Genomic DNA, 115,343 nt, shown 5'->3' on the forward strand with positions numbered 1-115,343 from the left:
TGTACCGGATAGGGCAAAAGTCATTAGGATCATGACGGCAGAAATGTTTCGTATTTTGTCGCATTTACTGTTTTACGGTACGTTCGCCCAAGATATCGGTGCGTTATCACCGATCTTTTATATGTTCATCGACCGTGAAAAATTGTTTGGCATTATCGAAGCGTTTACAGGGGCACGCATGCACCCAAGTTACTTTCGTGTTGGCGGCGTAGCTGCTGACTTGCCAAAAGGCTGGGACACTTTAGTGCGTGAATACGTGAACTACTTGCCTAAGCGACTAGATGAATACGAAAAAATGGTGATGCAAAATGAATTACTAAAAGCTCGTACTGTGAACGTTGGCGCTTATACCACTAAAGAAGCTATCGAGTGGGGCATTACCGGTCCCGGTTTGAGAGCAACAGGCTATTCGTGGGATTTACGCAAGCAGCGTCCATACGGCGGTTACGATCAATTTGATTTTGACGTACCGGTTGGTCATAACGGCGATTGCTATGACCGATGTCGGGTGAGAGTTGAAGAAATGCGCCAAAGTATCCGCATTATCGAACAATGTTTAAATAACATGCCGTCAGGCCCTTATAAAGCCGACCACCCACAAACCACACCGCCTGATAAAGCACGTACGATGCAAGATATTGACACCTTAATTCCTCATTTTGTCAACGTATCGTGGGGCCCTGTTATCCCTTCAGGCGAAGTGTCAGTCAGTGTTGAGGCAACTAAAGGCATTATGGCTTATCACTTAGTCAGTGATGGCAGCACAATGAGTTATCGGACCCGAATTCGCACCCCTTCTTTTGCGCATTTGCAAATGATCCCGTTGATTTCGCAAGGGCAAATGGTTGCCGATTTAATCGCCACATTAGGTAGTATCGACTACGTAATGGCCGATGTAGATAGATAGAGGCTAATTCGAATTATGACCTTACTTTCAATCAAAACAGCTAACACAGAACAGCACATTGATGTGGTCAATATTGATCACAAAACCTATTTAACCGACTCTGAAATAGCCGAGATTGAACATGAAACGACAATTTTAGAGTATCGAGAAGCTGCTGGTATTGAAGGATTAAAAATTGTGCAAAAAAGTCGCGGCTGGATCTCTGATGAAAGCTTGTATGCGATTGCCGATTTATTGCAAATGAGCGCTGCGCAACTTGAAGGCGTCGCCACGTTTTACAATCTTATTTACCGTCAACCGGTAGGTAAGTATGTCATTCATTTATGTAATAGCATCAGCTGTTACCTTACTGGGTATGAAACCATTAGTGAAACCATAAAAAATGAATTGGGCATTGATTATGGACAAACCACAAGTGACGGTTTATTTACCCTGATAACTAACGCCTGTTTAGGTGGCTGTGATAAAGGCCCAACATTAATGATAGGTGAGCAACATTATCAACAACTGGATAAAGATAAAGTTATTACCCTATTAAATGAGTTACGCGCACAAGCCAAGGCTGAAGGAAAGACTAACGCCGGTCAACAAGGAGATCTCAATGAGTAACTTTATTGTTGACCCAAGCATGCCATTAACGGGCTTGATAAATTTACAACAACCGTTAAATTTTAACGATTATCAATTAAAAGGTGGCTATCAAGGCGCAGAACAAGCGCTGGCAATGGATTGTGCACAGTGTTTAGACGTTGTTAAAAACTCAGGCTTAAAAGGTCGAGGCGGCGCAGGTTTTCCAACCGGCATGAAGTGGAGTTTTGTGCCGATGTTTGAAGACGGTGATGAACATGCACCGGATAATAAATACTTAGTCTGTAATGCAGATGAAATGGAACCAGGCACGTTTAAAGACAGGTTATTAATCGAAGGTAATCCACATCAACTCGTTGAAGCAATGATTATTGGCGCTCGTACAATAGGTGCCAATAAAGCTTATATCTTTTTACGGGGTGAGTACTTCCTAGCGGCCAGTCGCTTACAAACAGCGATAGATGAAGCATATCAAGCCGGTTGGTTAGGGAGTAACATTCAAGACAGTAAGTACCAACTCGACTTGTATTTACATACCAGCGCTGGTCGTTATATTTGCGGTGAAGAAACCGCATTGATTAACGCACTTGAAGGCAAACGTGCCAATCCAAGGGCAAAACCGCCATTTCCGCAAGTGAGTGGTTTATTTGGTAAACCTACCATAGTCAACAACGTTGAAACCTTATGTAATTTACCGCACATTTTTAAACATGGTGGTGATTGGTTTAAAGCATTTTCACCAAACAGCGATCCTGGCAGCAAAATTTACGGTGCCAGTGGTCGAGTTAAAAATCCTGGCTTATGGGAAATGCCAATGGGCATGACTATTCGTCATGTGCTTTATGATAAAGCGGGTGGCATGCAAGACGGACTGAAATTTAGAGGCTTATTACCAGGCGGTGCTTCCACCGATTTTCTGGTTGAAGAGCACCTCGATACGCCAATGGATTATGACAATATAGCCAAAGTGGGTAGCCGATTGGGTACTGCAGGTCTTATTGTCCTTGACGATCATAATTGCCCGGTAGGCATGGTGCTGAATTTATTGCAATTTTTTGCGCAGGAATCTTGTGGTTACTGCACACCGTGTCGTGATGGCACACCTTGGGTGGTAGAAATATTAACTCGCATTGAACATGGTCAAGGCACATTAGCCGACATCGACAGCCTAGAAAAACTGTGTGACTTCATGTGGATTGGTAAAACCCATTGTGCTTTGGCGCCGGGCGCCGTTGAACCACTTAGAAGTGCATTAAAGTATTTTCATGATGACTTTTTAGAGCACATCGACAAAGGTTGTTGCCCAATCAAGCATGGCAATAAACCTGCGACACTGTCCAATACTAAAAGCATAAACTTTGCTAGCACTAATGCTCTCAACAGCAGTGGTAAAAACACCAGCAAACAAGACAATAATAGTGAGGCTGCTCATGAGTGATAATAGTATGACTATTTATGTCGATGGCGTGTCATACCAAGTTGACGGCAGTGATAATTTATTGGCCGGTGTGCTGTCGAGTAAATTAGATTTACCTTATTTTTGTTGGCACCCGTCAATGGGATCGGTTGGCGCATGTCGTCAATGTGCTGTAACGGTTTATAACGATGAATCTGAGCAGCAAGGTCGTTTGGCTATGGCTTGCATGACGCCCGTTACGGATGGCATGCGTATTGGGTTAGGTGACAATTATTCCAGTAATTTTCGCGAACAAGTAATTTCGGCCATGATGACAAATCATCCTCATGATTGCCCCGTGTGTGCTGAAGGTGGTGAATGTCACTTACAAGATATGACGGTAATGACCGGACACAATCAACGTGAATATGTAGGCGATAAACGTACTTTCACTAATCAAAATTTAGGACCTCATATTGGTCATGAAATGAATCGCTGTATTACCTGTTATCGCTGTGTACGCTTTTATAAAGATTACGCCGGTGGTAAAGACTTTGGTGTGTATGGTTCAAAAAATAGAGTCTACTTTGGTCGCCAGCAAGATGGTGTTTTAGAGTCCGAGTTTTCCGGTAATTTAGTTGAAGTTTGTCCAACGGGGGTTTTTACTGATAAACCGTTTTCTGCCCATTATGCACGAAAGTGGGACCTGCAATCGGCGCCATCAGTATGCAAAGGCTGCTCGGTTGGTTGTAATATCAGTGTCGGTGAACGTTATGGTTGTGTGCGCCGCGTCGTAAATCGCTATAACGATGACATTAATGGTTATTTTTTATGTGATAAAGGTCGTTTTGGTTTTGGTTATGTAAATAGTGATGACAGAGTTACGGAGGCGAAAGGGATCAAGCAAGAAGTTGCTGGAAAACTGACAACGAAAGATGTGCAGCTATCCTTGGCAAAATATAAAGGCCAACGTTTTGTTGCTATAGGATCGCAGCGTGCATCGCTTGAAACCAACGCATCATTAAAACACTTATTTGGTGATGACAACTTTTGTTCAGGCCTGACAACCAAACAAACGCAATTACTGAATATAAACACGCAAATGCTTAACCATGTCAGCATGTTGAACATAAAAGAAATTGAACAAGCCGACTGTGTGTTAATACTTGGTGAGGATTTAACTCAAACATCGCCAAGAATAGCATTAGCTCTTCGCCAAACCGTACGCAATGCTGGGCTTGAAATGGCCGATAAATTACGTATTCCAAGGTGGCAAGATGAAGCGGTAAGAACCGCAGCCGGTAAAACGCTATCACCATTATTTATCTGTGATGTAGCAGCGAGCAAGCTTGATGATGTTGCTACACAGGTGAATTATTCCAAGCCAGACGATATTGCCACCATCACGCAAGCGATAAATGCCAAACTTACCCATCATAAACCATTGTTTACATCTCTAAGTAGCCAGCAGATTGAATTTGTAGAACGTGCAGCTTCGGCATTAGCAAACGCTAAACGGCCGTTAATTATCAGTGGTCACACACTGGAACATGTTGGACTTGCTCAGCAGTGCTTAAACTTAGCAACAAGCTTTGCGACAACGTCATTAAGCGACGCTGATTTAACACAAAATGAAAGAACCGGTTTGAGTTTTGTGATGATGCCAAGCAAAGCAAATAGTATCGGTTTGGCGAGTTTACTCAATGATTCGACCCTTTCGTTAGAGCAAGTTTGTCAACAAGCAAGTGAAAGCCTTATTGATGGTCTCGTTATCTGTGAAAATGAGCTGGCTAATTTAAGCGCTGCCGAACAGCAAACGTTGCTGTCATCGGTTGCCACTGTTATTGCACTTGATCACAACGAAAGTGTTGTAACAGAAAATGCCGAGGTGATATTACCGGTTGCCACGTTCAGCGAGTCACAAGGGCTATTGGTGAACTATCAAGGCAGAGCACAATGTTTTTATCCGGCGTTTGCACCTAAGTTACCAATATTGCCAGCGTGGCGGGTTATTACTATGTTGGATGCGATTATCGGTGAGGGTCATTTGGTTAATCATGCCAGTGACATTGATATAAAGACCATTAATGACTTTTGGCGAACCTTAGCCGTAGTTGAAACTAACTTTCCGGATACTTCGGTGTTTATTGCCGAACAATTTTTATTAAAAACCGCGAGGCAAACACATCGAGCATCTGGTCGAACGGCAATGACGGCAAACCAAAGTGTGCATGAAAGAAAAACCACTATTGATAATAGTTCACCTTATAAATTTTCAATGGAAGGCATTCAGCCTCAAACTGGACACTCAGATGAGTCAATTGCAGCGAATGCAATGCCTTATACCTGGGCACCCGGTTGGAATTCTAACCAATCAATCAGCAAGTATCAGCAACAAGTAGGTGAAGGCTTACAAAATCGTTCCCCAATAGTGCAAATATATGACCCACAGATTTATGATCCCAATGAATCCAGTCAACCTGCTCCTGAGCCTCGGAGTATTACTGCAAAAGATGAAGGGGGTGATAAGGCTAATGATAACGCTCAAGGTGAGCCTATCAATTATATTCCAGCCTCTCATATTTTTGCGAATGACTATTTAGGTCTCAAAGGCATTGAGTTCGAGTTACTGTCGCCTATTCCTTATGTAGAGATGAATGTCGAATTAGCGACGCAGCTAGGGTTAAATGACTGTTCGCATGTAAATGTTCAGCTTGGCGATGCTAGTCAAATTGGTCAGCTCAAGCTCAATACAGCGGTTGCCAATAATTGCGCGCAGGTTTACTTACATGGCAGTGACAGTAAGCATATTGAGTTGAGTAATGCGCAATTAACCGCCGCAAGCCCAGAGCAAATTACTGAATTTCAACAGAGTTTAAGCAATAAACTGGGTAGCGCAGAAGCAAACAAACAGCAGTTACTTGCCAGACTCAAGAAAAACGATCAATTTATTCCTATCAGGTTAATGGCAGGAGGTTTAGATGATCTTTAAAATTATTGAACTGAGTATCATACTTGCTCTGCTTATTCCTATTGCAGCCATGTTGGTGTGGGTAGAACGTCGATTGATTGGTATTTGGCAAGACCGGTTAGGCCCAAATAGAGTAGGGCCGTTTGGTATTTTGCAATCCCTGGCTGATCTATTAAAGATACTAGGTAAGGACGAGTTCACCCCTAAGTTTGCCGATAAAGCCATATTTATTGCTGCGCCAGTAATTGCAGCAACGACGGTATTAATGAGTTTTGTCGTAGTGCCATTTTCAGACACTATTGGGATCTCTGATCTCAATATTGGTGTTTTATTCTTCTTGGCAATGACTTCGCTTGCGGTTTACGGCGTTGTTTTAGCTGGCTGGGCTTCAAAGAATAAATATGCTCTGTTAGGTAGTATGCGCGCCGCCGCACAAACCATCAGTTACGAAGTATTCATGGGCTTATCGGTGATGGGCGTAGTGCTGATCACCGGCAGTTTTAATTTACGCGACATTGTAATCGCTCAGCAAGATGGTTGGTTTATTCAATCACAAATTATCGGCTTTGTTGTGTTTTTAGTAGCAGGTATTGCTGAGAGTCATCGTTTACCATTCGATTTACCCGAAGCAGAAACCGAGCTTACCGCGGGGTTTCACACAGAGTACTCCGGGCTTAAATTTGCCTTGTTCTTTTTAGGTGAGTATTTAGGGGTCACCTTGATCTCCGCCATGTCAGTTACGTTATTTTTTGGTGGTTACTTACCCCCTGGTTTTCTTCCTAGTGAGTGGGCCAATATGATCCCATCGCTTATTTGGTTTATTGGTAAAGTCTTTGTTCTTATTATGTTTTTCATCCTGTTAAGAACATCTCTACCAAGACCTCGATTTGATCAACTACTTGAATTTGGCTGGAAAGTGATGCTACCGCTGGCGTTATTTAATTTATTACTCACCGCGGTATTAAAGCTTACTGGCATCATTGGAGGCGTACATGCTTAAAATGTTTTATAGCCAATTTCGTACCATGTGGTTAGTACTGAAACATACGTTTACTAAAGCTGATACGGTGCAATACCCAGAGCAAAAACCGTATTTAGCGCCGCGTTATCGTGGTCGTATTGTACTTACTCGTGATCCTGATGGTGAAGAGCGATGCGTCGCCTGTAATTTGTGTGCTGTTGCCTGTCCAGTTGATTGTATTGCCTTACAGCAAACCATTGATCCTGACGGTCGTAAACGCGCGGAGTTTTTTAGAATTAACTTTTCCCGCTGCATTTTATGTGGGTTTTGTGAAGAAGCGTGCCCAACTTATGCCATTCAATTAACACCTGATGTGGAGCTTGCCGAATATGACAGGCAAAACCTGGTCTATGAAAAAGAGAATTTATTGATTAGTGGCCCAGGTAAATACCCAGATTATAACTTCTATAAGCAGTCTGGTGTTGCAACAGGTGTGAAAGGAAAAGGTGAGGGCGAACATGAAAAAGCGCCGATTAATGTTAAAGATTTGATGCCCTAAATACTAGGGACGAATACGTAGCTTCGCTACTTCGAATACGTCACTACGTGACTCCGAATTCGCTTCGCTTCGATAACTGCTTCGTAATTCGGAATGAAATGTATTCGAAGTAAAGCGTATCCGAAGGTACAAAGTACCGTATTCGAAACAGAATGTACTGAGTTAAAGGAATACTAATGATAAGCCAATTACCATTTTACATTGCCGCAGCCATTGCCATTATCGCCTCTATTCGGGTGGTTACTGGCTCTAATGCGATACATGCTTTGTTGTATTTAGTGGTGTCACTGTTAGCTGTGGCGGTATGTTTTTACTTCATGGGCGCACCGTTTGCCGCTGGTTTAGAGGTGATCGTTTATGCCGGAGCTATCTTGGTGCTGTTTGTATTTGCCGTTATGATGTTTGACCTGCAAGGCGATAAAGACCCCATTCATTATTCCAAGCATTGGTTCAGCCGCTGGATAGGGCCTGTTATTTTATCAACGATTTTATTGATAGAGGTGGTTTATTTAATTATTAGCAGCGCAAACACAGAACAATACACATCTTCAATTGTATCCGCTAAACAAGTTGGCATTTTATTATACGGACCGTATTTATTAGCGGTAGAAATTGCTTCTTTCTTATTATTAGCGGGTTTAATTGCCGGCTATCATTTTGCTAAAGGTGATAATGATTTTGCCCAAGTGAAAGACAATATGGGGGGGAACTTATGAGCCATATCCCATTAATGCATGCATTTATTCTTGCTGGCATTCTATTTATCATCGGTTTTATTGGCGTTATCGCCAGACGTAACACCTTGTTTATGTTGATGAGTTTAGAAGTGATGCTCAACTCTGTTGGTATTGCCTTTATTGCTGCTGGCAGCAGTTGGCAAGAAGCCGATGGGCAAGTTATGTTTATTTTAATTTTAACCTTAGCTGCAGCTGAAGTTGCTGTTGGTTTAGCATTGCTCATACGTTTACATCAGCAGCGATTGTCGCTCGATATTGACGAGCTTAGTGAGATGAAGGGCTAATGATGGATCATATTCAAATACTCTCATATTTACCGTTTTATCCTCTACTAAGCTTTTTGTTATTAGTGGCATTTGGACAGCGTTTGTCCTGGTTGATGGCAACAGTTCTATCCGTGGGGGCGATGGCATTAAGTGCACTAAGCAGTGCGTATTTATTGCAGGTGGCTATGGTTTCTCCAGACACCGTTATAAATGCGCAATTATGGCAATGGTTCAAATTAGGTGATGAGTCAATTAACTTTGCCTTGCGTCTTGATAGTTTGTCTATGGTGATGATTTCTGTGGTCAGCGGTGTAGGCTTTTTAATTCACGCATATGCTGCCGCGTACATGAAAGGCGATGATAATTTCTCGCGATTTATGGCGTACATGAACCTGTTTATTGTGGCAATGTTGCTGTTGGTGTTAGCCGATAACTTAGTGTTGCTCTACCTTGGTTGGGAAGGTGTTGGCTTATGCAGCTTTTTATTAATTGGTTTTTGGTATCAAAACCCCGCTAATGCAATGGCGGCCAAAAAAGCATTTATAGTCACTAGAGTTGGCGATACCTTTTTAGCCATAGGCCTATTTTTACTGTTTCGTGAAACCGGTAGTTTAACCATTAATGATATTACCGCGTTAGCGAGTAGCAATTATTTGCTTGAAAATGATATGGCGTTTTGGATTTGTTTATTGCTTGTCGGGGGCGCAGTTGGTAAGTCTGCGCAATTGCCATTACAAACCTGGTTACCTGATGCTATGGCAGGCCCTACACCAGTAAGTGCATTAATTCATGCGGCAACTATGGTGACCGCAGGTGTGTATTTAATTGCCCGTATGCAAGGGTTATTTATGCTAACGTCAGAAGTTATGACGATTGTTGCTTGGGTTGGCGCGTTAACGTTATTGCTCGCCGGCTTAGCGGCTCTTGGTCAGTCTGATATTAAACGTGTATTGGCATATTCAACAATGAGCCAAATAGGTTACATGATGTTAGCGTTAGGCGCTGGCGCGTTTAGTGCTGGCGTGATGCATTTAATGACCCATGCATTTTTTAAAGCGTTACTGTTTTTGACCGCCGGCTCAATTATTTTAGCTCTACATCATCAGCAAAATATGTTCAAAATGGGCGGACTACTTAAAAAGCTGCCGTTGATTAGTGTATTATTTATTATTGGTATAGCGGCCTTAATTGCCTTTCCTGGCACGTCCGGCTTTGTATCGAAAGAAGCGATACTTGCTGAGTTATATTCATCTGCAACCGCCGGACCTATGTTTTGGTGGATGGGCGTAATCGGCGCACTTATCACCAGTATTTACAGTTTTAGAATGTTGTTTATTACGTTTTTTGGTGAATATCGCGGGGATGACGCAGTACACCCGGTGACAGATAAACTTCAGCTGATACCATTAATTATTTTGGCGGTATTAGCGCTTGCTGGTGGTTTACTCACCTTGGATTTAAGCGCGTTATTTCCTGCAATGCCCACAACGAGTGGTGACCCTGCTTGGCTTCATACTGTCGCAATAGCAACGCCACTTATTGGTATTGTTATCGCTTACTTTGTTTATTTCCCTAAACCGGGGCGTGCAATAGCTGATCCTGACGAAAGCGTTGACGCGAGCAATACCTCCTTTAATTTATATTCGTTCTTACAACGCGGCTTAGGGTTTGACACCTTGTATAATACTCTGTTGGTTAAGCCATTTTTGTTCATCAGCAAATTGAACAAAAATGACATTATCGATCAGCTCGTTCACGGTATTCGTTGGAATGTACAAACATGGCATGAAGTATTTAAAGCCAGTCAAAATGGCCAACTACGTTGGTATGGAGCCATGTTAGGGGTTGGCGTTGCACTGTTAATAGCCATTGTATTAGTAACCTCCGGTGGGGTGAACACTGGTGGAGGTGCATTATGATTTTAACTCAAATTCTCATTGCATTATTAACGGGCGGTATTATTGCTTGGGCAGCAGAAAGCCATCGGGCGAATACAGGTAAATGGATCAGCCTATTAGCAATTCTATTCAGCTTTGGCTTACTGACCCAATTTACTGTTGAAAATCATCAGCTGTTTCATGAATTTTTGCCTATGGCGAACATAGAATGGATCTCAGCATTTAACATTTATTATGCTACTGGCATCGACAGTTTAAGCTTTATTTTAATCGCGCTTACCTTACTACTTGGTGTGATATGTGTATTAGTTTCTTGGCAAGAAATTACCGATAAGGTTGGCTTTTATTATTTCAATCTAATGGCCTCGATTGCCGGTATTGTTGGCGTATTCATTGCTACCGATTTATTTTTATTCTTCTTTTTTTGGGAAGTGATGCTACTGCCAATGACTGCCTTAATAGCGATATGGGGACACGAGAATAGAATTTATGCAGCAACTAAATTCTTCATCTTCACCCAGGTTAGCAGTCTGTTAATGCTCATTGCTATTATTGCTTTAGCCTTTATTCATCAGCAACAAACCGGCAGTTTAAGTTTTGATTATTTTGCTTTAAAACAAATGGCAATAAATCCACAAGTAGAGTTTTACATCATGCTTGGTTTCTTTATTGCCTTTGCCGTTAAGCTGCCATCATTTCCAGTACATACCTGGTTACCTGATGCTCATACGCAAGCACCAACTGCGGGCAGTGTGTTACTGGCTGGTGTGTTGTTAAAAACCGGTGCCTACGGTCTGATTCGTTTTGTTCTGGAAATGTTTCCACAGGCTAGCAGCAATTTTGCCAATGTGGCTGTGGTGCTTGGTGTGATCAGTATTTTATATGGCGCTAAACTTGCCTTTGCGCAAACCGATTTTAAACGTCTAGTTGCTTACAGCTCTATCTCGCACATGGGGTTTGTTATGTTGGCGTTATTTTCATACCAACAAATTGCTTATCAAGGCGCGTTGCTCACAATTGTGGCGCACGGGCTAAGTAGTGCAGCATTATTTTCTATGGTAGGCATGTTATATCAACGCTTGCACAGTCGAGACTTGTCATTAATGGGAGGTATGTTCAGTAGCGCTCCTCGAATGGGCGGTATGTTACTGGCATTTGTTGCCGCAGCATTTGGTTTACCAGGTCTACTTAATTTTGTTGGCGAATTCATGGTATTAACCGGCAGTTTTAAATCATACCCCGTACATGTGATATTTGCCGCGTTGGGTCTAATTGGCTCGGCTATCTATGGTATGTATTTGTTTCAGCAAAGCTTTCAAGGTGAGGCGAAACACTCTATTAATGATTTGGGTAAAAGAGAGTTATTGATCTGCGGCGCATTATTAGGATTACTGGTGTGTTTAGGCTTATTCCCCGAGCTTATTTTTGCTCACTTTCCCGAGCAATATTCGACCGCTATGAATGAGTTGGCAAGTACTCACAATGTAGGGAGTAAATAATGAGTAGTTTAGAATTATTAGCCATTTTACCGCAGCTGGTTTTGTCACTGGCGATCGTTTTGCAACTGCTATTAATCGCTGTTAAACGTTCTACGCTTATGATCCAAGCATTTACCGCGATTAGTATTGTGTTGGCGGGCACAGCTCATTATCTGATTATGCCGGCAATTAATACTCAATCAACTATCTTGTTTTACCTTGATGGGTTTTCATTGGCAATAAGCGTATTAGTGCTGTTCTGTGCATTTATTGTTTGCTTGGTAAGTGGCCGCTATTTAAAAGTAAGCCAAGAGGTTCATGATGAATATTATGTGCTGTTATTGTTGGTAACTTTAGGGGCAAGTTTATTGGCGATAAGTAATCATTTTGCCAGCGTATTCTTAGGATTAGAGTTATTAAGTATTGCGTTAATCGGCATGGTTGGCTATTTACGTAACCGTCGACAAACGTTGGAAGCAAGTTTTAAATACCTGATTTTAAGCGCAACCGCGTCCAGTATTTTATTATTCGGTATGGCGATGATTTATGCTTACAGCGGTAACTTAAACTTCCACCATCTTAGCAACAGCTTTTTAGCGGTGAATAACCCGCAAATGCAATTATTATTTAATGCCGGCTCGGTATTATTTATTGTTGGTTTAGCATTTAAACTGTCATTAGCACCGTTTCATATGTGGACACCCGACGTATATCAAGGGGCTCCAGCACCTGTAAGTATGTTACTAGCTACAGTATCTAAAACAGCCATATTTGCGGTGTTGATCAAGTTTTGGTTTTTCTCAGTGCAATATGTATCCCCTTCAAGTGAACAGCCAATGCTCAATGTAATTACCTTTGTGGCTATCGCATCAATGATCGTAGGTAATCTTTTAGCGCTGCAACAAACCAACATCAAACGCTTATTGGCTTATTCATCTATTGCGCATATGGGATACCTGCTGATCATTTTAAATGTAATGTCGCATCAATCACTACAGTTAGCGTGGGAGTCGGGGTTATTTTACTTACTGGCATATTGTTTGGCGACGTTACTAATATTTACCTTTATATGCCAAACCTCAAAAGCTAATAGCGAGCAAGATAATGATAATTGGCAACATTGGAATGGCTTATTTTGGCGTTCTCCTGTGCAAGCAGCTGCTCTAATGTGTGCATTGCTGTCACTTGCGGGTATTCCATTAACTGCAGGGTTTATCGGTAAGTTTTATATCATTAGTACTGCTGTAGACAATGCTGCATGGTGGTTATTAGCAAGTTTAGTCGTGGGCAGTGGTATTGGCTTGTATTATTACCTGCGCATAATTTTCACGTTATTCGCCAAGCCAGATAATCAACATTTATTCAAACTAAACCGTCTGTCACATGCGGTTATTGTAAGCTTAAGCATAACTCTACTAGTGTTTGGAATATTACCTGATGTGATTTCTGAAGAAGTTCGCTTATTCGCCTTGTCAAAATTCGGTTAAAACCAGATGTTCAGAGTCACTGAAGAAATGATATCAGTGACTCTACCCTCTAATTTTTTCACCACTATTTAGTCCTTATTACTAGTGAAACACTACTCTCTCGCACTGGAGTTAAATTAAATCCTTTAAAAACAATCGATTAAAAAGTTGGCTTGAAATTTGGATGTATTAACCTATTAGTAACAAAATTAGTCAAAAATACACTATTTAATTCAGGGATCTAACAATGAAAATGACCAAAATTGCCGCTTTATTATCTGCCGTACTTATTTTACCTGGCTGTGTTATCCATGTTGGAGCACAAAGTGCAGACGTAGAATTACAAGAAAACTTATCCATTGCGAGCTCAGGTGTAAAGACTTTAGAAGTTGAATCTGGAGCAGGATTTTTAAATATCGTTGGCGTAGAAGGCGCGACTGAAATTACGGTAAAAGCCGACATTGAAACTACGAAAAAACGTAATTATGAACTGGAGCTAACTAAAGTTGGCTCACGTGCAGTCCTTGTTGCTAAACATGGTTCTACCAGCGGCTTTTGGAATGGCAGTAGCCCGTCAATCAATTTAACAGTGCAGGTGCCAAAACACTTAGCGTTAGATATTGATGATGGCTCAGGTGATATTTCAATTACAGATATCAACAACTTTGTAGAAGTTGAAGATGGCTCAGGTTCATTATTTATTAAAAATATTCAAGGTGACTTAATTGTAGATGATGGCTCTGGTGAGTTGGAAATTAGCAATGTGAGTGGCAATGTCGATATTGATGACGGCTCAGGTGAAATGACCGTGACTGATATCGCAGGCTCAGTAAAAGTTGAAGATGGCTCTGGTGAAATGACTTTACGTCATATTGGCGGCATGGTGACTATCGATGATGGCTCAGGCTCTATCGAAGTAAAAGATGCCGGCGGTTTAACTATTACTGACAGTGGCTCAGGTGGCTTAAATATTAAAGATGTTAAAGGTGAATTTAATATCGATTCGTAATCTCCTTTTTTACTAAGTTTGTTTACTCCCTATAGATCTGTCAATCTGTAAAACAGCTGGTAAATACTAAACCCGGTGTGCTCCTAATTAATGATGAGAGCGCATCGGGTTTTTTCTTTATGACCTAACTAACTCCAAATTTTGCCTATTTCATCGCTATCCGGGTCCCCAAACCATACCATTCCCTGAATTTATTTCAGGGTCCATAGAACAGCGAGATACTGAAACGAGTTCAGTAAGTGGTGAATAGCGATTAAGTAAGTTGTATTCATTAGAGAGAAATCAGCAGCTTACACTGCATATATCGTTTTATCGACTATACTTTTCAACACAGATAAACAATAAAAATATTAACTATGATAGGTAAAATATTAAGTATTACTTTCTTGTTTTTTCTTTCTTTTATATCACTAAGCGCAGAACAACAGTATTCAAAAACTATTGATATCAAAGAATGGAAGGTGCCTTGGGATAACACTCGTCCAAGGGATCCAGCTGTAGACTCAAAAGGCAATGTATGGTTTTGTGGGCAGGCCGGAAATTACATTGCTAGATTAAACCCTGGCACGGGGGAGTTTAAGCGGTTCGAGTTAGCGGACAATACCAACCCACATAATCTCATTATTGATAGTAACAATAACGTTTGGTATGCCGGCAATCGTAACAGCCATATTGGTAAATTAAACCCTAATGATGGCAGCATAAAAACGTACACTATGCCCGGTGATACCTCTATCGACCCTCATACTTTAGTGTTTAATTCGGCTGAAAATATTTGGTTTACTGCTCAATGGGGTAATAAAGTTGGTTTTTTAAATACCCAAACTGGTGATATTAGTTTAATTACAATGCCTTTTGATTCGGCAAGGCCTTATGGCGTTAAAGTTGATTATGATGATATTCCTTGGGTGGTTTTATTTGGCAGCAACAAGCTTGCGAAAATCGATCCGGTAAATTTATCGGTTGAGCAAATAGATTTAGTGGATGTAAAAGAGCGGCCAAGGCGACTGGAAATAACCCAAAACAATCAAATTTATTATCTTGATCATAGTTTAGGCTACTTGGGTAGCTATAACTCAAGCACAAAAAATATCAACCGTTGGCAGTTGCCTGAACAGCAAAAAGCCAAACTGTATGGATCGGCCATTGATCGTAATGACCGTATTTGGATAGCGCTTACAGGTGTCAGTCCAAATCAAATCAGAGTGTTTGATACCAATAGCAAACAATTTATTGCCAATGTAGAAGTACCGAGCGGGGCAGGGTCTATTCGTTATATGTATTATCATAATGCCTCGGATGAGGTGTGGTTTGGTACCGATGCTAATACAATAGGGCGTGTAAAGCTCCACTAGATACGAATACGTAGCTACGCTACTTCGGATACGCTTTGCTTCGAATACGCTCTCGCTTCGATAACTGCTTCGTTATTCGAAATGAAATGTATTCGGAGGTACGAAGTACCGTATTCTTAACTAAAGCCAACTTTTGGCACTATTTTTGCTGTAAATGTTAACAAATTACGCTTTTTAGCCTGTTTTTTACACAATGTTACTTGCATTTTTATTACAAAACGGTATGATGCGCCAACTTCTCCTAACGCCACAACATAACGGCAATTAATAGGAGATTACTTTACTAATCACAATATTAGTAATTAGAGTGGTTATTTCCGCCAACTGACTTGCCAAGAGCTAGCCAAGATGGATCCATAAGCAGTGATTGCTTATGACAAAGAACATCAAATTAGCTATAGATCCCAAAAGCCTATGTGTGCTCTTATATTGTACACATGTAGCGCATCGATCTCGCCATAAGTCTTCCGGTGGATAACTTTGAATTTTTTCGCAGTTATTTACCGTTAAGGTATTGATCTGCCTGTTGAGAAGACAAAATTAATGACTGAATTAAACAACGCTACTGTTAGCTTTGAATCTTTAGGTTTGCCTGAAGTATTATTATCTGCACTAAACGGCATGGGTTTTGTAAACCCTACACCAATCCAAGAAAAAACTATTGGTCCTTTAATCGAAGGTCGTGACGTTTTAGGTGAAGCCCAAACTGGTACAGGTAAAACTGCTGCATTTGGTTTACCAGCACTTGCTAATATTGACGTTAAATTACGCAAACCTCAAATGATGGTTTTAGCACCAACTCGTGAACTTGCTATTCAAGTAGCTGAAGCGTTAGAAGAGTTTGCTAAAAACATGAAAGGTTTACGTGTAGCAACACTTTATGGTGGTCAATCTTACGGCCCACAACTTTCGCAACTAGAAAAAGGTGCACAAGTTGTTGTTGGTACTCCTGGTCGCTTAATGGATCACTTACGTCGCAAAACATTAAAATTAGCTGACGTTAAATTCTGTGCCCTTGATGAAGCTGATGAAATGCTTAACATGGGTTTCCTAGAAGACATCGAATGGATCCTTGATCACTTAGGTGATGAAACGCAAATGGCCTTGTTCTCTGCAACTATGCCTCATGCAATCAAAAAGATTGCCGATCGTTTCTTAGATAACCCGGTACATGTAAAAATTGCCGCGAAAAAAGAATCTAAAAAGAACATTGCTCAGCTTTCATGGCGAGTAAGTGGTATTACTAAAAATACTGCATTAGAGCGCATCATTGAATCATTTGATTACGACGCTGTACTTATCTTTGTTCGTACTCGTAACGATACTATTACTATTGCTGAGCAACTTGAACGTTTAGGCTACCCTTGTGCTGCATTGAATGGTGATATGAACCAAGCACAACGTGAACGTACTGTTGAACAACTTAAAAACGGTAAGCTTTCAATCATGGTTGCAACTGACGTTGTAGCACGTGGTTTAGATATTCAGCGTATCGATTTAGTTATCAACTACGATTTACCAGGTGACACTGAATCTTATGTTCACCGTATTGGTCGTACTGGCCGTGCTGGTCGTGAAGGTACTGCAATTTCATTTGTACGTCCTCGTGAGTTTTATAATGTTCGTCATTACGAACGTGCAACTGCGGGTACAATCAACGAATTCAACTTACCAACAATTCAAGAAATTGGATTGTCTCGTATAGAACGTTGTCGTCAATCACTAATTGCGTCTGTTGCTGAAAAAGATTTATCAAGCATGCGTGAAATTTTAGAGAAAATGGCTGCAGACTCAGAAGTTGATATTGCTGACTTAGCTGCTGCGTTATTGTTTGATAAACAATTAAAGCAACCTTTACAACCTAAAGAAGATGCACGTCCACGTCGTGAACGTTCAGACCGTGACTCACGTGATACTCGTGGTAGAGATCGTAATGACCGTGGTGGCCGTGACCGTAATGACCGCAATGGTCGTGGCGAACGCGCTGACAGAGGTGAACGTAAAGAACGTCGTCAATCGTCAGGTGCACGCCCAGACGTAGATTGGCAAGCATACCGCATTGAAGTAGGTAAAGATCACGGTGCTCGTCCTGGTGATATCGTTGGCGCAATTGCAAACGAAATTTCATTAGACAGTGCATACATTGGTCAAATTAACTTGAATGACAACCACACCATTGTACAACTACCAAAAGGCATGCCAAAAGATGCATTCCAAAAGTTACGTAGTGTACAAGTACGTCGTCAACGTTTAGACATTTCAGTGTCAGATGCACCGGTTGAAGCGCAAGTACGTAAACCGCGTAGAGACCGCAATGACCGTAACTCTCGTAACGAGCGTTCAGCACGTCACTAAGCACTTTGCTTAACTCAAATAATTTAAAAGGATGACTTCGGTTATCCTTTTTTGTTTTTATTAGTTACGAATACGTAGCTTCTCTACTTCGAATACTCTAGCGCTTCGAATACGTTCCACTTTGAAAGCGGCTTCGTAATTCGGAATGGAATGTATTCGTGATTCGTTACTTAGTTAAGAGCATATTCGACATTCATATATAACACTTTGTTCCTAATATTTGTTTATTACTTCCTTTTTGTTATATCTAATAGCTAATTAACAGATCGTAAAGCTATGGACTAATATAGTAAGAACTGAACAATTGTGGAATAATACGTCCTCTAAAAATTTTTCAATTTTTCATCAACTTAAAAAAATGGTTGCCAATGAATTTAACACATTTAAAACAGCTGGAAGCTGAATCAATCCATATCATCAGGGAAGTAGCTGCAGAATTCGATAATCCGGTAATGCTTTACTCTGTAGGTAAAGACTCGGCAGTAATGTTGCATTTAGCTATGAAAGCATTTTTTCCAGCTAAACCGCCTTTCCCTTTAATGCATGTAGACACCACATTTAAGTTTAAAGAGATGATCGCTTTTCGCGACATGATGGCCGAAAAGTGTGGCGTGGACTTAATTGTGCATACCAACGAAGAAGGTCGTGCTGCAGGCATGAACCCATTTGACCACGGCAGCTCTAAATTTACCGACGTGATGAAAACTCAAGGTTTAAAACAAGCCTTAGACAAACATCAATTCGATGCTGCATTTGGTGGGGCTCGTCGTGATGAAGAAAAATCACGCGCGAAAGAACGTGTATATTCATTCCGTGATAAGAATCATCGTTGGGATCCAAAAAGCCAACGTCCAGAATTGTGGAATACCTATAACGGTAAAGTAAATAAAGGCGAAAGTATTCGAGTTTTTCCATTATCAAACTGGACTGAGCTTGATATCTGGCAGTACATCTACCTAGAAAATATCGACATTGTACCTTTATACTTATCTGCAAAGCGTCCTGTAGTTGAACGTGACGGCACATTAATCATGGTTGATGATGAACGTATGCCTTTGAAAGAAGGTGAAGAGCCAATGATGAAAATGGTGCGCTTTAGAACATTAGGTGATTACCCATTAACTGGTGCCGTTGAATCAGAAGCGACAACACTTCCTGAAGTTATTCAAGAAATGCTATTAACCAAAACCTCTGAACGCCAAGGCCGAATGATCGATCACGACTCATCAGGCTCTATGGAGAAGAAGAAGATGGAAGGTTACTTCTAAATATCTCAATACCACTTTTCTTGAACTTGTTTCAGGAACTTGATAATAGAATTAGCAGTTTTAAAAGTATTTATTTTAAAACCCATTTAGGTTTTAAACACTAGGAAAAGAATAATGAGCACTGAACAAGCTTTATTAGAAAATGATATTGAAGAATATTTAAAAGTACACGAAAACAAAGACATGCTACGCTTTTTAACGTGTGGTAATGTCGATGATGGTAAATCAACACTTATCGGTCGTTTGTTACATGACTCAAAATTAATTTTTGAAGATCATTTAGACGCAATTAAAAATGACTCTAAAAAATTCAATACGACTAACGAAGAATTCGACTTAGCGTTATTAGTAGATGGTTTACAATCAGAGCGCGAGCAAGGGATTACTATTGATGTAGCGTATCGCTATTTTGCTACTGAAAAGCGCAAATTCATCATTGCCGATTGTCCAGGCCATGAGCAATACACACGTAATATGGCAACGGGCGCATCAAACTGTGACTTAGCTATAGTGATGATTGATGCACGCTACGGCGTACAAACACAAACTAAACGTCACTCTTACATAGCTTCTTTGTTAGGCATTAAACACATTATTGTTGCAGTAAATAAAATGGACTTGGTGGAGTACAGCCAAGACGAATATCGCAAAATTAAAACTGAATATCGAGAATTTGCTGAGCAAATTAATCTTAATGATATTCGTTTTGTACCTATTTCGGCGTTAAAAGGTGACAACGTAGTAAATCGCTCTGAAACGATGGATTGGTACCCTGGTGCAACATTAATGGGCTTATTAGATACAGTTAAGATTGACTCAGATAAAAACTTTGAAGATTTTCGTTTCCCTGTGCAGTACGTTACTCGCCCAAATCTAGATTTTCGTGGTTTTTGCGGTACTATTGCTGGCGGTGTGATCAACATTGGTGACGTAATTACCGCATTACCTTCAGGTAAGTCTTCTTCTGTTAAAGCTATTGTCACTGCCGATGGCGAGTTAGATTCTGCTCATGTTGGACAAGCAGTTACTATCACGTTAAATGACGAAATTGATGTTTCACGCGGCGATGTTATTGTTCGTTCAAATAAGTTGGCTACGGTTTCTGATAAATTTGTAGCGACTATAGTTTGGATGAGCGATGCCGCCATGCAACCAGGTAAAGAGTACGAATTAAAAATTGGTACTAAAAACACCTATGGCCGTATTGACGATATAAACTATCGTATCAATGTAAATACATTAGAGCACATTCAAGAAGATGAAATGAAGCTCAATGAAATTGCCTCTTGTAATATTGCTACTAATAGCCCTGTGGTTATTGATGGTTATGACAAAGTTGAAGGTACAGGTTCATTTGTCATTATTGATCGTTTAACCAATGTTACGGTTGGTGCAGGTATGATAACTCACACAAGTGTTGATGGAGATGTTGTCGAAGAAGCAAGACAATACAGCCCAACAGAAGTGGAGTTGAATGCATTCATTCGTAAGAATTTCCCTGAGTGGAACTGTAAACCGGTATAAACGGCAGTTCCGAATACGCTAGCGCTTCGGATACGCTTTGCTTCGAATACGTTTAACTTCGATAGTTACTTCGAGATTCGGAGTGCAACGTATTCGAAGGTGCAGAGCGCCGTATTCGTATCTAAGTATGTATTCGCATTTCGTACCTGTTTGATATATGTTTATTAAATAATTATAAAAATTATGCTGTTAGTTTCTCATTCCTAGTAGCAAAATATAAAGGTTCTCCATGCTCAGCATTGATCAATGGATGATGTTAGCTATTTTTGCTGGCACATTAATCGGATTAGTGAAGTACCAAAATAGCCCTGAGCGTGTCTTTGCTGCCGCGACCATGGCCTGCCTTACTTTATCTTTCGTCACCACAGAACAAATATTCAACAACGCAATAAACCCTGGGTTATTAACCTTAATCCTGTTAATTAACTGCTCCTTTGCCTTTGAGCGAACTAGCTTTTTACGTTTGTTAGCCAGTCGTCTTATCACTAAATCAGTACCCGCATCATATGCTAAAACTTTACTTACTACGGCATTTGCGTCTGCAATCCTTAATAATACTGCAGTCGTTGCTACTTTAATTTCTCCGATCAAAAATAATAAATTTATTAATCCTGGCCGGCTACTTCTGCCTCTATCTTACGCTGCTATTTTAGGCGGCACATTAACGTTAGTTGGTACATCTACAAACCTTATTGTCAACTCTATGCTTATTGAACGAGGCTTACCTGGCTTAAAGTTCTTTGACTTTACCTTAGTCGGTTTAGCAGCTATGTGTGCCTGTTTATTGGTATTATTTATCCGCATTAGAGCGTTGCCTAAAACGGCTGCCGATCCAAAAGATGATAAACATTACTTTGTAGAAGCTGAAGTAATGCCTGAGTCTAAACTTATTGGGCTCTCTATCGAAGATAATGGCTTGCGTAGCATGGACTCATTATTTCTAATTGAAATTATTCGTCATGGCCATTTAATTTCGCCAGTAACGCCAGAAGAGTACATTCAGCCGGGCGACAAGCTTATTTTTACCGGTGATATTTCTAAGGTTTTTGTACTGCAACAATTTGACGGCTTACAATTGTTTGCTGAGCAAGACGGTTTATTACGAGATAACCTTACTGAAGTATTAATAAAGCCTGGCTCTGCCATTATAGGCATGAATTTAAAACAAGCTGGGTTTAGGGCTCGATTTGATGCTGCGGTAGTTGCCATTCGACGAGAAGGCTCAACCTTATCGGGTAAGTTGGGCGACTTAGTCATTCAATCAGGCGACTTTTTAGTACTTGCCGTTGGTAATGACTTCTCCAGTCGAACGAACTTAACTAAAAACTTTTTTATTCTCACCGGTGTAGAACCCGAAGATATGCTGAGTGGCTGGCGAGATAAGTTTACTCTGTTTGGCTTTATCGGTGCGATTAGTATTTCGGTATTATTTGATGCATCCTTACTTAAATGTTTGATGTTTTATATGGCGGCACTATTTGCGTTTAATTGTTTATCGATCAATGAAATAAAGCGTCGTTTTCCGTTAGAGATTTGGTTAATAGTAGTCAGCGCATTAACGTTAGCTACAGCCCTGGAAGGCACAGGTATGTCACAAGTAATTGCCGATGTTGTGCATGGTTTTTTACAAGATAAAAGTGTGATGATAGCGTTTGTTGCGGTGTTCTTAATTACCTTATTGTTAACTGAAGCAATTACTAATAATGCTGCAGCAGCGCTGATATTCCCAATTGCTTATAACATTGCCATTGGTTTGGATGCAAATCCACTGCCATTTATCATGGCGGTAGCATTTGGTGCCAGCGGCAGCTTTATGAGCCCGTATGGTTATCAAACAAACGTAATGGTATACAATGCCGGTAACTACCGACTGAAAGATTTTGTTAAGGTAGGCTTGCCAATATCAATAACCTATAGTGCAGTGGTGTTATATATGATCCCACTAATATTTCCGTTTAAATAAAGATTATTATCATGACTCAAAAAACCGAAAATACAGTATGGCATGCTCACCTTGTAACCAAGCAAGAGCGTGCACAATTGAAAAACCAAAAGCCTTGTTTACTTTGGTATACCGGTTTAAGCGGCTCGGGTAAGTCTACAGTAGCGAATGCTGTTGATGATATTTTATTCCAACGACAAAGCCATACTTATTTATTAGATGGTGACAATGTTCGTCACGGATTAAATGGCGATTTAGGCTTTAGCGATGAAGACCGTATCGAAAATATCAGACGCATAAGTCAAGTGGGTAAATTGTTTGTCGATTCAGGACTAATTTGTAGCACGGCTTTTATTTCCCCATTCCAGTCAGACCGTAATATGGCCAGAGATATGCTGGAGCAGGGCGAGTTCATTGAAGTGTATATCGACACGCCAATAGAAATTTGTGAGCAACGTGATCCAAAAGGGCTTTATAAGATGGCACGAGCAGGTGAAATCAAAGACTTTACCGGTATTGATTCAACTTATGACATTCCTGTAAACCCAGAGATCCATGTAAAAACCGCAGACCAAAGTATTGAACAATGCGCGTTGCAGATTGTGAATTATTTAACTGAAAACGGATACATAACTAAGTAACGAATACGTTTCACTCCGAATTACGAAGTAGTTATCGAAGCCAATGTATTCCGAAGCAACTATCGAAGCAGGCGTATTAGAGTAAGTTTTCTGTCAATATTCTTTACAATAAACTATTTAGTTAACATGCAGTGTTCGTTAAGTAACTGTTATCAATAAATTAGTTTTAAGTGGCTTAAAATTTGCTTTATGTACTCCCACTATTAAATTTTAAATGCTCGCACATTTAACGGTTAACTTTATCTCTAAAGTAATATTTAATCATTTAGTTAACCAAACCGACTTAAACATCCATAGGCGTCGAAAGGCGTCTTTTTTTTTGTAAAACGTAAGCAATTGGCTATTGCTTGTAAAAATGAAGTTAACTTGCCAATAAAACCTTACACTTGTGCAATTAAACTTGTAACAAATCATTAATCTTGCCGCTTTACACTAGATATTCACTTTAATTCCTCGTAGTATCATGATCGAAATAATTCTAAAGTTTTAATGGCGTTAAGACCATTGAAGTAAAAATAAAATATTCGGGAAGAAAACATGAAATCTTTATTAACGGGCGTTGTTTGCTCGTCACTTCTACTTTTAGCAGGTTGTAATGAATCTGCAAAAACAGCAGAGCCAGCGGCTGACATTCAAACTCAAAAAACTGCATTAGCGTCAGGTATAGACCGCGCTAACATGGACGAAAACGTACGTCCACAAGATGACTTTTACTTATACGTAAATGGTAAGTGGGAAGAAACGAATACTATTCCTGCAGATAAAACATCTATCGGCTCTTTTTACGACTTACGTGACAAATCTGACGAAGACGTAAATACCATCATTGAAGAGCTTGCTGCAGCCGAAACTTTAACTGCTGGTTCAGACGAGCAAAAAGTGGCTGACTTATTCCGTTCATTTATGAATGTTGAGCAATTAAATGAATTAGGTGCTAAACCTATCGCTCCATTTTTAGCTGATGTTGCTGCTCTTAAAACAAAAGATGACTTAGCCGCATTTTTTGCTAAAGCGCAAATCATGGGCTTAGACTCACCTTTATACTACTACGTATCGGTTGATGCTAAAGAATCTAGTACCTATGCTGGCCACGTATGGCACTCTGGCTTAGGTCTTCCAGATCGCGATTACTACTTCAACGAAGATGCTCGTTTTGTTGAAATGCGTGCTGCATATGTTGCTCACGTAGCAAAAATGTTTGAATTAGCAGGCCTTGCTAATCCAAAAGCATCTGCTGACGCAATTATGGCGCTAGAAACTAAAATGGCTAAATTACATTGGACTCGTGTTGCTACACGTAACAGTGAAGCTCGCTATAACAAGTTTGAAACAGCTAAATTAAATACCCTAACTGAAAACTTCAACTGGAATGTTTGGTTAGAAGCATTAGGCGTACAAGATCAAGCAAACATCATTATCAACCAACCTGATTTCGTTGAAGGGTTTGGTGAGCTTGTTGCAAGCACTGATATGGAAACTTGGAAAACATTCTTAAACTGGCAAGTTGTTGGTGGTTTTGCATCATCTTTATCTGAAGACCTTGCCGCACAAAACTTCGAGTTCTATGGCAAAACAATTAACGGCCAACAAGAGCAGAAGCCTCGTTGGAAGCGTGGTGTTAGCTTAATCAACGGTAACCTTGGTGAAATTATTGGTAAGGTTTACGTTAAACGTCACTTCACTCCAAGTGCTAAAACACGAATGGTTACTTTAGTTGAAAATCTACGTTCAGCGTACGGTGAATCAATTGATGAACTAGAGTGGATGTCAGCAGATACTAAAAAAGCTGCACGTGTGAAACTTGCTGCTTTTACACCTAAAATTGGCTACCCAGACAAGTGGGAAGATTATTCTGCAGTTTCTATTTCAAAAGATGACTTAATTGGTAACTTGATTAATGTTGATAAAGTAGATTTTGCTAAATCAGTTGAAAAACTTGGTGGTCCTATCCACACTTGGGAATGGGGCATGACGCCACAAACAGTTAACGCTTACTACAACCCAACAGTGAACGAAATTGTATTCCCTGCCGCTATCTTACAACCGCCATTCTTTAACCTAGAAGCGGATGAAGCTGTAAACTATGGTGGTATTGGTGCTGTTATTGGTCACGAAATGGGCCACGGCTTTGATGACCAAGGTAGTAAATACGACGCTGAAGGTAACATGAAAAACTGGTGGACTGAGCAAGATTTAGCTGAGTTTAAAAAGCGTGGTGCGCAATTGGTTGAGCAATACAATGGCTACTTCCCATTCGAAGACACACACGTAAACGGTGAACTTACTCTTGGTGAGAATATCGGTGACTTATCTGGTTTAACTATCGCTTACCGTGCTTACAAAACCTCTTTAAATGGTGCTGAAGCTCCAGTAATTGACGGCTTAACTGGCGATCAACGTTTCTTCATGGGCTACGCACAAATATGGCGTCAAAAGCACACAGAGAAAGCTGCTCGTGAACGTTTAGCAACAGATAGTCATTCTCCAGGTCACTACCGTGCGCTTGGCTCATTATCTAATATGGACGAGTTCTACCAATCATACGACGTTAAAGAAGGCGATAAAATGTACATCGCTCCTGAAAAACGCGTAAAAATTTGGTAATCAATGCGTTAGCATTATCCTGAACTTGTTTCAGGAGCTTAAATTTAAAGGCGACCAATAGGCCGCCTTTTTTATTTTTAACACTGAGCCGAATCACGAATACATTTCATTCCGCAGTAGTTATCGAAGCAAAGCGTATGCGGAGGTACGAAGTACCATATTCGAAGCGATAGTGTATTCGAATCGTATGCATTGTCCTGAACTTGTTTCAGGATCTTAAATTTAAAGGCGACCAATAGGTCGCCTTTTTTATGCTTAGCTGCTTATCACGAATACACTCCATTCCGAGATACGAAGCAGATATCGAAGTATCGCGTATCCTAACCAAAATGTATTTGTCTCTATACCGTTTCATGGATACCTGAACAAGTCAGGTATGACGGGGGATAGTTAGGCTATGTCGAAAAGCGACTCATGTCATTATCGCGGACGACTCCAAGGATGGAGGAGGTAGGGCGAAGCATGGATGCCAGAGCCGAGGCGGTAATCCATTCTTTATGGATACCCGAACGAGTCGGGCATGACGTGGGGGAGTTGGGTATGACGTAATCCGAATCTCGAAATAGTTATTGAAGCGTCAGCGTATTCGAAGTAGCGAAGCTACGAACTCGAAATCACGTAGTGATGTATTCGTAACTAAAACAATTTGCATTCCTGAATTTCTAAACTAGCCTTAATGATGATTTACAGCGCAAAGGAATTGCGTGAACAAAGCCAATACTATTGGCTACTTATATTTTTAAGGTTTAATCTCAAGGAGGAGATATGCGCCCAATCTTTTATGGATCTTGTCATCCAATTACACGTCTACCATTTTTAAGTTTAATCATTTTTATTACCATTTTGTTTTCTATTACAGCTAATGCTGGTCAACCCTATCACCAAGCAATAGGAAGTTTGAATGGTTATGAGGATGAAGACAAAATTGCCAATTCTGGACTTGAATGGATTAAACGTCCTAAATATAAGGTGTCTCAAACATCGCCTGCTCGAATCAACTCTTGGGTCACTAGAACAGTTTCACTTAATGGTTGGCCAACAGGAGAACAAGGAAAAATTATTTGGAGATTCTTTGCCCCCGATGGAAGCAAAAGTAAAGAAGATTCTACAAGATGGACAGGCTCTTGCTGGACTGGATACTACTCCTGCACTAGGCCTGGTGGAACAATTGAAGCTCCTGCTTTTGTTGCTGATGAAATTGGCCTCTGGAGGGTTGAAACTTACGACTCTTCAGATGGCGTTGAAACACTAATATCTTCAGAGCCATTTGAAGTTAGAGGCCGTGAAATGCAAATAACCAAAGGTGTTAATTTAACCGTTTATGAAAATGATAATTCTGACGAACCCTTAGCTTTAAAACTTATCGATTATGACCATGTTTCTGGTACTCCTAATAAACTTGTTACTTTTGAAGTTATACAAAGGCCCAAAGGTAAAGCAAGTGGCGGTTTAAATTATTATTATAAAGAGGGCTTTACTGGTTCAAAAATTAATAGCATTGAAGCAACCACCAATTTTAATGGAATTGCCAGGGTATTTTTTGAGTCAGGTAGTAATCACGGCACCTACATAATAAAAGCGACAAGCTATTGGGCGCCAGAAAGTCCCATTGAATTTCAAGTTACAGTAAAAGAGGGAAAAGATCCGAACAAAGAAGAAGATATACTCACTGAATTGCTTGAGCCTGGTCGGAATCTTGGAAAGCCTAAACAATGTGATGCTTTAGTTGGTAATCCTATAAACGTAATAACAGGTAATAAATTTCAACAAGAAATTGACTACCAAGGTAAAGGGTTTATGCCGTTAGAGTTTATTCGTTATTACAATAGCCACAGCAACTCGTCGTCTGGTTTCGGGCTGAAATGGTCGCATTCCTACTCACGTTACATTACGTCAACGACTGAAGAAGTTAACGGCTTAGAAAAAACAGTAGCAAAACTATATCGTGATAATGGGCAAGTGGTAAGTTTTTATCAAGACCGAAAAAGCTGGTATCCCGTGCATGCCGATGTTCGTAGCCAATTAACGCTGGCTTCAAAAAAGTGGCGTTATACAACAGAGCAAAATATTGTTGAAGTTTATAATCAACAAGGGCAGTTAGAATCAATCACTCATATTGATGGAAATGTATACACCTTAGAATATCTAGATGATGGTAAGTTGCAATACGTTTATAGTCCTAACAGGTCACGCCTAAGCTTTGAATATAATTCCGATGACAAAATTAAGCGTGTATTTGGATCGTTTGACAATTACTATCGGTACTATGAAAGTAATAGTGGCATGCTTAGCTTCGTTCAAGATAATGTCAGCTCTAAAAGGTATCATTATGAAGATGCAAATTACGTTTCTTTGTTAAGTGGAATTACGGATGAAAATGGTGACAGAGTTTCTACTTGGAAATACAACGACAAAAGGCAGGCAATTAGCAGTTTTAATGGTAACGGGTTAAATCAGGTCAATATTCAATACCACATGGATGGCAGTCGAACGGTCACTCATGCTGATGGTAAAACTACTGAACTGTTAGCGACTGCACAGCTAGGCTTGGGGTTATTAACTAATGTAGATGGACCCACGTGTGATTCCGGCGAAGAAAAATCCAAATCTTTTACTTATGATCATCAAACCAATAATATTCTTTCTAAAACTGTAGATGGCATAACTACCACTTTTGGTAATTACGATAGCAATGGAAACCCAGGTTTTGTAATAGAAGCTTATGGTAGCGAAGATGAACGTAGAACTGATTATACCTATGATCCAAGATTTCCGAACAGAGTTACTCATATTAAACGACCCTCTGTGAGTGTGGGTTATAAAATAAGCCATTTAACCTACGATGATAGTGGTCATTTACTTCAACAGCGAGAACAAGGCTATGAGTTAAATGGTACGCCATTAGAGCGAGTTATTAGTTATGAATATAATGGCCCTCTCGGGCAAGTAAGTCGTATTGACGGTGCTCGAATTGATGTAGATGATAGCTATCACTTCAATTACCATCCTTTAGATGCTACTTCATTTGTTCCTGCTAGTTTAAAAGACGTTATTGGCCCTGATGGTAGTGTTTTGAAAACTAATATGAAATTTAAATCCAATGGCAGTCTATCGTCATATACAACAGCCAACGGTTTAAAGGTTGATAATACATATTATTCCTACGATGACACCTTAGAAACGCATACCAGAACAGCCAATAACATTAGTAGGACAACATTTTTTACTTACACCTCAACAAAACAAATTGAATCAATTACAACAGGTTATGGCAGTGATAATGCAACTACAATTAATTTGGCCTACGATAACACTCAGCGATTAATCAGGGTTAGTAACAGTCTTGGTGATTATATTGAGTTTGAATTTGATGCAAATAATAATGTTGTTGCTGAAAATGTATACGATAACAAGGCTGTTTTACAGCAACAAATCGCCACAGTTTTCGATAGTTATAACAACATCAGTCAGCAAATCTCTGCAAACCAAATAGTTAAATCAGTTCATGCTGCCGATGGGCGTTTAATACAACAAACAGACGGCAATAATGTGGTTAACAAATACACATACGATGATCTTAAGCGTTTAACTACCATAAGTAATGACACTAACGGCGCTGAACAATCAACCACAAACAGTCAAAATTTGATTAACTATGATGTTCACAATAATCAAACACATTTAACCGACGCTAATGGTAATACAACGGAGTATGAGTTTGATGATTTAGGTAATTTATTAAGTGAGAACAGCCCTGATAGAGGTAAGTGGTTATTCACTTATGATTCAGCTGGTAACCGACTTACTGCTGTTGATGCTAAGCAGCAAACATTTAATTATCAATATGATGCCTACAATCGCTTACTATTAACCGACACTTTAGGAACAAGTGAAGACGTCAGTTATTTTTATGATGTATGTAGCAACGGTATAGGTAAACTTTGCAGGGTACTTAAAGGAAATACTGAAGTAAGTTATTCCTACAACGGTTTTGGTGAGTTAGCGTCTCAAACTCAGAATATAGGAAGTATCACAACCACAGTAAGTTATAGTTACGATTTACAAGGTCGAATTAAAGATATTACTTACCCAAGTGGTAGTGTTGTCAGTTACAGTTATGATAATGCGGGTAATGTTCAAACCGTGGATTTAACGCAAAACGGCAATACGCAAAATATTATTAACGGTGCAGAATACACATTTAGTGGTTTACTAACAAACTTGAATTTCGCTAATGGGCTCGCACTAAATAACACCTATGATTTAGCTGGAAGAGTGACAAGCTTAACTAATGGTCCGTTGAATTTACTGCACAGCTTTGATGGTGCAGCAAACATAATTAGTCAATCGACAAACCAATACAGTTATGATGCTTTGAATAGGTTAGCAAGCGCGAGTACCAACCTAGGAGATCTAGATTACAGCTATGATAAAAATAGCAATCGTTTAACCTTTACTGAAAACAGCATACAAACACAGTATGGCATTGCAATAAACAGCAATATTATTACCAGCATTAATACGTTAATCGTTAACAATGACGCTAACGGTAATCGGTTAAATCGTAATGGTCAAACATTACAATACACGCCTTATAATCAACTGAGTCAAATAGCCAATGTTGCTCAGTATAAATATAATGGCTTAGGGCAACGGGTTCAAAAAGCATTACTGCTAAACACTGATATAAAAACATTTGTTTACGGTATAAATGGTCAATTACTTGCCGAAATGGATGTCAGCGGCATCGTCACCGATGAACATATTTATTTAGGTAATATGCCAATCGCAGTTATAAAGCATAAAACTGCAGGAAGTGAACTGTTCTATGTTCATAGTGACCATCTAAACACGCCAAGAGCCATCACTAAACAAGACAAAACTGAGGTTTGGCAATGGCAATCTGATCCATTCGGTAAAGGGTTAGCAAACAATGATGTAGATTTAGATGGTACTACTTTTGACTACAATAAACGCTTTCCTGGCCAATACTATGATGGCGAAAGTGGGCTACACTACAATTACTACCGTGACTATGATCCAACCACTGGCCGTTACTTACAAAGTGATCCGATAGGATTAAATGGAGGGATGAATACCTTTGGGTATGTTGGTGGCAATCCGTTGATGTATACAGATCCGTTAGGGCTTGCAAGGTGGAAGGGGAGAATAGAAGCTGTTGCAGGTGGAGAAATCGTAGGCGGTATTGCCGGTCGTGCCATATTGACTTCTGATTGTAATGAAGGAAAACGTTGGAATGTTAAGGTGAGTTTTAAAGCCGGCGGTACAACAGCCGGGTTCCCTTGGTCTATAATGGCTTCAAAAATCGAGTTAAATGACCCATACCCAACGGCCAAGCCTATTAATTTAATAGGTGACTTTTCATATTCAGGGGTTAGTGTAGCTGCTCTTTTGGGATATGGGGTATCGACTATTCAAATAGGTCAAGCATATAGTGCATCAAGCGGTCTTGTTGTTGGTGTTGATGCTAGCTGGACTGATTTTACTTTAGGAGAGTCATCGGTGACGGATGCTTTTGAAACAGAATGTGGATGCGAGAGATAAATATGAATAATTGTTTTTTTGTTTCGTTAATTACTATGTTGATTTGTGATGCAATTGGTATTTATTTATTAAAAAAAAGCCACCCAAAAGAACATGAGTCATTAGGTTCACCAGTGCATTATTGGACTGATGCTAATAAGATGACATATATCATTGGTTATGTTGGTTTATTTAGGTTTATTTCTCTTAAGGATAATAAAATCAAAGGAATTTTAGCAATACAAGCTGTTACCTTTTGGATGTGTATTGCATTTTTAATTTACGGTATTTATTCTAAACTTAATATATAAGCTCAGTTTAGCGAATGATCTGTAGCTAGATGAAAATATGGGGTCACTTGATTAGATACTAACAAGTGGCCTTTTCTATAGATGCCCGGAAAAGCCAGGTATGACATGTTTTTTCCCTAGTGTGAGGCCTTTAATACTCACAGCACACTTTCCAACTAAAAAACTTACTTTTTTGACAAAACTCTTTCACTTATTAACAGTTAATTTGTTTCTAGTCTGAATATAATGGGGAAACAACCAGTTAGAAAAAAAGCTGAAAATGTCAGCTATACTTTTTTAATCTAACTTTCCTCTTTAATATATTCAGATCATGGACTCTTCATCATATGAGTAAACACTTAAACTGCACAGTCATATTGATCTTAATTGTTTTCTCGCCATTGATGTATGCCCAGCAATCTCAACAAACTGAAAAGCAAAACTTTGAGCAAGAGGTAACTTCCCAAAAGCTGCCGCATTTAACTGTTGCCTTAGCCGGAAACTGGCAACCGTTTAACTTTGCTAATGATAAAGGCGACGTTGTAGGTATTATCCCTGACTTTACTCAATTAATAATGGCAAAGGCTGAGCTAAGTTATAGCATTGAACGTCAGCCATACTGGACCGATGTATTGCAAGCTGTTGAAACCAATGGGGCTGATATCACTTTAGGTAACAGTATTATGGTTGGGGAATGGGAAAAAATCGGACTATTAAGTGAGCCGTTTACTCATGTGCCAATCGCTATTGCAACTCAAAAAGGTACTGAGTTTGTCGAGGACTTTTCAACCCTGGCAGGTAAAAAAATTGCCATTGGAAAAAACTACAATGCTTATTACCTTATAAAAGATAAATACCCTGAAATAAGCATTATTGAAGTTTCGACAACCTATGAAGGCTTAGAGCTATTAAACCAAGGAAAAGTGTTTGCCGTTGCTGATGTTTTACCGGTGATCCTGTATCGCATTAATAACATGGCGTATAGTAATATTGAAATTGGTGGCATATCACCAATTGTTATGGATGTACGAGCGTTAATCTCACATCAAAATAAACACTTATTGCCGGTAATTAATAACGCCATTGCTGAAATATCTGAGCAACAACGAAAAGACATTATGGATAGGTGGTTAAGTGCAGAGTCGCATTTAGAAGTGCATTCGACCCGTTTTCTCTATTTAATTTTGGTCTTTTTCGTTGTCGTCAGTATTATATTGTTAGTGATATTTAGAAAGCCAAAACGAACCCTTTAATACTATTTACTGATAAATACACTGTTACGCTCTAATTTAGCTAAGTACAGCGCTTTATCTGCGCATAGGTAAATTTCTTCATCACTCATATCAATAATATTGCTTTTAAAGTGGCAACCAATAGAGACGGTTAAAAATTTATCTTTAGCGCTGAACTCATGCACAATGCCCAGTTGTTGGATGTGTTTTCTTAAGTCATTCAACCAAAACTCTGTTTCATCATAGGTGAAGTTTTTAACCAAAATAGCAAATTCTTCACCGCCTAATCGAAACACTTCGTGTTCGGTATCCAGCAAACATTGTTGTAGGCAACTTGCTACTGTTACTAACGCTTTATCACCTTGCGGGTGGCCATAGTTGTCATTGTATTTTTTAAAGTAATCAATATCTAAAATGGCTAATCCAATAGGCAACTGGTACTGCTTGGATGTTTCTAAAAAGCTCACTATACACTGCTCATAGCTTCTTCGATTAGGCAAGCTGGTAAGCGGATCAATTAACGATATTTGTTTGTTGGTGCTGTCAATAAGGACATTGGTAAAGCCGCGTATTTTATCATCACGAGAAAATATGGGCTGAATTCTTGACGTTAACCATTGCAGTTTTCCGGCATTATTATATCGACGAATTTCACCATGCCACATATTGCCACTATTTATCACCGACCAAATCTTTTGCTCAATTTGTTCACGAGTAGGTGACAGGTCGAAAAAGTGCGAGGGTTGCCCTAGCAATTCCTGTTCAGTTTTTTCAATGTAATGACACAATGCATCAGATGCTCTTTCTACTTTGCCATCCACATCTAGTTCGGCAACCATAACGTATTGATTTACCAAACCTTGCAGTTCATTTTTCTCACGTTTTATCGCCAACATACGTCTATTATATGTATAAAAAGTAGCGGCAATTAACAGTAAAATAAATAGGGTTGTAATGAACGAAAATACAACAGCATGTTGTTGGGCTGTTGCAGACGTTTGTCTAAATTCATTGGCCTTGGAGAACGCAAAGACATAAAAGTCTTTAACTTCTTGCTCGGTGTTTTCGATATTTAGAAAAAGCGTATCTAATTCAGCTTTGTTGTTTAGTAACCAGTTTTTGTCCTGGATGTTTTCAATGTTTGGAATATGTTCAACAACGGGAAACCATTTAGAATACGATTGGTAGACCTCTTCAATGTCTTTTTTATCACCCAAAAACTGTTTAAAAATCACGTCAAACTGTTTAACAATGTCCTGTTCTAACTGATTTATTCTTGGAATAACATTTTGTTTATCATCTGTAATAACGGTTTGCCGATAAATTAGATGTTTGATTTCGGCAATGTGGTACACAATAGAATGTGATGACTTAGACACGGTAAAAGGATGGTCATAGAATCTTTCTAACAAGCGAGACGATTGATTCACAACAACCAACGTATAAACACCAAAGCCTATGATTGTTGCCACTAACATTGCTGATAGAGCATGAAACTTACAAAATTTAAACATCATTAAAACAGCAGCTCTATAGCTTTGCTTCTATTAGAGATTGAGTCGATAAACGATATCCCTTAGAACGAACTGTTTTTATAACGTCAGGGCTGATTCCAGCACGTACCAGTTTGGCTTTAAGGCGTGAAATGCTTACGTCCATACCACGACTTACGCCGTTGTAACTTATGCCTTTAAGTGTTTGATATACTTGATCTCTTGAAACAATGCTATCTTTATGGATAAGCAAATAATAAAGCAACTCAAATTCATCATTGGTCAGTGCAATTTCTTCGTTATCAAATTCACATAAATGCAAGTGTTTATTGAAGTTAAGCGCGCCCAAGTGAAATGATTTATTCGCATCAGATTCGGTATGCTTAGCTTCCAATAACCGCGTGATCCTGGCCAAAATCACTTTGAAAGAGCGACTTTTGGCAATAAAATCATCAGCACCTATTTGTAAGCCTTTAAGTTCGGCATCGTCGGTGTCATTGCCGGTTAAAAAGATAATAGGGCCTTTGTAGTATTCACGTAATTTTACGCAAACGTCATAACCATTAATATTGGGTAAACCAATATCAAGTAATATACAATCTGGAGTATGACGTATCACCATTCTATCTACCGCGTCGCCTTTAAACGCTTGATGAACAATAAAACCTTGCGTTTCCAATTGGCGCTTTAAGGTAAATGATACAATTTTATCGTCTTCAACAATCAGTACGCTGGTATTCGTGACGGGTAAAGTATTTTCAGCAATCATAATAAGCCCTCATTTGCTTGCTTTAGAGATGTGGGGACACAATGCTGGTTAATTTCTCGCATCAGTTCATCAGGATTGAATGGTTTTGCTAAAAAGCTGTTCATGCCAATTTCTAAACATAAATCCTTTGTTGTTTCCTTAATATCAGCGGTCAATCCAATAATGCTAATATTATCCCAGTCTCTTTGTTTTCGAATGCGCATGGTCGCTTCATAACCGTCCATTTCAGGCATATGTAAATCCATTAAAATAACGTCATAATGCTTTTTATATAACATTGAAATGGCTTCAATACCGTTATTAGCTATGTCGACCTTGCCATTACGTTTTGCAATAATTTGTTTCGCAACCAACTGATTTAATTTAACGTCTTCAGCGAGTAATATGTTTATGTTGCTAAGGTCGTAATGAGTCCAATGACCATCATTTTTCTCTGGTAACTGACTTCCGGATGGTTTTGGCTGTAGTGCTTTTAAAAACTTATTTGGTAGCAACGGCAGCTGAACATAGTTATGAGTAGTTCTGCTATCTTCATGTTGCTTAGCAATTTTTTGATCCCATAAAAAGTGTATTTTCGAGTAGCTATTGTGTAGCTGCCTAAGAGATACGCTGTTTATATTCGTTTCATTATTAACGTACATTAACAATTCAGTTGCTTTGCTTTTATCTTCGTTAGGAGTATCTGTTATTGCCTGAGATAGGCTCAAGCGATTACTTTGAATACCTAGTTTTTCCAGTAATTGAACCACTTTGTAATCGTCTATTGCAGGCGAGCTTATAACATCGAAAACAGGAACTTTTTCAATCTTTACATCAGCAAACGTAGAGACACTTTGTTCATGGATAGGTAAAGACAGTGTACAAACGGTACCAATGCCTTTATCACTACTGATTGCTAAGTTGCCTTGCATGCTGGTGGCCAGTTTTTTCGAAATGGCCAGACCTAAACCGCTGCCGCCAAATTTGCGAGTAGTGGAATTGTCACCTTGATCAAACGGTGTGAAAATATTTTCTAACAATGCTTTATCAATTCCAACACCGGTATCTTTAATATTGAAAACGATAAAATTTTCGCCCAAGTTTTGCTCATAACCAACGGTTACCTCTACTTGGCCTTTGTTGGTAAATTTAACGGCATTATTAATAAGGTTCAGTAATATTTGTTTGATCCTATTTGCATCAACTTTGATCATTTGTGGCACGGTGTCCGCTATTTCACAGCTAAATTTCAGTTTTTTATCAAATGCTTGTAAGTAAGTTAATCCCAATACTTCATCAAGCATTTTCTCTGTGCTGGTTTCAACCTCTTCAAAAGTAAGTTTTCCCGCTTCTATTTTAGACCAATCTAAAATGTCATTAATGATAAATAATAACGACTTTGACGAGCCTATTAGTTTATCTACGTATTCTTGTTGAGTGTCATTTAACGGGGTTTCTTTAAGCAAATATTGTAATCCCATCAAGCCATTTAGCGGGGTTCTCAGCTCATGGCTCATGTTGGCAAGAAAATCAGTTTTGGCTTGGTTTGCTACTTCCGCTTTTTCTCGAAGCACAGATGATTTTTCAACCTGCATATTAAGCTCATTGATATATTCCCCAATACGGGTAAACAACGACTTAAAATTATTGGTTAAAGAGTTCACCTCTTGAATTGGGCTCTTAATATCAAGGTGTCGAACAAAATTATCATGAGTAAACGAGGCGACTTTTTCACTTAAGCTCACCAGCGGTTTTGCAATATGTTGCAGCACAACAATGCCACTAATAATTAATGCTATGGTGATACAAATTTTTTGAAAAATCAGTAAATAGGTATAGAACGACAGTTGCTCTTCAGCAACTTGGTATTCTTTATTAATACGCGAATTTACCAGCGTGATGAAGTTTTCAATGTATGAGTTTATGGTAACTTTATGATGTTCATATTCTTGGCTAAACAGTAAGTCTATGGCCGGGTCATTTTTAAAATGCTCTGAATCTTGAGTCAGTTGTCGCTCTTTAATCAGCTCAAATGCTTTGTTTTCTATTTTAGCAAGCTCATTAGAACTCATTACTGCTTTTTTCAATAGCAATGCTTCGCTCATGCTAAAGTCTTGAGCCTCTAATAAATCAATTTGAGATATTTTTTGACCAGCAAGCTGCATTAGCTTATTTTCTACTTTTGTATTTTTAGCATAAGGTAACAAATCTTCTAATGAGCGTTCTTCTTCGCCAAGCTGAACAGCAAGCAATTCATTAAATTTAGTCAAGTATTTAGGGTTAGATGTTGCCGCATAACTGCGCGCTAAACGCGTTAAATTGTCGGTGTTTTCTTGGTACCTTGTTGCAATTTTTTGAAAGTTTTGTCGTTTATCGTAAAGGTTCGCAGTATCTTCAACTTTGTCGATATAATAAAAACTGATGATCAAATTGCTTACCAACAAAATAAAAATAACGCTGTGTAATAGGTAAAAATACTTTTTTAATTTCACAAAACACCTGCCATTTTGTTGAGTAAACAAACATGTTGTAGGCTAGTATCGATACGTTGAATTACGTTGTTAGATTTCATAACTAAAGCTCATAGCTACTTTCAATTGATACTAATATTGGCAAATTCCAGTCTTCATCAATTTGCTGTAACTCGTACAACGGCACAGCTTTACAAAAATGAAATCCTTGTAATCTGTCTACGCCCATTGCTTTTAATGCGTCTACTTGTTGCTGATTTTCTACGCCTTCGGCAACACAATTTAAATTCAATGCTTTTGCCATAGCCGCTATGGCTTTGACCACATTGGCGGCTTTTTCACTGGTGAGCATGTCTTTGATTTGTGAACGGTCGATTTTAAGCTCTGAAAATGGAAAGTTAATCAGCTCTTTAATGCCGGACTGCCCAGTTCCGTAGTCGTCGACCGAAATATTTACTCTGGCAATACGTAATTCGGCCAGATTGGCCACCACCGATTGCGTTAATATTGAACGGTTTTCGGTCATCTCAACAATTAATTTATGTGATGGAAAATTATGCTTTTTCAATATGTTTAATAACTTAAAGGCAAAATTGGCTTCGCATAAACTGTCGTATTCCATATTTAACGACAAGGTTAAGTTTTTTATGTTGTATTGATTCAGCAAGTTTAAACTTTTATCGAGAATATAAAGCGTGTAGCGGGTTATTTGATGGTAATCAATCAGAGGTTGTATAAACGTATCTGGTTGATAAATTTTACCTTTAACCTGCAATCTGCCTAATATTTCCAGACCGGTTATTCGCAAGGTTTTTGCACAAAGCTGTGGTTGAAAGTAAGGCTGAAATTTATTATCCAATAAGTAAGCCATCGTATTGTGGTTACTAAACTGATGCGAAGGTATAACTGTTGGTTCAAGTAAGTTATTGCTGTAATTACTCGATATTTCATCAATTGCTTCAATTAAGTCGCTTTTGTGAAAGGGTTTAGGAAATTGTTTTACCTGATCAATCCCAGTTAATTTTGCCAGCAGGGTTATCGATTGAATGACTTCATTATCAAGGGCGCTTACAATGATTAAACCTGCCAACAGGTCAAATTGTTTCAGTTCTTTTATAATATTAACAACAGAATCTTGATGTAAGTGAATGTCAGTAATTAAAATAAATGGCTCTTTAATTACGGCCATTTCAAACAAACAACTGTGCACATCAAAAAAAGACTTGGCCGAGCAAGATTTCATATTATTTATATACGTATAAATAATATGGTTCTGAATAGGGTCATCTTCTAAAATTAAAACTTTCATAATGCTATTCTTTTAGAACTTCTTTGACTAAACATTCTTCAAGAATCGTTATTTCTTCTTTCAAGCGTTCATAATCGTTAGCACCGCTTGGTAAACCTCGTTCTTTAATGCTTTCTTCAATGCTTTTAATTAAATGACTGATATCGCTAAAGCCTAAATAAGCGATAGTGCCTTTAAGTTGATGTATCTTTAATAGCATTACCTCTGAGTTGAGGTTTTCAAGAGCTACATCGATTTCATCGAGCAAAATTGGGGCGTAATCAGAAAACATATTCACAACTTCAGCAGCCGTGTCAGTATCACCGGCAAAAACTTCCCAAAAGCCTGTTAAATCTATTTTGGCATTTTTTATCATCAATACATCTCAATATGTTGTCTGTGTAATGGAAACAAATTTGTTACTGACCAAACCCAGAACTTGCACACATTGGTAGTGCAAATTGGTAAGAGCTTTTCGGTGTTTATTTTATGTAAAAATAGCAGTAACAAATAATTTACTCTCGACTATATCATGATGGTGCTGCTGAAATTGTAAGCTAGTGTAACAGTAGTGTAACAGTGGGCTTGATGAGGTTTTAGTTGTCTTTTTATGCACTGTTTATTACCCGTTTTGCACGCCTGAAATTTAGGTTTTTGCCACATAAATCCCTCTGTAAATACAACCATATTTTGCCAATTATTAAATAATCGCTTTTATTTTAATGGCTTAGAACTTGTCTAAAATTCACTTTAAAAGCTTCCTCTGTTACAAATCTTCGTTACAAAGCAGTTACAATAACAGCGGCTCTATGGTAAATTTCTATTGTAACGGCTTTGTAACGACTCGAAAAAGTCGGAAAAACAACAAACCAAAACAATAAAAATTACCAAGTAGATGTTGTTATGAAAGATAAAAAAATAACTGAAACAGAGAATAGTGCTGATACCTGTGAGCAAACTCGTCGAGATTTTATCCAAAAATTTGGTAAGTTGGCTGCAGTAACGCCTATCGGGTTAACTGTGTTAATGACCCCAAAAACATCGTACGCAATGACATCCGCACAATGTGCAAATAAAAAACCAAGCCACCCGTGTCATCGCCGTTTTAATAGTGCGAGTAACGGCAATGGTTTTTAATTAGCAATTAAGAGTCGGACACTAATATGAAAATAAGAACCGCGGCGTTTATTGGACCACTTTGTTTTGCCTCATCACTGTTGGCCGTAACTTCATTTAAAGATAATCACAGTGTTATGAGTGATTATGCCTTTGAGGCAGAACTGTATGAAAATGCAGATCAGATTGAATCGACGAATGAAGATTTTTACTCAGACATTTTGCTTGATGAAAGCAAAGAAGATAGAGCGAAACTTAAAAAGCAGCAACGTCAACTTGCCAAAGAACAACAAAAAAAAATCACCAAACAGCTGAATGAAGAAGCACGATTAGCCCTACAAAAGCAATTACAACAAACCGGAAAACCTGCCAAATCTAACGCTGTCGCTAACGTTGAAGTAACAAAAGCAACCCACACCACGTTTGATGATGAGCAGCCTATTGTTGAGCTGGCCAGAGTGTCAGCTACTTTGCAGAATATTGACCAGCAGCGAATACTAAACTTAGCGCCGCCAATTCCTCCTGGAACGCTTGGCGGTGGCAACGGTAATGGTGGTCCGGGGGCTGCGCAAATCACAGCGTCGGCAAATTAATTTAAAGCAAGGGTGAATTCTATGAAACGAGTTGTTACTGCGATTATTATTTTACTCTTATTGCTTAGTAGTGGGGCGGCTATAAATAAATTTAAGCAAAATGACCCAACATTATCCGCCGATACTAAAATGCGATTAACAGATAATGAAGTCGCTACTGTCATCGATCATCCTAAAACAGTTAATAACACTGCAGTGCAAGCAAAAGGTGTAAGAAAGCACTCAGCAAGTGTTGTTGATACACAACAAAACCAAATAAACAGTGCCCCCAAAACGGTAGCAAACACAGAAACGAAAGAGCCAACCCCTTCGGCTGTTAATAATACGATTGAAACTTCTGACATTGCAGCAACAACAAATGTGGTAAGAGGAGCCAATGTAAACGCATCGTATACAAAACAACCCAACATTAAGACTATTGCCCCTGAAACAAGTCAAGAATCAACACCCGTACCGCTCAATACACCACTGCACAACGATAGTGTTGAACAACTAGATGATAGTCTTGTGAAAACTGCTTTGGTAGAACAACTCTATGTTGACAAAGAGCAACCTCTTACGGTAAAACTGGATCTATTAAACCTTAGCCCGCCAATGCCTCCCGGTACATTAGGAGGTGGTAATGGTAATGGCGGACCTGGTGCTGGCCAACAAAGTGTGTCTTCAAATTAAATACTGTGCATAATCAATCCCGTAAGCAAATTACCAATAATTTTCTAAGTAATGCCTCGTATATCGTACTACTCCTGTTACTTGTTTGGTTACCCATACCGCTTGGTTCAAATAGGCCTTGGGCATGGTCGATTATGGAAGTGTCAATTTTTATTTTATTTGGGCTTACTCTACTCAGTTATTCGCTAAATTACACAAAGCAAACGTTAGGTCTTTATTGGCCCATTGTACTTGGCTTGGGGATTTTTATTGTATTCCAGCTGATACAAATACTACCGCTTCCAAGTCAACTTGTTGCTGTATTGAGTTCTAATATCTATTTGATCAAAAGCAGTTATGTTCTAAACGATACTGAGTCGTGGATGACGTTGGCACTTGATCCAACACAAGCCGTGATCTCAACACTAAAGGGCATAAGTTACTATTTGCTTTTATTGTCAACGTTATTGTTAATAAACAACTTTAATCGCTTAAAGTGGTTGTTAATTTGTATTATTGCTATTGGTACCTGGCAGGCTTTTTATGGCAGCATAATGGCGTTAAGTGGTGTTGATAAAAGCTTTTTCTGGGAGTTCAACAATAGTAATACTGCTAATGGTAGCTTTGTTTATAGAAATCATTTTGCAAACTTTTTGATGTTGTCATTATCCATTGGCATGGGGTATTTAGTGGCCATGTTAAATAAAGGGAAAGTTCGAGCTGGTCGAGCGCATGTTACTCATTTTTTGAGAATGCTTCTATCAGGCAAAGTAACGTTACGGATCGCGCTCGCGATTATGGTGATAGCCATTGTGTTATCTCGTTCACGAATGGGCAATGCCGCATTCTTTATCGCCTTATCAATAAGTGGTTTGATGGCGTTGTGGTTAATGCGGGATAAAAGTAAAAGCTTATTCGTATTACTGATCAGCATATTTTTTATTGATGCGGTAATTTTAGGCTCCTACTTTGGCATTGATAAAGTCCAAGAGCGTATTGAAAATACTCGTGTTGAAACTGAAATACGGGGGAATGTTAACGAGTACAGTGTCGAGTTAATAAAGTTATTTCCAGAAACCGGTACTGGCGGTGGCAGTTATTACAGTACCTTTGAGATGGTTAAAGGCAGTGATATAAAGGCATTTTTTGACCATGCCCATAATGACTATTTGCAATTTACTATCGAATACGGAATTCCTGCCACAATGTGGTTGGCGTTATTGATCATTGTTACCCTGATACATGCATTTAGAGCGATAAAACATCGAAACAGCAAGATGCTACAAGGTGTTGGATTTGCCACGGCTATGGCAATTATTGGTATGTTAATTCATATGACCGTTGACTTTAATTTACAAGCCCCAGCCATTGCGGCTGTTTTTCATATTATTTTAGCCCTTGCTTGGATAGCTCACTCGGGTTTGAAATCTAAAAAATATACCGAAAACCTCACTTAAAACCTTGTTTTTTAGACGATTGTGCAACAAAAAAATAATCAAAAACCTTTAAGTTTTTGTGATATTATCGTTAAATAAATATTAGAATAAAAACATTAAAGAAACATGATGGAATATTTTTCTTTTTAATAATAATAATTTTAGGGCGTAGAGCGTTAATGATGTTCTTTGGTAGATCTATTGTTGTTTCTATCTTTGTATACCAGATGATCTTTTTGTCCTTGGTACCTAAAACTGTATTTGCTTTTTTTCAAGATGGCATTCCCTTCGCCGGTTTTAAATTACATTCCCAGATCAATGTCACAGAAAGCTATACCGATAATTTATTGCAAGATGATGATAACAAGATCAATACATGGAAAACCTTCATCAACCCAAATGTGTCACTTAGTAAAACCTACGGGCTAAATCAGGTAGAATTTGGTTATGGACTCTTGCACAGTAATTACTCGGCAAAAGGTCGAGATAACATTACCGATCATAAATTTCATCTTAATTCCGCGCTTGATTTTAATACCTCGCATAGACTAAAACTAAGTGCACAATACAACATTATGTATGAAGAACGAGGCAAAGATTACTCTATAGGTTATGGCGATTTATTAAAAAAGCCTACTGAATATAAATCATTAACAGCAAAGAGCTTGTATACCTATGGTGCAAAAAGCGCAAAAGCCAATGTTGATGTTAGTTTGGGTTATTATGAAGTGCTTTGGGAAAAATTGAGCATTAGCGACTTAACAATTGGTCCGCCCACAGACACATCACTTATTGATCTCACCGCAGACAGAGAACATGAGATTACTTCAGTAGGGTCGACATTTCGATATAAAACGGGAGCATATACTGAAGTTAATACGTCTATTACCTACCAGGATATTAACTATCATCATGCAACAGGCTTAGTTGATAATCGTGATAGTGAAGTAAGCTCTGCTTTTGTTGGACTTAAATGGCAAGGCTCTGCACTAACCACTGGTTTTGTTAATGTAGGTTATTCTAGCAAAACCTTTGATAGTCAATATCGTAGCGATGAAAGTGGCTTTCGTTGGCAACTTGGTGTGATATGGAAGCCTCTGACGTATTCAAATTTTGACTTTTCATCGGCGCAAAACGTAACCGAAGCAAAAGGACAAGGCAGTTATATTAAAAATACCAACTACACCGTGAGTTGGCACCATCAGTGGTTAACGCGTTTAAAAACAAAATTATCTACAAGAGTTATGAATGATGAATACGGGGATTCTTTTAGAGAAGATGATGTTGATATTTACAGCGCTACTGTAACGTACCAAATGCGTAAGAACCTTGCGTTTTCATCATCATTAAAACACCACATAAGAGACAGTAATATAGAAAAGCTCACATTTACTGAAAATATTATATCCGTATCGATGAAGTTCGCGTTATAGTAGTACGTAACAACAATAAAGGCCTCAGCTGAATATGCATTTTTTTACAGCTTTTTCTCGCAACAATAATCGACTATGTGATTTACCAATCCGTAAATGTTTTCTTCATGGCTTACTGTTTTTGTTGAGTGTCATGCTTTGCATACCGAGTGTAATGGCTGCTACTGACACCAATGACCAACGTTTGTACCGTTTAGATACTGGTGATGTAATTAATATCAGTGTTTTTGGTGAGGAGGACCTGTCTAAGCAAGTCTTAATTAATAACCGCGGTAGTATCAATTATCCATTTCTTGGGGAATTGAATGTACGTGGTTTGACTTTGCAGCAAATCGAAGAAAAAATCACGCAAGGGTTAAAGCCCGATTATCTCATTAACCCCAATGTATCGGTTGCCATTGTCACGTACCGTTCGTTTTTCATTGAAGGCCAGGTTAAAAATTCAGGGGCCTATGCCTATCAACCAGGCTTAACCATTGCCAAAGCGGTCGTGTTGGCGGGAGGCTTTACTGAACGAGCGTCGAAAGACAAGTTATTTGTTGTAAAAGCCAACGATCCAAACCATGAAGAAATTCGTGTATCCATTAATACGTTGGTTGAGCCTGGCGATATTATTACTGTTAAGCAAAGTTTTTTCTAAATTATTTATGAATCAATCGAACCAATACCAAGAAAACATTCTTCCACAAGATCATGACGATTCATTTGATGACATCGACTTTAAGCGACTATTAACAGTTGTTTTAAAGTTTCGTTGGCAAATCATTGCCTTTACCATTGTTGTTGGATTGTTTACCACAATTTATGCCTACTCTTTAACGCCAATTTATCGTGCCGCCGCAACATTACATCTTGACTCAGATAACTCTGAAGTAGACAGTTTAAATGATGTTTATCGGGATTATACTGCCGGCGAAGAGTATTACTATACTCAGCTCGAAATAATTCGCTCTAAAGCCGTTGCAGAGCTAGTGGTTAAAAACTTAGCCCTTGATAAAAATCCGTTGTTTCGTGTGGATAAACAACAGTGGTTAGTACAAAACCCAAATTTCATCGGCTTAAGTGATGACGAGTTGGAAGCACGCTTTAACGACATCCAATACAACAGGGCCCTTGGCTACGTTCGAGGCGGACTTGGTGCCTCTCCAATAAAACAAACACAACTTGTTAGTGTTAGCTTTACGTCTGCTCATCCTGAAATGACCGCATTAATTTCAAATGCCGTCGGACAAGCGTATATCGATAATCATATGCAGGTAAGTTTAGAGCGAATTGAAAAGTCGGCAACATGGTTGAATGCATCATTGTCGGGGTTAAAAACACAACTAGATACATCAGAAGATAAATTACAGGCTTTTCAAGAGAAAGAATCGTTAATTGATATAGGCGGCATAAAAAGCTTAGCCGCGAATGAAGTTGAGAGCTTATCTGAGCAAGTGCTTGCCGCAAAGCAATTATTGAAACGTACCGAGATCATCTATAATTTATATCAGCAATATACCAGTATTGACGATATCGCGAATTTACCCGAAGTGCTCAATCACCCAGCCATCAAATCGGCAAATCAACAAACGCGCCAAGTGGAAGAAAGAATTGATGAGCTTGCGTTAACTTACGGTAAAAAACACCCTAAAATGATCTCTGCGGTTGCTGATTTAGCACGAGAAAAAGACAACGTTAATAAAAATATACGACGTTTAAAAATTACCATTGGTAACGATTATAAAAAGGCTCAACGTGCGTTAGCGCAACAAGAGTTTGATTTAGCCGAGGCAAAGGCAAATTACCAACAATTAACGCGCAAAGAAAATCAACGTCGCGAATTAACGCAAGAAGTGGATACGAATAAAGAACTCTATAATTCATTTTTTGCACGATTAAAAGAAACGTCAGAGCTGGAAGGCTTTGAAGCCACAGTAGGGCGAGTAATTGAGCGTGCTGAAGTGCCATATAGCCCGATAAAACCCAATAAAAAATTAATCATAACCATTGCCATGATGACGGCGGCGGCGTTGAGCATTGGCGTAGTATTATTAATGGAAGCATTGAATAGTACAATTCGTAACGTGACAGATATTGAAACGCGCCTTGGCACCAATTTATTGGGGATTGTGCCGTTGATCAAACACGATGGCAAAAAGTCACCAGCGGATCAAAGCATCGATCATCACTATTTTTTCAATGCAGATGACCATGCATTTTCAGAAGCCATTAGAACATTAAGGACCAGTGTTCAATTATTGAGCTTCGATAAAAAGATTAAAGTGATTGCCATTACGTCGACCATTCCTAATGAAGGTAAAACAATGGTGACGTCAAACTTGGCCTTTGCCGTTGGCCAACTTGAAAAAACCATATTGATCGATACCGATTTACGCAAACCTAAAGTTGGCAAAAATTTTGGCATTCAATCGACGGGCTTATCTGATTATATTGCCGGTAATAATTCTTTAGAAGAATGCATACAGCATGATAGCAAGTCTAACCTTGATGTGATCACCGCAGGCACCATCCCGCCGAACCCACAAGAATTGCTCGCCTCTAATCAATTTAAACAATTGTTGAAAGAGCTGAGAGCCAAATACGACAAAATAATCATCGATACGCCGCCAATTTTAGCGGTAAGTGATGCGATGATTGTGGCAAGGCAAGCAGATAATTTGATCTATGTGGTTAATTCAGATTCGACCAAAGAAAGTCAGATCAAAACAAGTTTAAAACGACTTCAACAAGCAAAGCTGAACATTAGCGGTGTGGTGTTAAACAAAGTTGATCTTGATAAAGCCGCTGAATATGATGACTTTCAAGGCTACTATGACCGTTATGGGTACAACTCGTAGCCAATTAGCTTATGGACAAATTCATTAAAGTCATTATCATTTCTAGCCTTATCTTTGCCAGCTATGTGGCCGGTAAATATGGGTTGGCTAATGTCGCGTTTAAAGACGTTGAAAAGCAGATAGCATTTTGGCAAAAGTTACCGGAAGATTCAGAGCTGTTTACACTGCTGACTGTACAACAGCAAGATAAAGCGAACGCCCTTGACGAGCCTACCAGTCACTCAGAATACGCCACTGCAACGAATGTGTCTTTGCGCCAAAGTTATCAAAACGCCTTAAAGAGCATCGATAAAGCCATCGCCTTGCACAGACTTCCGCAATACATTGAAAGCAAAGCGCAATTATTAGAATGGGGCGTACGCCTAGGAATAGAGTCAAACAAAGTAAAAACACTACATCAAGCAAACGCTTTATATTTACAGTCGGTCCGATTAAGACCAACTTGGCCAACCACTTGGGCTGCACTTGCGTTGAACAAATGGCACTTGCAAGAGTTTGACCAAGAGATGATCACCTACCTGTTAAATGCCCACAAATTTGGTAAAAATAAACCCGAGGTTAAACAATTGTGGCAGCAGCTTGGTTACGCATTAGCAGACAGTGAAAACAAAGAGTTAGTCAAATTGATTTCGCCATACAAGATTATCCTGGATAAATACCGTTCAGAAGGTACCAAAGTTAAGTAGCACACAGTATTCTTAACTGAGTAACGCATACATTCCATTCCGAATTACGAAGTAACTATCGAAGCATAGCGGATACGGAGCGATAGCGTATTCGAAGTGCAACGTATTCGCAGCAAAGCGCATTCCCATCTCAAAATTTTGGATACCCGAACGAGTCGGGTATGACGAAATCAGAACCCGTCATTACCGTGAACAACTACAAGGATGTAGGAGGTAAGAGAAGCATGAACTCTTTATCTCACCATCGTCATTACCGCGAACGACTCCATGGATGGAGGAGGTAGAGCGAAGCAGGATGCCAGAGCCGAGGCGGTAATCCATACTATTTTACGAATACGACACTCTGTTCCTTCTAATACATTGCATTACGAAACAACTATCGAAGCACAGCGTATACGGAGCGATAGCGTATTCGAAGTGCAACGTATTCCCAGCAAAGCGCATTCCCATCTCAAAATTTTGGATACCCAACGAGCCGGGTATGACGAAATCAGAACCCGTCATTACCGCGAACGACTCCATGGATGGGTGAGGTAGAGCGAAGCAGGATGCCAGAGCCGAGGCGGTAATCCATACTCTTTTACGAATACTACATTCTGTTCCTTCTAATACATTGCATTACGAAACAACTATCGAAGCACAGCGTATACGGAGCGATAGCGTATTCGAAGTAGCGAAGCTACGTATTCGTACCTTAAGTAAAGCGCACTTTTTAATATCCTCCTATTGTATATTTACGCCAACCTTGTATTCTAAATATAATTTCAATCTCGCCTATTCTCCCAAGGAAAAATTAAATGCCATTACAACCTAAAACCCTCGCCATATTAGGCATAGATGACCACGGTAAAGTCGCAGCAGAAATCGCTCAACGAAATGGTTACGAAGTTTATTTTTTTGACGACCAACACCCACAACAACAAAAGTGTGGCCACTGGCAAGTTGTTGGCACAGAACAAGATCTAATTAATCACGGCAATAAGTACGATGAAATTTTTGTTGCCCTTAGTCACAATAAACGCCGAGATGTAAAACTTACTCAATTTAAAAACTTAGGCTTCAATATTGCGACGCTTATTTCAAAAGACGCCACGGTGAGCAATTTTTGTGAAATAGGTGTTGGTGCCATGATCGTGGCAAATGCATGTATTAACTATGGTACTAAAATAGGCGAAGGGACGATCATTAATACGGGAGCAAACATTGATCACTCTTGTACTATTGACGCGTTTGTACACGTTTCACCAGGAGTAAACATTGCTGCCGAAGTGAACGTAGGAAACTACTGTTGGATTGGTATTGGCTCTAACTTAATACACCAAATTAACATTGGTCATACCGTTATTACAGGTGCAGGTGCCGTTATCCTTAACGATGTACCGTCAGAAGTAACAGTCGTTGGTTGTCCTGCTCATATCGTCCGTCGTAAGTAATTACTGTTCATTAATTTTCCCATGTCATTCAAAAAAGTCCAATTAAACGCCCCTCATTTAACCTTATGGTTAAGTGAGGATAACGGCCTATTATTTCACGAAGGTAAAAAGGAGTTATCGCAAATAGAGCCTATTTCTATTGCCCTATTAATGGCTTTAGATGAAGGCTTGACTAATGAGCAAGCATTAATTGAACTGCAACAGTACAGTAGTCTTAGCAAAGAGCAACTAAAGCCTAGCTTAGCGCAAGTAAAAGCGTTATTTAAAAAGACAGAAGAACAGCACACCTATGCAGATGGTTTATACCCTGAGTTACAAAGTCATCTGAACCAACAACCAGAGCCAGATTCATTTTGTTTAAAAGTAGCCAATGCAACGTTTGCAATTACCAGTGATGATGAAGATTTATTAAACGAGATCAAAGAACTGCTCGCGCCGGTTCAAATCATAGCGCCAAATGAAGTACACTTTGCTATTGATATCGAGATATACAAAGGCAACTATCTGCTTGTTTCAAATGATATCGTGGTTGAGGAAGGCTTAGCTCAAAATCAAGTCATGCCGGTGTTTATCGACCGTTTGCAAATACTCGCTTACCAGCACAGTGACTACTGTTTTGGTTTTCATGGTGCGGCGTTAACAAACTGTCATTTCCGCCCTGAACTTGTTTCAGGATCTCTGGAAGCCACAAGCGAAGCTGAAGTCCGTCATTCCCGACTCGTTCGGGAAACCACAAGCGAAGCTGAAAGCCGTCATTCCGTACTTGTTACGGAAACCATAAACGATTTTGAATCAAAAAACATGGATCCCCGCATGCGCGAGGAAGACGACGAGACAGTTCCTAGTTCTTCTACAACCATCTTACTACCCGGCGTATCGGGTGCAGGTAAGTCAACCTTAACGGCTGAGTTGTCTACACAAAACTTCGCGGTATACTCAGATGAAATCATCGCTCTGAATGATGACTTTAACCTTATAGGGCTGAGCTTACCGATGGCAATAAAGTCAGGCAGTTGGCAACACATTGCAAACCTATACCCGGAGCTTAATACTCAGCCAGAATGGCATCGAGTAGACGGCCGTATTTTAAAATACATTTGGCCAGCGCACATAGCAGAACATACTGAATCAGATATTCATCAGGAAAACGGTGAACCTTCATCATCACTTCCTGAACTTGTTTCAGGATCTATTTCAACATCCCACAAAACACTGCTCATAAACCCAAGCTACAGCAAAAACGCAAGCCCAAAAGCCACCAAACTTTCAGTGACCCACACCATCGCTTTAGTCACAAACGGCGGGTACCAACTAGGCGTTGAATTAACAGAGGAGAGGGTTGAGCAATTAATACGTTTTTGCGAACAAATAAGCGCATACCAAATAACGTATTCAAGCAGTGAACACGCTCAACAATTGGTAGATCAAATATGCGAGAAGTAACTCAGCAATCAACGTCGCCTAATATCACCGAGCAAACCTTTATTGATATGGGCATGTGGCTGACTCATCCAAATGAGCACACTGCGCAGCAGCTTGAAACCTTACTGGATGAAGATGCACGTTTGCCTTTGATCACGTTAGTTAATACGTACTGGTTAGGGGGCGCGCTGCATAACAGTTTAAACGCTAGCAAGGTTTGGCACGGATTGGATCCAGAGCTTCAAGGTTACTTAGCTGAGTTAGGATCATTTTATCATCAACGCAATGAAGGCATTAAACATGAAGCCATTTTTGCGTGTCAGCAATTAAGCGAGGAAAATATTCCCGTTGTTATTTTAAAAGGGGGGGCCAGTTTATTTAATGGCGTTTTCAAAACGATTGGTGATCGGTTCATGACCGATATCGATTTATTGGTTCCAGAGCATTTCCACGAACGCGCTAACCAGGTATTAATGACGTACGGATATTCGCCTCATGTTGAAGGGCATGAGCACACTTACGACGAACATCACCATGCACCGCCACTGTTTCGTGACGGTGGTTATTGCAGTGTAGAACTTCATCGCTGGGCATTAAAAAGATCGGAAAGCGATGTGTTATCAACCGATGAGATCTGGCAAGAAGCATCCGCACTTGTATTGACCGACACACTTACTGCATTGCATATGTCACCAAGCCAGCAAGTGGTGTTATCAATTGCCCACAGCGAACTGTCGCATAAAGGGTATGAAACAGAGCATATTGATTGGCGCCAACTGTTAAATGTGTACGCTATTGCCACTCATTATCAAGAGCAGATCCACTGGGATGATGTGTTCGCCCACTTTAAACGATGTCGAAAGGTAGGCTCGTTATCCGCAACGTTATGCGCCGCCTATAAATACTTCGAACTAACAACCCCCATCACCAATTCAGATGATAAACAGGCTATGCGTCATGTTGAAACGTGTATAAAACACTATGTAGATAGGCAAAAGCCTGGCAGACCATTTAGTTATTTACAGGGGGTTTTAAACGAATACAGGAAAGAGAACATGTTGATGAGTTATGGCGGTCAAGGAACGTTTCCTGTTTTATCGGCTCGAATGAAGCTTTTAAAACGGCATTTACTCACAGCAGTCAATCCTAAATCGTTAATTCGCTTTATTAAAAAAGTCTTTTCCTCATAATACGTGTACAACACAGGTGTGCATATACTTTATTTTTGAGCCTGTTGTTTTTTGTAAAAAAACAGGTGACCCTATAATGTAATTTAATTACATTATTGCAACAAATGAGTGGTATTAGCCCATTAATGCCTTTATAATCTTATCGCTTTAAATTGTGCTATATACGATTGTTGAGCAGATTATCTTTACTAAATAATAAACCAATGGTGATGTAAAAAAACAACGTCCCATTAACGATTTAGCTGAGCGTTGAGCACTGTTTTCTTGAATGTAGTGCGTTTGTTTTTCGAACAAAAAGACACATTTTCTTCATGTTTTGTGGTTTTATTTAACAGTATAAAAAAGGATAATACAAAAGAATAAAAAAGGAGCGTTTGTTTTTATTCGACTCATAAGGAATGAACATGTCAAAAACCGCCAGCCGTCATTGGTACCTGTTAACTAGCAAGCCTAGAGAAGAGCATCGCGCGTTTGATAATTTAACGTCACAAGGCCATGACGTATTTTTACCGAAGATTTCTAAGGTAGTAAAACGACAGGGAGTTAAGTCGGTATCACTTGTCCCATTATTTCCTAATTATTTATTTATTTGCCTTGATACGGTTGATGCAAATTTCAATGCCATTCGTTCCACCCGAGGGGTTGGTGCGTTTGTAAAATTTGGCCTGCATCATGCCACGATACAGTCAAGTCTTATTGACGCGATTAAACGTGATGTGGAAGCGAAAGACGGGCACAACAGCCTGGAGCAGTTGCTTAATTATTCGGCTGGAGAACGTGTTGAAATAAGCGATGGTCCGTTTAAAGGCTTGCAAGCCATTTACAAAACCAAAGATGGTTTAGAGCGCAGCATCTTGTTAATAAACATGCTTGGCCAAGACAATGACGTTGCGATAGAAAATCAATTTTTTGATAAAATTAATTCTCTATAACAACTGATAGATACCTAACCGTCTTCGAAGTGACACGTATTCGAAGTAGCGAAGCTACGTATTCGAAGGTACAAAGTACCGTATCCGAAACGATAGTGTATTCGAAGGTACAAAGTACCGTATTCGAAACAACTGTGTATTGAATTTATGCCTTTTGGAGCCAAACCAATGGGCGGAAGCGTGCCTAAAATGCCTGCGTTATTAATCAACTATCGAAGCGCAGCGTATTCGCAGCAAAGCGTATCCGAAGGTACGAAGTACCGTATTAGAACCTAAAAAGTATTATGTTTAATAAAATTTTAACCGTGTGTATTGGCAATATATGTCGTAGCCCAAGTGCTGAGCGGATCTTAATGGACCTGTTACCAAACAAAGAGATCTCGTCTGCCGGGATTGGCGCACTGGTTGATCATGGTATTGAAAAACACGCGGCAGAGCTGTTGGTTAACGCCGGGTATAATGCGGACGATCATAACGCGCGCCAAGTGAACACCGACATTATTAACGACGCCGACTTAATCTTAGTGATGGAAAAAAAGCATCAACACGTACTGATGCAAAAGTTTCCATCGGCGTCTGGTAAAATAATGCTGCTGGGCAAATGGCATAATGAAGAAGAAATTCCAGATCCGTACAAGAAAAGCCAAGATGTGTTTAATCACACCTTTGTGTTGATCAAGAAAAATGCCCAAGCCTGGGCCGATAAAATTGGCTAACACGTGCAATCTCGACACGACTATGTGTTGCACATAGGCCAATAAGTTCGACAGTTCAGTAAACGGTTATTTGCACTACCGTTAAAAACTTTGCACAATACGCACATAAATCAAGAATAACGACCAAGCTCAACTAAGCTTATAAACTATGAATACATTCAAACATTTAACCAGCTCTCTACTCTTGCTTACCCTAACGGCCTGTACCATCCCTGGTGGTCACATTGAAGGTGTTAGCGTGAACGATCAAGAGGAGCTAAGCGAAGATGAGCAATTTGATATTACCGATCAAGTCAATACCATTTTAATCACGCCAACCGTACTGGGCAGCATCAAAGGCACAGAGCCAACGGCAAGCCAAAATCCGGCCTTAGAAAAACAACTCGCCAATTATTCCTATACCGTCGACATTGGTGATGTATTAAATATTATTGTTTACGATCACCCTGAATTAACTATCCCTGCCGGTCAATTTCGTGATCCAGAGCAAATGGGTAACTTAGTTGATGCTCAGGGTAATATCTTTTTCCCGTTTATTGGCCAATTGCATGTTGCGGGCAACAGTGTCGCCACCATTCGTGAAGCGTTAACGTTAAAGCTGCGCAGATACCTTGAAGATCCCCAAATTGATGTGAAAGTGGCCGCGTATCGCTCTAAGCGTACGTACGTGACGGGCGCAGTCATGCAACCTACGGTTATGCCCATTGGTAATGTACCGGTAACGTTATTGGACGCCATTAATGGCGCAGGCGGCATAAAAGATGATGCGGATTGGCGCAGCGTGATTTTAACCCGAGATTCAAAAGATGAACGCTTGGACTTATATGCGTTGTATCAAAAAGGCGACATGAGCCAAAACCGTTTGCTGAAACACAATGACATCATTCATGTGCCAAGAAACGATGCGACAAAAGTGTTTGTGATGGGGGAGGTGAAACGCGCCGCCACGTTACCTATTCATCGCTCAGGCCTTACGTTAGCGGAAGCGCTGGGTAATGTGGGCGGCTTTAATGAAATGACTGCTGATGCCAGCGGGATCTTTATTTTACGTGCGAGCACCGATGAAAACAAAATCGCCGATGTGTATCAATTAGACGCATCCAATGCGGCGGCCTTAATATTGGCCACGCAATTCCAGTTAAAACCGCTTGATTTGGTCTATGTCACCAGTGCCCCTATTGCTCGTTGGAACAAGGTGATTTCATTACTCTTGCCAACCGTTCGTGGCTTGGATGATTTAAACGACCTTGAACAAGACTTGAATTAAGACTGTAGAACCTAAAAAACATGACTGAACAGATCAAAAAATCGCGATTAAGCGCCAACAACGACGAACAAGCAAGTGATGATATCGATTTTGCTCGATATTTTAACCTGCTCCTTGAGAGCAAGTTTTTGATCGTAACCGTAACCGGCATTTTTGCGCTGGTTGGGATCGTCTTTGCCTTATTACAAACGCCCATTTATAAAGCCGATGCGTTGGTTCAAATTGAACAAAAAGCCTCTGGTGTTCCCGGTCTTGGTGATATGGAAGAGTTATTTGGCGCTGAAAGTAAGGCCATCACTGAAATCGAATTGTTGAAATCGCGTAAAGTACTGGGCGATGCCGTCGATCATTTAAAATTAGACATTGTCGCCACGCCGAAATACCTCGGAAAGCTTGGTCAATATTACGATCGTACGCATAACGCAACTTCATTCAACAACCCACTCATCGCGTCGTTATTTTCAGACTCATATGCCTGGGGCGGCGAAGACATTACGGTTCGTCAATTAAAGGTTGCGGATCGGTATTTAGGCCATTACTTTGAGCTGTTCCTAGAAGCCAATAACCGCTTCTCATTGTATTCGGGTGAGCAAAAACTGCTCAGCGGTAGTACTAATGAAGTGGCCAAGAGTGCAAATAACGACATTCAACTGTTAGTGACCAACCTGGTAGGCGAACCGGGCACGGCGTTTGTGGTGAGTAAATTATATCGTGCAGATGCCATTGCCAATTTGCAACACAGCTTGCAAGTAGCCGAAAAAGGCAAACAGTCAGGGATTTTAACCCTGGCGCTTGAAGGCCCGAACCGACGCAAGGCAGAGCGCACTTTAAACGCCATTGCGGATGCCTTCTTACTGCAAAATGTCAAACGCATGAGCCAGGAAGTTGAAAAGTCGATTGAATTTTTAAACAGTGAACTGCCCAAAATTGACGGCAAACAAATTGCCGCCGAAGAGCAGTTAAACAAATATCGTTTAGACAACGACTCGGTTGATCTGACCTTGGAAACCGAATCCGTGCTTGAGCAGCTGGTTGAAATTGAAACAAAAATTCACGAGTTATCCTTTTTAGAAGTCGATATTGCGCAAAAGTACACCAAAGAACACCCAAGGTACGTATCGCTTTTAGCCAAAAAACGTGATCTGGAAGCCCAAAAAGCACAACTAAACCAAAACGTGAAAGGGTTACCAAAAGCACAGCAGCAAATTTTGCGTATGGCGCGCGACGTGGAAGTGAATCAACAAATCTACTTAGCGCTACTAAACAAAGTACAAGAGCTGAACGTGGTAAAAGCCTCTACTGTCGGCAACATTAATATTGTTGATTACGCCCAAGTGGGTCGTTACCCGATTAAACCGAAGAAATCATTGATCGTAGTGATTATTACCATGCTGGGTGGGTTCTTAGCGGTGGCGTTTGTGATCCTTAAGGCTGCGTTTCATCGTGGCGTGACCAACCCGTCTGAGTTTGAAGACGTTGGCCTTACGGTATATGCCACCATTCCATTATCCGAAGAGCATGTAAAACGCACGCAAAAACAAAAGCTGCGTGAAAAAGTGAAATCCAACACAAAGAAAAGGCAAGCCACCGAGCTGCTTGCTGAGGTCAATTCAAGTGATATGGCCATAGAAGCCATTCGCAGCTTAAGAACAAGTTTACACTTTGCCATGCTGGAAGCAAAAAACAATGTGGTGATGATCTCTGGCGCAAGCCCTGAGGTGGGTAAATCCTTCGTATCATCCAACCTTGCCGCGGTCATTGCGCAAGCGGGTCAAAAAGTCTTGCTGGTCGATGGTGATATGCGCAAAGGCTATCTGCAAAAAGTATTCAATACACAATGGGACAATGGGTTATCCGATCACTTAATTGGTGACATCACCTTCGAGCAAACCGTTAAAGACACCAGCACTGACAATTTGCACATAGTCACACGAGGGCAGGTACCACCAAACCCTAGTGAGCTGTTAATGAGTGAGCATTTTACGAATTTCATCAACAAAGCATCCGCTGACTATGATTTAGTGATCATCGATACGCCGCCAATTTTAGCGGTGACCGATGCCGCGATTATCGGTAACCAAGCCGGCACCACATTAATGCTGGCCCGATACGACATGAGCCCGTTAAAAGAAATTATCACCGCGGCGAATCGATTCGATTTAAACGGCGTCGAGATCAAAGGCCTCATATTTAACGCCGTTGAAAAACGCAACAGCGATTACGGCTATTACAACTACGGGTACGACTACAAGTAGCGCAGACGGGTAAAGGCCTAATAGGTCAACCTTGTGGCAAATACTCACACATTATCCATTAGAAACACCGTCATCCCGGAGGAGCACTAGCGACATCCGTGACCTCCTGCAGTTATACTGTGGCTCGGAAAGAAATTAAAAACTGGCTAAATCAAACAAAAAACTGACAAAGGCCTCAAAAAAACACTGACCAGACAACATGAATTTATTTATTTTTCTGGTAAAACAAACTATCTTAATTAATCACAGTAGGAAAGCATTATGAGTTTTTCATTAGAAAATTCAAACATCGCAGTGCTTGGCCAAGGCTATGTTGGCCTGCCATTAGCGGTAGAATTCGGAAAAAAATTTAAAACATTAGGTTTTGATATCAACCAAGCAAGAATTGCTGAACTCCAATCAGGTACAGATTCAACACTCGAGGTGAGCGCTGAAGAATTGGCCGAATCTACGCATATTTCCTATTCTGCCAATGTAGATGATTTAAAAGCCTGCAATATTTATATTGTTACCGTACCTACGCCAATTGATGAACATAAAAAACCCGATTTAACCCCACTTATTAAAGCAAGTCAAATGCTAGGTAAAGTGGTTAGTGCCGGTGATATTATCATTTATGAATCTACCGTATACCCAGGTGCAACCGAAGAAGTTTGTTTACCAGAAGTTGAAAAAGTTTCTGGTTTAACCTTCAACAAAGATTTCTTTGCTGGTTATTCACCTGAGCGTATTAATCCTGGGGATAAAGAACACCGTGTTATCAACATTAAAAAGGTCACATCAGGATCAAACGATGAAATTGCCACGTTTGTAGATGACTTATATAAAAGCATCATCATTGCCGGCACCCACAAAGCATCAAGCATTAAAGTGGCAGAGGCGGCAAAGGTCATCGAAAATACCCAACGTGATGTTAACATTGCCTTAATCAATGAACTTGCCATCATCTTTAATAAATTAAACATTGATACATTAGAAGTTCTAGAAGCAGCTGGTACGAAATGGAACTTCTTACCGTTCCGTCCTGGTCTTGTTGGTGGACATTGTATCGGAGTTGATCCGTACTACTTAACTCACAAAGCTGAATCTGCGGGTTATCATCCTGAAATGATCTTAGCGGGTCGTCGCTTAAACGATAACATGGGTAGCTATGTTGTTTCTCAGCTTGTTAAAAGCATGCTTAAAAAAGGCATTCAAGTGAAAGATGCCAATGTTTTAGTTATGGGCTTAACCTTTAAAGAGAATTGTCCTGATTTACGAAACACCAAAGTTGTTGATATCGTGTCGGAACTAAAAGATTACAACATGAATGTTGATATCTTAGATCCTTGGTGTTCATCAACGGAAGCCGAACACGAATATGGTTTATCTACGATCAAAGATGCTGAGAGCGAAAAATATGATGCCGTAATTTTAGCGGTCGCTCATAATGAATTTAAAGTTATGGGCGCAGAAGCTATTAAAGCATTAGGTAAATCAGATAGCGTCATTTACGATTTGAAGTACGTACTTCCAAAAGAGTCTGTAGACATAAGACTTTAATAATAAGCTTACAATCGTACCACTTTACAACGTCATTCCCGCGCAGGCGGGAATCTATATTAAACGAATATATTTAACCTTAGTTTCGCAAACAGCTGCCTTGATGTGAAGTTAGAGCGTAGCAGTTTACTAGAACCATACTAAAATATTCACCTACAGCAGTCGTTTTCGCGAAGACGGGAATCCATAGTAAAAAATTATGACTAAATACGAACAAATAAAAAAAGACCTACTAGTTAATCCTAAAACTTGGCTTGTAACAGGTGTTGCCGGTTTCATTGGCTCAAATCTTTTAGAACATCTATTAAAACTAAATCAAACTGTTATAGGCCTAGACAATTTCGCTACAGGTCATCAACATAACCTTGATGAAGTAGAAGGTGAAGTAACTGCTGAGCAATGGGCTCGCTTCACTTTTTATGAAGGTGATATCCGAAGCCTTGATGCTTGTAAACAAACTGTATCAGGTGCTGATTATGTCCTTCATCAAGCAGCACTTGGTTCTGTGCCGCGCTCTATTAACGATCCTGCTACCACTAATGATGTAAATATTTCAGGTTTCTTAAATATGCTTATCGCTGCCCGTGATGAGAAAGTTGAAAGCTTTACCTACGCAGCATCTAGTTCTACCTATGGTGATCATCCTGCACTTCCAAAAGTAGAAGAAAACATCGGCAACCCGTTATCACCTTATGCTGTAACAAAGTACGTTAATGAGTTATACGCGGATGTATTTGCAAAAACCTATGATTTTAACACCGTTGGTTTACGTTACTTTAATGTTTTTGGTAAGCGTCAGGATCCAAACGGTGCATATGCGGCTGTTATACCAAAATGGACTGCTGCAATGATCGAAGGCGAAGAAGTGTTTGTTAACGGAGATGGTGAAACGAGTCGAGATTTTTGTTTTATTGAAAACGTTGTGCAAATGAATATTCTAGCGTCTATTGCAGATAAAGAAGCTAAAAATAATGTATTTAATGTAGCTGTCGGCGATAGAACAACCCTGAATACATTGTATGATAGTATCCAAAATGCTCTCAACAGCAATTGTATTGTTTGCGATTCAAAACCTACTTACAGAGATTTTAGAGCAGGAGATGTGAGACATTCTCAAGCTGACATAACAAAAGCTAAAACATTACTTGGGTTTGAGCCACAGTTTAGAATTCAAGAAGGAATTGATAAAGCAATGCCTTGGTACATTAAGTTTCTAAATGAGAAATCATAAATCATGATAATATTAGTAACAGGTGGCGCAGGCTTTATCGGCTCAGCTGTCATTCGGCATATCATTCAAAGCACTGCAGACTCAGTTATCAATGTCGATAAGTTAACGTACGCAGGCAATTTAGAGTCTTTAGCCGAGGTGCCAGACAGCCCTCGTTACGTATTTTCTCAAACAGATATTTGTGACGCAAAAACTGCTCAGCGGTAGTACTAATGAAGTGGCCAAGACCTCAAATAACGACATTCAGCTGTTAGTGACCAACTTGGTCGGCGAACCGGGCACGGCGTTTGTGGTGAGCAAATTATATCGTGCTGACGCCATTGCCAATTTGCAACAAAGCTTGCAAGTGGCCGAAAAAGGCAAACAGTCGGGCATTTTAACCCTGGCGCTTGAAGGCCCGAACCGACGCAAGGCAGAGCGCACTTTGAACGCCATTGCGGATGCCTTCTTGCTGCAAAATGTCAAACGCATGAGCCAGGAAGTGGAAAAGTCGATTGAATTTTTAAACAGCGAATTGCCCAAAATTGACGGTAAACAAATTGCCGCGGAAGAGCAGTTAAACAAATATCGTTTAGACAACGACTCGGTTGATCTGACCTTAGAAACCGAATCCGTGCTTGAGCAGCTGGTTGAAATTGATACAAAAATTCACGAATTGTCCTTTTTAGAAGTCGACATTGCGCAAAAGTACACCAAAGAACACCCAAGGTACGTATCGCTCTTAGCCAAAAAACGTGATCTGGAAGCCCAAAAAGCTCAATTAAACCAAAACGTGAAAGGGTTACCGAAAGCACAACAGCAAATTTTGCGTATGGCGCGCGACGTGGAAGTGAATCAACAAATCTATTTAGCCCTACTGAATAAAGTGCAAGAGCTGAACGTGGTGAAGGCCTCTACTGTCGGCAACATCAACATTGTCGATTATGCCCAAGTTGGCCGATACCCAATTAAACCCAAGAAATCATTGATCGTGGTTATCATTACCATGCTAGGCGGCTTCTTAGCGGTGGCGTTTGTGATCCTTAAGGCAGCGTTTCATCGTGGCGTGACCAACCCGTCTGAGTTTGAAGACGTTGGCCTCACGGTATATGCCACCATTCCATTATCAGAAGAGCATGTAAAGCGCACGCAAAAACAAAAGCTGCGTGAAAAAGTGAAATCCAACACAAAGAAAAGGCAAGCCACCGAGCTGCTTGCTGAGGTCAATTCAAGTGATATGGCCATTGAAGCCATTCGCAGCTTAAGAACAAGCTTACACTTTGCGATGTTGGAAGCGAAAAACAATGTGGTGATGATCTCTGGCGCGAGCCCTGAGGTGGGTAAATCCTTCGTATCATCAAACCTTGCCGCTGTCATTGCGCAAGCGGGTCAAAAAGTCTTGCTGGTCGATGGTGATATGCGCAAAGGCTATCTGCAAAAAGTATTCAATACACAATGGGACAATGGGTTATCCGATCACTTAATTGGTGACATAACCTTCGAGCAAACCGTTAAAGACACCAGCACTGACAATTTGCACATAGTCACACGCGGGCAGGTACCACCAAATCCTAGCGAGCTGTTAATGAGTGAGCACTTTACGAATTTCATCAACAAAGCATCCGCTGATTATGACTTAGTGATCATCGATACGCCGCCAATTTTAGCGGTCACCGATACCGCGATTATCGGTAACCAAGCCGGCACCACATTAATGCTGGCCCGATACGACATGAGCCCGTTAAAAGAGATCATTACCGCGGCAAATCGATTCGATTTAAACGGCGTTGAGATCAAAGGCCTCATATTTAACGCCGTTGAAAAACGCAACAGCGATTACGGCTATTACAATTACGACTATAAGTAGGGCTGCAGGGTAAGGCCCAATAGGCCAACCTGCTGGGATATCGTATTGAAAGTCCCTAAACACGCAGCTTTAAATAATACCGATAAAGCACCTTAATCAACATTACCAAAAGATAATATGAAAAGATTAGAACTGTTAGATTACGGAAGATTTTTCGCAGCTATTATGGTTGTTGTATTTCACTATACACTTAGTGGGATAACGAATGGAAAAATTTTTTCAATAAGTCAAACCCCTATGTTAATTGAAATAACTAAATACGGTTATCTTGGTGTAGAATTATTTTTTATGATTAGCGGTTACGTTATTTTTTTTTCCGCTAAAGATAGAACTGCATCAGAATTTGCGATAGGTCGTGTCATAAGACTTTATCCCTCCTATTGGTTTGCTGTACTGTTCACGTCAGCTTTCGCAGCTTTTTGGGGAGGAAACATAATGTCAGTGTCACCTGTTCAAATTCTTGTTAACTTCTCAATGGTACAATCCTTATTTGGGGTGGCTCATATTGACGGAGTTTACTGGACATTAATCTACGAATTAATATTTTACTTTGCTGTATTTTTATTGTTACTCCTTGGTCTTCAAAGATATTTAAGGGTGATTTTCATTTGTTGGCCTATTTTATTTTGTATAGCGTATGTGTTTGATATAGGTTCTTTACCTTATGTAGGTAATTATTTTTATTATTTTTCTGCTGGAACTATTTTTGCTTTACTAGCTGATAGATTTAGTTGGCGAGCTTGCTTGAGCCTAATCATCGTGTTTGTATTTTGCATAGTATTTTCGACAGGAAAAGTTGATTCACTGTCTGCATCCAAGGGAGTACAATATTCTTCGTTCACCATTGCTTTAATTGTTAGTTCGTTTTTCATGTTTTTTGTTTATCAAAACAGCCAAAAAGGAAAGTCACTGAAACTTCCAATGTCTAAGCTAGCAGGTGCATTAACATATCCGATATATTTAATACATGCGCATTTTGGTTTCATGTTTCTTAATAAATTTGCGACAAATAACAATAAAATACTCATGTACATATTAACTTTTTTAATTGTACTTTTAGTTTCAGCTTTTATGCATTTAGTAATTGAAAGGCGCCTTTACCAAGTATGGAAGTATTTGTTTGTAACATTAATTGGTAAGCCCATTCAGGCTGTTCAAAATATTTTATTGAAACTTAAAAACACTACTAATAATTTATGTCTTGTTTTTGGTGCTGCTGTAAAGGATTTTTTGACTCCGTAATGTACTTTTGTGAAGAATTTTAACTGGCTAAATAAAAGCAAAACTGACAAAGATATCAAAAGTACGGCTTAATTGCGGCAAAGGCTGTTTAAGTCGCACCCAAAATAATTAACTTAAATTAAACCTGAATCAATATCATCGATTCGAATCCAAAGAGAATAAACAGGGACATCTTATGAATTTGTCATTAGATAATATCAAAATTGCAGTAATCGGCCAAGGCTATGTTGGCCTGCCATTAGCAGTTGAATTTGGTAAAAAAATGCCAACACTTGGTTTTGATATAAACCAAGAACGTATTGCCGAGTTAAATTCTGGCAATGATTCAACTCTGGAAGTCAGCCCTGAAGAATTAGCTGAATCAAAGCACATTTCTTATTCTGCCAATGTAGATGATTTAAAAGGCTGTAATGTGTACATCATTACAGTACCTACACCGATTGATGTTCATAAGAATCCAGACCTTACACCGCTGCTCAAAGCAAGTGAGATGCTAGGTAAGGTTGTATCACAAGGTGACGTGCTTATCTATGAATCAACAGTTTATCCGGGGGCGACCGAAGAGGACTGTATTCCTGTTGTTGAACGTGTATCAGGTTTAACATTCAATAAGGAATTCTTCGCTGGTTATTCGCCAGAGCGAATTAATCCTGGAGATAAAGAACACCGTGTAACGAATATAAAAAAAGTTACTTCTGGTTCGACGCCTGAAATCGCGACGTTTGTTGATGACTTATACAACACGGTTATTACTGTTGGTACGCATAAAGCAGCAAGCATTAAAATTGCAGAAGCGGCAAAGGTTATAGAAAATACGCAACGCGATGTAAACATTGCTTTAATTAATGAGTTAGCACTTATATTTAACAAGCTTGGCATTGATACACTAGAAGTATTAGAAGCAGCTGGCACAAAGTGGAATTTCTTGCCATTCCGTCCAGGTCTTGTAGGCGGACATTGTATCGGCGTTGATCCTTATTACTTAACCCATAAAGCGCAAAGTATTGGTTACAATCCTGAAATGATCCTAGCTGGTCGTCGCTTGAACGATAACATGGGCGAGTACGTTGTTTCTCAACTGGTAAAAAACATGGTTAAGAAAGGCATCAAAATTAAAGATGCGAATGTATTAGTCATGGGTTTAACCTTTAAAGAAAACTGCCCTGATTTACGTAACACTAAGGTAGTTGATATTGTTTCTGAGTTACACGAATACAACATGATTGTTGACATTCTAGAGCCTTGGTGCTCATCGAAAGAAGCAATGCATGAATATGGTTTATCCACAATTAAGGAGGCTGAAAGCGATAAATATGACGCAGTAATCTTAGCCGTTGCTCATAACGAGTTTAAAGTCATGGGCTCAGAAAAAATTCGTGCGTTAGGTAGAACAGATAGCATAATATACGACTTAAAATATGTGCTAACTAAAGAAGCTGTAGACATAAGGTTATAGTACTTACTTTCGATATCCTGAACTTGTTTCAGGGCCTCTTTGAATTTATACAAATATCAGGAGAAATAGCGGAGAATAGCAGTGAGTAACTTTAGTTTCTCGTTCATCGTTCCCGTTCCTTCCACTCATGACAAAATACGAACAAATTAAAAAAGACCTATTAGGCAGCCCTAAAACTTGGCTAATTACAGGCGTAGCCGGATTCATCGGTTCGAACCTTTTAGAATACCTTCTAAAATTAAATCAAAAAGTAGTGGGTCTTGACAACTTCGCTACAGGCCATCAGCACAACCTTGATGAAGTGCAAGGAGAAGTAAGTGCAGACCAGTGGGCAATGTTTACCTTTATAGAAGGTGATATTAGAAATTTAGATGCATGTAAAAAAGCAGTGTCTGAAGTTGATTATGTTTTACACCAAGCAGCATTAGGCTCTGTGCCTCGTTCTATTAATGATCCTCTTACATCAAATGATGTAAACATATCTGGTTTCTTAAATATGTTAGTTGCCGCAAGAGAGCAAGGAGTTTCTAGCTTTACTTATGCAGCCTCTAGTTCAACTTATGGTGACCATCCTGCTTTGCCAAAGGTTGAAGAAAACATCGGTAATCCATTATCTCCTTATGCCGTAACTAAATACGTCAATGAACTATATGCAGATGTTTTTGCGCGAACTTATGGTTTCAACACCATAGGCCTTCGTTACTTTAATGTATTTGGTAAACGACAAGACCCTAATGGCGCATACGCGGCTGTAATACCAAAGTGGACTGCGGCGTTGATTTCTAAGGAAGAGGTCTTTGTTAATGGTGATGGTGAAACCAGTCGAGATTTTTGTTTTATCGAAAATGTCATTCAGATGAATATTCTTGCTGCAACTGCAACTGCAAATGAAGAATCAAAAAATAGTGTGTTCAATGTTGCGATAGGCGATAGAACAACATTAAATACACTATATGAAAGTATTCAAAATTCGTTAAATGCAAATGACGTAAAATGCAAATCAAAACCTATTTATAGAGAATTTAGAGCCGGTGATGTTAGGCATTCACAAGCTGATATTTCAAAAGCACAAAGTATCCTTAACTATGAGCCTGAATATAGAATTCAGCAAGGTATAGACAAAGCTATGCCTTGGTATATTCGGTACTTGAAGTAATTTTTATGCTTTGGATAATAAAGGACAAACAGTTTAAGTCACTACTAACAGGAGGAGGGAAATCCTTCTTAATTAAAGGTGGTGGAAGTGTTTTAGGAATAATAGTACTTTCGATCCTTACTAATGAACTGGGAAGCATCCAAAGTGGGTATTACTTTACTGTATTCTCTTTATTTACGGTAGGATTGACTATTGGAACCATGGGGTTGACCAATACGGTTCTTAAGTTGGTATCAGTAAATTACTCGAAAAGTGACTATTCTGTTGCTAATAAGGCGGTTTATAAAAGTATTATTCTGAGCAGTATATTATGTACTAGTTTGTCAATATCTATATTTATAGGTTCCTCGTTAATTTCAATTGTCATATTTGAAGATATAGTTTACCAAAATATTTTAATTTTATTCTCAATTGCATTGCCTTTCTGGGCTGTATCACAAATAATTGGATATGCAATCCAAGGTTTAAATAGAGTTTCTTTATCTTTTGCTTTGACTGGCCCTGCTTTAAATTTAATATTATTATTGCTTTTTTTTTATGATAACCCCAAGTCAGCAGAGATGGCCTCAAGTTATTTCATCATTTCCAACGTTATAGTTTGCTGTTTGTCCATCTACTACTGGGCTAAATTAAGAAAAGTTGGGGGCCAAGGAAGAGTATCTTATAAAAAAATCATATCCTCAAGTATGCCTATCGCTATTAGCAAAGTATTCTTTCAAATATCTAATAATGCAGCGATACTTTATTTAGCTTTTTGGTTTACCCCGTCAGACGTTGCGTTCTTTGCTGTATGCACTCGAGTTGCAGGAATAATAGGGTTAGTTATCGATGCCATGAATAGGTTCATATCACCTCAAATAGCTGTAATGTTTGCAAAGGGGAAGGTAGAAGAGCTAGAGTCTTTGGTATCTAAAACAATCTCTATATTAATTTTAATCACTCTCCCCATTTTTATCATAACCCTAATTATTCCAAACTATATTCTGTCTATATTTGGAAATGACTTTGAAGGAGCCGCTGCTGTTTTAATCGTTGTTATTTTAGGGCAAGTTTTAAATTCATTTTTCGGTCCTGTCGCGAATATTTTGGTAATGACAGGGAACGAAAAATATTATAGAAATGCAAATATGATTTCGTCAACGTTAGCTATTCTAATAGGGATACTATTAGTTTCAAATTTAGGGAGTATAGGAGCTGCAATAATGTATTCTTCTACTCTATTTATTACAAATTATTATTGTTGGTATTGTGTTAGAGAAAAAGTTGGCTTGAAATTCTCTTTAATGAAGTTCTGAATATATAAAAATAGGAGATTTAGAATGAATAATATGATTACTTTTTTTCGTTATTGTAAAAAATGTAAAAACCTTTTTAGAACTATTTTTTATAATTGGCTGTTTAAGTCCAGGATGAAAGAGGTTAGTCACAATGTGGACTTTCAAATATATGGAGATATAAGGCTAGGAAAGAATGTTCGTTTCGATGCAAATAGTACAATTGTAGTAGAAAAAGGGGGGAGTTTGGATGTTGGTGATAATGCATATATCGGTGCAAATGTGATGATAAGGTGTTATCACGGTAAAGTAAGTATTGGAAATAATGTTAGTATCAATGCGTTTAGCTTTTTAAATGGCGCTGGCGGCCTGTTCATAGGTGCAAATACTCGAATTGGGTCACATACATCAATAATATCCAGCAACCATATTTTTTCGGATAGGAATAAATTAATTAAGGACCAAGGTACTAGCAAAATTGGGATAACTATAGGCGAAAATAATTGGATTGGGACTAATGTTACTCTATTAGATGGTACTATAACTCCTGATAGCACAGTTATTGGAGCTTCTTCATTAGTAACTAAACCATTAGAGTCTAATGGGGTTTTTGTAGGTAGTCCAGTTAAGAAAATTAAAGAAGTATGAGGAAGCGGTATTTAAAAATATCAGGTAAATGTGCTTGCTTTGCCTCATCATAAAGAATTATTAAAATAAGTTACAAGTTAATCAGAGTCGAGTAATAGATGAGAAAACTCAACGTGCTAACTTTTATAGAGAAAGTTTTTATTTGATACTAATGAAATTAGAAAAGAGATAATATGTCAAAAGTTTTAGTGGTTACGTCGAGTTTGGGAGGTGGTGGGGCTGAAAGAGTTGCTGTTGATGTCTCTAATGGTTTTTTTGACTGTGGGGACTTTGTATCGTTATATGCATTAAAGGATACCGGCGCATATAAAACAGAGTTGAATAGACATATCAAAGTTTTAACAGGGACAAGTGACAGAGCATCAGCCAATCTATTGGAATTGATTAAAGTGATAAGGAAAACTCAGCCTGAAATTGTTTTTTGTTCGCAAAATTACCTATGTTTTATTGTTTTTATAGCCGTAAAACTATCTTTTAAAACACGCGTACAAGTCGTTGTGCGAGAAGGGAGTACTCCATCTAAAAATATTCCTAGAAATCTTAAAGGCCTGTTGTTGAAATATGCAACTAAAATTGCATATTCGTATTCAAACTTAACGGTTGCAACTTGTGAATATGTTAAAAAGGATATGGAAGAATATTTAAAAATAGACTCTAAAAAAATTTCTGTAATTAATAATCCGATAGATATAAATGAAATAACTCTGCGCTCTAAAGAAAGTGTTGACAATATTTTGTTTAGCAACGACTACCCTATAGTTTCGGCTGTTGGAAGGTTGCACAAAGTAAAGGATTTTGGATTTCTAATAAAAATGATTAATTTTTTAAAATCTCAGAATAAATTCATAAATTTGTTGATTATAGGGGAAGGAGAGGAGAGAGGGGCTTTGGAGGCGTTAATAAACGAATATAAACTAGAAGAATTAGTAAAACTTATGGGATTTGTAAGTAACCCGTTTCCATATATAAAAAATTCAAACCTTTTAGTGTTATCGTCCCACTTTGAAGGTTACCCTAATGTTGTAAATCAAGCTTTAGCCTTAAATACATCTGTCGTTGCAATAGACGTTCCTGGAGCGATTAAAGAAATGCTACCAAGTAAATGTATTGCAAAGAACAGAGAGATTAAAGAGTTCTCTTCTTTGGTTCTTAAAAATTTAAATGCTAAGCCTGAAGTTAATCAGTTGACTTTTCTGTCAAGTAAGGAATTTGCCATGGAAGTTAAAAGAAAATTAAATCACTAATCAATTACCTACCAAATATTCTACTTAAAGTAAATGCTGCTTTGTCAATGGTGAGCTTTAATTTAGATTGTGATATAGGGTGGTAACTTGAGTAAGTCATAAATTATTAAAGTTAACCAGTGTTTCCTATATTAATTATGCCTGCAAGGGATGAATAATTATTGTAGGTATAAAGCGTTAATAATTATGGATTTAACTTTTAAGAATTTACTTTAAATGACAAAGCTCACAAGTGGCATTTAGCTAATTGAATGCCTTAAACTGAAATAAATTACAGGACTAAATAGTAAAAGATGAATAACTTTATTCATAACCTCAAATTTAAAATTAATATTTATCGACGATACAGATATTGGAATAAAGCAAATTGTATATTTATTCATGTACCTAAAGCAGCAGGCACAAGTATTAATTTAGCTTTATATGGTAAAACTCTAGACCATTATAGTGCTTTAGAAATTAAAGATAAGTTTCCTACACTATTTTCAAATTGTTATAAGTTTTCTTTTGTGAGGAACCCTTGGGCGAGAGCTCTATCTGCGTACAAATTTGCCAAAGTTGAAAAGACGGAATCAATGGGGATCAGATCTCCTGAACAATATAGGATAACTGAATTTGATTCTTTTGAATCTTTTGTCAAAACTTGGTTGAAATATAAGGACCCTCTGGAAATCGACTTTGTTTTTCAACCTCAATTTAGATTTTTATATGACGACGCTGGTGACTTATTGGTTGATTTTATTGGAAAGGTTGAAAATTTAGATTCTGATATGGAAGTTGTTCAGAGAAAGCTAGGTATGGAAATAGAGGTTTCCCATTCCAACAAAACTGAAAGCATGAGCAATTATAGAGACGCATACGTAGATGATGAAATGATCGAGATTATAAGAACTAAATATAAAAAAGATATAGAGCTATTTAACTATGAGTTTTGAAAAAAATATACGTGTTTTACATATTTTATCTTCACCTTCTGCTGGAGGCGCTGAGGTTTATGTAAAAGACCTCATATCAAATCTAAAGGTGAAGGGGCAAAATGTTGCTTTGCTATTTATATCAACCTCTGAAGAAGTTAATCGAAGCCCTGAATACCAAAAAAGTTTCATAGAATATTTAGGTAATGAAGATATACCATTTTACTTTTTAAAAAGTGGAGGTCGCCGAAACCTAATTATTGGAGCTAAATCTTTCAAAAGAGCTATACAATATTTTAAACCCGACATTATACACTCCCATTTATTATCAGGGGTGATATATTCTTTTCTTTATGCTCGAAAAATCCCTCTCGTTTATACTCATCACAATACTGTGATTGACACAAATGAGGTTTTGTTTCGCATGTTGATGAATGCATGCAAGGGATTTATAGGTATTTCTGAAGTTTGTACTAATTACTTAAAGTCATACTTGCCCAAAGAAAAACCATTGAAAACAATATATAACTCTGTTGATCAAAATAGGCTCATATTAAAGGACTATAAAAAGCAAAAAAATGATTTTGATGTAGTTGAAGTTCTTGCGGTCGGGCGACTACAGGAACAAAAAAATTACCCCTTATTACTTGACGCTATCAATATTGTTAATGAAAAAACTAAGTATAGATTCAAGGTTTCGATTGCTGGTGAAGGTTACCCAGAGATAAAACAGTTAATTAAAAACAAAATAAAAGAATTCAACTTGAGTGAGGTTGTCTATTTATTAGGAAATAGAACCGACATTCCTAAATTAATGCATGATTCTGATATTTTTATTATGTCTTCGGCTTGGGAAGGGTTACCTATAGCATTAATTGAAGCACAGATCACAGGCTTACCTGCGATTGTGACAGATGTGGGAGGATGTAAAGAAGTTATAGAAAGAACGAAAGGTGGACAAGTTGTCGAGCCTGATAAGCCAGACGCATTAGCTAGTGCTTTAATTCAATTAATTGAGGACAAAAAAACTAGGGAGTCGCAAGGAGAGTCATCCCAAAGTAACATCGAAGTATTCGATATAAATTACTCTGCTCAAGAGCATTTAGAGTTCTATCACTTTATTTTATCGTCAAATAATTAATGTCTGTCGTTGATTCTATATCCCAGTTATTCGTTGCCTTAGTAACATTTATTGGTGGAGGAGGCTTGGCTGTCTTTTTTGCTAGAAAAACCAAAGTGTCTACGAAAATGGGGCTTTTATTATATGTATGGCATACCTTATTTTGTCTGGTGTTTTTAATATATACATTAAAAAGTCCCGCAGATTCTATTGCTTATTTTAGTGCCGCGGTTAACGGAAACTGTTCTTTTGAATTTGGGACAAATTCAGTATCCTCAATTACTTGTATATTAGTGGTACTGAATTTTTCTTATTTAGCATGTTTTCTTTTTTTTAATATTTTGGGTAGCATAGGACTGCTGTTTTTTTATAGCTCCCTAAAGCAAGTAAATATTTCAAATAATAAATTTATCACTCGATTATCTATTATTATCATCTTTTTGCCTTCGATTAGTTTTTGGTCTGCTGCAATAGGCAAAGATGCGATGTCATTTTTATCAGTAAGTCTAGCTCTTTGGTCTGCGTTAGATTTAAAGCGCCGAAAGGTAACTATGGGGGGAGCTATTTTTTTCATGCTTCTTGTTAGGCCGCATGTTGCCGCAGTAATGGTGCTAGCTATAGCATTTTCGACTTTAATTGATAGAAGTTTAGGCCAAAAAGTAAGGATAGGTATGTTTATTATTTCATTAATTTCATCCGTCGTCGTATTACCTTTTGCTCTAAAGTATGCAGGACTCGGAGATGATGTAACTGCAAATTCACTTCAAAGTTATATCGAAAAGCGACAGAGTTATAACTTATCCGGAGGAGGTGCTGTAGATATTCAAAATATGTCTTTGCCAGGAAAAGTATTTACTTATATGTTTCGTCCATTACCATATGAAGCTCATAGTATTACTTCTTTAATTTCATCTATTGATAATGTGATTCTATTACTTTTCTTTATTTACGGTGCGTTTAAGTGTGTTGCAACAAGAAAAATAAAATATGAAAGCTTGTTGAAATATAATTTAGCATTTATTGGTGTTTATGCATTGGTCGTACTATTAATGCTCTCTTTGACGACGGCTAACTTAGGAATTGCAATGAGACAGAAATGGATGTTTATGCCTATGTTTCTATTTTTAATCTTCTATTTTATATCGCAAAGCGAAAAAATATTAAATAAAAGGAAAGCTTTCCGTGGAATTTAAAAAGATATTGATAGTTGGTAATCAAGGAACATTTTTCAAAGATACAATTAGTGCACTTGGCAAACATAGTGAATTTTCAATAAACGCATATGATGCTTCTGATTTAATTAATAATGAAGAAATATTAAAAGAATTTAATGGTGCGGAAACAATGCTTTATATTTCAGGTGAAACACGGCACTTGAATAAAATGAATCAACTTAATATTGAGCTACCTTCAATGCTATTGGATTTATGTGAACAACATGGATGCAACTTTCTCTATTTGAGTTCTCTCGCAGTATTTGGTTGGGTTGTGAATGATATTTGCAATTTAAATTCTTCTAGGAATTTTATTTGTGAGTATGGTCGAACTAAAAATGCTTTTGATACAATTGTAAAAAGTAAAAGTTGTGAGAATACTATTCAAGTTGGCGGTGTTTACCCTGCTTCGATTTATTCAAACAATGGTAGAAGTGCTATTGATAAATTTGAACGATTATTTAATAAAATACCATTGTTAAAATGTTTTAAATTTCAAGGGAATATATCGTATATTGAAAGAAAAATTTTAATTGAAAAACTAATTTATAAAATAAAACACTCAGATTATTCAGATGAGATTTTATCTAATCATAAAACTCTTAGCGACTTTTCAAATCGAAGGGCTATCCCTGTACCTAAATTACCACAGTTTATTTTCGATTTTTCAAAAAAACTTTTAGGAGCTAAAAAAGCGCTTTTGTTAAAACTTATCTTTAGAGGGGTTATATATAAGTGATTTGGCTAATTAATTTACATAAGGTTACGAATCAATGATAAAAGTAGGACTTATTGCTTCATCACCAGCTACATTTAAAGCGTTTATTTTACCATTTATTAATGCTCTTGAAAAAGAGTATCAAGTTCATGTTATTGCAAATTTTAATGCGCAAGAAATGAATGAATTGTTTTCTAAGAATATTATTATGCATCCGTTGGAGTTGGAGAGAAATCCTAATCCGATTAAAGATTTGATTGTTTTGTTTAAACTTAATAAAATTTTAAGAGATAATAAAATAAATATTGTGCATACTTTTACTCCTAAAGCTGGTTTGATTGGGCAACTAGCTAGTTATTTTTCAGGCGCAAAATTTCGGTTTCATACATTTACTGGCCAAGTTTGGGCGACTCAAAAAGGATGGAAAAGAGAAGTACTTAAATTATTTGATAAGTTAATAGCAAATCTCGCAACTTATACCTTGGTTGATAGCCCTTCTCAAAAAGACTTTTTATTAAAGAATAAAATCATTAAAGAACACAAGAGTAAAGTATTAGGCGAAGGCTCAATATCAGGAGTAAATTTAACTAAATTTCAGCATTCAGTTGAAGAACGATACGCGTTAAGAGAAAAGTTAGGTTTATCATGTGAGCAGTTTGTTTTCTTATTTGCTGGTCGATTAAAGAAAGAAAAAGGTGTTCCGGAACTTTTAGCTGCTTTTAAAAAACTTATACAGAAATATGAGGCTACCTTAGTTATAGTTGGAGTGGATGAAGAGAACCTTTTACCTGCGTTAAATGATACTCCAAATGTAATTTTTTGCGGATTTTCAAGTAATATAAATCATTATTTTTCTATGGCTGATTTACTATGCCTACCTAGTCACCGTGAAGGTTTTGGCAATGTTGTTATTGAAGCTGCTGCATGTGGATTACCAACTTTAGCCTCTAATATTTATGGATTATCTGATGCTATTGAGGATGGGTATTCAGGTGTATTGCATCAAGTCAAAAATGTACAATCAATTTACAGTAATATGGTTAAATTAATTACAGATAGGGAAAGACTTCATTCATTTAGTATAAATGGACTAAAGAGGGTTGAATCTAAGTTTTCAGAACCAATTATTGTGAAAGAATTTGTGGATTTTTATAGCAGTGAAATAAGAGATAATAGGCGAACTAATGTTTAAGCGTCCACTCGATATTATTGTTTCATTTTTTGCTTTAGTTCTATTGTCCCCAGTTATTTTATTAGTTGCCTGGAAAATAAGTAAGAATTTGGGTAAACCAGTTCTATTTCGTCAAAAGCGTCCAGGTTTTAATGGTGATATTTTTGAAATGACTAAGTTTCGCTCAATGCGAGATGCTGTTGATGAGTCTGGAAATGAATTACCAGACTCTGAGCGCTTAACGCCATTTGGTGAAAAGCTTCGAGCTTCTAGCTTGGATGAGTTACCGGGGCTTTGGAATGTACTTAAGGGCGATATGAGTTTGGTTGGTCCTCGCCCATTACTTGTAGAGTATTTACCTTTGTATAGTTCAGAACAAGCTCGTCGTCATGAAGTACGACCTGGTATTACTGGTTGGGCACAGGTTAATGGTCGTAATGCGTTATCATGGGAAGATAAATTTAAATTAGATGTTTGGTATGTAGATAATCAAAGTTTATGGTTAGATATTAAAATATTATTTTTAACTATTAAAAAGGTATTCGTTAAAGAAGGTATTTCTGCTGATGGTGAAGTAACCATGAGTAGGTTTACCGGTAACAATAATCAAAGTGAATAATGAATAATAGTAAGAAACAAATTGCATTAATTGGTGGTGGTGGGCACGGTAAAGTATGCGCAAGCATAGCTGAAGAACTTGGCTATACAGTCGTGTTTTTTGATGATGCGTTTCCTGAGGTTGGTACTTGTGGTAAATGGCCTATTATTGGTACTAAAAAAGATTTAATTGCTCGGATTGAACAATTTGATTTTTCTTTTGTTGCAATAGGTAATTGTGAAATACGTGAACGAATTCAAAATGAATTAGTCGCTGCAGGTTTTAATATTGCTAATTTGATCTCAACTACTGCCTCTGTTCATTCATCGATTAAGTTAGGCAAAGGCATATTAATTGTTGGTAATGCGTGTATCAATATCGGCTCATCTATTGGTGATGGGGCAATAATCAATACCAATGCCGCTGTCGATCATGATTGCCAAATATCGGCTTTTGCTCATATTTGCCCTAACGTCGCACTTGCTGGTGAAGTGTTTGTAGGCGAACTAACTTGGGTAGGTATTGGTAGCTCGGTAATTCAACAATTAAAGCTAGGGGCTGGTTCAATGATTGGCGCAGGTAGCGCGGTTATTAATGATGTTCCTGTAAATACTAAAGTAGCAGGTTGCCCTGCTAAACCTATTTAAAAATATGCAAGAGCAATTTATATTGTTCTGCCTTAATTAGAATCCATTTATGTTAAATACAAAATTCTCTCCATGGCCATCTTTTACTCAAGAAGAAGCCGATAAAGTATCTGAAGTTTTATTATCAAATAAAGTTAATTACTGGACTGGGCAAGAAGGGCGTGAATTCGAAAAAGAATTTTCGACTTTTACTGATTGTGAATATGCCATTGCTTTAGGTAACGGCACACTTGCTCTTGATATAGCGCTTGTTGCGTTAGGTATCGGTGCCCGTAATGGTGGTAGTGACACAGATGAAGTTATTGTAACTTCTCGTACTTTCTTAGCTTCAGCCTCTTCAATTGTTACTGCAGGCGCTCGTCCTGTATTTGCCGATGTTGATGCTAACTCTCAAAATATTACAGCAGATACTGTTAATGATGTTTTGACTGAGAATACTAAAGCAATTATTGCTGTCCATTTAGTTGGCCTTCCATGTGAAATGGATGAATTAATGGCTATTGCTGATGTACATAACTTAAAGGTTATCGAAGATTGTGCACAGGCGCATGGTGCCAAATATAAAGGAAAATCCGTTGGCTCTATTGGTCATGTTGGTTGTTGGTCATTCTGTCAGGATAAAATCATGACTACCGGGGGTGAAGGTGGCATGGTAACTACTAATGATGAGCTGCTATGGCGAATGATGTGGTCTTATAAAGATCATGGCAAGTCTTATGCTAGAGTGTATGAAAAATCACACCCACAAGGCTTTCGTTGGTTACATGAATCATTTGGTACAAACTGGCGTTTAACTGAAATGCAATCGGCTGTTGGCCGTATTCAAATACGCCGTATGCCAGGGTGGTTTGCTTTACGTAGTAATTATGCAGATATGATCGCGTCAGCTTGTTCTGAGTTTTCATGTATACGAGTACCTACGGTACCCGAATACATGGAACATGCTAATTATAAGTATTATGTATTTGTTCGTCCTGAGTTGCTTGGTTCAGGTTGGGATAGAGATCGCATTGTTTCTGAAATAAATGCTTTAGGTGTGCCTTGTATGCAAGGTTCATGTTCTGAAGTGTACTTAGAAAAAGCATTTGATAACACTGGTTTTAGACCTGAGGTTAGATTGCCTGTTGCACGTGAGCTAGGTGATACTAGCTTGATGTTTTTAGTACATCCAACTTTAACTGAAAGCGAGATGGAAAAGACGATATTAACTATTAAAGAAGTATTTTCAAAAGCACAATTCTAGTATTTATTTTGTGTTAAATACCTTTACTTATTAACTCTTCAAGTTTTTTATGGACAGAATGTTTTCATTATCTAGATAGGTAAAACGGTTAATTAGCATTGCTGTAGATGCTTTTTTTATAGTATCACTTTTTTGGTTTGCATTGTTTGTGCGCTTAGAAAGTGTCGAAGACTTTACTATATCAGAACTAAAATTTTCTTATTGAGCTCCATCAATTCATTCCTACTTTATAATTTAATTAAACTATTGTGATTTGTATCAATATGAGTGTGTTTATTTGACGGTTCCACAAAAAAGCTTAAATACCAGTAGGCTATTTCGATGGTGATAATTTTTTTTAACATAATGAAACGAATATATTGTTAGCATTAAAATTCAACTTTGTTATCATTGAATATTAGTTTTCATTTAATGATAACGCTAGCTGCTAGAATAAGCTAAATACAGAAGTATAAGATATGTTCAATGGATAGAATTTTTTATTTTTCACGACCAATAAAACGCTTGATAAGCATTGTTATTGATACATTAGCCATTATTTATGCGTTTTGGTTTGCAATGTTTTTGCGCCTGGATACCAGACTTGAGTTTTACGATACTGATTATTGGTATTTACTAGCTCTGGTTATCACCATGTCTATTATTACCAATATTGTGTTGGGTTTATATCGTGCGGTAATTCGTTTTTTAAATTCACGAGCTATTGCCGCCGTCTGTTTAAGTGTTTTTGTCTCATCGGCTGTTCTTGCCTTAGGTGCATTAATGTTTGATGCACTTGTTCCTCGCTCTATTCCTATTATTTATGGTGCATTTCTACTTGTTTTTATAGGTGGTAGCCGTTTTGTTATTCGCAGTTGGGCAAGTCGTCGCAACAGTAGCCACATGACTAAAGTACTTATCTACGGTGCCGGCTCAGCTGGAATACAACTGATTAATGCGTTAAGAAATGGCAGAGAGTATGATCCTGTCGCATTAATTGATGACGATAAAGGCCTGCAAAATTTATCTATTAATGGTTTACGAGTGAGGTCGGCTAAAGATATAGACAACGTTATTAAGAAGTATAATGTTACCCGTATTTTGCTTGCATTACCTTCGGCCAGTAAAACGGCTCGTTCTCGAATTTTAAATACCCTTGAAAAAACGAAATTGGAAGTGTTGGTAATACCGGGAATGTCAGATTTGGTTTCTGGTAAAGCCAAAATTGATGATTTTGTCGAAGTATCAATCGATGATTTGTTAGGTCGCGATCCTGTGCCGCCAAATTATGATTTGATGAATGCAGACATTCAGAATAAAGTGGTTATGGTTACCGGATCGGGTGGCTCTATTGGCTCAGAGCTTTGTCGCCAAATTGTAGAGCAAAATCCAACAGCTTTAATATTATTCGAACTTACTGAATTTGCCCTGTATTCAATTCATAGGGAGCTTGAAATTTACCTTAAAGATAATAGCTCAGCTATAAAGCTTTACCCGCTATTAGGCTCTGTTAGCAAACAAAAACAGTTAGAAAAAGTAATGGACTCTTTTAAAGTACAAACTATTTATCATGCCGCTGCTTATAAGCACGTACCATTAGTTGAGCATAATGTTATTGAAGGGGTACGTAATAATATTTTAGGTACTTTACGTTGTGCGCAGGCGGCAATTAATACGAAGGTTGAAACCTTTGTGTTAATTTCTACCGATAAAGCAGTAAGACCTACCAATGTAATGGGAACAACGAAACGTATGGCAGAGCTTTGTTTGCAGGCTCTTGCCGATAAAGGCGAGCACTCAACCCGTTTTTGCATGGTACGATTTGGCAATGTACTGGGCTCTTCTGGCTCAGTAGTACCGTTGTTTAAAAAACAAATATCCAAGGGCGGGCCAATTACCTTAACTCATAAAGACATTACTCGTTACTTCATGACCATTCCAGAAGCCGCACAACTTGTAATTCAAGCTGGCGCTATGGGCATGGGCGGCGATGTGTTTGTTTTAGATATGGGAAGACCGGTAAGGATTTACGATTTAGCCAGCAAGCTTATACATTTATCTGGTCTGCATTTAAAACATGAAGGTAACCCTGATGGTGATATTGAAATAGTTGAAACGGGTTTACGCCCAGGTGAAAAACTGTACGAAGAGCTACTTATAGGTGAAGATGTAGGTGTTACGGGTAATGAACGTATTATGACCGCATCAGAAGTGTTTTTACCGTGGGATGAATTATCTGTGATGATTGATGATTTACACTGTGCTTGTGCTGATTTTGACCAAGTTAAAATTCGGGATATTTTATTGAAGGCTCCTACAGGGTTCACCCCTTCAGATGACATTTGTGATCTTGAGTACTTACAGCGCCAGAAGTAGGTCGATAATATTAGAAAGATTTAAATAATCTGGCCAATGGGCCAGATTTTATTTTAGGTCGAATAATTTCTCATTCAAACTCAAGCAGATTTTAATTAAAATCTATAGCTTACACCTGCACTTACTGCGCCGTATTTACTGTGCTTTTCATCTACATAGTCTACCGCTTCTAGGTTTATTGCTAGGCTGTCTGAAATGTTATACGCAACACCAGCACCTAAGCTTGCAGCTGTTAAAGTATCACTACTTTCAGAATCACCGTAAGTACTGGTTACTTCTACAGATGACACCCCAATTAAGCCATAAAACGAAAACTTTTTAGTGATCGGCATTGTACCTACCGCATAAATACCAGCAAGGCTATCTACATTTTTTGATACGCCATTTACCTCGTCTTCATCCATGCTTGCTCCTACTCGCGCCTCTATTGCCATGTTAGTGGTAAAGCTGTAGCCAAACCGGGCGATAGCAGTGGAGAAATTTAGCTCATCAAAACTGTCGCTGGAATGAATGCTTTGGCTGAGTAATGCTCCAGCATAAAAGTGAGTTTCTGTTTGTTCATTTAATTTTTCAGTATTTGCTAAAGTGGAGAACGACGCTGTACATATTGATACTGCTAGAACAATGTTTTTCATTGGTTTTTTTCTATATTTTGATTATTGATGGCCGGAGTATAACGATAAAGGCTGTTATGTTTTGTTAACTTAATGCAGGCATGTGTTATTGCCGCATTGAAATATAGGGTAACGGATACGTAGCTTTGCTACTTCGAATACGCTGGCGCTTCGAATACGGTACTTCGTACCTTCGAATATGATAATGCTTCGAGGGAGTAAAGAAGCAGATCCTGAAACAAGTTCAGGAAGTGGTAGGGGAGAAACAACTTCTTCGTGGTTCGTAGTGAAACGTATTCGTGATTCGTATTGAAACGTATTCGTGATTTGGAACTAGTGATTAATTTGTTAATTACTTGTAACTTAAGATGCTTTATAATTGGCAAAAATAATAAAATCAAAGATATATGGACATGCGCAATTTACTCTTTCCTTCTGTGGTTGTTTTGCTTACTTGTGGCTCAAGTCTCGTTGTTAATGCAACAAGTAGTGAAAACACTCAAGTAAAAAACAGCTCATCAATGCAAGCCTATTCTGGTGTATTTAATACCCCGAATGCAGAAGTTGTTGATTGGGGAAACTTTGCGTTTAGCTATAGTGATAATTACTCTGACAGAGCCTCACAATTTATCGACAAACCCGGTTTCGTCGTTGCGAACGATATGAAGTTTGCAGTGGGTTTATTACCAAACTTGGAAGTTGTTGGTCGGTTGGCTACTCGAAACTGGGACTGCAACAGTTTTGAAGAATCAGGTTGTGGTTTTCGTGATTTATCGGGTTCATTTAAGTGGCAAGTGCCATTTATTCCTAAAGATTGGTTTTCAGTTGCTCTAGGTGGGCAAGACGTTGCCGGTGCCGCTTCTTTCTCTGAAGCCTACTATTTAACTGCCTCTAAAGAGTTCAACTTTAAGTCATTTGGCGCGTTACGAACTAGCGCAGGCGTATCAACTTCAGACAATACTATTGGCTATATGGATGGAGTGATTGGCTCTGTTGAATATCAGCCTGTTGAATATTTGCAAGTGGCAGCAGAATACGATGCTAATGCAGTAAATGTTGGGGTTAAATTGTTTGCTCCCGAACGGTGGCTACCAAATGGTTGGGATATTCATGTTGGGGCACAGTTGTATTCAAGTGACGATGCGCGTAATGAACGAGACCAATGGTTTAGTTTTGGTATAAGTGTTCCGCTTGGCAATAGTAATACAAGAGCGAATAGCAAAACAGGTACTAATGCGCCTAATGGCTCGAATACGCTTCGCTCCGAATCCGCTTCGCTTAGAGGCAAAACAAAAGCAGATCCTGAAACAAGTTCAGGAAGTGTTGGGAAAGAAACTCGTTCGCTGAAAAACACTTCGGATACGCTCCGCTCCGAGTCCGCTACACTTCGAGATAGGTCAAAAGTTGATTCGAAAACGTTGGAAGATTTTGCCGCTTACCTTGTTGATTATGGTTTTGAATCTGTGTCGGTAGGTGTTATGGAAAGAGGTACGAATACGCCTAACGGCTCGAATACGCTTCGCTCCGAATCCGCTGCGCTTCGAGGAAAGGTAGAAGCAGATCCTGAAACAAGTTCAGTAAATGGTGGGGAAGGAACGGCTGCGCTTCGAGGGAATGACGGTAATATTGTAGTCGTTCGATTTGAGAATAATTTATTTAATCGCGATGAGCGTGAGGCGGTTAATGTTGTTACTGATTTGGTTCGCTCACGATTAGGTGTTGATGCTGTTATTGAATTGACTAATTATGGCTTAGTTGTTTCTAGCCACGCTGTTCTTCAAAATGGTGGCGAATACGCTTCGCTGCAAGCTGACTCTGATTGGTTTGCTGAAGACTCTATTGATTGGCTAGTAGATGATTCTGCTTCTGCACACTTTGTACCTCGTTTGATTTTATCGCCAAAATTGGTCTCGTTTATTGGTACTGAATATGGGGCTTATGATTATCAATTAGTGCTTAGTTCAAATGTTCAAATGAGCTTATGGCCTGGAGCTGTTATTGATATCCGACATTTATCTAATACGTTAGCAAACTCTGATGATTTTGATGATGGTGAGTACTTTAAACAGTATTATGGAATTAAAGAAGGCATAGACCGCAGAATGTTTCATCAATCGTTTAAATTACCGTTTCAAATAACCAGTAAATTTAGTTACGGTCGAATGGATGGCGAGTTCGATGGTGGATTAAATGAAACCCGCTGGGCGAATGAAGCTAATACGCATAGGGTAAATGTATTATATGGTGAATTTGAATCTGAAATTAGTGCTTGGGGTGGTAAGAAAACTCTTGAATATACGCCTAAATTAATTAAATACAGATATCGCTATAAGCCGCTCAATTGGGATGTAGAATTAACGGCAGGTGAATACATGCAAGGTGACAAAGGTTTTACTTTACGCTCGCTGCACTGGTTTGGCGATGTACAGGTAGGTGTTAGGTATCGTAAAACCAAGTTTGACGACATTGATGGTGGTGAAGAAGAAGATTTTGTCGCCTTTGGCTTTTCAATTCCTCTTACCTTTGGTAAGTCGATGAAATCAAGTTACGGTGTACAAGTACGCGGCACAGAGCAATGGGATTACTACGTTGAAACTAATTTGGAATCCGAAGGCAATGCAAATTTGATCAAAACAGGGTTTGGCCAAGAGCCAAGGCTTTATCATAATTTAAACCAGGCTTATTTTAACCGCGATAGAAATTAGATGCGGATACGCTTCGCTTCGAATACGTCACTACGTGACTCCGAATACGCTAGCGCTTCTATAATTACTTCGATATTCGAAGTGCAACGTTTTCGTGATTAGTGATTTGTAATATTACATGTCTCAAACACATAAAAAACAATGGCTCAGGGGTTGTTGTTGTTGTTATTGTTTTATATGATGTTAAATAGTTGTAACGGTTGTGTTGCATTACTATATCTAAGGCTAAACACTTGTCATCCAAGTGTTAAATGGATTTACTCACTTAAAAAAGAAATATAAAAATGTTTAATAAAAACGTAAAAAAACTTTCTACTTTGTTGCTTTTAGCTCTCAGTTTTACACTAACTGGGTGTGATTTATTTGACAACGATGACGACGATAAACCAGAAACTATAATTAATATTGATGGTAACGCATTAAAAGGTATTTTAATCGGTGCTGATGTAAACTTATATCACCACACCGATATATCAATACCACTTTTAACAACTACAACTGATAGTAATGGTGATTATACTCTTACTGGCTCTTTAGATGTTAATGGTGTTTATTTAGTTACTGTAACGGCTAATGGCAGCACAACCATGATTTGTGATGTTGAAAATTGTGGTACTGCTGAAAGCCTTATTGGGTTTGGTGAAACTGTTCCAAGCAGTGCTTTAGTTGGTGTTGAATTAAGTAACGTTACATACATTGATACTACAGCTGATCTAGTATCTGTTACTGTTCCTGTAAACGCAGTTACAACAATTGCTACCGAATTATATGTTTCAAACTTAGAAGCAACCAACCCTGATTTAGCTGCAATTACAGCAAGTGATTTTACTGCGAGTCAAACCGCGGTTACTAAAACTGTAGCAGCAATGTTTGGCGTTGATGTATCTGCCGATACCAACGTATTTACGCTTGAATTACCTAACTTAAATGATTCAACTGAAACTGCAGCAGCAGGTGCAAGTGAATCTGGTTTTGCTATTATTAACGCAGCCTTTAGTACTGCAGCAGGCACCAGCATTGCGACCTCAATTGAAACTATTATTGATACTTCAGTAGCTTTAGCTGAAACTTCATCAGAAGATTCTAATTATGAAGACGTGGCTAATGCTTGGATTGCAGTTCAAGATGTATTACTAGATGAAGCCGTTGCTGTATCTAATAACCCTGAAATTACTCTTTCTGAAGAAGCGGCCGAAGCTGTAGCTGAAATTGTAAATGCTGCTAACGAGGGTGTTAATCTTGAAGAAATTGAGACTACCAACAATAATGCTAAAGATATTGTCGGTGATCCAACAGGTGCTACAGGTGCTGGCGCTTAATAGCTTTAGTTACGAATGCATCACTAAGTGATTTCGAATACGCTGACGCTTCGATAGTAAAACGTATATGACATCTTAAAAACCAGTGCAATTAGCACTGGTTTTTGTTTATATTACATTTAAGTTTCGAATACGTTTCACTACGGATGCGTCACTACGTGACTGCGAATACGCTGCGCTTCTATAGTTGCTTCGTGATTCGGAATGAAATGTATTCGATGGCGCAGAGCGCCGTATTTGAATCTAGTTAGTTTAAAAACTGATCCTAAACCCTCCTGATATTTGCCCGTAATCTACATCATCACCATCAACATATAACATTGCCTCAACTATCCATCTTGCTCGGTTAATTACTTTGTATTCAATACCAGCACCAAGGCTTGGTCCGGTTTCGCTAAAATCTTTTTTAATACTGTGTTGGCTTTGGTTAATGTTTGGGGCAGTAATACTTGTAACTCCGCCAAGGCTATTACCCGCTTCGCTGGTGTCATTTACATTTATGCGTTGGCTTTGTTTAATCTCTAGGTCCGTAATACCTACAACTCCAAACAAATTAACCTTTTTGTGTATTGAATAGGTGTATACAGCATATATCCCCATTAAACTGTCCAACTCTCTCTTTAATGAACCTATTTCATCTTCAGATAAGCCGTTACCATATCTTAGCTCAAACCCTATATTGCTTGTGTAGTTGTAACCTAACCTGGTTGTTAGAGTGGTTAAGGCAAACTCACTAAAAGAGTCTTCAACATGTATACCGTGGCCAATTGACACGCCTAGGTAATACTGTTGGTTCGGTTGGTAATTATTGTATTGAATTGTTTGAGCGTAAACTGAAAATGATAATAAAAACACTAATGTACAAGTAGTTAGTTTAACGAGAAAATTCACAATGAAACCCCTTGTTTTTATTGTTAATAAATTTAAATAGAGTTGATTGAATTAATCATAGACTATTTTATTGGATAAGGTACTTGGTTGATACGAATACGTAGCTACGCTACTTCGGATACGCTACTTCGGATACGCTAACGCTACGTATTCGCTGTGTTTCGAAGAGCGGGAAAAGAAAGGTAGCTCCTGAAACAAGTTCAGGAAGTGGTGGGGTAGGAATGAAAATAGTATGAATTTGCAAAAATGGGAATTAACTCAGCCAACTTGGTACAATATCGAAAATATTGAAATTTGAACTAGATTTAAGCTAACGGATATTAATTATAAAAAGAAATGAACATAATCAAACCTGTAATACTTGCTGGAGGAAGTGGGACTAGGCTCTGGCCCTTGTCACGCACTTTATATCCTAAGCAATTCTTAAAAATTAATTCTGAGTATACGCTTATCCAAGATACGGTAAATCGTTTATCAAATTTACCTTGTGAACTACCACTTACTATTTGTAATGAAGATCATAGGTTTATTGCCGCTGAACAACTTAGAGCAATAGACAGGTTAGGGCCTATATTATTAGAGCCGGTAGGGAAAAATACTGCACCTGCTATAGCATTGGCAGCGTTGAGTTGCATTAGCAATGATGAAGACCCCATTTTATTAGTACTTTCTGCCGATCATGTAATTGAAAATGTGGCTGAATTTGAGCGGGTAGTGAATAACTCTGTTGCACTTGCACAAGAAGGCAAACTTATTACCTTTGGTATTGTGCCTACACATGCTGAAACAGGGTATGGTTATATAAAAAAAGGTGACAAGCGTTCAGATAGCCAAGGAATCAATGTAGATTCTTTCGTCGAAAAACCAAATCAAGCAACGGCCGAACAATATCTGAATTGCGGCGAGTATTTATGGAACAGCGGCATGTTTATGTTTAAAGCAAGTCGCTATATTGAAGAACTCAAAAAATATCGTGCTGACATTTACAAAAGCTGTTACCGAGCTATGGCTGCAACCTCTACTGATCTTGATTTTATTCGAATAGATGCAGAGGAGTTTGGTAAATGCCCTAGTGACTCTATTGATTACGCGGTAATGGAACCTCTTTGCAAGTCTCAAGGCTCTGATTCAGTAGTTGTAATGCCACTAGCAGCAAACTGGAGCGATATTGGTAGTTTTTCTGCTATATGGGATGTATCTGACAAAGATCAAAATAACAATGTACATACAGGTGATGTGCTAAGCCATCATTCGACCAACAACTTAATTATGGCCGAGAACATGTTAGTCACCACCGTAGGCATTGAAAACACTGTGGTTATACAAACTAAAGATGCTGTGCTGGTTGCCAGTAAAGGGCAGGGCCAGGATGTAAAAGCAATAGTAAACCAATTATCCAAGTTGAATCGCAGTGAAGCTGAAATACACCGTCAAGTTTACCGGCCTTGGGGATCCTTTGACGATCTTGACCAAGGAAGTTCTTCAGGAAACCACCATAAAGTGAAACGCATTATGGTAAACCCTGGTGAAAAGCTTTCAATGCAAATACATAAACACAGGGCAGAGCACTGGGTTGTAGTGTCGGGCAGTGCCAAAGTAACCAATGGCGATGATACATTTTTATTAATTGAAAATCAGTCTACTTATATTCCCGCAGGCGTTAAGCACTCCCTTGAAAACCCTGGCCAAGAGTTACTGGAAATAATTGAAGTGCAAACCGGTAGTTATTTAGGCGAAGACGATATAGTTCGGTTTGAGGACAGGTATGGAAGGACGTAGCTTAGCTATTGTCAATATGCTGACGCTGCGCTTAGTTACGAATACATCACTACGTGATTTCGAATATGGTACTTCGTACCGCCGAATACGCTGACGCTTCGATAGCTTCTGAGTAATCCCTAGTGCAACGTATTCGCAATTCGTAACTAGTAAACATAAATACTGAGGAATAAATTGTCTGGAACAGAATTAACTTGTTTTAAAGCTTACGACATCCGTGGCAAGTTGGGTGATGAGCTAAATGAAGAGATTGCTTATGCGATAGGCCGTGCTTTTGCGATTGTATTACAGCCTAAAACTGTAGTGATTGGTGGTGATATTCGTTTAACTTCAAAGGCCTTTAAGTTAGCCGTTGCATGTGGATTGCAATCAGAAGGTGTTGATGTGATTGACCTTGGTATGACAGGAACTGAAGAAGTTTACTTTGCTACCTCATTTTTAAAGGCCGATGGCGGTATAGAAATTACCGCATCTCATAATCCTATAAATTATAACGGCATGAAGTTTGTACAAGAAAATTCAAAGCCTGTGTCAGGCGATACTGGCTTAAACGATATTAAAGCGGTTGCTGAAGAAATATTGTCATTAAACTACAGGAGTGGAATTAACCAGTCTTTCGAAGATAACCTTCAAATAAAATCATCCTTTGGGGATTACGTCCGATTAAATTCGGACCAACCGAAACGAGAGGTGGAGTTTGTTGATTTAAAAACTGAATATGCAAAGTGCATGTTAAGCTTCATAGATTTAGCAAAGATAAAACCTTTAAAGCTTGTGGTAAATGCTGGTAATGGCGCAGCAGGTCCTGCACTGGATGCTATTGAGAAGGAATTAAAAGCCAATGATGTGAAGATTGAGTTCATTAAAATTAATCATACGCCTGATGGTAACTTTCCCAATGGTATTCCAAATCCGTTATTACCAGAATGTCGAGCAGACACACGCAACGCAGTATTAAAGCACAACGCCGATATGGGGATTGCCTGGGATGGTGATTTTGACCGTTGTTTTTTATTTGATGAGTGCGGCGAGTTTATTGAAGGATATTATATTGTAGGTTTGCTAGCAGAGGCGTTCTTACAGCAACATCAAGATTCTGAAACAAGTTCAGAAAGTATAAGTTCAAAACTTCCTGAACTTGTTTCAGGATCTAAACAACCTAAAGAAAAAATCATTCACGATCCGCGCTTAACCTGGAACACCATAGACATTGTTGAATCAAACAATGGCATTGCTGTAATGAGTAAAACTGGTCATGCGTTTATCAAAGAGCGCATGCGAGAGGAAAATGCCATATATGGTGGTGAAATGAGCGCTCATCATTACTTTCGTGATTTTGCTTATTGTGACTCAGGCATGATCCCATGGTTGTTAGTGGTGCAATTATTGTCTGTTACCGGTAAGTCATTATCAGAACTTGTTGCAAAAAGAATCACCGATTTCCCATCATCTGGTGAAATTAACTTAATACTTAAAGATCCAATACAAGCGATTCAACAAGTCCTTCATCACTATGAGAAAAAGGCTGTATCAGTAGATAAAACTGATGGCATTTCTTTAGAGTTTATTGATGAAGCTGGTGAGTGGCGTTTTAACCTGCGTAGTTCAAATACAGAGCCTATTGTTAGGCTAAATGTTGAAACAAAAGGCAACGTTGAGTTACTAAAATGTCAAACTAAGGAATTATTGTCTATATTAAATTATTAATAAGTGTAGGTTTACGTTTAAATTTGCAGGATAACAATAATGAAAATAGCAGTTGCAGGTACAGGGTATGTAGGCCTTTCTAATGGTTTACTGCTTGCTCAACACAATGAAGTTGTTGCTTATGATATAAACCCTCAAAAAATTGAGTTATTGAATAACTTACAATCACCAATTGATGACAAAGATATAAAAGAATTTTTAGCCAGTAAAGCTTTAAACTTTACTGCATCATCAAATAAAGAGGCCACTTACCAAGGGGCCGACTTTGTCGTAATAGCCACGCCAACCGATTATGATCCAATTGATAACTTTTTTGATACCAGTTCAGTAGAAGCTGTTATTGAAGATGTATTAGCAATTAGCCCTAATACGACAATCATTATTCGATCTACAATTCCTGTTGGGTTTACCAAGCAAGTAAGAAAAAGATTCAACTATGATAAAATCTTTTTTTGTCCTGAATTTTTACGTGAAGGGACTGCATTATTTGATAATTTATATCCTTCTCGTATCATTATGGGTAACGGCTGTATACAGGCAAAAGAGTTTGCGCAACTGCTTGTTGAAGGCGCTTTAAAAGAGGATATTCCACTAGTATATGTTCACTCCTGCGAAGCCGAAGCAATAAAGCTATTTTCTAATACTTATTTAGCAATGCGTATCGCTTATTTTAATGAGTTAGATTCGTTTGCTGAGGCGTATGGCTTCAAGAGTAAAGAAATCATAGAAGGAGTTGGTTTAGACCCCCGTATTGGTAGCCATTACAATAACCCGTCATTTGGTTATGGCGGTTACTGCTTACCAAAAGATACCAAACAACTTAGAGCCAATTATCGCTCTGTTCCAAATAATATTATTAGCGCTATTGTCGATGCTAATACAACCCGTAAAGATTTTGTTGCCGACTCTATTATCGCTAAATGCCCTAAAGTTGTTGGTGTTTATCGGTTAATTATGAAGTCGGGCTCAGATAACTTCAGAGCGTCAAGTATACAAGGGATAATGAAGCGCATTAAGGCGAAAGGTATTGAGGTTGTGATATTTGAACCTGTACTTGAAGAAGATGAGTTTTTTAACTCGAAAGTGTACCGTGACCTAGAATCGTTTAAAGCCATCTCTGATGTGATAGTGTCTAACCGCATGGCCGAAGAGTTAAATGATGTTGCCGAAAAAGTTTATACCCGTGATTTGTTTGGAACAGGTTAAACTTTAGATACGAATACGGTACTTCGTACCTCCGAATACGTCACTACGTGACTCCGGATACGTTACACTTCGATAGTTGCTTCGTGATTCAGAGTGAAGCGTAATTTCGGATACGTAGCTTCGCTACTTCGAATACGTCACTACGTGACTCCGGATACGTTACACTTCGATAGTTGCTTCGTAATTCGAAGTGAAACGTATTCGAGATTCGTCACTTAGTTATGAAGTTGTTTTCGTTTTTAAGTATTTCATAAATCCACCTAGCATTTTTGAAATTTCTTCAGATTCTTTGAGCCAGGCGTCGCCACTTTCTTTTGAAATGTAGCCTACTTTCATTCCTACATAAGTTTGCGTTTTAAATTCACCAAGTGAACCTTTAGCGATTGTTAAAAATCGAAATTTTTCTTGTGGGGTATACCTTTCGAGCCCTTCGGCGACGTTACTGGGAACAGAAAGACAGGAGCGGGTGATTTGATCTTTAAAGCCATAATCTTTCAATGACGCAAGAGACTTGTACACAGTAGTACTTAATTCGCAACTTCGCTGCCATAGATCTAAACTTTCGTATTGCATTGTAATATCCTTATAGATGAGCTGCACACCCTGTGCATAAAAATAAGCATAGACGAGTTTTTCGGATACGGCACTTCGTGATTAGTTACTGATGAAACTTAGATAACTGCTTCGGAATGAAATGTATTCGTAGTGCAGCGTATTCGAAGGGGCAGAGCGCCGTATTCGTTCCTGAGACCAAAAGTCTCTAGCAAGTTTTAACCATTTGTTTTACATTAGATATTCATCATATTGATAGGCGCTTTTATCGCGTGAACCAATGGCCATAATTAATAAAAAAACAATTAGCAATTTAAAGCAGCGAGTAAAAGACTCCACCAAAGAATTGTTCAATCGGAGCCTTGACCAGCATATAAATTTAGCAGTAACGGGCTTGTCGCAAAGTGGTAAAACCGCGTTTATTACTTCCCTAGTTAATCAACTTGTTAATGAGGGGAATGGTAAGCCGTTAACGTTTTTTAATGTTGTGCACGAAGGTCGGTTTATTGCTGCTAAGCGCGTACCGCAATCAAATTTACACATCAGCCGTTTTGATTATGACGGTGCAATGCAAAACTTAGGGCAAGATGAGCCGGTATGGCCAGTACCAACCAAAAACATCAGTGAATTACGCTTGGCAATTCGCTATTACCCTGATCAATCACTGCTTAAATATGCCAAAGAAATGGCTACCTTGTATGTTGATATTACCGATTACCCTGGTGAGTGGTTGCTTGATTTACCCATGTTGAATCAAACGTTTGAAGAATGGTCACAGTACATGGGCGACTTGCTGTTACAAGAGCCTCGCAAAGAACTGGCCGCTGACTTTCTGGCAAAGCTAAAAGACGTTGATCCGTTAGGGCCAGTTAATGAAGATTTATTGGCTGAATTTGCCAATGAATATACCGAATTATTATTAAAGTTTAGGCATGAAAAAGGCCTATCTGTTATTCAACCAGGGCGGTTTATTTTACCCGGTGAGCACGAAGGCGCTCCTATCTTGCAATTTGTGCCTTATCCGTTCTTTAACTATGTCGAAAAAAATGAGTATCAATCTGCCGGGCAAGATACCTTTATTGGTATGCTTAGAGCTCGTTATCTTGAGTACCGCGAACGCATAGTACGAGAATTTTATAAAAAACATTTTGTTAAGTTTGATCGGCAAATTGTTTTAGCCGATTGTTTAACGCCATTAACCAATGGCCCACTGGCCTTTAATGATTTACAACAAGCAATCGCGCTTATTTTAGAAAGCTTTGCTTATGGTAAAGCCAACATATTAACCCGGTTGTTTTCACCTAAAATTGATAAGCTACTTTTTGCAGCTACTAAGGCTGATCACGTTACTGGCGAGCAACATGCAAATTTAACTGCATTGCTCGAGCAGCTGGTATACAAAGCTAAAAAGGCGCTAAGTTTTGATGCGATAAAAATGAAAACCCTCGCCATTGCTTCTGTTCAAACTACGCAGCAGGGCAAAAGTGAGTATCAGGGCAAATCTATATCGGTGTTAAAAGGCAAGCGCTTAGATACACAAAAATTAATTACTGTTTATCCTGGCTCTGTACCGGCAAAATTGCCGAGTAAAGAGTATTGGAATGAGCAAGGGTTTAAATACATTGCTTTTAAACCGATGAATAAAATTGAGGATCATGAAGCCTTACCAAACATAAGGTTAGATCAAGTATTACAGTTTTTATTGGGAGATAAATTAAAATGAGTCAGGAAAACGATAAATATGAACAGCAAATTTTATTTAATGAAGGTCCTGACTTAAAGAATGTGCAAGCGGATGTAAATGGCCAACCAGAAAGTCAGGTTATACTGCCAGAAGCGGCATGGCAGCCTATTGATGAAAGCTTTAATGAAGAAGTTGTTGAGCTTAAGCAATCCAAACCTCGTTGGTTGTGGCGTATTGCCGGCGTGTCATCTGTATCTTTGGTTATATATGAATTAATTGATTTTTTGATCTCAGGTTTTGCAAGTTCGCCAATTATAACAACCATATATTCTGTCTTTTTTGCCGCAATCGCCGGTATTTCAGGTTTAGCGTTATTGAAAGAGCTAAGAGGTTTAAGGCAGTTTAAACAGCAAAGCAAAAACCAATACAAAGCAGCACAGTTAATTGCTAATGAAACATTGTTTGATGCTAAATCATTTTGTCAAAAAATCAGTTTAAAACTGCCTTCAGATGCCGTTGAAGAACACCAGCAAAGCTTTGAAGAAAACATTGGTGAAGAGCTAACCGAACAGGAAGTATTAAATTTATACTCTAAACAAGTGCTCAGCCATGTTGATGAACAGGCGTTAAACCAAGTGGCTAAGTTTTCAACTGAAGCGGTGGTATTAGTTGCGGTTAGCCCTGTCGCGATTATCGACATGTTAGTCTTGATGTGGCGCAATTTACGCATGCTGGATAAAATTGCCGGCTTATACGGTGTACGGCTTGGTTATTGGAGCCGTTTGAAACTAATTAAGCATGTGTTTACTAATATGGCTTATGCGGCAGCGAGTGAAATAATTGCAGATGTGGGTATAGATTTACTGGGTGTTGAAACCTTGGGACGATTATCCACCCGTGCAGCGCAGGGGCTCGGTGCTGGGATGTTAACCGCCCGTTTAGGGATTAAAACCATTAATTTGTGTCGTCCTATTCCATTTACGGATAACCCGCCAGGCATAAGCCAAGTTCGCCAACAGGTGATTTGCCAAGTTAAAGCGTTATTAACCTCTAAAGTTAAGTAATACCTACTTTTATTTCGTTAACTTACTGAAAACTTAGGTTGTTAATACCCTGTAAAGATATTAATACAGGTTTTCAGTAAAATTTCCGTTGCAAATATTTCTCATCGAGAACCAGTTCTTATAGTCTTAGGTCCAACTAATAAACAGGCTCCCTTTACGTAACAGAATCGTTTGGGCCTGTGATACCAATAAAGTTTTGAAATTGGTATGAAACCTCTCGTAGGATCAAAAGGACAAATACATGGCGAAGGCAACTTCATATGTTTCTAAAACAGCCGATGAACATGGCATTATCGACTGGACCGAAGAAGAAAACTCTACTTGGCAAAAGCTTTATGCGAGACAAGTGGCGTGCATTAAAAATAAAGCCTGTGATGAATTTACACTAGGCCTAGAAAAACTAAATTTACCAGAAGATCGTATCCCTCAACTTGATGAAGTAAGTAAGGTATTACTTAAAGAAACTGGTTGGCAGTGTCACCAAGTACCTGCTTTAATAGGGTTTGGTGAGTTCTTTAGGTTACTATCAGAAAGAAAATTCCCAGTGGCGACCTTTATTCGTACTACTGAAGAGTTTGACTATTTACAAGAGCCCGATATTTTCCATGAAATATTTGGCCATTGTCCGTTATTAACAAACCCATCGTTTGCTAATTTTACTCAGCTGTATGGCGAGATAGGCTTAAACGCTAGTAAAGAAGATAGAGTATTTCTGGCGCGCTTATATTGGTTTACTATAGAGTTTGGCTTATTAAATACTGAAAATGGTTTACGTATTTACGGGGGGGGTATTCTTTCTTCACCAGGTGAAACTTTATACGCTATGCATGATGAATCGGTTATTCGAAAAGAGCTGGATAATGCAGAGCAGTTAGTTGATGTATATAGAACTCCGTATAGAATTGATATAATGCAACCAATTTACTTTATGTTAAACAGCATTAAAGAATTAGATAAAATTGGTAAACTCGATTTATTAGCATTGGTAGAGCAGGCTAAAAAGCTTGGTTTGCATGAGCCAATGTTTCCACCAAAAGAACAAGTTAAACAAACAGCGAAAGCAAGTTAAGGATGCAAATGACCACTACATTAGCAAAACAAGAATGTGAAGCATGCCAAGTAGGCGCACCAAAAGTTTCAGACGAAGAATTAGCACAACTTATTGGCCAAATACCTGATTGGGTACCAGAAGTACGTAATGGCATAATGATGTTAGAGCGTGTTTTTAAATTTAAAAACTTTAAATTAGCATTAGAGTTTACCAATAAGGTTGCTGAATTAGCTGAAGCTGAATTTCATCACCCGGCTATTACCACTGAATGGGGTAAAGTAACGGTAACTTGGTGGACCCACGCAATTAAAGGTCTTCATCAAAATGACTTTATTTGTGCTGCAAAAACGGATGAGCTACTTTAGAAACGAATACACCACTTCGTGATTTCGAATACGTAGCTTCGCTACTCCGAATACGCTACGCTTCGATAACTACTTCGAGATTCGGAATGAAATGTATTCGAAGTGAAACGAATCCGAAGTGAAACGAATTGAGCATTTTTTTCAAAGACGATAAATATCTATTGGTATTTATCGTCTTTTTTGTTGTAAAATAAAGTTTACAGTTGGTTTCATATAAATAAGTAGCGGAAAATAACGTGCGTTTACAAATTGAATGTCAGGACAGGTTCGGTATAGCTCAAGAAGTATTAGCAATATTCGTCGAACGAGAAATAAATGTAAGAGGGATAGATGCGGTTACCGAGTCAGGACAAATTTTTGTTCATATACCCGATTTAGACTTCAGCCAACTACAAGATTTTATGCCACAGCTAAGGCTGATAGATGGTGTTGTTGATGTTAAAACAACCACTCATATGCCTTCTGAGCGAGAACGTGAAGTTTTAGATACCATTGTTCGAACCTTACCCGACCCAGTTATTACCATTGATGCGAAAGCCGCCGTTTATGGTGTTAATGATGTGGCCAAGCAAAAGATTTCTGCCGAACTAAAAGACATTGTTGGTCAGCAAGTGAGTCAATTTTTAAAAGGCTTTAACTTTAATCGTTATCTGGAATCAGAAGAAACATTACCGCATACCCGTAAACTAAAGTTTCTTGATGAAGATTACGTTGCCGACATTTTACCGGTGACCGTATCTGGTGAAAGTGATGAAAAAGTACTTGCCGGTGCTATTTTAATGCTTAAGTCTGAAGCTCGCCTTGGTCAACAAATTACTGCCTTTAAACACCCTAAAGATAATGATTTTGCCGGTGTTCAAGCAAGCTCTGCCTTAATGCGTAAAGTGGTGCGCGAAGCTCGTCGAATGGCCCACCTTGATTCTTCAATATTAATTATGGGAGAAACCGGTACTGGTAAAGAGCTATTAGCACGCTCATGTCATAATGCCAGCGATAGGGCCGATAGCCCGTTTGTCGTATTAAATTGCGCTGCCTTACCTGATGATGCCAGTGAGACTGAATTATTCGGTAAGTTATTAAGCCAAACAGAAACCAAAAAGGGCATTTTCGAATTAGCCGATGGCGGCACAATCTTTTTAGATGAAGTGTCAGAAATGTCAGAAAAGCTTCAATCTAAATTGGTTCGAGTGCTAGAAAACAGCAGCTTTAGACGTATTGATGATGAAGATGAAATCACCGTAGATATTCGTTTTATCAGCTCAACTAATCAAGATTTATTGGCGATGGTTGAAAAGGGTGAATTTAGAGAAGACTTATATTATCGTTTAAATGTTTTAGGCCTGTCGATCCCACCGTTACGAGATAGAAAACAAGATATTTTACCTCTTGCCGATACCTTTATTCGAAAGTCTGCACAATTAAATCATCGCGCTAATGTTCAGTTTGATAAAAACTGTCGTGATTTTATTGAGCACTATCCTTGGCCTGGTAATGTCAGACAGCTTGAAAATGTTATTTTACGAGCAGTATCGTTACTTGAAGGTGAGGTCATTAAAATTTCAAATTTACAACTGCCAAACTACACGCCCGACCATGGTTATCTTGAACAAGAGTTTGAAGGTACATTAGAAGAAGTGGTGAAAGGATTTGAAGCCGATTTATTAAGAAAGCTATATCCTGCTTATCCAAGTACTCGACAATTAGCTAAAAAGCTTGGTTTAAGCCATACGGCCATTGCCAACAAGTTACGTGAATACAATATTAATAAAAAAACCGTGAAAATATAGGACTATTTTAAGATGATTACTTTATATGGATACTGGCGCTCATCGGCTGCTTATCGAGTGCGGATCGCATTAAACTTAAAAGCCATTGAACATGAGCTAATTTCTGTTCATTTAGTCAAAGACGGTGGTCAGCAACACAGTGACGATTACGTAAAAATGAATCCTAATCACTTAGTGCCAACACTTGTGGATGGTGACTTTAGTTTAAATCAATCGTTAGCCATTATTGATTATCTTGATGAAACACATACTGACAGTACGCTTTACCCAAGTAATATAAAAGATAGAGCTACGGTTAAAGCATTGGCTTATGATTTAGCCTGTGAAATTCACCCATTAAATAATTTAAGAGTGCTGCAGTATTTATCAAACCAATTGAATATTAGTGATGATGAAAAAACAGCGTGGTATCACCATTGGATCAAAGAAGGTTTTTCAGCATTAGAGCAGCGTTTAGCCAAAACCTCTGGCCTGTATTGTTTTGGCGATAAGGTTACCGTTGCTGATTTATGTTTGATCCCACAAATTTATAATGCCAAACGATTTAATGTAGACATGTCGGCATTTGCATTAATTAATCACATTGAAAGTAACTGCGCCAAGTTACCTGCATTTATTGATGCACTGCCAGAGAATCAAGATGACGCTACTTAAGTAACGAATACGGCGCTTTGCGCCTTCGAATACGCTGACGCTTCAAATACGCTATCGCTTCGATAGCTGCTTCGGAATAAAATGTATTCGGAGTGCAACGTATTCGAAGTAGCGAAGCTACGTATCCGCAGTTACAAAGTTACGAATTTATTTTCAAATAATTTGAAAACACTTTAAACTTTTTTGTGTTTTGACTATCTTTATATATGCCACATTCAATTTTTTAAGGTATCCCTTTGTCAGAAGAACACTCAAATATCGAATCATCAAACCCAGACAAAAATGCGTCGTCGACATTAGTTTTTATCATTATCCTTGTGGTAGTTATTGGTTCATTTGCTTACTTATTTTTTCAAGAAGATGAAGTAGAGCTAACGCCAGTGATTCAGGAAGAAGTTATTGCTGAGCCGGAAGTAATTGTGCCAGTTAAAACCGAAACCATCATTGAACCTACACCGGTAGAAGTGCCTGTTGAGGCTGAAATAGAGCCAGAAATAGTACAACCAGTATTACCTGAGTTGGATGTAAGTGATGATTTTGTTGTCGCTAAAGTGACTGAAATATCATGGCGAAAAGAGCTGTTAAGCTTAATGTTAACCGATGATCTAGTGCGTAGGATTGTGGTCTTTACCGATAATTTTTCTCGCGGTGAAATGGCCTATAGTCATTTACCATTAAAACCGTTAACCGGGCAGTTTGCAGTTAAACCAAGTGTCGATGAAACACAAGACAGCTATCAGTTTAACGAGTCAAACTTTACTCGCTATGCAGATTATATTGAGTTACTTCATTCCTTTGAACCAGAAGCCTTGGCAAGTAACTTTATTCAAATGAAACCTTTGTTTGAGCAAGCCTTTGCAGAATTAGGTTACCCAGAACAAAACTTTGAACAGGTGTTAAATCGAGCCATTGACCGAGTACTTGATTTTAACGTACCCAGCGAACAACCCACATTGGTTCAACCGAGTGTTGTATATAAGTATGAAAATCCTGAGTTTGAATCGCTAGCAGATGCAGACAAGTTTTTATTACGATTAGGTAAAGAAAACTTATTGCAATTAAAAGCCATTGCGTTAGAGCTGGATAATCAACTTAACATGCAAAATAACCAGTAAAGTACGTAGTTATATATAAACTATGAATAACTTATCTAGTGTTGTGCCAATCAATATTCCTAGAACCAATAGGCGTTTTATTAAATGGTGTGCGGGTAAGTTATTTATCATGTTGGGCTGGCGCATTACTGGCAGCTTTCCAAACGAAAAAAAATTAATTTTAGCGGTAGCGCCTCATACGTCAAACTGGGATTTTGTCATTGGCGTGATCGTAAAACTCGCCCTTGATTTAAAGTTAAACTTTTTGGGAAAAGATGCGATATTTTTTTGGCCTTTTAATATTTGGTTAAAGGCAATTGGAGGTATCGCTATCGATAGAAAGTCACCACATGGCGTAGTAGGGCAAATGGTTGATAAGTTTGAGCAGCAAGAGTCGTTGGTGTTAGCGTTGGCACCAGAAGGAACTCGTTCTAAGGTTACACAGTGGAAAACTGGTTTTTTACATATTGCCAATAAAGCGAGTGTGCCGGTTTTGCCGATTCAAATCGATTATAAAGCCAAACAAATTATATTTTATCAAGCACGTAATATAGGCGCTGATATTGAAGACGAGTTGCAGGGGATCAAGTCAATTTTTAGTAAGGATTGTGCAAAAAATCCCCATAATTTTTAGTGGTTATTAAAATTGCTTAATTTTCACTAAATAGCTCTTGCACACAACTGCACAATTAGCCATAATGCGCCTCGCTTTAGGTAAATTACCTATCGCCATTATGGTGCCTCTTTTGGTCCTCCCGCAATGATACTCTGTGAACTCGGCCAGGTCCGGAAGGAAGCAACCGCAGCAGACGACTCATGTGCCGGGATGTGGCTGAAAGAGGGGCCACCCAAAGCCTCTCTATTTGATTTATTCTTTCTATCTTGTTTTTTCAGAATCTTCTATTTGTTTTTCTACATCACTAATTGCTTTTCGACAACGACCTAATCGTTGATGTAAGGTTAAAAGCTCTTGCTGCATACTGCTAGTATCATGTTTCTTAGTTTTCGCTAATTCAAGCTCTTTCACTTGTACCATGTCTTGTAAACGACGCTCAAAACCACGAAATTCTGCAAGCTTTGCATAAAGCTGATGCGACGACATTAATACTGCTTTGGTTTGCTTTTTAAACTTAGCCTTAGCTTGTGTTTTTTGTTTATTAAGTCGATTACGACGATCGAGTCGATACTCGCTGTCATTATGACGATTGTCGTTTGATTTTATTGCGGTAATAAGTGAAGAAATTTGCTCTTCCAGCTCAGCCATCAGCGCATCACAAAACTCCATATGTTTTGTGCTCAATAACTTTTGTAAATGATCCAGACGCTTTTGGGTGTACTTAACATACGCATAATAACTGGAGCTGTTGATGGGAAACAGCTTTTCATCAAACATGGCTTCGTCTTGTAGGTAATAATGTGACTTTCGCTGTTTGTTTATTTGATCAGCTGCATTAGCGTCAATTTCAAGTTGATCTAATATTGATTTTAATCGATTTAAAGAGCGTTCCATAGTTAACCTTTAAAACCAAGCCTGATATGCAAGCTTTATTGCCATAACCATTACTACCGTAATAAATATTGGTCTTATGAACCTACTGCCATAACGAATCGCTGAATGTGCACCTAGCCATGAACCCAGGATCATAAACACTCCCATTGCCAAACCTAGTAAAAAGTTTACTTGGCCAAAATAAATAAAGGTTAACAGAGAAGTAAAGTTACTGATGAAATTCATACTTCTCGACAAGCCAGAGCTTAGTAGAATGTTCATTTTATACAAAGCTAAAGAAGAAACTGTCCAGAATGTTCCCGTGCCAGGTCCGGCAAAGCCATCGTAAAAGCCCAATACAAAACCTTGTACGCTTTGTTTTATTTTTAAAACAACACTTGGTTTTGGCAAACTGGCAGACTCACTCAGTGCTGTTTTGGAGCATAGCGTATATAAAGCACACAGTAAGATAATAATAGGAAGAAGCTTGTTTATGAGATCGGCACTGACAAAATTAACAATGATTGTACCAATTACTGCGCCAATTGTTGTGGCCACAGCGGCTAATATCCAAAATAGTGGATTAAACAGTTTTTTTCTATAAAAGGTAACCGATGCTGTAAAAGAGCTAAAACAGGCGGCGAGTTTATTTGTGCCCAAGGCAATATGAGGAGGAAGTCCCGATGATAATAAAACCGGTACGGTTAACAAGCCACCACCACCAGCAATCGCATCGATAAAACCGGCAATAAATCCAACTAACGATAATGTTAATAATAGATAGGGATCTGAAAAAAGTTCAAACATGGTAGTTAAATGACTCTAAAACAATTCAAATGGTTAAATACCAAGTTGATTAAATATCTGCTCATTTTTAATGGTTAACGCGGAAAACTACTACGTTATGATATTTATAAGTAAGAAAAACTACTTACTAAATTTCATGCCTTGTATTTATCCGCTTTACCTCATGAAAAAGTAGATCACATACATAAACAAATTGATATTGTTTACGGGATCTGAGTAAGGGTGACCTAATCCAAGCAAAATAGCCAGAAAATAATATTATTTGTAAACTTTTATCTTAGATTACCTAATAGATAGCAAATGCTCATTATTTGTATAGAAAAGTGTCCAGTGTATTTTGAGTTTTGGTTTTTAGTTTTGATTTTAGTTGTTGTTTTTAAAGGGATATATTATTTGATTTGGTTTTTTGAATATAGGAATAAGCTAAATTTTGCTATGCAGTTTTATGAATAAATATTCTGATTATCCATGCGTTTATGCATTGTTTGCTTGTGATTTTGTTACCGAAGTGTGTGAAAATGTAAGAAATATTGAATTTATGTAATTTATGTAGTTGACCTGTTAAATAAAATCGTTTTATTATCGTCTTCGACAGATCAGGTCTAATGACCAAAACAATAAGAAAATTAACAAAGCAATATAGCTTTGATTTTTAAACAATAGAATCACCTAAGAGTGGTCCAGGGAGTAAACATGTATAGCAATAATAAACTTGCTAAAGCAGTTCGCCTAGCAATGGTGTTTGGCGCAAGTGCAACAGCTGGTATTTCTGCAAACGCATTCGCGGCAGAAGAAGCAACAGCTGAAGAAGAAGTAGAACGCATTGAAGTAACTGGTTCACGTATCAAACGTGCAGATATGGAAAGCGCATCTCCAGTAACAGTAATTACTACTGAAGATATGAAAATCCAAGGTATCTCTAACGTAGCAGATGCACTTCAAAACATGACTGCCCAATCAGGTGGTTTAACAGCAGCAGTAAACAATGGTGGTAACGGTAACGCAACTGTTAACCTTCGTGGTTTAGGTTCTAACCGTACTCTAGTATTGGTTAACGGCCGTCGTATGGTTGCTTCAGGTACTGGTGCAAGTGCTCGTGTTGATTTAAACACAATCCCAATGTCTGCAGTTAAGCGTATTGAAGTACTTAAAGATGGTGCTTCTGCTGTATACGGTTCTGACGCAATCGCTGGTGTTGTTAACATCATTATGCGTGATGACTTCGAAGGTTTTGAATTTGACGCAAGTTATTCAGAAACTGCTGAAGGTGACGGTGATGAAGCTAGCTTAAGTACTACATTTGGTATCTCTAGCGACAAAGGTAACATCGTAGTTAACCTTGGTTTCTATGACCGTGGTGAAGTTCGTCAAGCTGATCGTTCATACTCTGAATGTCCAATTTGGGAAGGTACTAACGATGATGGTACTCCAAACCAATACTGTGGTGGTTCTTCTTTCTCACTAGGTATGAATGCATTCTTACCTGACGGCCGTCGTGTACAATTCGAGCCAGGCGGAAACAACTCTTCAACAGCTGCTGGTTACCATGACTGGATTAACGCTGGTGACAACAACGATAGATATAACTACTCTGCGTTATCTTACCTTTCAACTCCAGCTACTCGTTACAACGTATCTGTATTGGGTAACTATGAAATTGCTGACGACTTAAACTTCTTCTCAGAAGCTTACTACACAAACCGTCATTCAATTCAACAAATGGCTCCACAACCAATTTACTACGCATACGGTGCAAACGGTCGTAATTGGACTATGAGTGATGATCCTTCAGTATACCCATTTGTTAATTTATATGACTTTGCTGGTACTGGTGATACAATTTACCCACTACGTCGTATGCAAGAAGTTGGTCCACGTATTTTCGAACAAGAAGTTAACACTGTTCAGTTAACTGCTGGTTTTGAAGGTATGATTGGTGATTACTCTTGGAACGCGTTCTACACGTATGGTCGTAACTCTGCGATTGACCGTTCTAAAAACTACATCAACATGGAAAACGCTATAAAATCAGTTAACGAAAACTGTGAAGGCGTAACTGTTACTGGTACACCTGACAACTACACTGTAGATGGTAATGATCCAACAGCTCCATGTATTAACTACTTCGGTCTAGGTTCTGTTTCTGCAGCTGATGCAGATTACATCCGTTACACTGACCAAGGTACTTCTGGTACAGAAATGCACCACTTAGCGGCAAGTATTTCAGGTGAATTATTTGACTTACCAGCTGGTACTGTAGGTTTTGCATTCGGTATCGAGCATCGTGAAGAAGAAGCATTTAACCAACCAGATGCATTCTCATCTTCTGGGATCGGTTCAGGTAATGCTGTACAACCTACTTCTGGTGGCTACAAAGTTGATGAAGCTTACCTAGAAGTTGTTGTTCCTCTATTAGCTGATTTACCATTTGCACAACAAGTAGATTTAGAAGCTGCTATCCGTGCATTTGATTACGATACTTTCGGTTCAGACGATACTTACAAGTTAGGTTTAACTTGGAGAATGAACGATGCAATCATGCTTCGCTCTGTATTATCAACTGCTTTCCGTGCACCTTCTGTAGGTGAGTTATTCGGTGGTCAATCTGATTCTTACACTAACTTCAACGATCCATGTAACGGTGTTGGTGGTCCAACTGGTGACCCTCAATACGCTACAGCTTGTGGTAACGATGTTGCTAACGGCTTAATCCCTGGTGACGGTTCATGGTCTCAAGGTAACGGTCAAGTACGTGCTGTTGTTGGTGGTAACCCAGACCTAGGTCCAGAAACTGCTGATACATTCACAGTTGGTTTAGTTGTTGAACCTCTAGAAGGTTTAAGCTTCACAGTTGATTACTACGATATTGAAATTGACAATGTTGTAAGCTCTGTAAGTGTTGGTACTAAACTAGATAACTGTTATGCAGCAGGTGCTGATGGTGGTGTTGGTGGTGCTAGCGTATGGTGTGATGACAGTGTACAACGTAATGCTATCGGTGATTTCGATGGTGTTTCAGCAACTAACGCTAACCTTTCAACATGGGCTCTTGAAGGTATTGATACTAACATTCAATACAACTTCGATGCGTTCGGTTTAGACTGGTCTGCTGATTGGGAAGCTTCTTACATTGAAAGCTGGGAAATCACAGGTTTCGCAGGTGAAGAACCAGTTGATTACGTAGGTGTTGCATTATCAGGTTCTGGCTCTATCCCAGAATTGAAGCAAAACTTCAGCTTACGTGTTAGCGGTGAAAACTGGACTGTTGGTTACAACTTAATGTGGGTTGACGAGTTAGAAACAGAGTCAACTGCATGGGATGAGACTGCTGATCCAGCTGATTACTACGATACAACTGCTGATTCGTTTATGTCTCACAACATCAGTGGTACATACCACATCAACGAACACGTTACGATTCGTGGTGGTGTAGATAACTTTACTGACGAAGAGCCGCCGTACTACTCTGATTACGATGACTCAAACACTGATACTACTTTGTATCACTACGTTGGTGTTAACTACTATGTAGGTACTACAGTTACTTTCTAATCTGATTAGTTAAGTAAACACAATAAAAGCGATGCTCATGCATCGCTTTTTTTTTACTTCATGGATGATGGAATGCAAACTGCCATGGATGGCTTTAAGTTTGTAACTTCAGGGATGAAGGAATGCAAACTGCCATGGATGGCATTCATTACATCCTGTAAATCATGGTTTTAAGTTTGTAGCTTGTGTTAACAAAAGTTATATGGATATAATTTGATGCTATTCTTTTCATTATTTAGGTAATGAAGTTACCTTAAAAATAAATGCTATTTAGGTTCAACAGTGATTCTACCTCAAGATTATAAGCAACAATTAGAACAAGCCAATAACTTGCATCGTCAAGGGCAATTTAACCAGGCTGAAGCCCTTTATTTACAATTAAAAGACGTGAATAACAGTGATAGCAATGTTTTATCGGCATTAAGCAATTTGTATTTACAGCAGCAGAAAGTCGACAAAGCATTACCGCTGTTAATAGAACTGCAGGTATTAAACCCAAGTAATGCAAAACTACTTAACACCTTAATTCAAATCTTGTCTTCAGCTAATAATTGGAATGAGGTGTGCAAGTGTTATGAACGCTTTTATCAAACTATGGAGCAAAGCTCTGAGCAAATGCTTGCCACCCATAGTTTTAACTATGCTTATTATTTAAAGCTTGCTCAGCGCTATGTAGACGCTATTGATTATTTCAACGTAGCGCTTAACCATAATATAGACCGATGCGAAGAGGTTTATTTAAGTGTTGGGGTTATTTATGCAGAGCATTTATATAATTGGCAAGAAGCTGAACAGGCGTTTTTAAACGCTATTGAACATAATGCTCGTTATGCTCCAGCCTATTATAACTTGGCAACCCTGTACGAAGAGAAGGGCAGTAGAGAACGTGCTATAGAGTATTTTCAGCAAACTCTAAAGTATGATGCATCGCATTTTAATGCTTTATCTCGTTTAGCAGAGCTGTACACGTTTAACTCGGTAAATGATCCGCTGATCAGTCAGTTAAAACACGCATTAACCGTTAGCCGTAATGATGTTGAGGCAGGCATTAATTTAAATTATGCATTGGGGAAAGCCTTTGATGAATGTAAAGATTATCAACAGGCGTTTTCTTATTATCAAAGTGCGAATAAGCTGAATCAATCAATACAAAACCCATATTCGAAAGCATTAGCCGAAGAGTTTCATAAAGACAATATTGCTACGTTTAATAAACAGTGGTTTGAGCAACTTGAACCAATATCAACTAAAGAGGTGATCTTTATTTGTGGCATGTTCCGCTCAGGTTCAACCCTAACGGAGCAAATTTTAGCCTCACATCCTGAAGTGAGTGCTGCTGGAGAGCTGGATTTTATTCCTAATTTAGTGGCAAGTAATTTTACAGGTTATCCGCAGTCAATATCTAAGGTAGAGTCTAAGCAATTAACTGAATTTGCCAAACAATACTGCAGCGCGTTAAATGAAGCCTGCCCAGGCAGCAATTTTGTAACCGATAAAAGGCCTGACAATTTTCTTTATATTGGTTTAATCAAAACATTATTTCCGAATGCAAAGATTATTCATACGACTAGAAACAGGCTGGATAACTGCTTATCGATTTACTTTTTACGCTTAGGCGAATCGTTAAATTATGCAACGAGCCTTGAACATACGCAGCATTACTTTGATCAGCATAGTTTAATGATGGATTATTGGAAGGAGATGTTTCCTAATGATATCTTTGCTTCGAACTATGAAGAGTTGATTAACTCGCCTAAAGCAAGCATTACACGCCTGTTATCCTTTTTAAAGCTTGATTGGCATGAACAATGTTTACAATTTCCTAGCTTAACGAATAGAGTGAAAACGGCAAGCGTATGGAAGGTTAGAAAGCCTTTGTTTACAAAGAGCATTGGCAGATGGAAAAACTACGAAGCGTTTATCGATTAAGCTGTGCTGTTAAAATAAAAAAATTGATTAAGAAGGTCACTTCTTAATCAATTTTGGTATAAGTGTACTAGTTTTTAAAACTATTACTGGCCAGATTTAGTTTGACCGCGAGTTAGAGTTTTCATTGCCTGTTGGGCATTTTCTTTTTCTCTTTGAATTTGCTCTGGAGTACGACAAATTTTGGTGCCGATATGAGAACCGGTAGTTTTCTCATACTTACAAATTTTTCCTTTCTGATTTGCAGCCGTTTTGCTGCCACCTTCTGGAGTACCAGCACAGGCGGTTATTAAAGAGACGGTGATTGCTGCAATTGCTAATGTTTTAACTTTCATAATTATCCTTATTTTTAGCAAGTTTTAAATTTTGAACGAAAACATAATAGGTTGCCTCGTTGGTGAGATCCACAAATAACGCAATTAAACTGTAACTAAAATGTAACTAAATAATACAGTTTGGATTTCAGTACAATTTAGTTATTTAATGGTTATATTGGTAAAATGTCATATGGCGTTGTTATTCGCTTTTCTTCGCTGCTAAACGGGTTTGTGCCATGCCAGAAATAAGATGGAAATTGTACAATAAGCCCTTCTTTCGGTTGTACACTAATTTCAGCGCTTAGTTGGCTTTGATGGTTAAAACCAGGTTGGCCAAAGTTAATCCATCCCTGTTTCGTGTTAGTGCTGCTGACCAAGCTGGGTACCTTCACATAGTAACAGCTGCTGTACCAACCTGCCGGGTGGTAATGATTTTTATGAAAACCGCTGTTATTCAAGATCACAGACCAAGAATCTGTTTCAACAAAGTTAAGCGTGTTTCTTGATAGCATAGGATGTTTCGGGTCTTTTGGCAGTTGCGCCAAAAACTCTTTTGTTTGTTGCTGTAAGCTTTGTTTTATCTCATTAATGATCGGTAAGTGGTAATCAAACAATTTTTCACCCGTTTGGCTGCCACTAATTAACGTTTGATCGAGTGGGTGAGACTTACCATAGTGAATCGTTTTTAGCGCTTCACTTAGCTCCTGATTAAATACATTAAGATCGCTATAGCCCTTAGGTATATCGATAAACGCCTTAAGTATGAACTTGTCGTAATCACATAAATAGTCATACTCTGCACTATTTTGGAGTCTCAGTGCTGTAGTTTTATAAGCCCAGTAGCCTTGATGATACGGCTCTTGTTTTAACAGTTTATTCAGTAAAGATAGTGCACTTTTAGGCTGGTTAATACTGATAAAACTCTTGGCTAATTCCTGCTTCACTTCTGGGTTTGAGTTCTCTTGCTTATTAGCCAGAGTCAAACATTTTAATGATTGCTCAAAATCACCATCTTGTCGGTATATATCGGCAACTTCCAATAAACTAGGTACGTGCTTTTTATTCGCTTTTAAAATACCTTCGAGTATATCCTTTGCTTTACTGTCTTCTCCTGATTGACGCAGTTTGTGGGCTAACGCCAACTGCAAATTAGGATTTCCTTGATTGGTTTTTAACGCGAGATGATAAGAGTGTAAGAACGATTCATCTTGGTGCTCCCACAGCATTTGATTTAACCAATGGTGAGCATCCAAGTCTAAAGGAGATTGCTCTATTATTTGTTGATATAGCTGTTTACTCTTCGAAATTTCACCGGTAAGGGTGTAACAGCTTGCTAAGTTTTTCAGCAATTCAGGTTTAGCCGGCGCAAACGTTAATGCTTTTCTGAATGTCGAAATAGCGTCTTTGAATAAGCATTGTTTTTTTAATACAAGGCCTAAATTATTTAATGCCGCAATGTTGTTGCTTTGAAGATTTAACGCCGATTGAAAATGAGTCTTTGCATCGTCAAAGTTGTCTAAGTGCAGGTTGGACTGACCAAGGGCAATTAAAATATTAACGTCTTTGCTATTTAGCGTTAGCGCTTTCGCTAATACGTTTTTAGCTTGCTCGAATTGAGACTGGCCATTTAGTAGAACGCCTACATTAAATAACGTATTGATGTCATTTGGTGCGGTGGTTAATATTTTCTTATAAACCTTAATTGCAGCGTCAACTTTGTGTTGCTGCTTATATAAGGTGGCTAAATTATTAAGTGAAGGAATGTAATTAGGGTTTATCGCTAACGCTTTAGTTAACGCCTTTTCACAATCTTTATGCCGCGCCAGGCCATGAAATATTATTGATTGTAAATGCCAGAGCTGCACGTTATTTACGTTTGACTTGATTAACGGGCTGAGCAATGAATTTGCCTGTTGAAATTGCTGCTCATTAATTAGCTTAACTATGTATTGTGTGGTTTGTTGAGGTGAGGGAGGCATAACTTCTACTTAATAATAAATTTAGGTAAGTTTAAAATAATAAAAACGTACCTTAGTAATGTTAAATTTAATATAAGCTACTGGTTTAGGTCAATAAGAAACAATATCTATCTCTCTAATATTCGTTACACAAAGTTAATTTTACCTGTTACAAATGGATGAAATTTTTCTGATTGACTATCCTTAAGGGGTCAGTGAAAATGTAATCTGAATGCAATTGAGTTGTTCGGTTGGGTAAATTAGTGGAAAAACCATACTTATTGTGTGTTTTTCGTGCTGTTTTTATTCGATTTGAGCAAAATGTTTGACTTTAGCGTTTAGCTATTGTCTTATATAGTGCTGTTCTCATATGAAGAACAGATTAGAAAGAACAATTTTGATAACTTCAAAGGTTATTAATGTTACCGAAAGGTTAACAAGATTGTGTTTCTAAGAAGAACAACTTAAAAGCACTGAACATTAATTTATGTTTGGGTCCTTAAATCTAATTTAATGGATTTTGTTGGAATAAAAGTTAAATAGCAATTGGTTGGGAACTATGTCCAAAATAAGCAAGAAAAGCCTTATCGCAACGTCGATTATCGGGGCTATGGCATTAGTAGGTAGCAATGTAGCTAACGCTAATAGCCTTAAAGAATTACACAAGAGTGAAGCAGCAACAGTTAAAGCTTCTGTTAAATCACAACAAAAAATCAATAACATCTACGAGCAATCACAAGAATTACTTGCTGAATACCGTACTGTTGTTGACGAAACTGAAAACTTGAAAGTTTATAACGATCATGTTCAACGTTTAGTTAACGACCAACAAAAAGGTATTGATTCTTTAGTACGTCAAATTGGTACTATCGCAGAGACTAAAATGGGCGTTGTTCCATTAATGTACAAAATGATTGCTTCTTTAGAGCAATTTGTTGCCGCAGATATTCCTGTAAACTTAGTTGATCGTAACAAGCGTTTAGACCAACTTAACGACATCATGTCTCGTCAAGGTATCTCAGTAGCTGAGCAATTCCGTCTTGTACTTGAAGCTTACGACATTGAAACTTCATACGGTTCTATGTTTGGTGCTTACCAAGGTGAACTTGAGTTTGAAGGCCAAAAAATTACTGTTGATTTCGTACACATGGGTCGTACCGTGTTAGTAGCGCAATCTCTTGATTTAAAAAATGCTTGGATTTGGGATAACAGCACTCGCTCATGGTTAGCGCTTGGTGATGAATACCTAAACCCAATTACTAAAGCCGTACGTATGGCACGTAAGCAAACTGCTCCAGATCTAATCAAGTTACCTGTATATGCAGCGGGGGCTGGTGAATAATGAATAAATTTATTAAAACGGCAGCAGTAGCTGCAACTCTAATGTTAACAGCTGGTATTTCTACAAATGCTGCAGCTAACCAATTAGACGACTTATTAAAGCAAGTTAAAGCTGATCGTGTATCAGTTGCTAAACTTGACAAAAAACGTGAACAAGAGTTTTTAGCAGCACGCGCTGATAAACAAGCTCTTTTAAAGAAAGCACAAGCTGAACGTGCAGCTGAACAAGCTCGTAACGCTCGTTTAACTAAAGCGTTTGCTGACAACGAAAGAATGCTAACAACTAAAGAAGCCGAGCTAGAAGCAGCTAAAGGCGATTTAGGCGAAATGTTTGGTGTTGTTCGTCGTGCATCTGGTAATGCTTACGGTACAATCGCTACTTCAATTGTAAGTGCACAGTACCCAGGTCGTGAAGCAACTCTTGATAAACTAGCTAACGCTAAAGAAATCCCAGTTCTTTCTGAATTAGAAGAACTTTGGTTTGCAATGCAAACAGAGATGACTGAATCAGGTAAAATCACTTCTTTCGAAGCTGAAGTTACTCAATTAGACGGTTCTAAATCTTCTCAACAAATTACTCGTATTGGTTCGTTTAACCTAGTTTCTGAGCAAGGTTACTTAAACTACAACGATGAGCAAGGTCAAATTCAACCTCTAGGTAAGCAACCTGACGGTAGCATTGTTGGTACGGTTTCACCGTTCATCGCAATGACTTCTGGTTACGCACCATTGTTCCTTGATCCATCTAAAGGCACAATCTTAAACCTAGAAACGCAAAAAGCGACTTTAGAAGAACGTTTCCACCAAGGTGGTACAGTTGGTTATGTAATCGCTGGTGTTCTTGCTTTCGGTCTATTAATTGCTATCGAACGTTTAGTATTCTTATTCTTAGTTGGTGGCAAAATTGCAGCACAACTTAAGAACCGTACTACTCCTAATGCAAACAACCCACTAGGTCGTTTGTTACAGGTTTATCAAGATAACAAGAATGTTGATGCTGAAACGCTTGAACTTAAACTTGATGAAGCTATTTTACGTGAAACGCCAAAAATTGAACGTGGTATTAATATCATCAAGATTTTAGCGGCTATCGCTCCACTATTAGGTCTATTAGGTACAGTTGTTGGTATGATCGGTACTTTCCAATCAATTACACTTTACGGTACTGGTGACCCTAAAATCATGGCTGGCGATATCTCTATGGCACTTGTAACAACAGCACAAGGTCTAATCGCTGCATTACCATTAATCCTAGTACATTCAGTTGTAGCAGGTCGCGGTAAATCAATCTTCCACATTCTTGACGAGCAAAGCGCAGGTATTGTTGCTGAAATCGCCGAGAAGGAGAAACAGTAATGATTTACCTGATAGAGCTTTGGGAATCTGTCAGGGAATTTATAGCCACTGGTGGTGGAGTATTATACTTCGTTGCCATGGCAGTCTTCTTAATGTGGATATTAATGATTGAGAAGTTTTGGTTCTTATCAGCGACATACCCTAAAATTAAGCGAAATGTTATCGCTAATTGGGACGCAAGAACCGACACTACTTCATGGTATGCTCACAGAATTAGAGATACATGGATTTCTGAAACGACAGAAGTATTAGACGCGCGCATGATAACCATTAAAACATTGGTAGCTATGTGTCCTCTTATTGGCCTATTAGGTACTGTAACCGGTATGATTGCAGTATTTGAAACAATGGCTACACAAGGCACAGGTAACCCACGCTTAATGGCATCGGGTATCTCAATGGCAACAATTCCTACAATGGCAGGTATGGTTGCAGCATTATCTGGAGTATTTTTTAGCTCTAGATTAGACGCAAAAGTTAAAATGGCGAAGGCTAAGCTAATTGATAGCTTACCTCATCACTAGAGAGATTTTCTAATGGCTCGTAAAATAAAACGTGAAGACGAAGAAGCTACGATTGATATGACACCGATGCTAGATATCGTGTTTATCATGCTTATCTTCTTCATCGTAACCACTTCATTCGTAAAAGAAGCTGGTATAGATGTGCAAAAGCCGAAAGCGGCTAATGCTAGTAAAAAACCTTCAGCGAACATCTTTATTGCAGTTCGTGAAAATGGTGAAATTTGGATGGACAAACGTGTAGTTGATGTAGAGCGTGTTTCTGCAAACATCGAAAAACTACTTGCTGAACAACCAACTGACATCGTAATTATCCAAGCTGACAAAAAAGCGGAACATGGCATAGTTGTTAAAGTTATGGATGCAATTAAGGATGCAGGGATCGATAAGATTTCTATTGCTGCAGCGTCGGGTAATTAATTATGGTTCGCTTTTTAGTATCAATACTATTGGGCGTTGCTGTAACATTTTTCTTGTTTGTCTTTATGGCATTCTTGATTTCAGGTGGCTCGAAACGTAACGATAATACTGCTGATAGCGTTATTATTGACATCGTTTCAACACCGCCTAAATCAAATGTTCAACAGCGTAGACGTGTGCCGCCACCGCCACCGCCGCCACCTAAAACTCCGCCTAAGCCACAAGCGCCTGAGCCGGAAATGAGTAACGACAACGCAGGTATGACGTTTAACGTACCAGGTGTTCAGTTATCAGGGGCGTCAGCAGGTATGGATGCACCAGGTGCCGGTTTTGGACGAGATGGTGAAGCTACACCAATCGTTCGTATCGAACCTAAATACCCAATACAAGCAGCACGAGACGGTAAAGAAGGTTGGGTACAACTTAGCTTTACAATCAATACTTTAGGTGGAGTTGAAGACGTAAAAGTTATTAAAGCTCAACCAAAACGTGTTTTCGATAAAGAAGCCAAACGTGCGCTTCGTAAATGGAAATACAAGCCTAAAATAGTTGATGGTAAGCCAATTATGCAACCTGGCATGACCGTACAGTTAGACTTTAAGATGAACCAAGAAGGAGGAGCACAGTAATGTTGAAAAAACTTATCACCTCTTCAGTAATGGTCGCATTTGTAGCTACTGCTACTATTCCTATGACAGCCAATGCTTACGCAGCGGCTTGTCCAAAGGAAGTAGGTAAGAAGAAAGCTCGTACTAAAATTGTAGGTCCAAGTGTAGGTAAAAAAGTTGGTAAAGCTTTTGAAGCCTATTCGGAAGATCGTATTGATGATGCTATTACAATCTTATTAGAGATTGAAACCAGCAAAGAATACGATCGTGCATACGTTGATCGCTTTATTGCGAACATGTATGCAACCAAAGGCGGCGACAGTTCTAAAAAGGCATTACCGTATCTTGAAAGTTCAGTTAAGAATAAAGTTCTTAACGAAAAAGAGCATGCAGATACGATTAAGTTATTAGCTGACTTGCAAATGCAAGAAAAGCAATACAGAAATGCGTTGAAGAACTATCAATTCTGGATGGACGATACGTGTAAAGAAGACTCAAACACTTATGTAAAAATTGCTCAAGCTCATTATGAACTTAAGGAATTGGATAAAATGATCGCGCCAGCAGATAGAGCTATTGCTTTATTTGAAAAGCCGAATCAAAATCCTTACATTTTGAAGTTAACGTCTTACTATGAGCGTAAACAGTACAAAAACTCAGTTAAAGTACTTGAAGAAGTATTGCAGTTATTCCCAGAGAATAAGCAATGGTGGACTCAACTTGGTATGTTCTACATGTTAGTAGAAGATTATACCAAGGCGCTTTACACGTTAGACTTAGCATATCAGCAGGGTTATCTGACTAAAGAGACAGAAATTAAAACTCTTGCTAACTTATACGCGACAAATGATGTTCCTTATAGGTCTGCTAAGTTACTTGAAAAGTACATTGATAGTGGTTTAATTGCCCGTACCGATACTAACCTTTACACCATGGCTAATGCGTTCCATGCTTCGCAAGAAGTAAAGACTGCAGCTAAATACTTTGGTGAAACGGCTAAACTATCGAACAACCCGAAACATTACCGTCGTCAAGGCATGTTGTTACAACAGTCTGAGCAATATGATGCTGCTACTGTAGCATTACAAAAAGCGATTGATTTAGGTATTGAAAACCCGGGTCGTGTATGGATGACTTTGGCAGAAGCTTACTTCTACCAAGAGAAATATACACAAGCGACTAGAGCAATTAAAAAAGCACAAGAAGATCCTAAAACCAAGAAAGCAGCACGCGCTTGGGCTTCTTACATTCGCGATACCGCAGAGCGTAAGAAGAAAGTTTAATCTAAGCTTTTATCTATTTAAAAAACCAGTCTTTATAGACTGGTTTTTTTATTTCTAAATTTTAAAAATATCGCCTAAATCGATAAAAAATATAACAAAAACTACCAAAGCAGCTATCATTATTGTTAATAAAAACAATTTATTAAATTTTAGAGAGTTCTTGGTTAGCCTATGAGAAACCTTTTCGTTTTATCCTTATTTTTCCTTTATTTTTGTGCATTTTCAGCAATTGCTATAGATCTTGATGAAGAGCCTGAAAAGGATCTTGCTGAAGTCGATAATGCAGCAGCAGCCACATTTTCTCTTGAAGACATCGAAAAGCTCGAGTTGGAAGTACTTGACACGCCGCCTGTAATTGATGGTGATTTAACCGATAAGTTCTGGGCTTCTTCGAGCATTTTAGCTATAGACCTTGAAATGTACCCAACCCGGTTTGCTAAATCCATTGTCGATACGGATGCATTAATTGGTGTAACCAAAACTCATGTATATTTTGCCTTTAATGCCTACGATCCTGATGTTTCTCAACTTAGGACTGCCGTGCGTGATGAAGATGGTGTTAAAGATGATGATTACGTTTCTGTAGTTATTGACCCTACTGGAAACCTACGCAAGAAATATGAATTTAGGGTCAACCCTAGTGGCTCTAAATCAGATGTATTACAAAACACCGTGAGTGATCGTTATATATACGACTGGGATACAGAATGGGAAGCCGCTGCAAAAATCACAGACTCTGGATATCTGGTAGAAATAGCAATTCCAATTGATTCTTTACGTTCACCAAAAGCTGAAGGTGAAGAGCGTAATATGTGGGCTTTGATACTTAAGCGATCGTACCCAAGGAAAATAGATAGAACCATGGGCGGGATTTATATCATTTATCCTCCTAATCCAATTTCAGGACAACAAATTGGTTCAACGCAAGGAGGGGAGATGCAATTTGAAAACGCATCAAGGAACCTTGAGATATACCCATACGCTATTTATCATTCAAGTGAAAAGCGAGATTATCAAGAACCCTTTGAGCAAAGAGATGAAATTGAAGAGTTTGATGCAGGTATGGATCTGACCCTGACCATTGATAATTCGACTATTATCGCCGGGACAATAAACCCAAATTTCACTGATGTGGAAGCAGATATCGCACGCGATAGTATTAATAATCCTTTCAATGTATTTAAGCCAGAAAAACGACGGTTTTTTCAAGAGGGAATGGATTTATATTCTACCTTGATGTCATTGGTTTATACCCGAAACATTATTGACCCTGACCTAGGTTTGAGTGTATCCCATGAAACTAAAGAGTTTGCCTCGGGGGTGTTTTGGGCCAGTGATGAAGAAACAGAGGTTATTATTCCAGATAACCTCGGTAGCGACACCGTTGAGTTAGATACCTTGGAAAGTCAATCTATGGCTGGTAGGTACGTAAGTGCCGCGGGAGGAAGTGCATACGGCTTCTTAACAACCATAAGAACAGCCGATGACTATGAAAATGGGGTTGTTGCTCATGACGGGCTGTTAAATTTAGGTATTGACGATAAGCTTCGTTATCAAGTGGCGTTATCATCAACTGAGTATCCAGTGGAGTTTGCTGAAAATATCTGTGAAGAAGATGGCTGTCTCGATGTTGACCCTGAGGATAATTGCGAGTTAGGCGACTGTGCAACGACCAGTGAAGTATTAAGGGTTAATCCTGAAGAGAAAATGGAAGGATATGCTGTGCAATTAAAGTACAAACATACCGGTCCTGATACGTTATTTTGGGGGAATTATTTTGATATCAGTAAGGACTTTCGTGCCGATTTGGGGTTTTTAAGGAAGTCTGATTATCGCTTATACAATGTGGCGTATGGCCGTAACTGGTATTTTGAAACATTTAGAGGCGATGAAGGGAAATCACGTGCCCGAATTTATCTAGTCGCGACACATATAGAGTCTCAGTCGGGTCAAAAAATTGAAACTGGTTATGACATTTGGGGGGAGTTTAGAGGATCATATCAAACAGTATTACGCCCAGGTTATAGAATTAAACAAAAGGCGGTAAATCGCATTCAGCAAAACACGCTTGAATTAAACAGCAATGCGCCAAAATTTGATGAGTCTTATTTTCAGTGGTATTTGGAAACTTCTCCAATAACAGACTGGACGTTTAATTTGGACGGACGATACGGTGATATCGCTGATGCTGACAATATTGTTTTAGGTAAAATGAAAGAGTTTAAACCTAGAGTACGTTATCAAGTAGGGGATTTTAATTTCAGCTTACAACATACGTTTCGTAACTTTGATTTTGAAAACAAAGAACTGTACCAAGAAAATTTCACTACATTTACCGCCAATTATCGTAGAAGTGACGAACGTGTATTTCGATTCTTAGTTAAATGGGATGAAACTGACAGAGATGTTGATAGGTGGCGAGGAGAAGAGAATTCATATGAGCGAGAGATTGAAATTGAATTTACCCATACTCGCTATATCACTAAAAATTTGGCGTTACTTACCGGGTTAAAATTTGAACGTGAAAAAGATAACACCATCGCGCATGATTTCACTAACGATCGACAGTTCTACTTAAAGCTTAATTATAATATGGGGTTTATTGGCAACTAGTTACGAATACGTACCTGCGGTACTACGAATACGTACCTGCGGTACTACGAATACGTACCTGCGGTACTACGAATACGTACCTTCGGTACTCCGAATACGC

89 protein-coding genes, 1 other RNA gene and 1 pseudogene (1 of these 91 running past the window's edge) are annotated in these 115,343 nt (G+C 38.6%); 79 read left to right on the top strand and 12 right to left on the bottom strand.

All coding sequences use genetic code 11. From position 1 onward, the window contains the following. The 22 genes from nuoC to RI845_RS05600 all read left to right on the top strand — a co-directional run. Positions 1-907, top strand: the 3' portion of a protein-coding gene (gene nuoC, locus RI845_RS05495; protein ID WP_348388744.1) for an NADH-quinone oxidoreductase subunit C/D. 881 nt of this gene lie to the left of the window's left edge; 907 of the gene's 1,788 nt are visible here — the last part of the coding sequence; the start codon falls outside the window, past its left edge; the stop codon is at positions 905-907. A gap of 15 nt (positions 908-922) precedes the next feature. Next, positions 923-1,516 carry an NADH-quinone oxidoreductase subunit NuoE gene (nuoE, locus tag RI845_RS05500; protein WP_348388745.1) on the top strand — a complete coding sequence of 198 codons (594 nt, stop codon included), beginning with the start codon at positions 923-925 and terminating at the stop codon, positions 1,514-1,516. Next, positions 1,509-2,933, top strand: coding sequence for an NADH-quinone oxidoreductase subunit NuoF (nuoF, locus tag RI845_RS05505; RefSeq protein ID WP_348388746.1), 1,425 nt, complete (start codon positions 1,509-1,511; stop codon positions 2,931-2,933). The genes nuoE and nuoF overlap by 8 nt, the downstream gene beginning before the upstream one ends. Further along, entirely contained in the window at positions 2,926-5,883 is a 2,958-nt protein-coding gene (gene nuoG, locus RI845_RS05510; protein WP_348388747.1) for an NADH-quinone oxidoreductase subunit NuoG, read from the top strand. The genes nuoF and nuoG overlap by 8 nt, the downstream gene beginning before the upstream one ends. Continuing rightward, positions 5,873-6,862, top strand: coding sequence for an NADH-quinone oxidoreductase subunit NuoH (gene nuoH, locus RI845_RS05515; RefSeq protein ID WP_348388748.1), 990 nt, complete (start codon positions 5,873-5,875; stop codon positions 6,860-6,862). Before nuoG ends, nuoH begins: the two co-directional genes overlap by 11 nt. A gap of 25 nt (positions 6,863-6,887) precedes the next feature. Beyond that, positions 6,888-7,382, top strand: a complete 495-nt coding sequence (gene nuoI / locus RI845_RS05520; RefSeq protein ID WP_405054119.1) for an NADH-quinone oxidoreductase subunit NuoI — start codon at positions 6,888-6,890, stop codon at positions 7,380-7,382. A 176-nt stretch (positions 7,383-7,558) separates the two neighbouring features. Then, positions 7,559-8,098: an NADH-quinone oxidoreductase subunit J gene (gene nuoJ, locus RI845_RS05525; RefSeq protein WP_348388750.1), complete on the top strand. Its 540-nt coding sequence runs from the start codon at positions 7,559-7,561 to the stop codon at positions 8,096-8,098. Further along, positions 8,095-8,403: an NADH-quinone oxidoreductase subunit NuoK gene (gene nuoK, locus RI845_RS05530; RefSeq protein ID WP_348388751.1), complete on the top strand. Its 309-nt coding sequence runs from the start codon at positions 8,095-8,097 to the stop codon at positions 8,401-8,403. Before nuoJ ends, nuoK begins: the two co-directional genes overlap by 4 nt. After that, positions 8,403-10,304 (top strand): NADH-quinone oxidoreductase subunit L, encoded by a 1,902-nt coding sequence (gene nuoL, locus RI845_RS05535; protein ID WP_348388752.1) that lies wholly within the window; start codon positions 8,403-8,405, stop codon positions 10,302-10,304. The genes nuoK and nuoL overlap by 1 nt, the downstream gene beginning before the upstream one ends. Continuing rightward, positions 10,301-11,782, top strand: coding sequence for a complex I subunit 4 family protein (locus RI845_RS05540; RefSeq protein WP_348388753.1), 1,482 nt, complete (start codon positions 10,301-10,303; stop codon positions 11,780-11,782). The genes nuoL and RI845_RS05540 overlap by 4 nt, the downstream gene beginning before the upstream one ends. Then, entirely contained in the window at positions 11,782-13,248 is a 1,467-nt protein-coding gene (locus tag RI845_RS05545; RefSeq protein ID WP_348388754.1) for an NADH-quinone oxidoreductase subunit N, read from the top strand. The genes RI845_RS05540 and RI845_RS05545 overlap by 1 nt, the downstream gene beginning before the upstream one ends. A gap of 226 nt (positions 13,249-13,474) precedes the next feature. After that, positions 13,475-14,236, top strand: a complete 762-nt coding sequence (locus tag RI845_RS05550) for a DUF4097 family beta strand repeat-containing protein (RefSeq protein ID WP_348388755.1) — start codon at positions 13,475-13,477, stop codon at positions 14,234-14,236. Between the two features lie 356 nt (positions 14,237-14,592). Then, complete coding sequence (locus RI845_RS05555; protein ID WP_348388756.1) at positions 14,593-15,591, top strand: Vgb family protein; 999 nt, start codon at positions 14,593-14,595, stop codon at positions 15,589-15,591. Positions 15,592-16,134: 543 nt separating this feature from the next. After that, positions 16,135-17,946, top strand: a complete 1,812-nt coding sequence (locus tag RI845_RS05560) for a DEAD/DEAH box helicase (protein WP_348388757.1) — start codon at positions 16,135-16,137, stop codon at positions 17,944-17,946. A gap of 368 nt (positions 17,947-18,314) precedes the next feature. Continuing rightward, entirely contained in the window at positions 18,315-19,214 is a 900-nt protein-coding gene (cysD, locus tag RI845_RS05565; protein WP_348388758.1) for a sulfate adenylyltransferase subunit CysD, read from the top strand. A gap of 114 nt (positions 19,215-19,328) precedes the next feature. After that, complete coding sequence (gene cysN / locus RI845_RS05570; RefSeq protein ID WP_348388759.1) at positions 19,329-20,738, top strand: sulfate adenylyltransferase subunit CysN; 1,410 nt, start codon at positions 19,329-19,331, stop codon at positions 20,736-20,738. 229 nt (positions 20,739-20,967) lie between these two features. Further along, the gene (locus RI845_RS05575; RefSeq protein WP_348388760.1) at positions 20,968-22,701 is read left to right on the top strand and encodes an SLC13 family permease; all 1,734 of its coding nucleotides are present in this window, start codon (positions 20,968-20,970) and stop codon (positions 22,699-22,701) included. Between the two features lie 11 nt (positions 22,702-22,712). Then, positions 22,713-23,321 carry an adenylyl-sulfate kinase gene (gene cysC / locus RI845_RS05580; protein WP_348388761.1) on the top strand — a complete coding sequence of 203 codons (609 nt, stop codon included), beginning with the start codon at positions 22,713-22,715 and terminating at the stop codon, positions 23,319-23,321. Between the two features lie 537 nt (positions 23,322-23,858). Further along, the gene (locus RI845_RS05585) at positions 23,859-25,925 is read left to right on the top strand and encodes a M13 family metallopeptidase (protein ID WP_348388762.1); all 2,067 of its coding nucleotides are present in this window, start codon (positions 23,859-23,861) and stop codon (positions 25,923-25,925) included. Between the two features lie 765 nt (positions 25,926-26,690). Next, positions 26,691-31,490: an RHS repeat-associated core domain-containing protein gene (locus tag RI845_RS05590; RefSeq protein WP_348388763.1), complete on the top strand. Its 4,800-nt coding sequence runs from the start codon at positions 26,691-26,693 to the stop codon at positions 31,488-31,490. Positions 31,491-31,492: 2 nt separating this feature from the next. Next, entirely contained in the window at positions 31,493-31,780 is a 288-nt protein-coding gene (locus RI845_RS05595; protein WP_348388764.1) for a hypothetical protein, read from the top strand. A gap of 326 nt (positions 31,781-32,106) precedes the next feature. Beyond that, complete coding sequence (locus tag RI845_RS05600; protein WP_348388765.1) at positions 32,107-33,012, top strand: transporter substrate-binding domain-containing protein; 906 nt, start codon at positions 32,107-32,109, stop codon at positions 33,010-33,012. 2 nt (positions 33,013-33,014) lie between these two features. Here the strand turns inward: RI845_RS05600 and RI845_RS05605 are convergent, their stop codons facing one another. The 5 genes from RI845_RS05605 to RI845_RS05625 all read right to left on the bottom strand — a co-directional run bounded on the left by RI845_RS05605 (position 33,015) and on the right by RI845_RS05625 (position 39,367). After that, positions 33,015-34,508 (bottom strand): GGDEF domain-containing protein, encoded by a 1,494-nt coding sequence (locus tag RI845_RS05605; protein WP_348388766.1) that lies wholly within the window; start codon positions 34,506-34,508, stop codon positions 33,015-33,017. A 13-nt stretch (positions 34,509-34,521) separates the two neighbouring features. Continuing rightward, positions 34,522-35,253: a response regulator transcription factor gene (locus RI845_RS05610; protein ID WP_348388767.1), complete on the bottom strand. Its 732-nt coding sequence runs from the start codon at positions 35,251-35,253 to the stop codon at positions 34,522-34,524. Beyond that, a complete protein-coding gene (locus RI845_RS05615) occupies positions 35,250-37,724 on the bottom strand; it encodes an ATP-binding protein (protein ID WP_348388768.1) in 2,475 nt (824 codons plus the stop codon). Before RI845_RS05615 ends, RI845_RS05610 begins: the two co-directional genes overlap by 4 nt. Positions 37,725-37,806: 82 nt before the next feature. Further along, positions 37,807-39,012 carry an EAL domain-containing response regulator gene (locus RI845_RS05620; RefSeq protein ID WP_348388769.1) on the bottom strand — a complete coding sequence of 402 codons (1,206 nt, stop codon included), beginning with the start codon at positions 39,010-39,012 and terminating at the stop codon, positions 37,807-37,809. 4 nt (positions 39,013-39,016) lie between these two features. Then, on the bottom strand, positions 39,017-39,367 hold the full coding sequence (locus RI845_RS05625) for an Hpt domain-containing protein (protein WP_348388770.1): 351 nt from the start codon (positions 39,365-39,367) through the stop codon (positions 39,017-39,019). A gap of 527 nt (positions 39,368-39,894) precedes the next feature. On the opposite strand from RI845_RS05625, the gene RI845_RS05630 reads away from it, so the two are divergent. The 34 genes and pseudogenes from RI845_RS05630 to RI845_RS05795 all read left to right on the top strand — a co-directional run bounded on the left by RI845_RS05630 (position 39,895) and on the right by RI845_RS05795 (position 78,580). After that, positions 39,895-40,128, top strand: a complete 234-nt coding sequence (locus RI845_RS05630) for a hypothetical protein (RefSeq protein ID WP_348388771.1) — start codon at positions 39,895-39,897, stop codon at positions 40,126-40,128. A 26-nt stretch (positions 40,129-40,154) separates the two neighbouring features. Further along, on the top strand, positions 40,155-40,700 hold the full coding sequence (locus RI845_RS05635; RefSeq protein ID WP_348388772.1) for a hypothetical protein: 546 nt from the start codon (positions 40,155-40,157) through the stop codon (positions 40,698-40,700). A 21-nt stretch (positions 40,701-40,721) separates the two neighbouring features. Then, positions 40,722-41,372 carry a hypothetical protein gene (locus tag RI845_RS05640; protein WP_348388773.1) on the top strand — a complete coding sequence of 217 codons (651 nt, stop codon included), beginning with the start codon at positions 40,722-40,724 and terminating at the stop codon, positions 41,370-41,372. Between the two features lie 134 nt (positions 41,373-41,506). Continuing rightward, on the top strand, positions 41,507-42,808 hold the full coding sequence (locus RI845_RS05645; protein WP_348388774.1) for an O-antigen ligase family protein: 1,302 nt from the start codon (positions 41,507-41,509) through the stop codon (positions 42,806-42,808). 158 nt (positions 42,809-42,966) lie between these two features. Then, positions 42,967-44,220 (top strand): outer membrane beta-barrel protein, encoded by a 1,254-nt coding sequence (locus RI845_RS05650; RefSeq protein ID WP_348388775.1) that lies wholly within the window; start codon positions 42,967-42,969, stop codon positions 44,218-44,220. A 34-nt stretch (positions 44,221-44,254) separates the two neighbouring features. Next, positions 44,255-44,860: a polysaccharide biosynthesis/export family protein gene (locus RI845_RS05655; RefSeq protein WP_348388776.1), complete on the top strand. Its 606-nt coding sequence runs from the start codon at positions 44,255-44,257 to the stop codon at positions 44,858-44,860. 7 nt (positions 44,861-44,867) lie between these two features. After that, positions 44,868-47,060, top strand: coding sequence for a GumC family protein (locus RI845_RS05660; protein ID WP_348388777.1), 2,193 nt, complete (start codon positions 44,868-44,870; stop codon positions 47,058-47,060). Between the two features lie 11 nt (positions 47,061-47,071). Further along, positions 47,072-47,746, top strand: a complete 675-nt coding sequence (locus RI845_RS05665) for a hypothetical protein (protein WP_348388778.1) — start codon at positions 47,072-47,074, stop codon at positions 47,744-47,746. A 797-nt stretch (positions 47,747-48,543) separates the two neighbouring features. Next, a complete protein-coding gene (locus tag RI845_RS05670) occupies positions 48,544-49,179 on the top strand; it encodes an acetyltransferase (protein WP_348388779.1) in 636 nt (211 codons plus the stop codon). Between the two features lie 21 nt (positions 49,180-49,200). Beyond that, positions 49,201-50,622, top strand: a complete 1,422-nt coding sequence (locus tag RI845_RS05675; RefSeq protein ID WP_348388780.1) for a hypothetical protein — start codon at positions 49,201-49,203, stop codon at positions 50,620-50,622. Continuing rightward, complete coding sequence (locus RI845_RS05680; protein ID WP_348388781.1) at positions 50,610-51,791, top strand: nucleotidyltransferase family protein; 1,182 nt, start codon at positions 50,610-50,612, stop codon at positions 51,789-51,791. Before RI845_RS05675 ends, RI845_RS05680 begins: the two co-directional genes overlap by 13 nt. A 404-nt stretch (positions 51,792-52,195) precedes the next feature. After that, complete coding sequence (rfaH, locus tag RI845_RS05685; RefSeq protein ID WP_348388782.1) at positions 52,196-52,723, top strand: transcription/translation regulatory transformer protein RfaH; 528 nt, start codon at positions 52,196-52,198, stop codon at positions 52,721-52,723. A gap of 284 nt (positions 52,724-53,007) precedes the next feature. Beyond that, on the top strand, positions 53,008-53,439 hold the full coding sequence (locus RI845_RS05690; RefSeq protein ID WP_348388783.1) for an arsenate reductase/protein-tyrosine-phosphatase family protein: 432 nt from the start codon (positions 53,008-53,010) through the stop codon (positions 53,437-53,439). A gap of 148 nt (positions 53,440-53,587) precedes the next feature. After that, positions 53,588-54,706 (top strand): polysaccharide export protein, encoded by a 1,119-nt coding sequence (locus RI845_RS05695; protein ID WP_348388784.1) that lies wholly within the window; start codon positions 53,588-53,590, stop codon positions 54,704-54,706. 20 nt (positions 54,707-54,726) lie between these two features. Then, positions 54,727-56,961, top strand: coding sequence for a polysaccharide biosynthesis tyrosine autokinase (locus tag RI845_RS05700; RefSeq protein ID WP_348388785.1), 2,235 nt, complete (start codon positions 54,727-54,729; stop codon positions 56,959-56,961). 261 nt (positions 56,962-57,222) lie between these two features. Next, the gene (gene tviB / locus RI845_RS05705; protein WP_348388786.1) at positions 57,223-58,503 is read left to right on the top strand and encodes a Vi polysaccharide biosynthesis UDP-N-acetylglucosamine C-6 dehydrogenase TviB; all 1,281 of its coding nucleotides are present in this window, start codon (positions 57,223-57,225) and stop codon (positions 58,501-58,503) included. A 199-nt stretch (positions 58,504-58,702) separates the two neighbouring features. Beyond that, positions 58,703-59,734, top strand: coding sequence for an NAD-dependent epimerase/dehydratase family protein (locus RI845_RS05710; protein WP_348388787.1), 1,032 nt, complete (start codon positions 58,703-58,705; stop codon positions 59,732-59,734). A gap of 3 nt (positions 59,735-59,737) precedes the next feature. After that, positions 59,738-59,938 (top strand): annotated as a pseudogene (locus RI845_RS05715) (NAD-dependent epimerase/dehydratase family protein); the annotation flags it as partial. 265 nt (positions 59,939-60,203) lie between these two features. Next, positions 60,204-61,580, top strand: coding sequence for a polysaccharide biosynthesis tyrosine autokinase (locus RI845_RS05720; protein WP_348389507.1), 1,377 nt, complete (start codon positions 60,204-60,206; stop codon positions 61,578-61,580). A 117-nt stretch (positions 61,581-61,697) separates the two neighbouring features. Continuing rightward, positions 61,698-62,822, top strand: coding sequence for an acyltransferase family protein (locus RI845_RS05725; protein ID WP_348388788.1), 1,125 nt, complete (start codon positions 61,698-61,700; stop codon positions 62,820-62,822). Between the two features lie 175 nt (positions 62,823-62,997). Further along, on the top strand, positions 62,998-64,278 hold the full coding sequence (tviB, locus tag RI845_RS05730) for a Vi polysaccharide biosynthesis UDP-N-acetylglucosamine C-6 dehydrogenase TviB (protein ID WP_348388789.1): 1,281 nt from the start codon (positions 62,998-63,000) through the stop codon (positions 64,276-64,278). 127 nt (positions 64,279-64,405) lie between these two features. Beyond that, positions 64,406-65,434, top strand: coding sequence for an NAD-dependent epimerase/dehydratase family protein (locus tag RI845_RS05735; protein ID WP_348388790.1), 1,029 nt, complete (start codon positions 64,406-64,408; stop codon positions 65,432-65,434). Between the two features lie 5 nt (positions 65,435-65,439). Next, positions 65,440-66,729 carry an MATE family efflux transporter gene (locus RI845_RS05740; RefSeq protein WP_348388791.1) on the top strand — a complete coding sequence of 430 codons (1,290 nt, stop codon included), beginning with the start codon at positions 65,440-65,442 and terminating at the stop codon, positions 66,727-66,729. Positions 66,730-66,753: 24 nt separating this feature from the next. Further along, positions 66,754-67,356 carry an acyltransferase gene (locus tag RI845_RS05745; protein ID WP_348388792.1) on the top strand — a complete coding sequence of 201 codons (603 nt, stop codon included), beginning with the start codon at positions 66,754-66,756 and terminating at the stop codon, positions 67,354-67,356. Positions 67,357-67,529: 173 nt separating this feature from the next. Further along, entirely contained in the window at positions 67,530-68,600 is a 1,071-nt protein-coding gene (locus tag RI845_RS05750; RefSeq protein ID WP_348388793.1) for a glycosyltransferase, read from the top strand. Between the two features lie 293 nt (positions 68,601-68,893). After that, positions 68,894-69,535, top strand: coding sequence for a sulfotransferase family 2 domain-containing protein (locus RI845_RS05755; protein ID WP_348388794.1), 642 nt, complete (start codon positions 68,894-68,896; stop codon positions 69,533-69,535). Beyond that, positions 69,525-70,655, top strand: coding sequence for a glycosyltransferase family 4 protein (locus RI845_RS05760; protein ID WP_348388795.1), 1,131 nt, complete (start codon positions 69,525-69,527; stop codon positions 70,653-70,655). The genes RI845_RS05755 and RI845_RS05760 overlap by 11 nt, the downstream gene beginning before the upstream one ends. Further along, on the top strand, positions 70,655-71,827 hold the full coding sequence (locus tag RI845_RS05765) for a hypothetical protein (RefSeq protein ID WP_348388796.1): 1,173 nt from the start codon (positions 70,655-70,657) through the stop codon (positions 71,825-71,827). Before RI845_RS05760 ends, RI845_RS05765 begins: the two co-directional genes overlap by 1 nt. Further along, a complete protein-coding gene (locus RI845_RS05770) occupies positions 71,817-72,587 on the top strand; it encodes an NAD-dependent epimerase/dehydratase family protein (RefSeq protein ID WP_348388797.1) in 771 nt (256 codons plus the stop codon). The genes RI845_RS05765 and RI845_RS05770 overlap by 11 nt, the downstream gene beginning before the upstream one ends. 34 nt (positions 72,588-72,621) lie before the next feature. After that, entirely contained in the window at positions 72,622-73,758 is a 1,137-nt protein-coding gene (locus RI845_RS05775) for a glycosyltransferase family 4 protein (RefSeq protein ID WP_348388798.1), read from the top strand. Further along, positions 73,751-74,356 carry a sugar transferase gene (locus tag RI845_RS05780; RefSeq protein ID WP_348388799.1) on the top strand — a complete coding sequence of 202 codons (606 nt, stop codon included), beginning with the start codon at positions 73,751-73,753 and terminating at the stop codon, positions 74,354-74,356. Before RI845_RS05775 ends, RI845_RS05780 begins: the two co-directional genes overlap by 8 nt. Further along, positions 74,356-74,982, top strand: a complete 627-nt coding sequence (locus RI845_RS05785; RefSeq protein ID WP_348388800.1) for an acetyltransferase — start codon at positions 74,356-74,358, stop codon at positions 74,980-74,982. The genes RI845_RS05780 and RI845_RS05785 overlap by 1 nt, the downstream gene beginning before the upstream one ends. A 49-nt stretch (positions 74,983-75,031) precedes the next feature. Continuing rightward, positions 75,032-76,225: a DegT/DnrJ/EryC1/StrS family aminotransferase gene (locus RI845_RS05790; RefSeq protein ID WP_348388801.1), complete on the top strand. Its 1,194-nt coding sequence runs from the start codon at positions 75,032-75,034 to the stop codon at positions 76,223-76,225. A 465-nt stretch (positions 76,226-76,690) separates the two neighbouring features. Continuing rightward, on the top strand, positions 76,691-78,580 hold the full coding sequence (locus RI845_RS05795; protein WP_348388802.1) for a polysaccharide biosynthesis protein: 1,890 nt from the start codon (positions 76,691-76,693) through the stop codon (positions 78,578-78,580). 95 nt (positions 78,581-78,675) lie between these two features. Here RI845_RS05795 and RI845_RS05800 read toward each other — a convergent pair whose 3' ends face one another. After that, positions 78,676-79,215, bottom strand: coding sequence for a porin family protein (locus RI845_RS05800; protein ID WP_348388803.1), 540 nt, complete (start codon positions 79,213-79,215; stop codon positions 78,676-78,678). Between the two features lie 392 nt (positions 79,216-79,607). Between RI845_RS05800 and RI845_RS05805 the strand changes: the two genes are divergently transcribed. Beyond that, positions 79,608-81,899, top strand: coding sequence for a YjbH domain-containing protein (locus RI845_RS05805; protein ID WP_348388804.1), 2,292 nt, complete (start codon positions 79,608-79,610; stop codon positions 81,897-81,899). A gap of 284 nt (positions 81,900-82,183) precedes the next feature. Next, positions 82,184-83,218: a hypothetical protein gene (locus RI845_RS05810; protein WP_348388805.1), complete on the top strand. Its 1,035-nt coding sequence runs from the start codon at positions 82,184-82,186 to the stop codon at positions 83,216-83,218. 252 nt (positions 83,219-83,470) lie between these two features. Here RI845_RS05810 and RI845_RS05815 read toward each other — a convergent pair whose 3' ends face one another. Beyond that, positions 83,471-84,109, bottom strand: coding sequence for an outer membrane beta-barrel protein (locus tag RI845_RS05815; protein WP_348388806.1), 639 nt, complete (start codon positions 84,107-84,109; stop codon positions 83,471-83,473). A gap of 342 nt (positions 84,110-84,451) precedes the next feature. Between RI845_RS05815 and RI845_RS05820 the strand changes: the two genes are divergently transcribed. The 3 genes from RI845_RS05820 to RI845_RS05830 all read left to right on the top strand — a co-directional run bounded on the left by RI845_RS05820 (position 84,452) and on the right by RI845_RS05830 (position 88,801). Then, positions 84,452-85,888, top strand: a complete 1,437-nt coding sequence (locus RI845_RS05820; protein ID WP_348389508.1) for a mannose-1-phosphate guanylyltransferase/mannose-6-phosphate isomerase — start codon at positions 84,452-84,454, stop codon at positions 85,886-85,888. Positions 85,889-86,062: 174 nt separating this feature from the next. After that, positions 86,063-87,595, top strand: a complete 1,533-nt coding sequence (locus tag RI845_RS05825) for a phosphohexomutase domain-containing protein (protein WP_348388807.1) — start codon at positions 86,063-86,065, stop codon at positions 87,593-87,595. Between the two features lie 39 nt (positions 87,596-87,634). Next, entirely contained in the window at positions 87,635-88,801 is a 1,167-nt protein-coding gene (locus RI845_RS05830) for a nucleotide sugar dehydrogenase (protein ID WP_348388808.1), read from the top strand. Positions 88,802-89,020: 219 nt separating this feature from the next. On the opposite strand, the gene RI845_RS05835 is transcribed toward RI845_RS05830, so the two are convergent. Further along, on the bottom strand, positions 89,021-89,374 hold the full coding sequence (locus tag RI845_RS05835; protein ID WP_348388809.1) for a four helix bundle protein: 354 nt from the start codon (positions 89,372-89,374) through the stop codon (positions 89,021-89,023). 259 nt (positions 89,375-89,633) lie between these two features. Between RI845_RS05835 and RI845_RS05840 the strand changes: the two genes are divergently transcribed. The 9 genes from RI845_RS05840 (at position 89,634) to ffs (ending at position 97,893) form a co-directional block, all read left to right on the top strand. After that, positions 89,634-91,076, top strand: a complete 1,443-nt coding sequence (locus RI845_RS05840; protein WP_348388810.1) for a YcjX family GTP-binding protein — start codon at positions 89,634-89,636, stop codon at positions 91,074-91,076. Then, the gene (locus RI845_RS05845; RefSeq protein ID WP_348388811.1) at positions 91,073-92,101 is read left to right on the top strand and encodes a YcjF family protein; all 1,029 of its coding nucleotides are present in this window, start codon (positions 91,073-91,075) and stop codon (positions 92,099-92,101) included. Before RI845_RS05840 ends, RI845_RS05845 begins: the two co-directional genes overlap by 4 nt. A 241-nt stretch (positions 92,102-92,342) precedes the next feature. Continuing rightward, positions 92,343-93,170, top strand: a complete 828-nt coding sequence (phhA, locus tag RI845_RS05850; protein ID WP_348388812.1) for a phenylalanine 4-monooxygenase — start codon at positions 92,343-92,345, stop codon at positions 93,168-93,170. Positions 93,171-93,178: 8 nt separating this feature from the next. After that, positions 93,179-93,517: a 4a-hydroxytetrahydrobiopterin dehydratase gene (locus RI845_RS05855; RefSeq protein ID WP_348388813.1), complete on the top strand. Its 339-nt coding sequence runs from the start codon at positions 93,179-93,181 to the stop codon at positions 93,515-93,517. A 236-nt stretch (positions 93,518-93,753) separates the two neighbouring features. Further along, positions 93,754-95,304 carry a sigma-54-dependent transcriptional regulator gene (locus RI845_RS05860; protein ID WP_348388814.1) on the top strand — a complete coding sequence of 517 codons (1,551 nt, stop codon included), beginning with the start codon at positions 93,754-93,756 and terminating at the stop codon, positions 95,302-95,304. Positions 95,305-95,316: 12 nt separating this feature from the next. Continuing rightward, the gene (gene maiA, locus RI845_RS05865) at positions 95,317-95,958 is read left to right on the top strand and encodes a maleylacetoacetate isomerase (protein ID WP_348388815.1); all 642 of its coding nucleotides are present in this window, start codon (positions 95,317-95,319) and stop codon (positions 95,956-95,958) included. A gap of 236 nt (positions 95,959-96,194) precedes the next feature. Then, positions 96,195-97,073, top strand: coding sequence for a DUF3014 domain-containing protein (locus RI845_RS05870; protein ID WP_348388816.1), 879 nt, complete (start codon positions 96,195-96,197; stop codon positions 97,071-97,073). Between the two features lie 22 nt (positions 97,074-97,095). Continuing rightward, complete coding sequence (locus tag RI845_RS05875) at positions 97,096-97,686, top strand: 1-acyl-sn-glycerol-3-phosphate acyltransferase (protein WP_348388817.1); 591 nt, start codon at positions 97,096-97,098, stop codon at positions 97,684-97,686. A gap of 110 nt (positions 97,687-97,796) precedes the next feature. Further along, positions 97,797-97,893: signal recognition particle sRNA small type (gene ffs / locus RI845_RS05880), an RNA gene on the top strand. A 36-nt stretch (positions 97,894-97,929) separates the two neighbouring features. On the opposite strand, the gene priC is transcribed toward ffs, so the two are convergent. Together priC and RI845_RS05890 are read right to left on the bottom strand one after the other, a co-directional pair. After that, positions 97,930-98,562, bottom strand: coding sequence for a primosomal replication protein PriC (gene priC, locus RI845_RS05885; protein WP_348388818.1), 633 nt, complete (start codon positions 98,560-98,562; stop codon positions 97,930-97,932). Positions 98,563-98,571: 9 nt separating this feature from the next. Further along, the gene (locus tag RI845_RS05890; RefSeq protein ID WP_348388819.1) at positions 98,572-99,348 is read right to left on the bottom strand and encodes a TSUP family transporter; all 777 of its coding nucleotides are present in this window, start codon (positions 99,346-99,348) and stop codon (positions 98,572-98,574) included. Between the two features lie 693 nt (positions 99,349-100,041). Here RI845_RS05890 and RI845_RS05895 point away from each other — a divergent pair. Together RI845_RS05895 and RI845_RS05900 are read left to right on the top strand one after the other, a co-directional pair. After that, positions 100,042-102,900: a TonB-dependent receptor domain-containing protein gene (locus RI845_RS05895; RefSeq protein WP_348388820.1), complete on the top strand. Its 2,859-nt coding sequence runs from the start codon at positions 100,042-100,044 to the stop codon at positions 102,898-102,900. Between the two features lie 282 nt (positions 102,901-103,182). Continuing rightward, positions 103,183-104,829, top strand: a complete 1,647-nt coding sequence (locus tag RI845_RS05900; RefSeq protein WP_348388821.1) for a tetratricopeptide repeat-containing sulfotransferase family protein — start codon at positions 103,183-103,185, stop codon at positions 104,827-104,829. Positions 104,830-104,912: 83 nt separating this feature from the next. On the opposite strand, the gene RI845_RS05905 is transcribed toward RI845_RS05900, so the two are convergent. Together RI845_RS05905 and RI845_RS05910 are read right to left on the bottom strand one after the other, a co-directional pair. Continuing rightward, entirely contained in the window at positions 104,913-105,161 is a 249-nt protein-coding gene (locus tag RI845_RS05905; protein WP_348388822.1) for a hypothetical protein, read from the bottom strand. A gap of 152 nt (positions 105,162-105,313) precedes the next feature. Further along, the gene (locus RI845_RS05910) at positions 105,314-107,122 is read right to left on the bottom strand and encodes a tetratricopeptide repeat protein (protein WP_348388823.1); all 1,809 of its coding nucleotides are present in this window, start codon (positions 107,120-107,122) and stop codon (positions 105,314-105,316) included. Positions 107,123-107,669: 547 nt separating this feature from the next. Between RI845_RS05910 and RI845_RS05915 the strand changes: the two genes are divergently transcribed. From RI845_RS05915 to RI845_RS05945, 7 genes are all read left to right on the top strand, one after another. Continuing rightward, entirely contained in the window at positions 107,670-108,443 is a 774-nt protein-coding gene (locus tag RI845_RS05915; RefSeq protein ID WP_348389509.1) for a DUF3450 domain-containing protein, read from the top strand. Continuing rightward, the gene (locus tag RI845_RS05920) at positions 108,443-109,798 is read left to right on the top strand and encodes a MotA/TolQ/ExbB proton channel family protein (RefSeq protein WP_348388824.1); all 1,356 of its coding nucleotides are present in this window, start codon (positions 108,443-108,445) and stop codon (positions 109,796-109,798) included. Before RI845_RS05915 ends, RI845_RS05920 begins: the two co-directional genes overlap by 1 nt. Then, entirely contained in the window at positions 109,798-110,322 is a 525-nt protein-coding gene (locus RI845_RS05925) for a MotA/TolQ/ExbB proton channel family protein (RefSeq protein ID WP_348388825.1), read from the top strand. Before RI845_RS05920 ends, RI845_RS05925 begins: the two co-directional genes overlap by 1 nt. 12 nt (positions 110,323-110,334) lie before the next feature. Next, entirely contained in the window at positions 110,335-110,739 is a 405-nt protein-coding gene (locus RI845_RS05930; protein WP_348388826.1) for an ExbD/TolR family protein, read from the top strand. A 2-nt stretch (positions 110,740-110,741) separates the two neighbouring features. Beyond that, positions 110,742-111,368, top strand: coding sequence for an energy transducer TonB (locus tag RI845_RS05935; RefSeq protein ID WP_348388827.1), 627 nt, complete (start codon positions 110,742-110,744; stop codon positions 111,366-111,368). After that, positions 111,368-112,630, top strand: a complete 1,263-nt coding sequence (locus tag RI845_RS05940; protein ID WP_348388828.1) for a tetratricopeptide repeat protein — start codon at positions 111,368-111,370, stop codon at positions 112,628-112,630. Before RI845_RS05935 ends, RI845_RS05940 begins: the two co-directional genes overlap by 1 nt. Positions 112,631-112,801: 171 nt before the next feature. Beyond that, positions 112,802-115,243, top strand: a complete 2,442-nt coding sequence (locus tag RI845_RS05945; protein WP_348388829.1) for a sugar-binding protein — start codon at positions 112,802-112,804, stop codon at positions 115,241-115,243. The last annotated feature ends 100 nt before the right edge of the window (positions 115,244-115,343 follow it).

Source organism: Thalassotalea nanhaiensis (assembly GCF_031583575.1).
GTDB classification, from domain to species: Bacteria; Pseudomonadota; Gammaproteobacteria; order Enterobacterales; family Alteromonadaceae; genus Thalassotalea_A; species Thalassotalea_A nanhaiensis.

Excerpts from the sequence above, each read along its gene's own strand:
- nuoE (WP_348388745.1), top strand. The coding sequence starts at position 923 with ATGACCTTACTTTCAATCAAAACAGCTAACACAGAACAGCACATTGAT.
- nuoF (WP_348388746.1), top strand. The coding sequence starts at position 1,509 with ATGAGTAACTTTATTGTTGACCCAAGCATGCCATTAACGGGCTTGATA.
- nuoG (WP_348388747.1), top strand. The coding sequence starts at position 2,926 with ATGAGTGATAATAGTATGACTATTTATGTCGATGGCGTGTCATACCAA.
- nuoH (WP_348388748.1), top strand. The coding sequence starts at position 5,873 with ATGATCTTTAAAATTATTGAACTGAGTATCATACTTGCTCTGCTTATT.
- nuoI (WP_405054119.1), top strand. The coding sequence starts at position 6,888 with ATGTGGTTAGTACTGAAACATACGTTTACTAAAGCTGATACGGTGCAA.
- nuoJ (WP_348388750.1), top strand. The coding sequence starts at position 7,559 with ATGATAAGCCAATTACCATTTTACATTGCCGCAGCCATTGCCATTATC.
- nuoK (WP_348388751.1), top strand. The coding sequence starts at position 8,095 with ATGAGCCATATCCCATTAATGCATGCATTTATTCTTGCTGGCATTCTA.
- nuoL (WP_348388752.1), top strand. The coding sequence starts at position 8,403 with ATGATGGATCATATTCAAATACTCTCATATTTACCGTTTTATCCTCTA.
- RI845_RS05540 (WP_348388753.1), top strand. The coding sequence starts at position 10,301 with ATGATTTTAACTCAAATTCTCATTGCATTATTAACGGGCGGTATTATT.
- RI845_RS05545 (WP_348388754.1), top strand. The coding sequence starts at position 11,782 with ATGAGTAGTTTAGAATTATTAGCCATTTTACCGCAGCTGGTTTTGTCA.
- RI845_RS05550 (WP_348388755.1), top strand. The coding sequence starts at position 13,475 with ATGAAAATGACCAAAATTGCCGCTTTATTATCTGCCGTACTTATTTTA.
- RI845_RS05555 (WP_348388756.1), top strand. The coding sequence starts at position 14,593 with ATGATAGGTAAAATATTAAGTATTACTTTCTTGTTTTTTCTTTCTTTT.
- RI845_RS05560 (WP_348388757.1), top strand. The coding sequence starts at position 16,135 with ATGACTGAATTAAACAACGCTACTGTTAGCTTTGAATCTTTAGGTTTG.
- cysD (WP_348388758.1), top strand. The coding sequence starts at position 18,315 with ATGAATTTAACACATTTAAAACAGCTGGAAGCTGAATCAATCCATATC.
- cysN (WP_348388759.1), top strand. The coding sequence starts at position 19,329 with ATGAGCACTGAACAAGCTTTATTAGAAAATGATATTGAAGAATATTTA.
- RI845_RS05575 (WP_348388760.1), top strand. The coding sequence starts at position 20,968 with ATGCTCAGCATTGATCAATGGATGATGTTAGCTATTTTTGCTGGCACA.
- cysC (WP_348388761.1), top strand. The coding sequence starts at position 22,713 with ATGACTCAAAAAACCGAAAATACAGTATGGCATGCTCACCTTGTAACC.
- RI845_RS05585 (WP_348388762.1), top strand. The coding sequence starts at position 23,859 with ATGAAATCTTTATTAACGGGCGTTGTTTGCTCGTCACTTCTACTTTTA.
- RI845_RS05590 (WP_348388763.1), top strand. The coding sequence starts at position 26,691 with ATGCGCCCAATCTTTTATGGATCTTGTCATCCAATTACACGTCTACCA.
- RI845_RS05595 (WP_348388764.1), top strand. The coding sequence starts at position 31,493 with ATGAATAATTGTTTTTTTGTTTCGTTAATTACTATGTTGATTTGTGAT.
- RI845_RS05600 (WP_348388765.1), top strand. The coding sequence starts at position 32,107 with ATGAGTAAACACTTAAACTGCACAGTCATATTGATCTTAATTGTTTTC.
- RI845_RS05605 (WP_348388766.1), bottom strand. The coding sequence starts at position 34,508 with ATGATGTTTAAATTTTGTAAGTTTCATGCTCTATCAGCAATGTTAGTG.
- RI845_RS05610 (WP_348388767.1), bottom strand. The coding sequence starts at position 35,253 with ATGATTGCTGAAAATACTTTACCCGTCACGAATACCAGCGTACTGATT.
- RI845_RS05620 (WP_348388769.1), bottom strand. The coding sequence starts at position 39,012 with ATGAAAGTTTTAATTTTAGAAGATGACCCTATTCAGAACCATATTATT.
- RI845_RS05625 (WP_348388770.1), bottom strand. The coding sequence starts at position 39,367 with ATGATAAAAAATGCCAAAATAGATTTAACAGGCTTTTGGGAAGTTTTT.
- RI845_RS05630 (WP_348388771.1), top strand. The coding sequence starts at position 39,895 with ATGAAAGATAAAAAAATAACTGAAACAGAGAATAGTGCTGATACCTGT.
- RI845_RS05635 (WP_348388772.1), top strand. The coding sequence starts at position 40,155 with ATGAAAATAAGAACCGCGGCGTTTATTGGACCACTTTGTTTTGCCTCA.
- RI845_RS05640 (WP_348388773.1), top strand. The coding sequence starts at position 40,722 with ATGAAACGAGTTGTTACTGCGATTATTATTTTACTCTTATTGCTTAGT.
- RI845_RS05645 (WP_348388774.1), top strand. The coding sequence starts at position 41,507 with ATGGAAGTGTCAATTTTTATTTTATTTGGGCTTACTCTACTCAGTTAT.
- RI845_RS05650 (WP_348388775.1), top strand. The coding sequence starts at position 42,967 with ATGATGTTCTTTGGTAGATCTATTGTTGTTTCTATCTTTGTATACCAG.
- RI845_RS05655 (WP_348388776.1), top strand. The coding sequence starts at position 44,255 with ATGCATTTTTTTACAGCTTTTTCTCGCAACAATAATCGACTATGTGAT.
- RI845_RS05660 (WP_348388777.1), top strand. The coding sequence starts at position 44,868 with ATGAATCAATCGAACCAATACCAAGAAAACATTCTTCCACAAGATCAT.
- RI845_RS05665 (WP_348388778.1), top strand. The coding sequence starts at position 47,072 with ATGGACAAATTCATTAAAGTCATTATCATTTCTAGCCTTATCTTTGCC.
- RI845_RS05670 (WP_348388779.1), top strand. The coding sequence starts at position 48,544 with ATGCCATTACAACCTAAAACCCTCGCCATATTAGGCATAGATGACCAC.
- RI845_RS05675 (WP_348388780.1), top strand. The coding sequence starts at position 49,201 with ATGTCATTCAAAAAAGTCCAATTAAACGCCCCTCATTTAACCTTATGG.
- RI845_RS05680 (WP_348388781.1), top strand. The coding sequence starts at position 50,610 with ATGCGAGAAGTAACTCAGCAATCAACGTCGCCTAATATCACCGAGCAA.
- rfaH (WP_348388782.1), top strand. The coding sequence starts at position 52,196 with ATGTCAAAAACCGCCAGCCGTCATTGGTACCTGTTAACTAGCAAGCCT.
- RI845_RS05690 (WP_348388783.1), top strand. The coding sequence starts at position 53,008 with ATGTTTAATAAAATTTTAACCGTGTGTATTGGCAATATATGTCGTAGC.
- RI845_RS05695 (WP_348388784.1), top strand. The coding sequence starts at position 53,588 with ATGAATACATTCAAACATTTAACCAGCTCTCTACTCTTGCTTACCCTA.
- RI845_RS05700 (WP_348388785.1), top strand. The coding sequence starts at position 54,727 with ATGACTGAACAGATCAAAAAATCGCGATTAAGCGCCAACAACGACGAA.
- tviB (WP_348388786.1), top strand. The coding sequence starts at position 57,223 with ATGAGTTTTTCATTAGAAAATTCAAACATCGCAGTGCTTGGCCAAGGC.
- RI845_RS05710 (WP_348388787.1), top strand. The coding sequence starts at position 58,703 with ATGACTAAATACGAACAAATAAAAAAAGACCTACTAGTTAATCCTAAA.
- RI845_RS05720 (WP_348389507.1), top strand. The coding sequence starts at position 60,204 with ATGAGCCAGGAAGTGGAAAAGTCGATTGAATTTTTAAACAGCGAATTG.
- RI845_RS05725 (WP_348388788.1), top strand. The coding sequence starts at position 61,698 with ATGAAAAGATTAGAACTGTTAGATTACGGAAGATTTTTCGCAGCTATT.
- tviB (WP_348388789.1), top strand. The coding sequence starts at position 62,998 with ATGAATTTGTCATTAGATAATATCAAAATTGCAGTAATCGGCCAAGGC.
- RI845_RS05735 (WP_348388790.1), top strand. The coding sequence starts at position 64,406 with ATGACAAAATACGAACAAATTAAAAAAGACCTATTAGGCAGCCCTAAA.
- RI845_RS05740 (WP_348388791.1), top strand. The coding sequence starts at position 65,440 with ATGCTTTGGATAATAAAGGACAAACAGTTTAAGTCACTACTAACAGGA.
- RI845_RS05745 (WP_348388792.1), top strand. The coding sequence starts at position 66,754 with ATGAATAATATGATTACTTTTTTTCGTTATTGTAAAAAATGTAAAAAC.
- RI845_RS05750 (WP_348388793.1), top strand. The coding sequence starts at position 67,530 with ATGTCAAAAGTTTTAGTGGTTACGTCGAGTTTGGGAGGTGGTGGGGCT.
- RI845_RS05755 (WP_348388794.1), top strand. The coding sequence starts at position 68,894 with ATGAATAACTTTATTCATAACCTCAAATTTAAAATTAATATTTATCGA.
- RI845_RS05760 (WP_348388795.1), top strand. The coding sequence starts at position 69,525 with ATGAGTTTTGAAAAAAATATACGTGTTTTACATATTTTATCTTCACCT.
- RI845_RS05765 (WP_348388796.1), top strand. The coding sequence starts at position 70,655 with ATGTCTGTCGTTGATTCTATATCCCAGTTATTCGTTGCCTTAGTAACA.
- RI845_RS05775 (WP_348388798.1), top strand. The coding sequence starts at position 72,622 with ATGATAAAAGTAGGACTTATTGCTTCATCACCAGCTACATTTAAAGCG.
- RI845_RS05780 (WP_348388799.1), top strand. The coding sequence starts at position 73,751 with ATGTTTAAGCGTCCACTCGATATTATTGTTTCATTTTTTGCTTTAGTT.
- RI845_RS05785 (WP_348388800.1), top strand. The coding sequence starts at position 74,356 with ATGAATAATAGTAAGAAACAAATTGCATTAATTGGTGGTGGTGGGCAC.
- RI845_RS05790 (WP_348388801.1), top strand. The coding sequence starts at position 75,032 with ATGTTAAATACAAAATTCTCTCCATGGCCATCTTTTACTCAAGAAGAA.
- RI845_RS05795 (WP_348388802.1), top strand. The coding sequence starts at position 76,691 with ATGGATAGAATTTTTTATTTTTCACGACCAATAAAACGCTTGATAAGC.
- RI845_RS05800 (WP_348388803.1), bottom strand. The coding sequence starts at position 79,215 with ATGAAAAACATTGTTCTAGCAGTATCAATATGTACAGCGTCGTTCTCC.
- RI845_RS05805 (WP_348388804.1), top strand. The coding sequence starts at position 79,608 with ATGCGCAATTTACTCTTTCCTTCTGTGGTTGTTTTGCTTACTTGTGGC.
- RI845_RS05810 (WP_348388805.1), top strand. The coding sequence starts at position 82,184 with ATGTTTAATAAAAACGTAAAAAAACTTTCTACTTTGTTGCTTTTAGCT.
- RI845_RS05830 (WP_348388808.1), top strand. The coding sequence starts at position 87,635 with ATGAAAATAGCAGTTGCAGGTACAGGGTATGTAGGCCTTTCTAATGGT.
- RI845_RS05835 (WP_348388809.1), bottom strand. The coding sequence starts at position 89,374 with ATGCAATACGAAAGTTTAGATCTATGGCAGCGAAGTTGCGAATTAAGT.
- RI845_RS05840 (WP_348388810.1), top strand. The coding sequence starts at position 89,634 with ATGGCCATAATTAATAAAAAAACAATTAGCAATTTAAAGCAGCGAGTA.
- RI845_RS05845 (WP_348388811.1), top strand. The coding sequence starts at position 91,073 with ATGAGTCAGGAAAACGATAAATATGAACAGCAAATTTTATTTAATGAA.
- phhA (WP_348388812.1), top strand. The coding sequence starts at position 92,343 with ATGGCGAAGGCAACTTCATATGTTTCTAAAACAGCCGATGAACATGGC.
- RI845_RS05855 (WP_348388813.1), top strand. The coding sequence starts at position 93,179 with ATGACCACTACATTAGCAAAACAAGAATGTGAAGCATGCCAAGTAGGC.
- maiA (WP_348388815.1), top strand. The coding sequence starts at position 95,317 with ATGATTACTTTATATGGATACTGGCGCTCATCGGCTGCTTATCGAGTG.
- RI845_RS05875 (WP_348388817.1), top strand. The coding sequence starts at position 97,096 with ATGAATAACTTATCTAGTGTTGTGCCAATCAATATTCCTAGAACCAAT.
- priC (WP_348388818.1), bottom strand. The coding sequence starts at position 98,562 with ATGGAACGCTCTTTAAATCGATTAAAATCAATATTAGATCAACTTGAA.
- RI845_RS05890 (WP_348388819.1), bottom strand. The coding sequence starts at position 99,348 with ATGTTTGAACTTTTTTCAGATCCCTATCTATTATTAACATTATCGTTA.
- RI845_RS05895 (WP_348388820.1), top strand. The coding sequence starts at position 100,042 with ATGTATAGCAATAATAAACTTGCTAAAGCAGTTCGCCTAGCAATGGTG.
- RI845_RS05905 (WP_348388822.1), bottom strand. The coding sequence starts at position 105,161 with ATGAAAGTTAAAACATTAGCAATTGCAGCAATCACCGTCTCTTTAATA.
- RI845_RS05910 (WP_348388823.1), bottom strand. The coding sequence starts at position 107,122 with ATGCCTCCCTCACCTCAACAAACCACACAATACATAGTTAAGCTAATT.
- RI845_RS05920 (WP_348388824.1), top strand. The coding sequence starts at position 108,443 with ATGAATAAATTTATTAAAACGGCAGCAGTAGCTGCAACTCTAATGTTA.
- RI845_RS05925 (WP_348388825.1), top strand. The coding sequence starts at position 109,798 with ATGATTTACCTGATAGAGCTTTGGGAATCTGTCAGGGAATTTATAGCC.
- RI845_RS05930 (WP_348388826.1), top strand. The coding sequence starts at position 110,335 with ATGGCTCGTAAAATAAAACGTGAAGACGAAGAAGCTACGATTGATATG.
- RI845_RS05935 (WP_348388827.1), top strand. The coding sequence starts at position 110,742 with ATGGTTCGCTTTTTAGTATCAATACTATTGGGCGTTGCTGTAACATTT.
- RI845_RS05940 (WP_348388828.1), top strand. The coding sequence starts at position 111,368 with ATGTTGAAAAAACTTATCACCTCTTCAGTAATGGTCGCATTTGTAGCT.
- RI845_RS05945 (WP_348388829.1), top strand. The coding sequence starts at position 112,802 with ATGAGAAACCTTTTCGTTTTATCCTTATTTTTCCTTTATTTTTGTGCA.